A 98,689-nucleotide genomic window follows, 5' to 3' on the forward strand; every position below is an offset into this window, starting at 1 on the left:
CCAGAGCAGTACCAACTGCGGCGTGCATCATCAGGTTGCGTAAAAATGCTCTGAAGTCTTCTAAATCATTACGGGTTGGATGATGCAGTCCGTCGTCATCTGTGTGGTCATGATCATGGTGAAAGGATTTTCCAGACGCGACTTTGTGATAGATAGAATAAAACCCGGTGGCCACTGCAATGATTACAGCGACAACGGTTAGCGCATCGAGGAAGGCTGATAAAATCGCAGAAGAGGCACAAAATGCCATTGAAAGTGCGACTTTACTTTCCAGATTAATGAGTAATTTAGTGAAGACGTGCAATAGCAGGTCTTTCATAAAGTATATGCCTGCCACCATAAACACCAAAAGTAATACCACCTCGATGTTGAGAATGATTTCATGGCGCATCATGTCAGGTGATGTCATTCCTATGGCTAAGGCTTCCAGCAACAACAGGCCGCCGGGTTGCAATGGATAGCATTTTAATGCCATCGCTAAAGTAAAAATAAATTGTAATACCAGTGCCCATCCAGCAATGTATGGATTCATACTAAACAGAAAGGGATTGATAACGAGAAACGCAATAATGGCCTTTTTATACCAGTCCGGGGCGTTACCCAGGAAGTTTTGGTACAGAGACTGAAGCAGATTTTGGGGCATTGAAACCGTTCCTTTTTTCATACTAAAAAGTTGATACCTGTTTTAGAGGTTGCCACGCAAAATTGCAAGCGATAAAACCTCTGAGCACCCAGTTTAATGTTTAATTAGCTGGTTTTTAAACAAAAAGTGTGAATTTTCGCTTTCTGTATAACCCGGTAAATAGCGCACAAATTTTCTACAGGGCAGGGCTAATCACTGCGAAATATGGGGGTTTTGGGTGGTTTACTTAAATTGCATGTTGATTCGCTGTGCATTCATTGTTAGCTTTAGCATATTAACTGGTATAACCTGTATCAGGCGCCAGGGAAAACAACGCCTTCCGGTTCAAATGAATCTAAAATGAGCAACATTATTTAATTCATGATTTGGTCGGTTAACTGATAACCGGTTGGTAATAAACGCCATAATAATAATTAGTGAGCGAGCTGAATGATTTACAAAGCGCAAAGCCCGGCAGGGTTCGCAGAAGAATACATTGTTGAATCAATATGGAGTGGACGTTTTCCACCCGGCACAATTTTGCCGGCCGAGAGAGAATTATCAGAGTTAATTGGCGTAACCCGCACAACCTTAAGAGAAGTATTACAACGTCTTGCCAGAGACGGTTGGTTGACGATTCAGCACGGCAAACCTACGCGCGTCAATGATTTTTGGGAAACCTGTGGACTCAACATATTGGAGGCGCTGGCAAGGCTAAATGAAGATGGCATCCCCAAATTGGTGGATGATTTGTTGGCGGCAAGAACCAATGTAACCAACCTCTTTATCCGCGCTGCGATTAAGAATGCCAGTGACAAGGTTGTGGCGTTACTTGAACCTCATTTGCGCCGGTCTGAAGAGATTATGGCTGGTGATGGCAAGTCTTTCGCTATTCTGGATTATCAGTTAACCCATGACCTGGCGTTAGCGTCTGATAATAAAGTGTATGTTCTTATGATGAATGGGTTTAAAGGTTTATACTCCCGCATAGGTGGCTTTTACTTTGACAGACCAAAGGCCAGAGAGATCGCGCTTAATTACTATTCACAACTTCTGGAATTGGCTAAAAATGCCGACTTTGAAGGTGTTCCGGCAGTAGTGCGTCAATACGGTATTGATAGCGGCAAGTTGTGGGCTGAAGTTCGCAATGATTTGCCCGCTGGTTTAGTCGACTAGTTGCTATAATGCCTAAAACTCGCATTGAGTTTTAGGCAAACCTTTCTAAATCCTCTTTTTTGCCTCTATACTTTTTCGCGTATTCTCTTTGAAAATTTAATTAAAACAAATAGCTAGGGTGTCTTCAGGGATCTTCAGGGGTTTAGTATGCGATTTCTAAAATATGTCCTTAAACTGTGCAACATCAAATAACGAATCAACCACAAACTGAGGATTCAACAAATGACTAAACTTGAAAACATTAAATCAAAAGTAAACGATGCTGAAGAATTTGCGCGCAAGATCTGGTTAGCGGGTCTGGGTGCTTACGGTAAGAGCCTGGACGAAGTTCAAAGCAACTTTGAAAAAATGAATACTGAAGCAACTAAAGTATTCGAAGACCTGGTAAACAAAGGCGAAGCTTTAGAAACCGAAGCTAAAGGTAAGTTCAAAGAAAAAGCTAACATCGAAGCTCGTGTTGCTGAAGTTCGCAAAAAGTTGGGTTTAGACAAGCAGTCTGACGAAGACAAGATTGCTGAATTGTCTGCCAAAATTGATGCTTTGACTGACGTAGTTGCTAAGCTGTCTGCTAAGTAATTAAATCTCCTGGCGGAGACAGTGTCTCCGCCAGATCTGTTTTGCTTACCCAAAAAAGACGGGAGTGTTTCATGAGTACTGTTAAGAACGTAGAAAAGGCTGGCCGTCAGTTTTGGTTAGCGGGTTTGGGGGCGTGTTTAGTTGGTAAAGAATACGCAGTTAAAAAAATGGACGAGTTGTTCGAAGGAACAAATTCCCTGGTGAATGGCGTGCTTGCCAAAGGTGCGACAATCGAAGGTGATATTAAAACTAAATTGCAGACTGGTTTTCAGCAAGACGAGAAAATACTCGAATTGCGTGAAAAGTTGGGTCTAAACAAGGAAAGCAAACAGGACAAGATTGTACGTTTGGCCGCGAAGGTTGATGCTTTGACTGAGATCGTAGCGACGCTATCGGTTAAAACCGAACAGGCAAAAAAAGTAGCTACGAAGCCAGCGAGTGACACTCAGGGCGCAGCTGCACCTACATCTAAGCCTGCTGCAAAGCGAACTACAACGCGTAAACCCAGAGCGACTACTGCCAGAGCTACGTCTTCAAAGGCTGCAGCAAAGCCGGCTGCTCGTCGTACAACGACAAAGAAGACAACCAACAGCAAAACAGACACTGAGTAGTAGATTATCCATTAGCTCATTGTGGATAATTCCTGCAACCCTCCCTACGCGGAGGGTTTTTTGTTTCTTCTCCCCAAGACACCCATCTTTTTTACAAGACACCCAGCTTAATTTGTCTCAAACAAATTTGATATAACGCTTTAATCCGTTTTGCTGTTCATTCGGGGTTTTGGTGGATTATTTTGCTGAGATTAAAGTTTTTGGGCGGGTGATTATCTAATTTGAATTTGTGCCCCAGAAAATTGCTCGCTGAAGCATATCGAAATCAGAATTAAGGCAAAGCCGGGCCCATTGTGGAGACTCAATCTATTGAAAGCGATTAATTAATGTTGGTTTAGCCCAATAATTTTATCGCACTGTTTATATCTCTGAGCCGTTTTAGTTTGTGTCGATGCCGGTAGGCCTCCAGATAAGACTCACTGCCCGCGGCGTGGTGAAAACAATCCTCAAATTGGGTGGTGAGCTCCTGCCATTGCATCGGTGTAATGTTGATGCGCTGCAGCATCGCGGGTACAGAACCGTCAATTGCCCCTCTTTTATCCGGCGCAATGGCTCTGCCGGTGATATCCACCAGTGCCAGGTAATCGGCTAATTGAAATGGCAGGCCGTGGGGCCTGTCATCGTTGTGACTTCCGACAAAAGGTGTCAGGTATTGCGGCGTTTTACCTGCTCTGGCAGCATTGATGCGATACTGAATACTGGTATGGTCAGATTGTTCCGGCGTTTTGGCAATACCGGCCCTGATTGGGTTTAAATCCACATACGCCATGCAGGCAGCAAGTGCCGCTTCATCCAGTAAAGCCTGGGATTTAAAACGTCCCTCCCAGAAGCGACCCGTACACTCATCTTCCCTGTTGGCCTCTCTGGCAATGTATTCGTTTAACGAGCGCATAAACCAGCTGATATCGGTGAGTCGTTGTCGCCAGACTTCAATGGTTTCCTCAAGGGTAGCCATTTGAGATTCAGGCATGTGTTGTCGCTGCACAGGGTTCAGGAACTGATGACTCAGCAATGTACCTTTGTGTAACCGGTGCCAGCGGTGAATCACTTCTTCAGTATCCCAGCTGTCTGACAAGGCTTTATGGATGTGTAAAACAAGGTGAGTGTGGTTGCTCATCACGGCATAGGCACAGACATCAATGGCGAATGTCTGAGATAAAAAATGAATCCGGTCCTGAACCCACTGACGGCGGTGTTCATAGCTGATACCGGTGAGTTTGTCCTGACCACACAAATAGGCCCTGCGCACACAGCGGGAAACACAATGGTAATAGGGGGTATCTTCAAGGCTGATTTGCGCCTTCCTGGCTTTTGGCATCTGGACTCCTCCTGAGTCTGATAAGAACTGCTTCTATTTTGCACAACTCGCTGAGTTTGAAAACTGTACCTAAGTACAGTTTTGATGCCTGAAGTATTGATGGCTGTCAGGACAATTTATGGTGGCTGTCAGGACAATTTATGATGGCTGTCCCATTAATTACGTTAATTGATTAGAGGTGGAACCACCCGCTGCTCCGTTGAGGAGATAGGGGTGCGAACAGCAGGGGTTCCGAAAAGTGAGGAGTTAAGCGGGGTTTACCTGCTCTGTTGGTTCTGCTACCGGGTTTGATTCGGCCTTTTTCCGTTGCACCAGCTTGTAAAATACCGGTGTAAGAATCAGCCCAAAAACGGTCACTCCGATCATGCCTGAGAATACTGCTACGCCCATCGCCTGACGCATTTCTGCCCCCGCTCCGGTAGACAGTACCATTGGCAAGACACCCATAATAAACGCGATGGAAGTCATCAGGATTGGGCGCAGACGCAATCTGCCGGCTTCTTTGATGGCCTGAAGTGTGGTCATGCCGCGATCTTCTAATTCCTTGGCAAATTCCACTATCAGAATGGCGTTTTTCGTCGCCAAACCTACCAGTACGATAAAGCCAATTTGTGTGAAAATATTATTGTCACCGCCGGAGATGATCACACCGGTCATCGCTGAAAGCAGTGTCATGGGCACAATTAGTATGATCGCCATAGGTAAACTGAAGCTTTCATATTGTGCAGCCAGTACCAGAAACACCAACAGTACAACTAGCGGGAAAACCAGCATTGCGGTATCACCGGCCAGTATTTGCTGGTAGGTGAGATCGGTCCACTCATAGTCCATTCCCAGGGGTAATGTGTCAGCCAGAATTTGTTCAATTTTTGCCTGTGCCTGACCTGAGCTGTAACCCGGTGCAGGGGCGCCATTAATTTCGGCACTGGTGAATCCGTTGTATCGCATGACTCTGTCAGGACCGGCACTTTGCTGGACATCAATGAAAGAACCCAATGGAATCATCTCGCCTAAAGCATTGCGCACTTTTATTTGTCTGATTTGTTCCGGTTCCTGGCGGAAGTTTTCATCTGCCTGAACATTTACCTGATAGGTTCGGCCAAACTGATTAAAGTCGTTGACATAAAGAGAGCCCAGGTAAGCCTGCATCGTAGTAAACACTTCATCGATATTCACACCCTGGCTTTTAGCTTTGGTGCGATCAAGGTCTACATCGAGTTGCGGTACGTTGACCTGGTAACTACTGAATACACCGGTGAGTTCAGGGGCCGCCCAGGCTTTTTGCATTACCTGTTGGGTAACCTGATACAGCTCTTCGTAACCCAGGTTTGCTCTGTCTTCGATCTGCAGTTTAAAGCCACCAATGGTGCCCAGTCCCTGAACAGGGGGCGGTGGGAAAATCGCTATAAACGCTTCCTGAATAGACGCAAACTTCTGGTTGAGTGAACCTGCAATAGCATTCGCAGATAGTTCTGCACTTTGGCGGTTTTCAAACTCATCCAGGGTAACAAAAACGATACCGCTACTGGAACTATTGGTAAAACCGTTAATGTTGAGGCCCGGAAAGGCCACCGCAGAAACCACACCTGGGTGTTGTAAAGCGATGTCAGACATCTCCTTAATAACCGCTTCTGTACGCTCCAGGGATGCGGCATCGGGCAGTTGTGCAAAAGACACCAGATACATCTTATCCTGACCCGGTACATAACCCGTAGGAGTGTCGTTGAATTGTTGCCAGGTCAGTGCCAATAAGCCGCCGTACAACAGTAAGATGATACTACTCAAGCGGATCAGTTTGCCAATACCATTGGTATATGCAGCAGAGCCACGGTCAAATACACGATTGAAAGGTACAAACACAAATCGTTGCAATAACTTATCCATCGCCCTGGTTAACCAGTCTTTCGGGGCATTGTGCGGCTTTAACAATAAAGCCGACAGGGCAGGGCTTAGTGTCAGTGAATTAATCGCTGATATGATGGTTGATATGGTAATAGTCAGGGCAAACTGTTTGTAAAATTGGCCGGTTAAACCGGACATAAACGCTGTTGGAATAAATACCGCCATTAAAACCAGTGTCGTCGCTACTATGGGACCGGTCACCTCTTTCATGGCCTGTTTGGTGGCATCGACAGGAGATAATCCTTCTTCAATGTTTCGTTCGACATTTTCCACCACCACGATGGCATCATCCACTACAATGCCTATCGCCAGTACCAAACCAAACAGTGAGAGCGCATTTAACGAAAACCCGAGCATCTGCATCATGGCAAAAGTACCTACCAAAGACACAGGCACGGCAGCAAGAGGAATAATCGACGCGCGCCAGGTTTGCAAAAATAGTACAACCACTAATACGACCAGCAGCACGGCTTCCAGTAGTGTGTTTACTACTGCTTTGATGGAGCCTCTGACGAAAACGGTTGGATCATAAACAATGCTGTAATCCACACCGTCAGGGAAGCTTTGCTTCAGCTCGGCCATACGGGCACGCACGTCATCAGAAATTTGAATAGCATTTGAGCCTGGAGCCTGAAAGACAGGTAACGCCACAGCTGGCTTATTGTTCAGCAGTGAACGCAATGAGTAACTATTGGCACCCAACTCAATACGCGCTACGTCGCTGAGACGCGTAATAGCCCCGGTTTCACTGGTTTTGATAATAATCTCTTCGAATTCCTGCTCATTGGCCAGACGGCCTTTTAAGTTGATCAACAACTGGAACTCATTTTCTCCGGTAGGTTGTGAGCCTAATGTTCCGGCGGCGGCTTGCTGGTTTTGTTCGCGAATTGCAGCCACAATATCACCGGGATTGAGGTTCAGCGCTGCAACTTTATCCGGGTCCAGCCACACTCGCATACTGTATTCGCCTGCGCCAAACAAGCGAACACTGCCCACACCTTCAATTCGGGCTAATTCGTCTTTGACTTTTAACCGTGCATAGTTGCTCAAATACAGCATGTCATAGCGATCATCAGGTGAGGTTAAGTGCACCACCATTGTCAGGTCGGGTGACGATTTTTCCGTAACCACACCCAGACGTTGTACTTCCTGAGGCAGCCGGGGCAGGGCGCGGTCAACACGGTTTTGCACCAGGGTCGTCGCTCTGTCGGGGTCTGTGCCTATGGCAAAGGTAACAGTAAGCGTCATTCTGCCATCGGCAGTCGCCTGAGAAGACATGTAGAGCATGTCTTCTACGCCGTTAATCTCCTGTTCCAGCGGCGAGGCTACCGTTTCCGCAATAACTTTCGGGTTGGCGCCGGGGTAATTGGCAGTTACCACCACGGTTGGCGGCACTACGTCAGGGTATTCGGTAATGGGTAACTGCCACACCGATAGTGCACCGGCGATAAAAATCAGCAGTGACAATACGCCACTGAAGATGGGCCGATGAATAAAAAATTGTGACAAATTCATGTTAACCCCCAATCACAACAGTGTCTTGTTGCTGTTGCGCCAGAGTTGGGCGCTGTCGGTTTTCATCAATAATTTGTTGCATAACTTGCAAAGATTGCAGTTTGGCTTGTTCGGCCATTGGCACTTCTTCAGGCGTCACCGCTGAACCAGGGCGAACTCGCTGCAGGCCATTAACGACAATACGTTCACCCGCTTGCAGGCCCGATTTGATTATCCGCAAACCATTGACTTTCTCACCCAGAGTCACGGCACGGTATTGGACTTTATTGTCATTGTCTAACACCAAAACAAACTTGTTGCTCAGGTCGGTTCCAATGGCTTTGTCATCAATTAAAATACCGTTATAGCTGGCGCTTCCTACCAGCTTGAGTCTGGCAAATAGTCCAGGAATAAACTGTCCATCATTGTCGAACACGGCTCTGCCACGGATTGTTCCGCTGCTGGGATTCACTCTGTTGTCCAGAAAGTCGATGTGCCCCTGGTAAGGGTAATCTTTGTCGGAGGCCAGCCCCATTAACACCAGATTTTCATGCTCTCTGGAGCTGGGTCTGCTACCTTCTCTGGCCAATTTGACATAATGCAAATAGGTTTGTTCATCGGCGTCAAAGTAAGCGTAAACTTTGTCAGTCGATGCCAGGTTAGTCAGGACAGACTGACCAGCTGTTACGTAGTTTCCTTTGGTAAAGGTGGCACGGGAAACCCGGCCAGAAATTGGCGCTTCAACGCGTGTATAGCTCAAATTCAGGCGCGCCAATTCCAGCGCGGCGTCCACTGAACTGACTCGCGCTGTGGCTTGTTTTAATTGCGCGCGGCGTGAATCTGCAATTTCCTCAGAAATGGCGTTTTTAGCCAACAGATTTTCAGCGCGTTTGGCTTCTGAAATCGCCAACTCTTTTTGCGCATGAGCGTTCATCAGCTCCGCTTCCAATCGGCGAACTTCAGCTTTAAAGGGTTTGTTTTCGATAAAAAACAACGGCTCTCCGGCGGTAACAATATCGCCTTCTTCAAAGGCTACAATGTCAATATAACCAGAAACACGAGGTCGCAATTCTACGTTTTGCGGTGCTTCCAGTCGCCCGGTAAATTCATCCCACTCGGTAAGACGGTGTTCAATCACCTCGGCCACCGAAACGGAGGGTGCCGGTGGTGCGGTGTTTTCTTGTGCGTGAGTGCCGCAGGCGCTGACAACAGCAGCGGTGGTTAATGCGACAGTGACTTTTATCCAGTTGCTAACAGTCATGATAATGCTCCTCAACAAATTCTGACCGGCGCATTATGGGTCTATACTTAAAATAAAAATAATTATAAGATTGTATGCAATACATTTATTTTTGTGATGCTTTTGGCGATTGCCGGGAGAACAGTGATGCGAAATCAGGAACTGAATTTATTGATGGTTTTCGATGCCATTATGACAGAAGGCTCGATAACCCGTGCAGCTGAACGCTTGTCGATGACCCAGCCTGCGGTATCAAATGCGGTATCCAGAATGCGGGTGGTGTGGAAAGACGAATTGCTTATCAAGGAAGGGCGATCTATCAATCCGACCTTGTACGCCCGCAATCTTTGGTCACAAATTCGCGAGCCCCTGCAGGTTTTGGGTAACGCCGTTGCCCCGGAAAACTTTAATCCCGCCACCTCGAATCGAACATTCCGACTGGCAGTAGCTGACGCCATGGTGGATATAGTCTGGAAACCACTGAGAAAAATTATTGAAACCGAAGCGCCGGGTATCAATATTCATGCTATTCCATATACTATCGTTAACGGGGAACAGGTGTTGGTTGATGCTGAAGTGGACTTAGTAATTGGCACTATTACCAGTGGCGACCCCTCCATTATCAGAACCGAGTATCTGTATACGCCTAAATACGTATGCATCATGCGCCCCGGACATCCACTGGCTAAGGCAAACCTGACCGTTGAAGAATTTGCGGCTGCAGAGCATTTGTTGGTGTCTTTATCCGGTGACGTAACCGGATATACCGATCAGGTATTAGCACAGCATGGCCTGAAACGTCGTATTGCTATGACGGTGAATCACTTTTCAGCGGTGGCCGATTTGATTGCCGAGAGCGATTTAATTTCGGTGGTGCCACCAACGGCTTTAGAAAAGGCTATTTTTAGCGGTAAGCTGGCCGTTACTAAAACGCCGGTGGAAATTCAGGGGGCTCAACTTTGTAACCATTGGCATAAACGTCAGGAAAAAGACGGTGGCTTATGTTGGTTACGGCATCATGTTAGTCACATGATAAAGTCACACGCTGAACGGCATTTTGAAGAGCTTAAAAAGCGCTTTTGCGGGGCAAAAGCGGCGTAAATCTGTCGCGCAGAACAGCGCGATTAGCCCGCTTTTACCAGCCGCAATCCGGATTGACCAGACAGTAGTTGCTGCTCGCGCTTTTTCAGTAGTTTGTTGTATTTTCTGAAGGTTTTGCTTATCTGAGTGTTGCGTCTGATGTTGTCCATTTGTGGCCAGGTTGCGCGTTCCGCGCTGTCTATGAGATCCTGAATTGCGCCAACCGTTGGATTGGAGAAAATCTTGGCGATATTGCGAACACTGCGTTGCGGCAAGATGTTGATATCGCCCACGTATTGCTGTTCTATGATTGATCTTACTTTGTGAATTCCCAGTTTTAAGGCTCGGTTATCTATGGCGTTTTCAACCATATCAAAGGCGTAAATGCTGTTCACTTTCGCCAGATTAAACAGGTGGCGCTTGGTAATAGAGTACCAATCGTGAGAATGTTTTTTGTTGCGGGATAAAAAGGGCACGGCGATCGGATTTGTTTGACTAACAATACTGTGGTTTACACCATAAAGTCTTGCCAGACGCTGAAACGGCATATCGGCCATGATAGAGCCATCGCAAAACTTGCGGTTTGGAATGTAAGGTACGATTTGACCACTGGCTGTTTTAGCCCGCAGTTGCACCGGGGAATACACCATCGGTATAGCGGTTGAAGCTCTGACCGCCATCGTGATAATGGCATTTGGCGATGTTTTTTGATTCAGCAGTCGAGAATATTGGTGCAGATCAGCGGGTGACACGGTAATAGTGATCTTGCGTCCGGTCTTTTTGAAAGCTTCTTCAAAGGTCATATCACCAAACAGTTCTATCAGCGCATTTTCCAGATTGGTACTGTCCAGCAATCCGTCCTTACCAAGCCCTTGCCACACAGACCAGCTGCGAAACCTTTCAAAAATTGATTGTGCAGTAAGAACGTCTTTTAATTCGTCGTCGGTACGGGTGCCTACCAGCCCGGTGATAATCGATCCGGCACTGGCACCACTAATAATGTTGGGCATTAAGTCTTCTTCCACCAACGCTTTTACTACACCGCAGTGAAAAAAGCCTAGTCCGGCACCGCCGCTCAGCATTAGGCAGGATTTACCAAAGGCATAATAAGTTTCTTCGAAGAATGACAGTTTTTCGTAGAAGTCGATATCGTTTTCATCGGCATGATAAATCATGCTCAGGGCTTCACAGACCTCGTCGAGAAATTCCTGAATTAGGTTTTTAGTACCGATCTTGCAGTAATTATTTAACTCGGGATTGGCGATATTCCCCAAATTGCCATGGATACCTTCATGTAAAATAGACATCAGGCCGGCGGGATCGCCGTGCTGGCGGGCGAACTTAAGTCGTTCAACGCGTTTGCGTATCAGGCGATAATCATAGCCGCGATCTCGGTCTTTGGCTTTCCATTCATCAGCCCCCGAAAGCGCATCATGTGCCAGGCAGGCCTCTTTGTACTCCTGATAAGAAGATGCATGCTCAATGGCTTCTTCAATTTTACCCAGCGTCAGTGGTCTTTGCATAAATCTCGATCTACTACTTCGATATTGCACCAATATAAACTAATAATTTTAGAAAAGGCTACCAAATCCGTAAATTTCGTTAAAAATCGGTTAACAAGCCAGAAAGTGCCTCTAAAATCCGGTAAAAATGCTAACCGTTAAATGCTGTATAAGGTCTATTTTACATTCTGTACGGCAAAAAATGGTTTTTAGATTGACCATTCTAATCCCAATCGTTAGCCTGTCGCTCAAGCTCAATAAAAACAATATTAAACAGTCATATACCCATGATGGAATTCGTCCAGGAACACTTTATGCTTCTGCTGATCCCCCTTATCAGCGCAGTTGTTGGATGGTTTACAAACTTTCTTGCGGTAAAAATGATGTTTTATCCGATAGAGTTCATCGGCATTAAACCTATATTTGGCTGGCAAGGGCTTATTCCTATGAAGCGCCGTGAAATGGCGGAAATTGAGGTGGAACTGGTGCTGGGTAAGTTGCTCAGTGTTCAGGAGATTGCCGATCGTCTGGATCCCGACGAAATCAGTAAAAACATTCACCGACGTCTCAAGCAGGTTATCCGAAAAATCGTGAATGATGTGATGCAGGAAGCTGCACCCACGGCCTGGGCAGGATTGCCGGCGCAAGGTAAAAACCTGGTGTATGCCCGCATAGAGATGGACATTCCCAATGTGGTGCGCAAAATCATCAGCGACTTTAAGCACAATGTCACAGAGATTTTGGATATTAAAGAGTTGGTGGTGACGCAGTTGGTAAATAACCCCAAACTCATCAATGAAATTTTTCTCAGTGCCGGAGAAAAAGAATTTCCATTTATTGAAAAGTCGGGATTTTACTTTGGCTTTTTATTTGGCATACCAACGATGATTTTTTGGCATTTCTATCCCTTGTGGTGGATCCTGCCCTTGGGAGGCCTGGTTGTGGGATATGCTACTAACTGGATCGCTATCAAAATCATATTTGAACCTAAAAATCCCATCAAAATAGGTCCGTTTACACTTCAGGGCATGTTTTTAAAACGCCAGGAAGAAGTTGCCAGAGTGTATGCTGAGATTGTCGATAAAAAAGTGATGAATTCGGAAAACATCACCGACATCGTATTACATGGCTCGGGTTCAGATAATCTTCTGGAACTCATCGAATTACACGTTAACGACGCAATTGAACGTTATGTCTCTATTACGCAACCATACTTTGCGTTAGGCGTGGGCTCCGCAAACTATTACCGGATGAAACAACTTGCGGCCCGCAGGCTGTTCGATAATACCGGCAAATACATGTTGTACGCCTATGAATATGCGCATGGTGCTTTGCGTATTGGCGATGATTTATGTGAAAAAATGCAGGCGCTATCGCCGGAGGAGTTTGAAGGCGTATTACGGCCTGCCTATCAGGCTGATGAATGGAAACTAATTGTGACCGGCGCAGTACTGGGTATGGCGGCCGGATTCTTCCAAATCTACTTTATTTTTAACCAGGGTTAATATCCGGGGTTTTGTTATTTGAATTCCAAATAGCGCTGACTGTGCAGTTATCAAGAATACTCGTATTAATAACGTGATCTGTAGACTTGCCTTTACTGCGATGGAGCCAACAGCATCATTGAGGCTGGTTCACAAAAAGTTGTTTTTTTCGCAACTGAACTGCGAACATACACTTGCAATTATACAGTTTGAGTTATAACTCAAAGCCAAGCCTTGTCAGAAAGCCTGCTGCCATAGTTCGCAACTGCTCGTTGTTTGTATCTGATTTTGAAAAGATGCTAATGCCATTCATATAAACAAAGAGTAAATAGGCAGCAATTTTAGGATCGGTGTCCTGGGGCAGTTCTTTTTGATCTATGGCCTGTTGCATCACCTTTGTTAGCTGCACTTTGAAATCTTCAAAGATCTTTTTCATTTCGTGCCCAAGAGTATCATTCCTGTCGAGTAGTTCGTTGAAACAAGTCGCAGCCAAACACCCCCGATTTTTACCCTCAAAAGAGTATCTGGAGGACGCTTCTGTCATAACCCGGAGTAGTAGCGGTCCTATTTTTTCGCCCTGCTTAATATCAAATAATGCGTACTCTGGACTTGAACGTATGTAAAGTCGCAACACTTCTAAAAACAAGACGTCTTTATTGCCGAAAGTATTGTAGAGACTTGCTCTGGTTAGGCCTGTTTCTTTTGCTATCTCTTTGAGGGATAGAGACATAAAGCTTTTTTCCCAAAACAAATTTAATGCAATTTCTAAAATTTCTTCTCTGTCAAAAGTTACTGGTCTGCCGCGTTTGTTCACTAAACCTTCTTTCTTCAACTGTAGGATTGTTCGTCTAACCTGTGAATTTAACATAAATGTAATGGTAAGCATGAATTTATATACGCAGGTATTCAAAGCTGCGGGTATTTATCAGTTGACAGTCAGCTAATCCTATATATATTTATACACATGTGTCTAAAAATGCGTGAGGCATACAGAAATGATATTCACTCACGATGTCGGCAAGTCGATTAATACTCTCGGGTGAATATCGATTCTTCAAAATTCAATATATTTAACAGTCATTTAACGGTACTCAATTGTAATCGAGAGGACACCTCATGTTCGGAGATAACGCTAATGAATAAAAAACAGCCTCGCAGAAATCAGATGTTGGGGGCTTCAATACTGGGGCTATTGTCAATGGGGGACGCATTGGCTGCTCCACCAGTGGCTCATGAAGATAGTTTCAGTACAACGTTTAACTATCCTTTAACTTTGTACAGTTCGGATTTATTGACTAATGATGAAAAAAGCTCTGATGAGGAAATGCTTAACATCGAATGGGTTGGTGATGCTGAACATGGGCTGGTTAACAAAAACGAAGCGTCGGGTACGATTGTTTTTACTCCTGACGAAGGGTTTACCGGAACGGCGACTTTCCGATATGAAGTGTTTGGCATGAATGGGGAATCTGCATTAGGAATGGTACTCATCGATGTTGCCCCCAACTCAGCACCAGTGCCCGTTGACGATGTTTTGGAAACCCCTAGGAATACTGAATTACGTATATCGGTGATTGAGCTCCTCGACAATGATATTGAGCATGATCCTGAACAAATTATTGAAATCATTGACATTAACGAAGTTAACGGGGGACAAATCCAAAGAAGAGAGGATTTAGGTGAGATACATTTTTCACCATCTCAGGACTTTTACGGTACTGCTGGTTTCACCTATCGAATTACTGACAATTACGGTCTTAGCAGTGCAGTCAGCGCCAGAGTAACCATAAACATCAATAGCAATAATGCGCCGACTGTCGTTAATGATGAATTTGTGACTTCCAGAAATGTCCCTATAGAGATTAGCGTTCAATCACTTTTGATGAACGATTCTGATCCAAATACTGGCGATATCCTGACAGTGAATTATATCGATGACTTGATCGAAAATGGCATTCCTGTGGAGTATGGCGATCCAAATGCAGGCACAGTGTCATTGGATATGCTTGCGGGGTCGATAATGTACACACCCGGTCACAACGTCACCGGAAGCGCAATGTTTACGTATGGCGTGACAGACCAATATGGTGGGCTGGGGTGGGCCCATGTAACGGTAGCGATAAGTGAAAATGAAGAACCGATAGTTCAGGATGACGAATTTAGTACTCAGTTAAACACACCGCTAATAATCAGCTTTGAGAGTCTGCTTAATAACGATTCTGATCCTAACATTGGTGATTATCTCGAGGTTACCTATGTCGACGATTTGGTACAAAACGGCATTCCATTAGAGCATGTCACCGAGAATTCGGGATCGGTCGTTCTGAATACTAATGATGAAACGGTGACTTTTACGCCTGCGGAAAATATGTCCGGAGTGGCCAGCTTCGTTTACGGGATATCCGATCCCTTGGGAAGTATGGCCTGGGGACAGGTTACCATTCATGTTGAAGAAAACACCCCACCAGTATTGAGAAATGATCATCTTATTTTATCTGGTAGTGACATTTCATATATCCATGCCTCAGAGTTCCTGGAGAACGACACCGACGCTAATTTGGGAGACCAAATATGGCTGAATTATTTTGATGATTTGACAATCGGGTCGATGTCCTTTTTTGAAGAGTACCAGACTTTGGTATTTGTGCCGCCTGCGAATTCAAACGGAGCTACCGGTTCAGTTATTTATGGTGGGCATGATAACGCTGGGGCAATGCAGTGGGCTATTGCTCAGTTAACTTTAGATGAGCAGGCGCCGCAGCGAGATTTATTGGCCTTAACTGAAATTTTAGGAGAGGAACCTAATTTCACTGGCATAGAACCAGGAGAGCCCGGCGAACCAGGAGAACCGGGAGAACCGGGTGAACCGGGAGAACCGGGAGAACCGGGAGAACCGGGTGAACCGGGAGAACCGGGAGAACCAAGAGAACCGGGAGAACCAGGAGAACCGGGTGAATCCCTTGTTTTGGTGAGGCCGACCTTATCGGCACACTTAAACGGCAATAGCATTGATTTAGAATGGGATCACGTGGAAGGAAGAGGTGATTACCGCATTCTGTATTGGAGAGACAATGAAAAACCCTTCATTATTTTGACCGGCGAAACAAGTTACTCGATAAATGATTTTGCGGTCGAACATGTTGTAAGTCGCTACTGGTTCATTGTGGAAGCTTATGATGACCTGGGCAATAGCGTTTTTAGTGAAGCTATTCAAATATCCCAATAAATCGAGCACAAGAGATTAAAAATATGAGTAACTATTTCATGATACGTTTTTTGAAAATTACTTTAGCGGTATTTTTTACTACAACAAGTGCCTATTCTGCTGAGTACCCGCCCAATATTGACTATGGGAACAAAGGTACCTTTATTGCAAAAAGGGCTGTCGAATATGGGCGCGCTGCTAATTTGACAACATTGGGGCCTGTTCTGGCCAGTATCCCTGAAGCTCCCGGAAGTTCTCATGTAGGTTTACAAAACGGGGTTCAATATCACTCTACGGTATGGGATTTATCAAATCTAACAAACCCAACCCTGATTGTGGACCTGACTTCTGCGGCAAATGACGGAAGAACTACCAATGCGATGCCTGTAGATGCGCATGGTACCGTTGTTCGATTTCAGGATGGTATTGACTATCTATTCCTTGGAGCAAGTGAGTATTTGACATTTGATCCGAGCTTTAGCAATGCCGCTGAACAGGTCGCTGTTGAATCAGAGACCTGGAATTTTGGATGGGGCCCTGATCCACTTGCCTATTCTACAATGACTTCTCCTTTTCACATGAGAAACTATTGGGAATACGGGTTCGATACCTCAGGTTTGTATTCTATTCGTGATCCTTCGCAATTTTTAGATACCGGAGGGGAAACCGAGTGGCTAGGTCGTTCTGAAAACGTTCCATGGTTAGGCACGCCACTGGTTTCCTGGGATCACCTTGGTTTGACTGGCGTGACCGGATTTAGCTTTATGATGGGCGAGCTGTTGGTGGTCGCCTCTGATCAGCAGTCTACAGGCCTGGCTGTTTACGAGTTATCTGGTTACAGGGAAGGAGTGAAGCCAAGACTTTTAAGTCGATTTCAACCTGTATTAACTGAACCTGATGGTCATCAGGCAGGGATCGGAGGTTACTGGGTCGAACCTTATGGCTCAAAGAAAGTCGTTTACGCGGCACGAGAACGCAGAGCACTGAATAGACATTATCCTGCGATGTTTGTCGTTGATTTTACGAACCCTCGTGAACCGGCGCTAACATGTGAAATCTATTTCGATCAAGAAGACTCTGAACTCAATACCCGAGACGGTGATTATTCGAGTGATCCAATGTATATCTTCTTTCAGGATCAGTATGCGTATGTCGATCATTTTCAGGTTGATATACACGCTTGCGAAGATGCCTACGAGGACGGTTCTATTTCCAACGCTGAATTTCAAGAAGTCGTGTACAAATTTGAAGATCTCGCAAACGGTTGTGATGCCAGTCAATATTTCAGACCGCTGGGCCAGGTAGGAGTATTTGGGGGATATGATTTTTGGGTTACGCCTGATACAAACGAGCAAGGTATGTGTTTCTTTGTCACGGATGATGAACCAGATACACGGGCTCCCTATATTTCAGGGCATCGTCCATTACCTGGTCAAACAAATTTCCCTGTTGATGGGTTTATACACTTACATATCCCGGAAACGCTAAGAACGGAAACACTGGCTGAGGCAATAAGACTGATTGCGATTGAGGAGGATGGCAGCGAGTCTGTTGTTAGTTTCCGCCATCAGTTGAGTCACACAGGGACTATTTCAATTTGGCCTGTGAACCGGATCGATAAGGGCCGAGGATGGTTAGAGGATGAGTTAACCTATTTGAATCCAGACACGACATATCGGGTTGAAGTTTCAGGAGTTCAGGACTTCATGGGTAACACCATGACACCTTATCAGTTCACCTTTACCACTAACGATGGTGGTTTTCCCAGCAATGAGCCTGAAATTGTTCAGGGACCAGCGCCTACTTATGCATCTGAGCCTTATTTTCCCAACCATTCAGGTCAAATTACCTGCCCGGTTGAACCTGTTGATGCATCAATTTATGACCCTGTTTGGGTTGTTAATCAAAACAATGACAGTGTATCAATAATCGCTCAAAACACCGATGAACTGACGTTTGAAAAAAACCTGGAGCTGATTCGAGAAATCAAACTGGATTACGAATCACCCACTTCTGTGACGAAGGTCGCTGATTTCTATGCAGTAACCTATAGAGACGATGATAAAGTTGTCTTTTTCGATGGGCTTGGTATGCCACAGTTTTCCGTAGATACCGGGCATGGCACACAGCCGGTATCATCAGTCAGTAACGGAGACGGGATTTTGTATGTTTCCCTATACGGCAGCGGCGAAGTCATCAAGATCAACTCAGTTTCCGGGCAGATAGCAGAACGATTATCCGTTGGTCCTTATCCCAAAGCTATGGCGATGCGAGGTGACAGGATTCTCGTCACCCGATTCATATCAGAGACTGATTATGGAGAGGTATATGATATTGACGTCAATAGTGAAGAAGTAGATGGGCGGGACATGTATTTACGTCGAGTTATCCAGGTGAATAAAGTGCTTGTTCCTGATGATATTGATCATGGTAGTGGTGTTCCAAATTATTTATCTGGCATCGTTATAGACAGAGGCGGAGCGCATGCTTACATCTCAGCAACCAAAGCGAATACTGATCGCGGATTAACCCCGCGTAACGAAGACGCCAATATCGCTTCGCTGGTTCCTCTTGATGATGATAATACAGTGAGGCCAATGATAATCAGTCTTCGACTCGGAGAGACAGGGGATGAAGAACCGGCAGCTTTACCACAATTTCGTGTCAATATTGATTCAAATATCGACCCAACTTCAAGAGACAATACGATTGACCTGGACAACAGTGCAGATCCTTCCGCCATAACTTATTTACCAAACCCAGGCATTCGCGTTACTGCAATGCAGGGAAATAACATGGTGATTGTTGAAGATTTGGTCGCAAATTCAAGGACGCAGTTTAATACCGGAGCGGCACCTCAGGGCATGTGTTCTACTTTGAGAACGCTTTATGTAAAAAATTTCGCAGACAGAACCGTCAGCGCTATTGATATATCTCATTACCTTTACTCCGGAAGGCTTAATCCGAGGGTAGATACTATCTCTACAGTAACAGAGGAGGTATTAAATGATGAGGAACTCCGTGGATTACAGGTGTTTTATCACTCTTCTAAACCGCAGATGGGGCATGAAGGTTACATATCATGCGCTTCTTGCCACAATGACGGTGGACACGATGGACGAACCTGGGATGTAGCGCATCTGGGAGAAGGGATGAGAAATACAATGTCTCTTAATGGCGCCAAAGGTGTACGCTTTGGAAATCTGCACTGGAGTGGAAACTTCGATGAAGTACAAGATTTTGAACTGCAAATTGAGCAACTAAATATGGGTGAAGGATTGGTTGAAGGCACGACCTTCAGAGAAGGAGACACTCCTTTGTCTTTGCGTACAACAGGGCTCAATAGTGATTTAGATGCATTATCAGCCTACGTACATAGCTTAGGGAAAAGTAGTGTAAAACATTCTCCATATCGCACTTATACCGGAGAACTTACGGATTCTGCAATGCGCGGGCAAATAATATTTCAGTCGGAAAATTGTGGCAGCTGTCATACTGGCAGTGCTTTTCGCGATGGTAGGATGCATGATGTAGGGACTATTACAGAGCGTTCCGGAAACCGGTTAGGTTCAAGAATCTCCGAAATCAGAACGCCAACACTCATTGAGTTATGGGACTCAGCTCCGTATTTTCATGATGGAAGTGCTCAAACATTAGAAGCGGTGTTTGAAGTTGGCACACACCAAAGAGAACTTAATTCAGAGCAGTTACAAGATTTAATTTCTTTTTTGCTGTCGATTGATCGAGAAATGTTTATTGATGATGATGCGAGTTTTCCTGAGTAACATCAGATATTGTTAATATCGGCGTGTGCTTTTTTGGGGCTACATTCAACAAAAAAGTACGCGGTCTTTTTTACACTAAGTATAATTGCAGGTAACGCCCAGAACCATTGCCAGCAACTTGAAAAAGCAGGGTTTACATAGTCGGAAATTAAATTATCACTCCTGCCTCAACTCCATCGACAGACACTGCAAGTCAGGTATTCCAAGCGTTTTTCTAACTGTAAATAAAAGCAAATTGCGGCGTTCTGCTCCCTTTCAAATTTTAACGGGGTGCCTTAGTGTCCCTGAAATAGCGTAAATTTTTGTTAATTTAAAAACTAAAGCCACAAGTCAAAACAACTGCTTAATGTTTCAACATTCAAACCATACAGGCTGATCTGATCAGGCTGAATCGCGTACCATTGAGTTAATCGCAATAACCTGATGTTTTTTGATGACCACACTGTATTGGCTACGTAATGACCTGCGGCTGTCGGATAACCCGGCGTTAAGCTATGCCGCTGAGCAAGGTACTGTCCTCCCGGTCTATATTCTGGACAAGCGTATATCCCGGCAAATGGGGGCGGCGTCGCTGAGATGGCTACATGACTCGCTGGAGAGTATAAACAAAGATTTACAGGGAAAACTATTAATACTTGCCGGTGATCCCCAGACTCTTATTCCGGATGTTGTACATCAGTACGACATCGAGAATGTAGTGTGGAATCGCCTGTACGAGCCTGAAACCGTGGCCCGGGACAGTGACATCAAAAAGCAACTGCTTGAGCAAGGCGTACAGGTCAGAAGTTTTAACGCAAATCATCTGTGGCAACCCACCGAAATTGCTAAAAAAGATGGCACCCCTTACAAAGTCTTTACCCCCTATTATCGCAAAGGTTGCCTGGTTGCAGGGCAACCTCGCTTTCCTCTGGCAAAACCTGAGGTGTTAAAGCTGCTGCAAGCCGATGGCGGACTATCTGTCAGCGAATTAAACCTGCTGCCAGCCGTTAATTGGGATGAAAAAATGATGTCTTACTGGCACCCTGGGGAAGCCGGAGCCAAAGAGTTACTGGCTGATTTTCTGGCCGGTCCATTGTTTAACTACAAGAATGAGCGCAACTTGCCGGCCGTGAGGGCGACTTCGCGATTGTCACCGCATTTGCACTTTGGTGAATTGTCACCTAATCAGGTGTGGTATGCGATAGTGGATAAATGCAACATTGAGGGTGTGGCACTGGATAGCCCTGATGTGGATTGTTATCTGTCGGAATTGGGCTGGCGTGAGTTTTCTGCTTATCTGCTGTTTCATTTTCCGCAGATGGTGACGCAAAACTTCAACGAAAAATTCGACAAATTTCCCTGGCGAGCAGCACCACAGCATCTGCAAGCCTGGCAAAAAGGGCAAACTGGCTTTCCCATTGTTGACGCGGGAATGCGTGAGCTATGGGCTACAGGTTATATGCACAATCGGGTGCGAATGATTGTAGGGTCGTTTCTGGTGAAAAACCTGTTGCTCGACTGGCGTCAGGGGGAAGCCTGGTTTTGGGACTGTCTGATGGATGCCGATTTGGCCAGCAACGTTGCCAGTTGGCAATGGGTTGCGGGTTCTGGTGCTGATGCAGCACCTTATTTCAGGATTTTTAACCCGGTGACACAGGGCGAAAAGTTTGATCCCGACGGAGACTATGTCAAAACCTGGTGCCCGGAGTTAGGCAAAGTACCGCCCAAACTGGTGCATAAAATCTGGGAAGCGGATGCTAATCTGTTGAGCGCCTGTGGGGTAAAACTAGGGCAAAATTACCCTAATCCAATCGTCGATCTGAAAGCGTCACGGCAGCGGGCGCTGGATGCATTTGCAGATATGAAAGAGGCACAATAAAGCATGACTCAGCAGGGGGCCAGACGCAGGGCTAAACTGTGTTTAGTGCTGGGTGACCAACTTACGCACGACTTGCCCGCTATACAAGGTCTGGACAAAAGTGTTGATGTCATTTTGATGGCCGAGGTCAGAGAGGAAGCCACCTACGTAAAACACCACAAAAAGAAAATAGCCTTTATCTTTTCGGCAATGCGTCACTTCGCTTACGAATTAAGCGGCAAGGGTTTCAGTGTTTTATATCGCAAATATGATGATGCCAATAACAAAGGCTGTCTTTTTGCTGAGGTGGCGCATTTGCTAAAAACCAGGGATTTTGCCGAAGTTATTCTGACTTTTCCCGGAGAATATCGCCTGTATGCCGATATGCAGCAATGGCAGGCAAAACTTAAAACCAGAGTGACGATTAAAGAAGATACGCGTTTTCTGGCTGATAAGGCGTTTTTTACTCAGTGGGCGAAAGGCAAAAAACAGTTGCGCATGGAGTATTTTTACCGGGAAATGCGCAAAAAGCACCGGATTTTAATGGACGCGGAGCAGCCCGAGGGCGGTAAATGGAATTATGACACACAAAACCGCAATAAGTTGCCGGATGAGGTGCAGGTACCCGAGCCCGATAAGTTTACGCCTGATGCTATAACCGAAGAAGTACTGGCGCTGGTAGACGAGCAGTTCGGGTCACATTTTGGGGATTTAAAACCGTTTTCTTTTGCGGTTAACCGGCAGCAGGCGTTAGTTGTTTTAAACGCCTTCATCGAGCAACGACTCCCGAATTTCGGCACCTATCAGGATGCCATGAAACAAGATCAGGATTGGTTGTTTCACAGTCACCTGAGTTTTTACCTCAATGTCGGGTTGTTAACCCCCAGGGAAGTAATCAAAGCCGCAGAGCAAGCCTGGTATATCAATGCAGCTCCGCTCAACGCAGTAGAAGGTTTTATTCGTCAGATTTTAGGTTGGCGTGAATATGTCAGGGGATTGTACTGGCACCTGATGCCGGACTATAAAGCGCGCAACTACCTGTCGGCAAACCGGCCACTACCTGATTTTTTTTGGGGCGCGAAAACCCGGCTCAATTGTGTCTCAGAGTGTGTCCGCAATACTCGCCAGAATGCCTATGCTCATCATATTCAGCGGTTAATGGTATTGGGAAATTTTGCTTTGCTGGCAGGGATAGATCCCGATGAGGTCAATCAATGGTATTTGCTGGTTTATGCTGACGCATTTGAATGGGTAGAGCTACCTAACGTGACCGGTATGATATTGTTTGCCGATGGTGGCATTCTGGCCAGTAAACCTTATGCCGCGAGCGGCAGTTACATCAACAAAATGTCGGATTATTGCAAACACTGCCACTACGATGTTAAGCAAAAGCTGGGACCATCCGCCTGCCCATTCAATTATCTGTACTGGAATTTTCTGATTGAGAATGCCGAACATTTCTCCCGGAACCCTCGCATGTCTATGATCTACAGTATCCTGGAAAAGAAAAGTCGCGATGATAAGCAGGCAATTCAGCAGCAATCAACAACATTTTTCAATGAGATCAACTTATTGGCAAAAACTTGATCTATGTCAAAAAAGAAAGCGCATTTACCCGCTAAAATATGTCCGATTTGCGAGAGGCCTTTTGTCTGGCGAAAAAAATGGCAAGCATGTTGGGATGATGTCAGATATTGTTCAAAACGGTGTTCAGGAGCGCGACACTCGCTAAAGCGGTAAACGCTGACATGTTCGTTTTGAATAATAATGCTAGTATTCCCACCGGGGTCTGTTGAGCTTTGCAGTTCACGCTTTGTTCTTAACAGATCCTAATATCACACGTAGTAATAAAAGGAATTGCCATGAGTCGTAGAAATCAGCAAATTGTGGATAGTGAAGTGTCATTCTCTGCCAGTGAAGAACTAGTGTCTACTACCGATTTGCGTGGGGTTATCACCTATGCAAATGAGGTGTTTTGCCGTGTTGCGGGATATGAGCAGGCCGAGTTGGTGGGGAAAAATCACAATGTTGTACGCCATCCGGATATGCCGAAAATGGCATTTGCTGATCTGTGGGGCAAACTAAAAGACGGAGAGGCGTGGCGTGGCGCGGTGAAAAATCGCTGCAAAGATGGCCGCTATTATTGGGTAGACGCCTTTGTTACCCCAATCTTTGAAAACGGACAAAAAGTGGGTTATCAGTCCGTTCGCAGAAAACTAAATCCAGAATATCGTCACCGTGCAGAGCAGCTCTATAAAAAGATCAATACCGGAAGTTCCGGGCCTAACCTGGTGCAAAAGCTCGCGGCACTCAGGCTGCCGGGGTTTATTGTGCTTTCTATACTGCTGTTGTGGTTGGGCAGCTCCTACTTTTGGGTAACATTGTTAATTCCTGTTTTAGCGTTGTCTTTGTTTTATCCTGAAATGATTGCTCAGGGGCAATTCAACAAAGGGTTAGCGCAGGAATATGACAGTGTATCCAGGCTGGTTTATACCGATGCCGGGCAAAATAGCGAAGCCCTGTTTCATATCGGTTTTCTCAAAGCAAAAGTCAGAACGATTTTAGGACGCGTGATTGACAGTACACATTCTCTGGATGATGGCGCAAAAACGTTGATGACTGCCGCTCACGCTGCTAAAGAAGGCGTTGAAAAAGAGACGCATGAACTACATCAGGTGTCTACGGCGGTAGAAGAAATGGTGGCAACCATCAGTGAAGTTGCACAAAATACCGTTGAAACCCGAACACGGGTGGAATCGGCGCATGACTTTTGCCAGCAGGCCACAGATGCCATGAATCACACCATGAAAGAAGTTTCTTCGCTTGCAGATGAGGTGGCGAAATCGGCCAGCTCTGCAGGAGAGCTGGCGCAGGAAGCAGAAAAAATAGGGGGGGTGATGAAGGAAATTCAGGGCATTGCTGATCAAACCAATTTACTGGCACTGAATGCCGCGATTGAAGCCGCCAGAGCCGGAGAGCATGGCCGGGGGTTTTCGGTGGTTGCCGATGAAGTTCGGGCCCTTTCCAGCCGAACCCACAGTGCAACCGAACAGATCCAGACATCAATTTCTGAAATTCAAAATACACTGTTGAACTGGGCTACGACCATGGAAACGGGTAAACAGGCGGCCGACTCTTGTGTGGCCGAAACCAGGCAAACTCAGGAAATCGTCTTTAAAGTTTATGATGCTATTACCGCGATTTCCGATCTGGCGATACAAATTTCCACTGCGGCAGAGCAGCAAAGCAGCGTTTCGCAGGAAATCAGTCGCAATATCGTGAATATCAACGAGGCATCAATGCAAAATCTGGAACAGGCTGAGCTGGTGGAAGTGGAGTCGCGTGCGCTGGATGAGCGGGCCAAAAAGCTGGCCAGTCTCGGATTGTCTTTTGGCGAGTAGCTGAGCGTCGTGCTGAGTTTGGAGCATGGAATTACTGTAGAATGCGCAATCTGCTTTGCACTTTTCACGGAAGTTAAGCTAATTTTCGGGTGAATAGCGCAAATTTTGTCGTACAGCTAAATCGCTACTTGTTAATCAACGGTGCAGGTGCCAAAGTTTAGGCAATAACATTTGCCTGACGATTTTGGAACCGCCCATGGCTGCGAAAATTAAACTACCTCGCTACTCATTCACCCTGTTATTTGGCGCTTTGTTAAGTTGCAGTGCGGTCTATGCCTCGACTGACTATGATTATGATGGCGACGGGCTGGCTGATATCTCTGTCAGAAGAGCTTCAAACTACTACTGGTATATCCAAAATAGTGGTGATAACAACTTTAATTCTGATGCTCAGGATGGCATTCAACGCATTCAGTTTGGCAAACAGGCGACAGACATTCCGGTTGCCGCTGATTATGACGGAGATGGCATTACCGATATTGCGGTAAGACGACCTTCAACCTTTACCTGGTATGTCAAAAACTCCTCTGGCGGCAATTATAACTCCTCGCTTGAGGATGGTATTCAGCGGGTGGTGTTTGGCAAACAGGCCACGGATATTCCGGTGCCTGCCGATTATGATGGTGACAACATAGCTGATTTTGCCGTGCGTCGTGCCTCAACCTACACCTGGTATATTCTTAATTCCAGCGGCAGCAATTTTAATTCAGACAACCAGGATGGTATCCAGCGTATTGTTTTTGGCAAACATGAAGACGATATTCCGGTCAAAGGGGATTTTAATGGCGATGGTGTTGACGATATAGCAGTACGCCGCGCATCAAATTATACCTGGTACATCCGCAACTCTGATGGCAGCAATTACAATTCGGATGTTGGTGATGGTATTCAGCGGGTGGTGTTTGGCAAAGACAGCAATGACATTCCTGTGCCGGCTGATTATGACGGTGATGGCATCACTGATATTGCAGTCAGACGGCCAGCGACATTCACCTGGTATATTCTGCAATCTTCAAATGGTGAAATTCAACGTATTGTCTTTGGTAAAAATGAAGATGATATACCGGTACCTGCGGATTACGACGGTGACGGCAAAGCTGATATTGCGGTAAGGCGAGACACAAATCAGTACTTCTACATTCGCAACAGTTCGGACGGTGAAACCCAACGCATCAATTTTGGTAAACAATCGGACGACATACCCACTAATGCACCGGTTACGGAGATCACTGATAAGTTAAACAGGATTAACGATACCGGTACTGACAGCAACACCGCTCCGGTTGCGAATGCCGGCGCTGATCAAACTGTGACGGTAGGGGATACTGTGCAGTTAAATGGCACCGCCAGCTCCGATGCGGACAATGATAGCCTGACTTACAGCTGGGCTGTGGCTACAGCACCTGATGGCAGTGTGGCATCGCTATCTGACAGTGCGGCCGCGACGCCGATGTTTTCCCCTGATGTTGCCGGTGAGTACGTTTTTACACTGACTGTCCATGATGGCGCCCTCAGCAGTAGTAGCGATTCTGTTACTGTTATTGCGACTGCGATTAATACACCGCCTGTCGCTAATGCGGGCTCAGATCAAACTGTTACCGTTGGGGATACGGTACAATTGGATGGCTCCGGAACAGTTGATGCCGATGGCGATAGCGTTAGTTACCTATGGTCAATAACCTCAATTCCGGAAAACAGTCAGGCCAGCTTGTCAGATGCAGGCAGTCTTTCGCCGACGTTTATCGCTGATATCGAAGGCGAATACCAGGTCGTTTTGATGGTTAGTGATGGTAATAATGGCAGTAGTCAGGACAGCGTTACCATTACCGCGGAGGGTGCCGTTACCGACACTGGCCCGGACTTTTACACACCTGCCCCTATTGTAGACATTCTGGACAATGATCGCGCGGTAGAGTGGGTGGCTATCAGTGAGGAAGCCTCAGATCTAATGCGTTTTACCTTTGGACCGGCGAGCAGCGATGATGTTTTCGTTGTCAGTGATGACAATAATACAGTCAGTTCTGCGCTCAGTGTAACTTCTTCGTTGGCATCCAATAGCAGTAGCACTGATGACCTGTTGCTCAGAGCAATGTTTAAGTTGATTGCTGAGGACAACGATGCGTTTCGCATTGTGTCTACTAAACACAGCAACTTTGTTTTGGACAAAGCGGATGATTCCGATGCCGTGATATTACGAGATTATCGCAGTGGTAGTCGGGACGATGCTACGGCGGGTTATCTGGCTTTTAGTGTGACAGGCGCATCGCCTCTGACGTTACAGGCAGTTGCCCGTTATTACTATGACAGTGAATCCGCGGGATTTGTGTCTGATGCTGATTGGACGGAACAATATCTGGTTTATCAAAATGCGAGTTTGCAGTTAAGTGCTGACACCGGCAGTGAGTTTTATCTCTATGAACCGCCGCTGGATTTTGCGATTCCCTTTGATTTTAATCCGGAGCAAATCGCCCGCGTGAGTAATGACGAGTTGACGCCAATCACCAAAGACGGTGATCTCAGTGATTTGGAACGACAAATCAGTACGGAATACGCGGCTCAGGTGGCAACGGCAGGTGTTGATGATGAAACCGCGGCCGCTGCAGAGACGATGTTAAATAGTATTCAGGCAACACTGGAGTCCGAAGGCGCCAATATGCGATATGCCGCTGAGTTCTACCTGACTACCAGGACAGGCATGTTAAGCCGCCTTTATGAATCATCAGATTCAACAGATGGCCAGTTGGGACAAAATACGATTCCTTACGTGTATTTTACTAACGAAATGGATGACGATGGTAACCATCATCCCTTTATGGTGATTGCCAGCTACGGGTTACCGGATAGCCTGACCTTATTATGGGATGTACCAAAACCGCCAGGGGGAGGGGATGGTGCTACCTACGAAGAGCAGCAGGTGACTCGCAGCATTCACAAAGAACTGTTTTTAATCAAGGTACCAATTCGCGATTACGGTGAAGTGGACAGTCTCACCGAAAACAATATGGAAAATGACCTGGCCAGTGATGTAGGTTCAGCGCTGCTAAATCATCACACTTATGCCTCTGTGTCATCAACCGGTGTTGCCATTGATGGCGTGTTGATCTATCCCTCTTACAACAACAGCTTGCATGTTTCCCAAAATGAGGCTGAGTTATCTGCTCACGGTATGCACTCTGGCCGGGGACTGGGCGCTCATTACCATGCCGATGCGTTTAGTGCCTATGCCAAAGGACTAAACATGTACAACATCGAAGACTACGATGGACGTCGCCATCCGCCTATTATTTCATTGGGGTTTGACGGTATCGCGGGCTATGGTATTTATCTGGAAGGCGACACCAGCAGCGACGGGGTTGATGTACCACTGGATGATTTTGGTGGTCACGAGCATGGTGACTATGGTTATCACTATCACTCCTATGCGATTGATGCGGTGAGTGACAAAGAGCAGGTTTCTTACAAAGCCCACCAGTTGCCGCCTTTTGGTGCCTGGTCAGGACGTATCAATGACATACCTGATTTTTGGGATGGTACAGCCCCCAATGTTATTGGCGGGCGCAGTAAATGGTTGGGCAATGAGTAACGTTCCCAGAAAATCAGCAAAAAATCAGAAGAAGGTCAGTTTTATGTGACGTGGATAGGGTAGCTTGTTCTCACTTTAATAGCTGAGGATTTGTGATGGTTAAGTATGTTCAGGCTGCCTTTTTATGTGGTCTTTTTTGGGGGATTGTGCTGACTTCGAGCCGAAGTTATGCTGACCCTGTGGTCACCCTTGGAGAGCCACATTCGATTGATTCTGCCTTGCTCAACAAGAAGATCCCTTTATCCGTGCATTTACCTGAAAACTATCACAGTGCGCAACAGTCTTATCCGGTGCTGGTGATGATGGGGTCTGATTATCGGACGCGGTTTGCAATGCTTGCAGCGACCCTGGATTACATGGCTGATACCCAGATCCCTGCCATGATACTTGTGGGTATTGATTTACCTGAAGGTAATCGCGTGTTACTGCCCAAAGGAGATAAAGCCGACACCACGATTCCGGACAGCTATATTGCTTTTATGGAAAGTGAGTTGCTGCCTTATATCAATCAAAGCTTCCGTAGCGCACCGTTTCGCACACTATTTGGTGCCTCAAATAGTGGCTTTTTTAGCCTGTATACCTTGCTGCAAAAACCGGCATTATTTAACAGTTTTTTTGCCAGCAGCCCCAGTGTTGGGGCCGCCCCTGAGCTACTCACGCAACGGTTAAATGACGGACCGCTTAAGGCTTTTTCTGAAACGCGCTGGTTGCACATTGTGTACAGCGATGACGATTTTGACAATGTGACTCAGTTTGTGCCTGAATTCACCGAAAAGTTAATCCGCCAGAAACCGGCGCAGCTGAACTGGAAGGCGGACGTCATGGCAAATCAGGGGCACGTACCAGCGACAGACTTTACCACTTTTTTACTGCACTTGTATCCGGATTACAATCCAGCTGAAAATCTGGATAATCTGACACAAATCCAACATCACTTCGCTAAACTCTCTACCCGATATGGTTATAAGATGCTTCCACCGCTGGCTATGCTATTCGATGCGGGGGTTGAGCTGGGGAGGAGTGAAAATTTAAGTGAAGCCGAAAAGTTGTTTCAGCACGCTTTGCAACTCTACCCCGAAAATAAGAAGGCTTATGTGGGGATGGGCTGGTTGCTCCGGGAGCAAGGCGAAACTACAAATGCCAGGGAGATGTTTGAAAAAGCACTGCAGATAGCGCCGGATTACTCGTTGGCCAAACGGTTATTGCAAAGTTTGCAGGAGTGATACCCTTATTGCAGGTAAAGCGGCAACCTAAGTATGGGTTGCCGCCCAAAGATTGGTTCAACCAGATTACAAGCCGTTACGGGGCTTCTTGTTTCTCGTCACCGTCTTTGTACTTGTCAAACCAGGCCAGAATATAGCCAATTTTTCGTGCCAGGTTAGAGGGTTTAACCGCAATTCCGTGATAGGCCCCCTGAATACGCACCAGGGAACTTTCTACACCTTCCAGCCGCAGCGCACCGTAATATTGCTCGCTTTCACTCATTGGTGTGCGCACGTCCAGTTCACCGGTTAATACCATAGTAGGAGTGGTAACATTGCCCACCAGTGACAATGGTGAACGGTTCCAATATTGCTGGTAGTCATTCCAGGGACGATCGGTAAACCAATAGCGGGTCATAAAGGTGTAGATGTCGGAGGTACCTATCATACTGGTCCAGTTGATCACCGGCTTTGCTACCACCGCCGCTTTAAATCGATTTGTATTGCCGATAATCCAGGCGGTCAATACACCACCACCGGAACCACCAGTAACAAAGAGCTTATCTTCATCTATATAGCCTTTGGCGATGGTGGCATCCACCATGTCCATCAAATCATTGTAATCTTCTGATGGATAGTTTTTATCAATCAGGTTAGCAAATTCACTGCCTTGTGACGTGGAGCCTCTGGGGTTGCCATACAGCACCACATAGCCGGCAGCCGCGAACATCTGAGCTTCAGTAGAAAATTCCGGGCCATAAGCGGTGTGTGGTCCGCCGTGAATTTCCAGTATCAGGGGGTATTTTTTGCTGGCGTCAAAATCCGGTGGTGTGACTATCCAGGCTTGTAATTCCCGCTCGTCAACACTGCTCTTAAGGGTTAATGCTTCCGGCTTGTTTAAGGTTTTGTGATCGAACAGATCACCGTTCAAATCGGTTAGGGTAGTCAATGCGCCTTTTCGATTCATCGCCACCAGATCGGCCGGCCGGTCACCGGTAGACTGGGTATAAATTACATCTCCATTGTCGGTTACCGCATAGTCGCCCGAGGTATAGGGGCGGCCAATACTTTGCCCTCCCAGCGCGTCAGTTTTTACAGTGATCTCGCCATCCAGCGCCACATAGGCTACGTGTTTTTTACCCTTATTGTCGTAGCTGAAATAGAGCCCTTTACTATCCTGTGCCCATTGTACATCAGACACAGACCTGTCCAGCTTAGGAGTGAGTTGCCTGATATCGCCACCTTGGGGATTCATTACATACAGTTCGTTTATTTGACTGGATTTGCCATTGTCTTCAAACCCGGTAAACGCCAGTTTTTTACCATCAGGGCTGATGGCCGGATTACTTTCCGGTCCGGTGCCATCGGTGAGTTTAGTGGTTTTTCCGGAACGGATTTCTACGGCGATAAGGTCACTGTTGAAAATATCAAAATCGGCATCTTCCCGGGTGTTGGCCGATACGATGATGTGTGTGCTGTCGTGAGTCCAGGCGAGTGTACCGGCGTAATCATGTTGACCAAAGGTGATCTGGCGCGGCGTACCGCCCAATGCAGGTACAACGTAAAGGTGGGTATTGCCAGGTCGATTCATTCCTGCACCATCGCGTTGAAACAGGGTTTGATCTATGTATTGCGCTTCATCAGCCCAGTTGGCACCTTCTGGCTTGAAACCAATATTAAATACGGACTTAGGTTTGTCCGGTGTAAACATTGAGAATGCCAGCATTTTGCCATCCGGTGAAAAGCGCAATCCACCTGGACTCATTTGTACATCGGTGACTCTCGCAGTGTTGCCCGTGGCCAGATCCCGCAGGTAAATCTGGATTTTGCCTTCCTTACTGGAAAGGTAGGCAAGTTTCGATTTATCTGGTGATACAACAGCACCAAAGTGATTCTTACTGTCAGATAATAGTGGTAAATGTTGGCTACCATCTAATGCCACCGTCCATAGATTTCTGCGCAGGGTATCATTCATGATATCCATGCTTCGACGTTCATACAGGACCTGCTTGCCACCCGGCATTACAACCGGATTAGCTGCATATTCCAGGTGAAACAGATCCTGGTATTCGATGGTCGTGGGCATCGCTGCGCTGGCTTCGTCGGATTGTGCAATAACAGACCCGCTTAGCAGAACGGTGCTCATGAGTGCGAGATGGCACTTTCTTAAAGAAAACAAAATCTTAGGTGTATACTTCATGCAATTAAACCTCTTGATGATAAAATCTCTGCAGTGTCAGAGATGTTGTCTTTTGTTTTAAATTTGTTTTTCGACATTAAAAAATATCTTGTCACCGGCAATGGCGAATGTTGAATGACAGGACGAAACAGATAACAGGCCAGGTTACTGAGCTTCTATGGCATCAAAAACGGCCACCACAGACTGGGTCAGTTTGTGTTTTGGTGCGTAGTGGACTAAGGGTTTTTGTACCTGATGGGATTCCCGCATTTTCACTGACTGCGCGATGTATTGGGGGATCACCGGGTAACCTTGCTCCAGCAAATCATCAATGATTTTGCCGGGCAGTTTCGCATTAGTCATATATTGATTGGCAATGATCCCCTCGATAGTCAAATCTTCATTGTGATCTTCGGTGATCTCCGCGATTTGATGGTGCAAACTGAGCAGCCCCTGAATCGCAAAATCGTCACAATCTATAGGGATTAGCACGGTATCTGCGCCAATTAACGCCGATAAGCTGTAAAAATTCAGAGCGGGAGGTGTATCAATAAAAATGCGATCAAATTCTTTGCTGAGTTTCTGCAGCGCTTCACGCAGTTTATAAATTTTATGGCGACTATCCAATTCGCTCTCAATGTCTGCCAGGTTAGGTGAACCAGGGATAATAAACAAATTGTCGTACTGCGTCGGCTGACAATATTCAATGGCTGGTTTTTTGCGGATATGGAAGGTGATTGTCTGGTCGAATAATTCAAAAATGCTGTCTTCTTTACTGGCATTTTCCTGTTGCAGATAGCGGCTGGCATTGCACTGAGTGTCTAAATCCAGTATCAGGGTTTTTAGCCCTTTACTGGCGGCTATTGCAGCCAGATTTACCGTTAAACTGGATTTTCCTACGCCACCTTTTTTATTAAACAAGACTCTTATCATGTTATTTCCTGTTACTCACTTTCGGTCATTGTGACGCTTGTCTAGAATTAAGCTCATTGATAATGATGATAATCAGCATAGTCATGAAATAGTTGCTGATTGTGTTTTTAGCAGGCTACTATCAAGTCTACGTAATTTACGGAACCTTAAACAAAATCGCAATGGATTCCTGATACTAATACGGCACAGCGCGAAGGATAATCATGAAGACAGCTGAACGAATTTTACTAACTGCTCTGGAACTTTTTAACGACAGTGGCGAAAACAATGTAAGTTGCGTGGAAATTGCACTTGAATTAGACATCAGTCCGGGTAACCTTTATTACCATTACAAAGGGAAGGAAGTGATGGTGATAGCGCTGTTTGAAATGTACAAAGAGCGTATGGATAAAATCTTAAATTCACCCCAGAATGTCGATTTAAAGATTGAAGAATTTTTTTACTTCCTGGTGATGGTATTGCAAAGCAGCCATATGTTTCGCTTCCTGTACCACAACCCGGCAGATTTAATGGCTAAGTACCCGTCTATTGGCAAAGGGTTTAAACGATTAATACAGAGCCGGGAAAAGAGCTTTAATATGTTGTTGTCGCGCTATGTTACGCAGGGCAATATGATGCTAAATGCCAGTCAACAACATCATTTGGTACGGCTGATTTCGATGGTTTTCACTCAGGCCACCAATTATTATTTGCTTAAAGGGGAAGACATCGAGAGTGAACACTATATTTATGAGTGTTTGGGAGATGTCCTGTTTGCACTAACGCCTTACATGAATATTGATGAAGCAGAAATTACCTCATTATATGCCATGATAGAACGTGAAGAATTTTGACTTATGATTACAATGGTACAGGTAGGCACAATTCTAAAAATTATCTAGCGTACTTGCACAACACACATGAAAGCTATCGCTCGCAGGCCAGGTGAGCAGGGATTACAAAATGAGCACAAGCATTCCATTTCTGGATAAAACTTTTTGGATAACCGAATCCGAAGACAATCCAAAACACGTCGCCAGTTTACAACTGTTGGAAATGCCCGAAGGTGCTCCTGATGATTACATCGAGCAGCTGGTGGCAAAACTACGGAGTTATAATAAGGCCGTAGCCCCCTTTAACTATCGGGTTAAATCCATCGGCCCATATCCTATCAAATTTGCACCGATGGAAGAGCTGGACATGGAGTACCATGTTCAGGTCAAAGAGGTGGAAGACGTCGCTGATAAGCAGGAATTACACAAACTGGTGGCACGGTTACACGAGCCGCGCCTGGAGCGCAACAGGCCACTGTGGCAATACACGGTGATCAAAGGAAAGTCCGGTAAGCAGTTTGCTATGTATGCCAAAATTCATCATATGTATGGCGATGGTGCCACTATGGTCAAATGGTTTCAGGCGGGTTATTTACCTGACCCACAATTAGATGAGTTTACCCCGGTCTGGGCGGTTGAACGCAAACGTCGGCCCAGACCTAAAATCAATCCAGTTGTAGGATTTTTTAAAGGATTATGGGAATTTATCATTGCCTTTAAAGATATTCTCATCATCCTGCTGCGGTTACTGATGAAGATACTGCGGGTCAATCCCACTTATATGCCGATCCCTTTTTCCGGCACCAAGACCATGTTAACAGGGCAGGTGAAACGGGGGCGCACGGTGGCTACGGTCGACATGGACTTTGCCCGTGTTCAGTCGGTGGGTAAACGTCTCAGAGCAACAGTAAATGAAGTCTTGTTGTGTTGTTTTGATATTGGTGTGCATCAGTTTTTAACCGATCATGGCCACACATTTGAAAAAGCACTTTACACGAATATGCCGATAAACCTGCGCAAACCCGGGGAACAAACCGGTGGCAATAAGATAGCCATAGTGCCGGTGAAGCTGGCCCATGGAAAATCCGATCCGATATTGCGGCTGCGCCAAATTATTGAAAACCATCGGGTCGTAAAGCTGGCTGCAAAGCGTGCCCATTCAGGAGCATTCAGTTATTACACGGTGTTGATTCAAACCTTTGCCTTGCTGTTTGAAGTATTGCGCATGTCGTCACTGGTGAAGCCCATTGCCAATATTCTGATATCCAACGTCCCGGGTCCGGCAGAAACCCGTTATTTTGGTGATGCAAAATTGTTGGCTGTCTACCCCATTTCTACGATTGTTCCCGGCGGCGGTGTGAACATCACCTTATTGACCTACAACAACATAGCCAATGTGGGAATTGTTTGCTGCGATACCAATATCAAGAGTCTGGAAAGCATGGCGCTGTACTTCAATGATGCGTTTGAACTGCTGGAGAAAGCCATTGATGATCCAACCCTGACAATTGAAGACATCGGTGAACGTATCGTTGATATGCCCAGGACTCTGGTGGACGATGACCCTTACAAGCACGATGATGATGATGAGCATCATGAAACCCGGCCTCAATTGGAAAAATCAGCCTGATAACCGATTACAGACAACAGAGAGCCACCTAAGGGTGGCTTTTTTGAATACAGTTAACGGTCGAAAATCAACAGCGCGATGAATCAGCGAATACAAACGTTCAATTATCCTGCATTTTGTGCTGTTTATCGATTCATCGAGGATACCCTTTAACTGGTAGCATTTACCGCGATTTCCCTTCTTTTTCTGGATAATATTTAAGCATCTGAAACAGGCATTCTGTCGATATGTTGCCTGTGTGTTTCACCACAAATTTGTTTTGTCCTCAGTTGGAGAAAAGTTATGAAAAAGGGTTTAAAAAGCGTTTTGTCAGTTTTCACCGGGTGTTTTTTGGTCGCAGCGTCCTTAAGCGCAAGTGCTACTGTTACCCTGGATAATGTCACAGACTATTATTTGTATGGCACCCTAATTGAAACAGAGTTTGAAATAGACAACCATGTTGCACAGCAAATTAACCAATCTTCTGAAACGGTATTGGTGTCAGAGCCAATATTGCTGGTTGCAGAAGAGGTAAGTAACGGCGTAGAGGTTGCTTATTCTTCAGCTGAATGACGTGTTGTTACCTACCGGGTAAGGATCTCAGGCAATGATGTTGCAGTCATTGCCTGTTTACACCACACAAAATCGCAAATTTGTTAGCTACGCCTGTCTAAAAGTAAAATAAGCTTGACATGGTGGTTTCCTAAGGTTTATGCTTTTTGAGGTAAAGTTTGTTTTACATATTATCAAAGAGAGTAGACTTATGAAGCAAAGCAAAACGGCGAGCTCACGCCTGGATGAGCGTTTAAAACAGGGTTCTAAAACCATTTTTTTCTGGACGTTGGCGTGGTTAATTTGTACCGCACTGTTAGCTTTTGGGCCCAAGCTGATCTGGAATTTTAATATCCCCATTACGCTGAGTGTTGTCGCACTTAACATCATTGCCGGAATACGCATGTTGTGGGTTAACAAACAACATCTGGCACAAATGGACGAGTTACAGCGCAAGATTCATATGAATGCCATGGCCGTGTCTTTGGGGCTGACCATGATATTTGGTTCGTTGTATGGCTTGTTAGAGCCTGCCGGTCTGCTGGATCACACGCCAAATCCCGGCAATATATTGTTTGTGATGGGGATTAGTTATTTGGTGTCAGTCGTGCTGAATAACAGGAAGTATTCATGAAGAATCGACTGAAAGTTCTAAGGGCTGAGCGCGACTGGACTCAGGCTGATCTGGCGCAGGCATTGGATGTCTCCAGGCAAACCATTAACGCCATAGAAAAAGGCAAGTTTGATCCCAGTTTGCCTCTGGCGTTTAAGGTTGCAAGACTGTTTCAAATGCCGATTGAGTCGATATTTCAGGAAGAGCCTTAGTGCTTATCTGTTGCTGTAATACCGTATTCCGTGTGAAGTTGACGGGCTGGAGCCAGAGTGTTTCATCTTTGGTGTCCAGTCCATCCGGTAAATAGGGGTTTGCTATCTCCAACAGGCGCACATTGTCAGTGTGTTGCATCGGGAATACGTGACGAGTGAGTTCGTGTTGCTGCATGTGGGCAGTGATGGCACCTTTTTGCGCCAGCTTTTTCATGCCCTGTTGTAGCTTTTCCGCCAATTCAGAGGAGGATTTAGCCACGTAGAAAAACACGGCAAATGGATAGTGCAGTAGTAGTGGATCATAGCTTTGAAAATCAGGATATTGGGCGGAACGCATTTGCACTTCTTTCGTGTAATCGTGGTAGCCACGTGGAAAATAGTCACAGCGCTCGGCATCCAACATTTTAAACAGATCCTCGTAAACAGTAGACGTCGTAACTTTGAGACGGGCATTTTGTAAGATTTTAGTGTCTGGCCAATAGGTTCCCTGACAGGCGGTCAATGATCTCAATTGTGTCAGGTTTTCTATGGCATCAAATACCGAACGATTTTTTTGGTGGATAATGAACTTGCGAAACCCAATCAATCCTCTGCTGGTGGGTACTGTTACAGGGAGCACATGTCGGGACAAGGATTTGTCAGCGCCAAACCAGTAGACATCAATTAGATTGTGTTTACTCATTTCCGCCAATACGCGCTTTTCACTGCTGAAGGGGATTTCTGTCAGCGTAAAATGGTCAGCTTGGCTACTTTCTGCCAACGCCAGACGCAGCAATTTGGTGTGATAGTCGTGAGAAATATCCAGAGACGAACGGGGACCGGGGATCCGTATTTCACTTGCGTCAGGCGAATTTGCCCAAACTAAACTGCAAGATAACAACAAAAAACAGGCGATGAGGTAATGCATGACGCAGAGTATAGCCTGCTTTTTGTCTTTGAATAAAGCATGATGATCCTTGCGATACAATTTTGCAAACAGGCGCTGCCTGAAGGGTTCGTCATATAAGCGCTTTACTCGTTGTCACAGTCCTTACACTTATCCCTACAATCGGGTAGGTGAATAGAATAATCCAGGCGCAGTTATCGAGAACCATCAGGCCTGCAGAACAAATTTTGTACAGCAAAGATCAGCGCGCTTATGTGATTTAATTAAATGATACGGTGACTTCTATGGTATCGCGATAGACACCGGCATACTCAAAACCGTTGATTTGAGGGGTGACTTTGATAACACGACCTTTATCCTTGCCGGCAGTACCTGATCCTGTTCTTTGGGTTACGGTTTGGGGGCTGGTGAGGGAAAGATTGGCGGCGGTATTCGCAACTGTAAAAAGGTAGGGAATGCTGTCCCCGTTTTCACTGCGCAAGTATCCCCCGTTCAGCGAATTGTAAGTTGCCTGGGCATTGCTTTGTCCGGTGTTACACCAGATGAATACATTGTTGGTTCTTTGAGCTCGCGATGAACTCAGATCAAGATTCACGGCACGTTGTTTAACATTGTTGCGGACTTTGCAGGTGGGTTCAATGGTGCCACCCATTTCAATGCTGGTGCTGTTTTCATGTTGATTTGCTGCCATTGCCACAGGGAGATGCAGTACTGAGATTAGTACCAGCAACGGCATCAGAGTCTTGGGCAACATTCTACTATTCATCATTCCGGGTGTAATCAGGTCAAACACGTCATGAAAATGACGTTAATTCTTGCACAATTTAAATTTTGGGGACTAAAGCAAGGATAAGGCCAATATTACAAGTACCGGGAAAAGTCAGGAGGAGAATCAGGCCTCGCGATGGAAAATGAAATGCAACTGGCCGCGCTTTATCTGAACATCCTGGCCCATTTCAGCAAAAAGGCGTTCTTCAAAATCCTGTTCGTTTAACTGGTATTGCAGCTCTGAATCGTCATTCAGGCGGGCCACTACTTTTTCCAGTTCTGGCTTGTGGAAATCCAGTATTTTTTGTTTGTTTCCCAGCATATACAATGACAAATATTCTCTGGCATCGGTGTAGGTACCACTACTGAGGATATTCAGAGTGGTTTTCATGGTAGCCCCAAAAACCGAACGAATCGGGTGGGGGACCAATGCCGATATCAATTGCCGGGTGTCTTTCAGTACTGAGTATTCATCCTGAACCAGAGTGATTTTGTTCACCTGAATATCTTTCAGGAATATGAGCTTTTTGTCTTTGTCATAGGCGGGCCAGGCTACACCTTCAATATCGACATGAGCCCGATAAATCGGATTGGCCATTGAATCTACATGCAGGGCACAAAACAGGTTGATAATGAAGTGATCGGCCAGTTGTGGCATGGCCACTTTGGCTTGCTGAATAAGCAACTCACCTTTTGCCCCTGGTACCGGAAAAGCAAAGGTTTCCGGCAGGTTTTGACTTAAGAGGTGATTGAGTTCGTCGGCTTCCATGGTGACCGATTTGATTCGACGCAATTTGATCATCCATCTGGCAAGCCAATGATGTAATTTGGTTTTATCTATCTTCAGTGCCATGTCTATGCGTAGGTAATTAAACTTTCTATCTTTTATCGGGCGCGAACAATTGCGATATCAGGGGCTTTTACTAAAGCGATTAAACGCCGGGCGTCCTGATTCAGCCATTATAGTTTGAAATTAACAGTAAAAGGTATGATTGCAACTGAAGATTGTAACTGCAATGTCTTTTGTGAATATCAGTAATGAGAGCTGGTTCACACAAATCGACTAATAAATATGCAGTTTGTTGCCGATACTTTAAGTAACGGTAGTTTACCGTTGTATGTGTGTTCCTATTAGGTGTGTTCCCTGGGCCGCTTCTCGTGAAGCGGTCTTTTTTCGTTTGCGGCAAAAATATTTGTTACACTTTGAATGAAACAATAATTCAGGGTGTCAGGTACTCTGATCAGGTGCCTGGTCGAATAGTTAAAATGAAGAACCTTGTTAGTTTAGTCTGTTTATTGCTTATCTGCAGTTGTCCGGTTACGGCGGCTTATAAATCATTTTGCAGTGATGATTGGGCCTGCGCAGGCGCGGAAAAGAATGCCTCAGGTGAAATCAACTATTGGATGGAAAACCAGAAGCCGTATCCGATCACAATGACCCTGACGGTCAGAACTTCCAATCTCAAGTCCATCACTGGTGAAGTGAAAAGAAAGTGGGAAATAACCAGAGTGATTGCGGGGCAGGAACGCCTGCAGGTTTTGCAGTTGCGCAAAGTGCAGGACGACAAGCTGACACGTGATCGGTTCGAATTCGACTGGATACCCGGTGACAAGAATGCTCAACATGACGAGCAGTATCGTTATACCTTGCCTTTTGCGCCCAACCGGGATTACAGAGTCGTGCAGGGCTTTAACGGTAATTACAGCCACCGTGGTGCCTCCCGCTACGCACTGGATTTTGCTATGCCAATAGGATCGCCGATTCATGCCGCGCGTGCGGGTGTGGTCATCGACCTGGAGTCTGGAAACTGGCAGGGCGGAGCGTCCCGACGATTCGCTAAATATGCCAATTATATTGTGCTATTGCACGATGATGGCACCACCGGTGAATACTATCATCTGAAGCAACATGGTGTAGCGGTATCCCTTGGCGAATCGGTGTCTGTGGGACAACTGATTGGTTATTCGGGCAATACCGGATTTTCGTCTTTGCCACATTTACATTTTGCTGTCTACAAGGCACGCAGCCACGGTCAGTATCAGTCGTTGCCCATCCAGTTTAACCGCCCTTTAAACACCTGGAAACGAAGAGGACTGGGTTTGTCTGACTAGTGAAGGGCTGCGGCTTAAACTTGTTATTTGGCAGACAGCTGATAGGCTTAATGGCACAATAAAAAAACACTGACTGCCATGATCCGAACCTCATTTTTAAGTCTATTCTTGCTGACCTGTTCCTGTTGTAGCCTTGCCTTTGCCACAGAAGAAAGCACGGAACAATCGATACTGCAACTCATCGAATCTTACCAACCTGAAGCCCGAAAACTATTGAAAGAATCGGTGCTAATCAATAGTGGTACTATGAATTTTGAAGGCGTGCGGGACGTAGCCAAACACCTGCAAACCGCCTATGCGGAAGCCGGTTTCGAAACCCGCTGGATAGATGGCAGTGGTTTTGGGCGGGCCGGACACCTGACTGCGCAAATGGGAACGCAGGGGGTGAAGTTCCTACTCATTGGCCACCTGGATACTGTTTTTGCGAAAAATAGTGGGTTTCAGCACTATGAGGTGATTGATGAACATCATCACAAAGGGCCCGGTATCACCGATATGAAGGGCGGCAACATTATCATGCTGCAAATCTTAAAGGCGTTACAAGCCAGTGGGGCACTCAGTAATATGCAGGTCAGGGTTGTGCTGACCGGTGATGAAGAGAAAAGCGGAGAGCCGCTCAGCGCGGCCAGAGCAGAATTGATTGCTGCGGCCAAATGGGCTGATGTGGCAATCGGGTTTGAAGACGGCGACAGTGACCCCACAACCGCCGTGATTTCGCGCCGTGGTGCGATAAGCTGGACACTGGACGTGAAGGGGCGTCCGGCACATTCTTCCCAAATATTCAGAGAAGGTTACGGCGATGGAGCGATTTATGAAGCCGCCAGAATCCTGAACACCTTTAGGGAAAGGTTGTCTGTGATGCCCAATCTGACCTTTAATCCTGGCATTATCGTCGGTGGCACCGAAAGTCACATTGGCGAAGATGCTAACGCTACTGCATTTGGCAAGGGTAATGTCATTGCGCAAACTGTGCAGGCAAAAGGCGATTTGCGGGCATTAAGTCCGGAGCAAGTGGATATGGCTAAAAATACCATGCTGGCTATTGTGCAGCAAAACCTCCCCGAGACCAGTGCAACCCTGATATTCGAAGACGGGTATCCGCCATTGGCTCCCACACAGGGCAATAAAAAGCTGTTAAGTCTGTTTAATCAAATTAGTCAGGAACTGGACTACGGTGAAGTGGTGGCGGTAAATCCCCGAAATGCCGGTGCGGCTGATATTTCCTTTACCTCGGGCCACGTAAAAATGGCAATTGATGGCCTGGGGCTGATGGGCGACGGTGGTCACACCATCAATGAAGTTGCGGATATGCGCACCTTTGAACAAAACATGAAGCGTGCAGCGCTGTTGATGTATCGCGTTGCGAATACGCCTGGCTTTGTGGATTGATTTGGCGCAATTTAAGCGTTGAAAAGTGCCTTAATATGCCCTGGTGATTACCAGGGCCACTCGCCACGAATTACATTGAGTCCGCGCCCTGAGATATCCAGTGCCTGTAGCGAAAAGTCTTTTTTGTTGTGGACCATTTCCAGATAAGGGAAAAACCATTTGATTCTGTCTTTAAAGTGTTCGTTGAGATATCTGTGATAATGCTCGAGTGCGCCGCTTGCGGAAACCGGTAAGTTGCCACCATAGTCACCTCCTACCCGGAAAGGGAACTCCAGGCTGATGGGGCAAAATGCAAACCCCTCAGCCTTTTCATAAATGAGAACGATATAATTGATCCCGTCCAGAATGGCTTCCTTGTGCCAGGTAGGAAGGGCTTTTGATGGAGCAGATTTAGTTTTACCGGCCATCATTAAATACTCCAGTTTGGATAGATTAAGTTTAGCGTTTTTTTGACACCTGGCCGGTTAAAAATGAAGAAAAATGAAAACTTCTTAATTGTTGGCTAAATGCACAATGTCTGCGCAATTCTGTGCCAGGTTTGTTATGCGTTTAAGACAACAGGATTTTCGGGTGAATGAGTCGGCCTGGCAAGTAAACACAAGCAACGCGGAGCACAACCGCTTTCTAAACCTGGCAGGTGTGCAACAAGATTTGGCGCAATGTGATTCGTTTCAGCACCTGATTATCTGTGGCTTACCCAAATGTGGCTCATCTTTACTTCTGAATTTACTGGATAATCACAACCAGTTAAGTGTATTTCCCGACGAGTTACGCTTTATGGACGCGGGTTGCCAAAACATGCGCAATGTCGATGCCCTGGTGAAGTTACTGCAAAGTTATCATATCCGGCAACCTCTAAGTTGTTTGGCAAGCCTGGATGATTTCCCTGAACATCGAGGTTCCAGATCCTGGTTGCGCGAAGATGTTCGTTTTAATTTTGAATTGTTCAGTGACGCCATAGTCAGCTATTTTGGCAAAGCAAATACTGCTGAGCAGCGTTACTTTGCCTGTTTTTTGGCATTGGCGTGGGCCAGGCAGCAGCAACAAGTGCTGATGACAAACAAGCCAGTACTGGTTTCAAACTCGCTCAATAATGAGCTGTACATGTTCAGCTGGCAACGAATGTTGCAATCTCGTGTGCGGTTTTTGTGGTGTATTCGAAACCCTTTTGAGCAGTATCTGAGTTTGCTAAAGACGGCTGCAAAATACGGACAAAAGCCTTTGCCGGTAGCGCTGTTTTGTCAGTGGCTAAAAGGGCGTTATGATCTGCTACCTTCACACGCTGAAAATGTATTTATTCTGCGTTACGAAGATTTAATTAATAACAGCCTAAATACCGCGAATAAAATTGCCAACTTCCTGAACATCGAATTCCAATCGACTATGCTGCAGCCCTCGCAAAATGGCGTAGCCTGCACCGGACGTTCTTCCCGAGGTATTGATCGAAACGGGATTTATCACAATCCTGAATTAGCAAAATTGCAACTGGACAGCAATACGCTAACTGTCCTTGATACGGAACTTGATGTGATATTGCGGCGCTTTAATTACCGGTGAGTATCTGCAACGATTGACCGACAATCAGGGTTCCAGTGTCTTTGTTGGGCAAATGGGCATGTTGCCCGAAGTAGGGCAGCTTTTTATCACCTACCTTAAAGCGTTCCATCAAAGTTTGCAGTGGTTGCCCGGGCGTGGCTACCACGCCTCTTTGCTGGTCTACCGAGGTCATAGGGCAGCGTTGGCACGGGCCGATCATCGCAAAATCTAATGAGTCGGCGCGCAGGTTCTGCCACTGATATTCCTGCCAGGGCTGTGTATCTGCAAGGATTATATTGGCGCGAAAGCGGTCCATGGGCATGGGTTGAGGCAGATGTTGGTTTAGAGCAGACAAAGACGCTTCGCAGGTGATTAAGAATGGACAGGCATCCGCCAGTTTTAACGTTGATTCCTGATTCTCCAGATATCTAGTGGCGACCAGGCGCTCTGCGTTATTATTAAATCTCACCAGTCGCAACTTTCCACCGCGAAATTCGCCTAACACCTGAGTTAACCAGTCGCTTACTGCCTGCGATTCTTCAATACCTTCCACGGTATCTTTCCATATTTGCCAAAGCGCCGTGGGAGTCTTGGGGTCTTGTGTTACCTCAATCGTGCCATGGTACTCATGACTAAGACTCAACTGGCCATGTACGAAGTGGGTTTTTATCGTGGCCATAGCCGGGATTTGTCGCTGTGTAACAAACTTACCTGAATTGTCCACGATCATCCATTGCCGGTCGCCTTCCAGCCCGGTCGGAAGTACATTAACCTGAGACAGGCTAATACCGGCCAGGGATTTTACCGGATAGATGTAGAGGGCTGAAATGCTCGCGTTCATTGAAATATCCTTAGGGCCTTTTGGCCATGAGTGCATGATTGTTATAAATAAAATAAAGGGGTTTTACATGGCAAAACAGCGCTACAGGCTCTGACTAAAATACTGTCTCCAAAGGCCCGGCTCTATACCGTATTTGCGTTTAAAAGCGCGCCCGAAACTATCACTGGACTGGTAACCTACCTGAAACGCGACACTTTTTATACTCTTAGAATCATCACTCAGGAAAATTTTTGCCTGCTCCAGTTTGATGTGTTCCAGCCAGGCTCTGGCCGTCATTTGATAATGTTGTTGTACCAGGCGATTAAAGTGCCTGTCACTCATGGCGCATTGTGCTGCCAGATCAGTGACGCTGACAGTTTTATGCAGGTTGTCCTGCAACCACATGTACACTTTTTGCAAGCGATCGTTGTCAATGCTTTGAAATTTTAATGATTCTGAAAACTGACTTTGGTGCCCGGCGCGTTTAAAGTAAGTGACCAAATATTTAGCTGCCGATGTGGCCACACGTACCCCGTGATCTTGTTCGATAATATGTAAAGCCAAATCAATACCACTTAATACGCCTGCGGATGAATAAAACCTGTCGTGTTGAATAAACAACCTGTCGGCATCCACGATTAAGTGGGGATAACGGTGTTTTAACTCTTCGGCAAAGTGCCAATGGGTAGTCACGGTTAACCCTCGTAACCGGGGCAGATCTGCCGCTAAAAACACGCCGGTACAAATACACACTATGCGTTTCCTCTGGTTACATTGCTCCTGCAGATAAGGCTGAAGTAATGCCTTTGTGGCCTGTTGTCTTGCACCTGTTCCACCGGGAATCACCAGAGTATCAATGCTGGGCGCGTCGGCAAAAGTATAGTCGGCTTCAATCTGAATGCCGGTTTCACTTCTAATCTTTTTCCGGGGCGCAATAATACAGGATTCATAAAGTGGTTCAGCGTCAGCTTTGATGAGATCAAAGCATTCCAGTGGCCCGACGAGGTCTAACAGCTGTATATCGTCGTAAGCCAAAAAGCCGATGCGATGTGGGCAGGAAGTTGTCATTTAGCGAGGATTTATATCTGACGGTGCCAAGACTATAGCAGGTTTAAATATGTCTTAAGTGTCTAATGTGCGACATTTTCAGACATTCGTCGGTTTTGGACGTCCAGATGTTTAGACGTAAAGATGTTGACAATATGAGCTATTAAGGCACAATGCCGGAATCTAAGTCGATTTACTAAGAGGTTGAGACAAATACCATGCCCATTCGAGTACCTGCTGAATTACCTGCACAAGCTATTTTAGACAAAGAGAATATCTTTGTTATGGATAGTGAGCGCGCGGCTATGCAGGATATTCGACCGCTGGAAGTGGGAATTCTCAACCTGATGCCCAATAAAATTCAAACCGAAACACAACTTTGTCGGTTATTGTCCAACACGCCGCTACAAATCAACGTGGATTTAATCCGTATTGATAACCACGTCTCAAAGCACACACCGGCAGAGCACATGGACTCTTTCTATCAGAACTTTGATGATATTGCTGAAAAGCGCTATGACGGCCTGATTATCACCGGAGCCCCCGTGGCGTTAGTGGACTACGAAGAAATATCCTACTGGGATAAGATCACCACGGTGATGGATTGGGCACGCCGGCATGTGCAATCTACCCTCTATTTGTGTTGGGCCGCACATGCTGCCATGTACCATTTTTATGGTATTAATCGCCATATCCGTGAGGACAAGTTATTTGGGGTGTTCGAACACAAGGTTAATCAGCCGCTGGATGAATTGGTGCGGGGGTTTGACGGTCGTTTTTATGCACCTCATTCCCGCTATGGTAATATTCTGATTGAACAGTATGAATCTGTTCCCGAATTAGATGTGCTGGCCAGCTCGGATGACGCTGGGGCCTATATCGTGGCTTCAAAAGACAAACGTCAGGTGTTTTTAACTGGCCATCCGGAGTATGAGTTACATACCCTGAATGATGAATACACCCGCGATATCAGCGCTGGATTAGACACCGCAATCCCGTTGAATTACTTCGCGGAGCCAGAAAATCCGCAATCGACGCCTGTCATGAGTTGGCGCAGTCATGGTACCTTGTTGTATACCAACTGGTTGAATTATTGTGTGTATCAGGTGACGCCATACGACCTGAACGAATTGAGTAGCCGCACATAGACATTGTCTGTTTTCTGAATGTCAGCCGCAGTGAACAACACACAGCTTGCTGATGAGCGAAATCGAGTGAATGAGTTTCATATGAGTAACAAAACCCAACAACTATTAGCCTTGCTGGCTGACAGGATATTAATCCTGGACGGCGCAATGGGAACTATGATCCAACGCCATAAGTTGGAAGAGCAAGATTATCGCGGCGAGCGTTTCGCTGACTGGCCATCAGATCTTAAAGGCAATAATGATCTTCTGGTATTAACCCAGCCAGACATTATTCGCGAAATTCATGGCCAGTATCTTGAAGCAGGCGCGGATATATTAGAAACCAATACCTTTAACGCCACCAGTATTTCCATGGCGGACTACAATATGGAATCACTGGTGACGGAGATTAATATTGAAGCTGCCAGGCTTGCGCGTCAGGCCGCTGACGAATACACCGCTAAAAATCCCGACAAACCCCGTTTTGTCGCCGGGGTTCTTGGGCCTACTAACAGAACCGCCTCTATTTCACCGGATGTAAATGATCCCGTTTTTCGCAATATTAGTTTTGAGCAACTGGTAGAAGCCTATAAAGAGGCAACTCATGCACTGATTCAGGGGGGCTCTGATTTGATTTTGATCGAGACCATTTTCGATACCCTGAACGCCAAAGCGGCTGCGTTTGCAGTGGATGAGGTGTTTGACGAATTAGGCTGTCAGTTGCCTGTGATGATTTCGGGTACTATTACCGATGCGTCAGGGCGCACCTTGTCAGGTCAGACCGCAGAAGCTTTCTATTATTCTTTGCGTCATATTAAACCCATCTCCTTTGGCCTTAACTGCGCTCTGGGCCCGGATCTATTAAGACAATACGTGAAAGAGATCTCTGATGTGGCTGAGTGTCATATTTCCGCGCACCCCAATGCCGGATTACCTAATGAATTTGGTGAATATGACATGGAAGGGCCGGAAATGGCGGCGCACATTAAAGAATGGGCTGAGTCTGGTTTGGTGAATATTGTTGGTGGTTGCTGTGGTTCTTCACCGGAACATATCAGCTCCATTGCAACGGCAGTATCCTCTATTGCACCGCGCAAATTACCTACGCCTGAGGTCAGAATGCGATTATCTGGCTTAGAGCCATTTATTCATTAATACGCCCACGAAGAGAGACAGAGATTATGAATCAAGCATCATCGACATTTGTCAATATAGGTGAGCGTACCAATGTTACCGGCTCTGCGCGTTTCAAACGACTGATACTGGAAGGTGATTACGAAACTGCGTTGGATGTTGCACGTCAACAGGTTGAAAGCGGCGCACAGGTGATTGATATCAACATGGATGAAGCCATGTTGGATTCAGAAGCGGCCATGACCCGGTTCCTGAATCTGATTGCCTCCGAACCCGATATTGCAAGGGTTCCTATCATGATTGACTCCTCGAAATGGACAGTCATCGAGGCCGGACTGAAATGTGTTCAGGGTAAAGCCATAGTTAACTCCATCAGCCTGAAAGAAGGCGAAGAACCCTTTTTAGCTCAGGCCAAAAAAATCAAGCGTTATGGCGCGGCGACTGTTGTTATGGCATTTGATGAAGTGGGGCAGGCGGATACCGAGGCGCGCAAGTTTGAGATCTGTGAACGCTCGTACCGACTGCTCACTGAGAAAATCGGGTTTCCACCCGAAGATATCATCTTTGATCCCAACATTTTTGCTGTTGCCACCGGCATTGAAGAACACAACAATTATGCGCTTGATTTTATCGAAGCTACCCGTCGCATAAAACAGAACCTGCCACACGCGCATATCTCTGGTGGCCTGTCGAATATCTCCTTCTCGTTTCGCGGCAATAACCCGGTGCGGGAAGCCATGCACTCGGTATTTTTATATCACGCTATAAAGGCGGGTATGGACATGGCCATTGTTAACGCTGGCCAGTTGGAAGTGTATGACGAAATTCCGGATGAACTGCGCAAAGCCGTGGAAGATGTGATTTTGAATCGTCATCCGGATGCCACCGAAGTGCTGGTAAACCTGGCGCCTAAATACAACGGCGATGGTAAAGAAGCGGTTAAAGAAGATCTGAGCTGGCGCGAACAACCGGTTAACAAGCGTCTGGAACATGCACTGGTAAAAGGTATCACTGACTACATTGTCGAAGACACCGAAGAAGCCCGGCTAAATGCAGAGCGGCCGCTGCACGTGATTGAAGGTCCGTTAATGGATGGCATGAACGTAGTGGGTGATCTGTTTGGCGAGGGTAAAATGTTTCTGCCGCAGGTGGTTAAATCAGCACGAGTTATGAAAAAAGCCGTTGCTCACCTGGAACCCTTTATTGAAGCGGAAAAAGAAGCAGGCAGCACCAATGGCAAAATATTGCTGGCTACCGTAAAGGGCGATGTGCATGACATTGGTAAGAATATTGTTGGCGTTGTACTGCAATGCAACAACTATGAGATTATCGATCTGGGTGTCATGGTGCCTTGTGCCACCATTTTGCAGGAAGCGAAAAAGCACAATGTGGATATCATCGGCCTGTCTGGCCTGATCACGCCATCACTGGATGAAATGGTGTTTGTGGCCAAAGAAATGGAGCGTCTGGGTTTTGACCTCCCGCTGCTAATTGGCGGTGCTACCACATCCAAGGCGCATACCGCAGTAAAAATTGAGCAAAACTACAGTCACCCTGTTGCTTATGTGTCGAACGCGTCTCGTGCAGTGGGGGTTTGTCAGAAGCTGCTGTCAGCCACTCACAAGCCTGATTTTGTGGCACAGCTGCAAAAAGAATATGACACGGTAAGAGAGCAACACGCCCGTAAAAAGCCGCGCTCCAAACCCGTAACCCTGGAACAAGCCCGCAGTAATCCGGTTGCTATCGATTGGGACAACTACCAACCACCGGTGCCGCTTAAGCTGGGAGTAGAAGCGGTTGAGGCCGATATTGCTACCTTGCGTCACTACATCGACTGGACCCCGTTTTTCATGACCTGGTCATTGGCCGGAAAGTATCCGCGTATTTTTGACGATGAAGTGGTGGGAGAGGAAGCTAAAAAGTTATTTGCCGATGCAAATTCGCTGTTAGATGAGTTGCAGTCGTCAGGTCAGTTGCAGGCAAAAGGCGTCTATGGCCTGTTTCCTGCGAATGCGGTAACCGATGATGTTCAGATATTCACGGATGAGAGTCGCTCACAGTTGCTGGCCACCAGTTGTCACCTCAGACAGCAAACGGATAAAGGCCAGAACCCCAATTATTGTTTAACTGACTTTGTGGCACCCAAAGAGTCAGGCAAAGCCGATTACGTTGGGGCTTTTGCAGTAACCGCAGGTATTGGTGAAGACGAACTGGCCAACGCCTACAAAGCTGCAGGCGATGATTACAACGCCATTATGATTCAGGCGGTGGCCGACAGACTGGCTGAGGCCTTTGCAGAATATCTGCATCAACAGGTCAGAAAGGTTTACTGGGGTTATGCGCCAGATGAAGCGCTGGATAACGACGCCCTTATTCGTGAAAAATACCAGGGCATTCGTCCGGCACCGGGTTATGCCGCTTGTCCTGAACACACCGAAAAACAGGTGATCTGGGACCTGCTGGAGGCTGAGAAGCACACCGGTATGAAGCTGACGGAAAGCTATGCCATGTGGCCCGGTGCATCGGTATCCGGCTGGTATTTCTCACACCCTGATTCTCGCTATTTCGCGGTTGCACAAATCCAGCAGGACCAACTGCAAGATTATGCACAGCGCAAAGCAATGAGTATCGAAGAAGCTGAGCGCTGGTTAGCGCCAAATTTATCCTGATGGAGGTCATTATGAATGAATTTGAAAATTATCCTGATGTGTTGCAAATCGCAAAACTGGGTGAACCGGTTTTGCGACAGGCGGCCGCTCCCGTGACCGAATTTACTCAGGATTTAGAAAAGTTTGTCGCGCGATTACAGGACAAAATGACCGAAGCGGGTGGTGTGGGCATTGCTGCACCCCAGGTATTTTGCGCAAGACAGATTTTAATCATGGCCAGCAAGCCCAACAAGCGATACCCGGATGCACCTCAAATGGAACCTTTAGTGGTCATTAATCCGCGTATCATTGCGCAATCTAAAGACACAGTGACGGATTGGGAAGGTTGTCTGAGTATTCCTGGTATACGTGGCCAGGTGCCAAGAGCCGATTGGGTCGAGGTGTTTTTTCAGGATACTCAGGGTACCATGCAGCGCAGACGTTTTGACGGCTTTTTAGCCCGCATATTTTTGCATGAGTATGATCATCTGATTGGTCGTGCCTGGCTTGATTCAGTGCAAAATAATCGCGACATTATCAGTGAAGATGTGTATCTGAATCAGGTGGCTGCCGCCTGATTCAGCGCTGATTTTTATCCTGACTGGCGCTGTTGCGCCACCAGGTAGCTAACAGCGAACCGGTAATGTTCATTGCCGGACTGAAAAAAGCTGGCGCCAGACCCATGGTGGCCAGTTTCTGCATGGATAAGGCGATGCCGGACGCTAATCCGGAGTTCTGCATACCCACCTCAAATGCAACTGTGCGGGCGTCCTGCTCTTCCAGTTTCAACAGTTTTGCCAGGCTATAACCCAGGCCAAATCCCAGTAAGTTGTGCACCAGCACAATAGCAATTAACAATAGTCCGATGCTCAGGATAGCCTCTCTACCCGCCGCCCCAATAATCGCCAGAATGATCACGATACCCGACATAGAAATCAGGGGCAGTACTTTTTGTAACAGCGCGACTTTATGCCGGAAGTAATGGTTCACCAGTAAGCCCGCCAGCACCGGCAAAATCACAATTTCGAGCATATTAAAAAACATGGCTGTGCTGTTGATCGCAATCAGTTCACCGGCCAGTAACTGCATTAAAAACGGTGTAATAAAAGGCGAAAGCAGAGTCGCGATAGCCGTTAACGTTAATGATAAAGCGACATTAGCATTAGCAATGTAGCTCATCACATTAGAGGCCAGGCCGCTGGGTGAGCAACCCACTAAAATTATGCCAGCAGCTATTTCCGGCGGTAATTGCGACAACATCGCCAGTGCAAAACCGATTAATGGCATCAGCGTAAACTGGCACAACAAGCCGATGATAACACTCTGGGGCATGGACAAAACCCGGACGAAGTCAGCAAAACTGATGGTACAGCCCATGCCAAACATGATCAGCATTAAAAGTGGAATAATGAGTTGTTTGGTATCGAAATTCTTTATCTGCATAATAGCGTCAGGAAAGAGCAGCCCAAAACCAAACGCCGCGAATATCCACAGGGTGAAAATCAGGTGACGGGTTTGCTGTATCTGATAAAGGGCTAAAGACAAAAGCGTAAACCCCGCCATCATAGCCGAGAAAGTAGAGCTTTTAGCATCCAGCTGAAAATAGAAGATGGCTGCCATCATAAAACTGGCTATTGCCGCAAGGGTGAAATTTCTGGATGTTTGAGGGATTGCCATCATTCACTTTGAATTTATAAATTACAGATATTAATCTAGCAAAAAGAGGCAGGGTATAAAAACTTAAATATGACCATTAAACTATTTGATAATCAGTTATTTGCTGAACTTGATGAGAAAGCCGCCAGTAGCCCCCGCCGGCGCAGTAATTACAACATTCACCAAGAGCCGGATGCAGCTGTCCAGCGGCTGTTTATCACCCTGTACCCCGATTCCTACGTTAGACCTCATAAACACCTTCAGTCGGATAAATGGGAGTTCTTTTTAATGATAACGGGCGAAGTGGCTTTTTTACTGTTTGATGAGCAGGGGGTATGCAAGGAGCGTTATCATTTATCAGCCAATGGTGATGTCAAAGGCTTAGAAATCCCGCCAGGTGTCTGGCATACCGTGGTGCCTTTACAGCAACCCGCCACCTTTTTCGAGGTAAAACAGGGGCCTTATATCCCACTGGATGACAAGGGCTTTGCCAGCTGGGCGCCAGAAGAAGGCGTAAACGAAGTGCCGGCGTTTTTAGCGCGATTGAAAAATATAGAGCCGGGCCAGGCAATAAACTGACCCTGACAATTTAGCGTTTGGATAAATGAATCCCTGCTAACATGCAGCGTACAGAGCCGCCTGCCAGTTCCAGCATGGATACATCTAATGGCAGTAAGGTGACATGTTGTTCCAGTTGCCTTATTTGCGCCTTATCCAGTGCCTTAAACGCGGTTTGGGACAGGGCCAATAACCGACCCTTTTTGCTTTGCAGCTCCAGTGCATTACCGCAAAACAGATTGATTTGCTGCTCGGTAAGGGCAACGATTTGTCGACCGCTATTTTCGAAACGATGAATAATTTCCTGACGGCGCGGCAAGTCCTGCATCATATCAAACCCTGCCATCACAAAATCTGTCCCAATACACATCAGTACATTAGTGTGGTAAATCGGGGTACCACTGCTATCGGCAGCCTTAAACACCATAGGTTCAAAATTGAAGTGAGAGCAAAACCGCTCCAGGGCAATGGAATCAGTTCGGTTCGATTGCGCCGCATAAGCGACTCGCTCCAGATGGTCCAGTACCATAGCGCCGGTGCCTTCCAGAAACAGGTTGTCATACTCCAGTCCGGAATAATCTACCACATCCTGTACCCGGTATACTCGCTTTAGCATTTCAATGATATCGGTACGGCGCTCTTTACGACGGTTTTCGGTATACATAGGGTAAATGGCTACCTGTCCACCGGTATGAGTGGAAAACCAATTGTTAGGGAATACTGAGTCTGGTGTTTCAGTGCCTGTGTCTTCAAACAAATGTACATCAATGCCATGGTCTTGCAGTGTCTTTGCTACCTGAGTGACCTGGCTAAAAGCGACCTGAGTGACTTCTGATGCCGGTAGATGCACCTCTGAAGGTTGAAACTTATTATCACTCAGGGTTTGTGGGTTAGGGCAAAATGTATGCGGCCTGATCATTACTACAGATGCCGGAGCTTGCGGATTCATCGCCATCAATCATTCTCCACGATTATTAGGGTGTTTATTTTTATGGCGAATAGCCTACTACGAAGCTGAATTAGTATAAATGTCAAAAATTTGTATAAAATCCAATTTATTTTTGCAATTTGACAGGTGCAATCTGTCAAAATGATATTTTTGTTTAAAGGTGGGTGAGAAATTGAGTAGTCAAAAGGGCGTGCCCTATTTACATGACAGTCTCGATCGACAACTGCTGGCTATTTTACGCGGTGACGGCCGGGCGTCGATATCCAAACTGGCGGGTGAGTTAAACGTTTCCAGAGGCACTGTTCAAAACAGATTAGATCGTCTGGTGTCCTGTGGGGTTATTTTAGGTTTTACGGTTCGCGCTCATGAAGAAATTGAAAGCAATGTGGTGCGGGCGATAATGATGATTGAGGTAGTGGGCAAGTCCACTGCTCAGGTGATCCAAAAATTAAAAGGAATACCACAATTGCAAAAGCTGCATACCACTAACGGGGCCTGGGATTTGGTGGCAGAAATCGTGGCAGGAAACCTGGTTGAGTTTGATCACGTATTGCGCGATGTCAGGTTAATTGATGGGGTGCTGAACAGTGAAACCAGCATACTGTTAACCAGCGCCTGACATGACTGAAACAGGCGGAAGCAAGGTATTCCTACTTCCGCGTAACTGAATTAATAGTCAAATTTGTGTTTTGAGTACAGCGCCTGAGCCTGCTGCCAGATTTCTCCGGGAATGCCGCTGTTAATCAACGTATCATCCACCTGAATTACCGGCATAAGTTCTTTCGAAGAACTGGTAAGCCATACTTCATCGGCATTTAATACATCCGTTTTACTGATTTGTGCCTCTGAGACGCGATATTCGCTGTGCATCCTTAAAATGTCTAAAATCAGCTGCCGGGTAATACCGGGCAACAGGGCCGTACTCAGTGGTGGAGTGACGATATGACGATTTTTTACAATAAATACGTTGGATGAACTGGCTTCGGTCAAATAGTCAGACTGGTCAAACAGCAGAGTTTCATTGGCACTGTGTTCAACACCCTGCTGATAATGCATTACATTGCCCAGTAGAGACGTTGACTTAATATGACAGCGTTGCCAGCGTCTGTCCGTGGTGGTGATAACCTTCGCCGTTCTGGCATTGTTGATATCAGCCACAGGCGCAGCGGGGATTTCAAAAGTAAAGGCAAACACCGTGGGGCTAATTCCCTGCGGATAAGCGTGACTGCGTTTGGTGTCGGCTCCCCGACTTACCTGAATATAAATTCCCAGGTTACCTGAGCTATTTAATGACAACAGCTTTTCGCACAATGTACGCCAATCCTGGAGTTGGGTGGACAACTGAATCTTCAGCTCTTTCAGGCCATTATTAAGTCGATTGATATGAGGTTCAAACCCTACCATTTTCCCATTGTAGGATGGGATAACTTCGTATACCCCATCGCCAAATAAAAAGCCGCGATCCATAGGGGAGATTTTTGCTTGCTCAGCAGGTAGGAATTCCCCATTTAAGTACACCTGATTCATGGTTTTCTGTTTCCGGAAAAGAAAATTAAGTTAATTCGATTTTATTGCACTACTGATTGCCAGTCTTTGCAGTTGGTCATTCAGTGTAGCGTTGCATCGTCGTGTTGTTGAATTTGGCCCGGGCAAGATGAAGCTGATTGTGCGCTTCTTCGATTGTGACGGGGGTAAATTCAACCGTAGCACCTGCCGTGGTTTGCATTAGTTTGCTTAAGTCTAATGATAATACACTGCCTATTTTGGGGTAACCCCCAATTGTTTGTCGATCTTTGCCCAGAACTATGGGCTGTCCGTCGGCTGGTATCTGTACCGCGCCCAGGGCGATACCTTCCGATAACATGGTGCGGGTAGGAAACTCAATTGCCGGGCCTGTCAATCGATAGCCCATTCTGTCGGCCAGTTGGCTTACGGTGTAGCGATTACCGAAAAAACGTGCCTTTTGCAGCCTGTCAAAACGGTCGTATTGATAGCCCTTTATTAATCGCAATTGCAAATTTTTTGAGTAATCCGGGATATCTTCACGGTAAAGTCCCAACAGTGGCTGATTTTGGGTGGCAAACCTGTTCAATATCTGGTTTGCTTTTAACGGTTTTCCGTTAATGCCTCCAATACCTTCGCGTACGACTGTGGCGGCGCTGTTTAGTTGTGGTGTCACACTGAATCCGCCTCCCACTGCCAGGTAGAGTCGACAACCGGCTGAGGCAAAGTTGATGCTAAGTTTATCGCCCCTGGCCACATTGTGACTGCGCCACTGGGAAATTTCTGCATTATTTAAACTCACACTGCAGTGAGCACCGGTAATACTTATCTGGCAATCTGACAAGGATTCCAGATGTAGTCCGCCCATGGTTATTTCAAGGGTGGCACTATTGGCGGGATTTCCCAGTAATTTATTGGCCCACATAAAGGCGTGTTCATCGGCGGGACCGCCTGTGCTCAGGCCCAGTTTTGCCTGCCCAAAACGGCCTGCATCCTGAATTAAGCTCAGCATCCCGGCATCGAGAATTTTAAAAGCCTGAAGAGCTTCAGATGTCATGCAGTTCGCCTCCCTGTGCTAAATACTCGGCTTTGTCTATCGGCTTAAAACATACCCTATCTCCGACATTAAATGGCATGGCTGGGGTCTGCGATAAATCAAACAAAGGGGTAGGGCAAAGACCTATGATATTCCAGCCGCCAGGGCTTTGTGACGGATATACTGCGGTTTGTTGATCGGCGATGGCTACCGCGCCTTTCGGTACCTTTTTGCGTGGGGTTTGTAACCGTGGTGCAGCAATCATTGGGTCCACTTCACCCAGGTAAGCAAAACCCGGCGCAAAACCTATGGAGTACACCTGGTATTCTTTGGCACTGTGGCGTTTAATCACTTCATCCACTGAGATATTTTTGTCGTTGGCAATCGTAAGCAGGTCCGGCCCTGATTCTTCTGCATAATACACCGGCAGGGTCACCAGTTTACCCTGAGTCTGTTGAAACTGCGTTTGCCGCGCAGTGCAACAGGCGTTTTCAATTACCCTGGCAACAACAAAATGATCGGTGTTCAGGGCGTTGTAAATGACCAATAGGGAATTAAAAGATGGTACAAGGTCCAGGATATCACACCCAAGCTCTTTGCTAATGATGTGTTGTACGGCAGTGATCTGAGCGGAAACCGCTTTATCGGGTGTTGACGCAAAATACACTATCAGCGCGTTTTCTGATGCTGCAACAATTTTGGGGTAGTCAGTCTGGTTGGTCATTTTTGACTGCATAGCTGTTTGAGGCGTTTTATCAGGTTTATCGATTCCGGGTTATCCCCATGCACGCAAAGCGTATCGGCCTGAATTGCCAGATTGTCACCGGTATTTGTTGTGACTGTGCCTTCTTGCACCAGCTGTTCAACCTGTTCGATGATTTGTTGTTCATTGAGCACGGCACCGGGCTGACTGCGGCTTAGCAAGTGTCCGTTATTGTCATAACGACGGTCGGCAAAGGCTTCGAAAAGCAGTTCGATGCCCATTGTCTTTGCTTGCGTTGAATGTAGTCCGGTTTGCTGAGTCGCCAGCAGCATCAGCTTTAATGGCGTTGGATATCTGGCCACGGCCTCCATAACGGTGGTGAGTATTTGTGGTTCCGCCATCATTTGGTTATACAAGGCGCCATGGGGTTTAACATAACTGAGCTGTTGCTGTTGTGCTCTGGCCATGCCTTCCAGTGCGGCAATCTGGTAATGCAGTAAATTAATCAATTCGTTTGCAGCGATATGCATGGTTCTGCGGCCAAATCCCGCTAAATCAGGATAGCCTGGATGAGCGCCAATTTCGGTTTTGCATTCACCTGTGTGTTTTAGTGTCGAGGCCATCACATTGGCGTCCCCGGCGTGAAAACCACAGGCAATATTGGCCATATCAATATGAGGGATCACCGCGTGATCCATGCCCATTTGCCAGGCGCCAAAGCTTTCGCCTAAGTCGCAGTTAAGTTTAATCATGGGAATTTTCAGCCTATTGCAAAGTCACTATTTTTCAGGTCAGTTACTAACATACAACCTGGACTATGGGTAATGCAAAGTTCAGGTTTAGCATTCATGATGGCCAGTTGAGGTGTTACACCGCAGGCCCAGAATAAGGGGACTTCATCGTCGTGAATTGTAACCGCGTCGCCAAAGTCTGGTTGGCTCAAATCTTTAATGCCAATTAAAGATGGATCGCCAAAGTGTACCGGCGCACCATGTACTGACGGATAACGGCTGCATATCTGGATGGCCCGGATAGCGTCAGCTGCTTTCATAGGCCTCATGCTGACCACCATATTGCCGCTAAATCGCCCGGCGGACTTGCAGGGGATGTTGGTTTTATACATGGGGACATTTTTCTGTTCTGAGATGTTTCGCACTTCAATCCCTTCGCTGAGCAAAGCTTCTTCAAAGGAAAACGAACAACCTAACAGAAAAGCCACAAAATCCTCTTGCCAGATACTGCTAATATCCGGCACCTGCTCACTGAATTTACCATTTTTAAATATCTGATAGGCAGGGAAGTCAGTGCGAATATCAATATCATTGCCAGCCTGCTCTACCCGAAAGTCGCCGGGAAACTGACTGGTTGCAATGATGGGGCAGGGTCTGGGATTTAGTTGGCAGAATTGCCGAAATTCATCCGCCAGCTGGTTAGGTAAAATCACCAGGTTACATTGAACATAGCCTTTCGCCAAACCGGACGTATGGGTGCGGTAATCACCTTTTCGGATGGCCTGGCGTATCTCTTGTGGTGTCGATTGTGCTGTTAACATAGTGATTGTGATTCTTCTTTAATTGTGGTGATTTAACCGCAAATGGGAATACCAGGGAATAGACTGAACTAAAAAAAACTGAGTCATGACGTCAAAGCCATGTTTTTCCGATTGCGCTAATTTTTAGCATTGCCAATGATGACCCGGATTTGGTTGAGGACTTCATAGCCTGCACTAAAGCACAGGCTGTCTTCGGTGAGTTCGTTTCTGCGGGTAACACCATCGACACTGCCTTTGGCAGACAGGTATTTTAAGAGACTTTCCACATCGAGATTTTCCAGTAAATCCGCGGGATGCCAGAGGCTCATGATACCAATCAATCCGTACGCGCCCCAGTTAGAGACATCGGCCACTAATAACTCATCACATTCGGTCACCGAAGGAATTATATTGAGTGATGCCAGCTCTGGTGCAATATTACCCATGCCAATTTCGTTGCCGCCATCGCCAATGGCGATAGTAGGGCAGTTTGCCTGGCTCATAAAAAAATCAAAACTGGCGCAGCGGGTAGAGATATCTTCCCCCCGCATATTACAATACTGGCCTTCGCTATTGAGGCCCGGCCGTTCGATGGAAATAATGGCCGCCGGTTGGTATTGAGCTGCGATTTGCTGCGCGTACAGAGGGGCACCCTGAACATCATTAACCGCGATGGGGATAACCCGATAGTCATCTTTGAGTTGCGCATAAAGTGGAACACCACAAACCAGGTGGGGTGTCTTACCCAGCGTTTGCAACAGATTATAGAGTAAAATGGCGCCTACCGGACCGTCAGTCTCAAACGTATGATCTACAGGAAATCCGGTGCCAATCAGTACATTCCCCTGGCAGTGGAATAGTGTTTTTGCGGCGCGTAAAAAGTAACCAGGCCGCAAGGCCGACTGCATCGTTTTCATGCCTCTGAGGTTGCGTGCCACCAGACAATCTTCAATTAGCTGACTGATATTAATGAGGTTCATCATAGACGAATAGCGTTTCTCGTTTTCCAACGGTTAATGTGCATTATACTTTCCAGATAATGCGCTTTTTGTACATGTAGTGAAATATCACATAAGACACAATCAGGAAGCTCAATGACCAGGCCAGTGAGCCATTATAATTCCCCAACAGTGGTTGATAAACATGGGAAAACAAAAAGGCTTTCAGCGAAATTCCCTGTACGGGCACCATGATTAGGATCCGCTCCGCAATGCAGGCAAACAGGTAAAAAGCAATGGAGTTCGCGCCAAAAACGATAAAGGGTGCAGACCAGCCTTTGATACCCCGGTGATCAATTACATAAATACACAATGCCAGAGACAGGATTGCTATGCCTGAAGACAAAAATACAAAGGAAGGCGACCACAGTTGTTTGTTTATCGGAAAGACCGGGTCCAGAAGCCAGCCTGCTGAGGTTAAAACCAAACCCCAAAATAACAGCATTTTTACCTGAGGTAACAGCGGGGTTCTGTTTTGAGTGGCCCGTTGCAGATAATCGCCGACTGCCACACCGGAAATACAAGATGCCACAGCCGGTAGAGTGCTTAACAACCCTTCCGGATCAAAGCTGAAGGGATGGGTGCTACTATCGTATACATGGTTTGTTGTCAGAAGCAGATGATCTACCCAGGCGGCCAGATTATTGCCTTTGATGAGTAAGCCTTGATAGACATTACCCTGGGTATCGTTGTAGGGCACACAAAGCATCAAAACGGCATATAAAACAAGCAATAGCGGGCCCATTGCGTAGAAGTACTTCTTAGGCAGATACAGATAGCTCAACACACAAAACAAATAAACAACAGCAATGCGTTGCAGCACACCTAATAACCGGATGGAATAAAGACGTTGTTCTAACCAGTCGTAATTGTCAGCAATAAAATTAAAATAAAACAGCGCCAGAAACAGTCCCAGAGCGAATAATTTAGCGGCGCGGATGGCTGATGAATGCACGATGGCTGATTGGCTCAATCCCTTAGCTTGCATCACAGTGACAGACAGGCTGATGGATACCCCAACGATGAAAATAAAAAACGGGAAAATCAGGTCTGTAGGTGTCCAGCCATGCCATTGTGCGTGGCTAAGCGGGGCATAGACGTAAGACCAACTACCTGGATTATTCACCAGAATCATGGCCGTGATTGTCAGCCCCCGGAACACATCCAGAGATAACATCCGGTTCGAGGGTATCTTACTGAGAATCGACTCCGCATAGCGGCTAAAAAATACCATAACACATTTCCGTATTGTGAGTGTCAGCTGGGCAGGGCAACAATGTAGCTGTCCTGACCCAAAGAAACTCATGAAAGTATTTCATGTTTTGATGAAATAAAGTCATTTTTATTCATGTATGTGAATAGGTATAAATATCCCCATGCACTAACAACGTACGCAGCATAACGGCATTGCCCCGCAGTGTTTGACGCGTCGGAAAACCGGACCCCACAGCATCATGAGTAACGACTTTACCTTTACAATTAAAACTCAGCGTTTTGATGAACATTATCATCCTGCGGATAACACCCGAATTACCACTAATTTTGCTAACCTTGCCAGGGGCGAATGTCGTCGGGAGAACCTGCACAATGCTTTGAAAATGATAGACAACCGCTTTAATGCGTTGGCCCATTGGGATAACCCCAACGCAGATCGCTATGCGCTTGAACTGCAAATTGTGTCAGTGGATATGGCAATTCAGGGCTGCAGCGACGCATTCCCCAGTATCGAGATTCTGAAAACCAGTATATTTGATCGGCACACCAACAAGCGCACAGAAGGTATTGTCGGCAATAATTTTTCGTCTTACGTGCGGGATTATGATTTCAGTGTGGTGCTGTTAGAGCACAACAAAGGGCAGGCTAAATTTAGTATTCCGGACGGCTTTGGTGAACTGCACGGAAAACTGTTTAAGCACTTTGTGAATTCAGCGGCTTACCAACAACACTTTGAAAAACCGCCGGTTATTTGTCTCAGTGTGTCTGACAATAAAGTTTATCAGCGTACTGAAAATCAGCATCCGGTGTTGGGGGTTGAGTACCAGCCAAACGAATCCTCACTGACCGAGCAATACTTCAAAAAAATGGGATTGCAGGTGCGTTATTTTATGCCGCCTGACAGTGTGGCACCGCTGGCTTTTTATTTCTTTGGCGACTTGCTCAGTGATTACAGTAACCTGGAACTGATCAGTACTATCAGCACTATGGAAACCTTTCAAAAGATTTACCGCCCGGAAATCTACAATGCCAATGCGGTAGCAGGCAAATGCTATCAACCTAATTTGAAGAATCTGGACCACTCGCTTACTCAGATTGTTTGCGACCGGGAAGAGCGCAGCAAACTGGCTATTCAACAGGGTAAATTTGCTGAACAGTACTTCATTAAACAGTATCAACCGCTGCTGGAGCAGTGGTCTGCCAACTATGCCCTTTAACTTACAGAGAAACAGAATCAGCGATATTATGAAAACACTTTTACCTACATCTACGGCGGGCAGCTTGCCTAAACCCTCCTGGTTGGCACAACCTGAACAGCTTTGGTCACCCTGGAAATTGCAGGACGAAGAGCTTATCGACGGTAAACAAGATGCACTGCGGGTGTCCTTGCAGGAACAACAACAGGCGGGCATTGACATTGTTAGTGACGGCGAGCAAACCCGGCAGCATTTTGTGACCACCTTTATTGAACATCTCAGTGGTGTGGATTTTGAAAACCGCAAAACTGTAAAAATTCGCGATCGTTATGACGCCAGTGTGCCGACAGTCGTTGGGCCGGTGAGCCGCAATAAGCCGGTGTTTGTCGAGGACGCAAAATTTTTGCGCCAGCAAACGAAGAAACCCATCAAATGGGCACTGCCAGGTCCCATGACAATGATCGATACCCTTTACGATGCCCATTACAAAAGTCGCGAAAAACTGGCCTGGGAATTCGCAAAGATCCTCAATCAGGAAGCCAAAGAGTTAGAAGCCGCCGGTGTTGATATTATCCAGTTTGACGAGCCGGCATTTAATGTCTTTTTTGATGACGTCAATAGCTGGGGCGTAGCCACACTGGAAAGAGCGATTGAAGGTCTCAACTGCGAGACCGTAGTACACATTTGCTACGGCTATGGTATCAAGGCCAATACTGACTGGAAACAAACGCTGGGATCTGAATGGCGACAATACGAAGAAGCGTTTCCAAAGCTACAGCAGTCAGGTATCGATATTATTTCGTTGGAGTGTCACAACTCTCATGTGCCTATCGAATTACTGGAGCTGGTGCGGGGTAAAAAGGTAATGGTGGGAGCTATTGATGTGGCCAGTAATAAGATTGAAACACCTGAGGAGGTGGCCGAAACCTTGCGCAAAGCCTTGCAATATGTCGATGCGGATAAGCTTTATCCCTGTACTAATTGCGGTATGGCGCCGTTGTCGCGCCAGGTAGCCAGAGGAAAGCTACAGGCCCTGAGTCAGGGAGCGGCTATTGTACGCAAAGAGCTACAGGGCGCCTTGTAGCCTTGCGCGCATTTCCCCTGACCGGTAGTGGTTTTCAGGCAATACTACTGAATTCCACCACCGGTTGATTGTTGTCACCCTCCTGGCTTACAGCCAGCCGGACAACCAGGATGCTTTTACGTCAGCAGGGCGATTTCGCAGTAATTCGGTATTGCCCTGCAACATGTTCATTCTGGTGGAAACCGGCGCAGCCAAAGGAATATCCGTTGCCTGTTTACCAAAATTGGCACGTTGAATTTCGCCATCAGAACTGTTCAGTATATACCACATCTGATTCGACGGGCGTCTGACGGCGACATCGGCTTTGCCGTCACCATCGTAGTCAGCCACCACCGGAATATCGTCTGCCTGTTTGCCAAAATGGATACGTTGAATCTCGCCATCAGAACTGTTCAGTATGTACCACATCTGAGTGGCGGGGCGTCTGACCGCGACGTCGGCCTTGCCATCGCCATCGTAATCAGCTGCCACCGGAACATCGCCGGACTGTTTGCCAAAATTAATGCGTTGAATGGCCTGATCGGAACTATTGTAGATATACCACATCTGGTTGGAAGGACGTCGCACCGCAATATCGGCTTTACCGTCGCCATCGTAATCAGCCGGTACCGGAATATCCTCACTTTGTTTACCAAAGTTCAGTCGGGTTATGCCATCGCTGAAACCTGTCAGGCTGTCAACGCCTGAGGAGTTTTTGATGTACCACATCTGGTTTGCGGGGCGTCTTACAGCGATGTCAGTAATACCATCGCCGTCGTAGTCAGCAGGTATCGGAATGTCGCCAGATTGCGTGCCAAATCTCAATCGGCTAATACCGTCGGCAAATCCGGTTAGTCTGTCCACGCCTGAAGAGTTTTGGACATACCAATAGTGCGTTGATGGGCGTCTGACTGCGATATCAGTGATACCATCTCCGTCAAAGTCACCGGAGACAGGAATGTCTGCGGACTGGGTGCCGAATGTCAGGCGTTGTGTTTCACCGTTTCCGGAATTGGCAATGTACTGAATTTGTCTGTCAGCTCTTCTCACCGCAATATCAGCCCTGCCATCTCCGTCATAATCATAAGCAGTAACCGGCTGGGTAAGCTCAACCGCAACACTCACACTGCCGCCATTTCCGTTGTTACCACCGGTTGTTGCCCAGGTATCCGCTGCCAGATTGTCCGGGTTGTTTAACGCGATGAGTTCACCGTCCGCGGTTATGAAAATGACTTTTTTATCTACCAGTACCAAGGGCGAAGTGACCTGGCCGATGTCGCTGTATACATCGCGTTGTTCGTTTTCAGGTTTGACATTGTATTGCCATTGCAACTCACCCAAGCGCGTCGCTTCAGGTAACACCGCACTGACGTAGCCACTGCGGGTACCTGAGATAATGGTGCCAGCTTCATCACTGACAAAGCCTGTGATATCACCGGCAGAGCGCACCTGACGCTGGTCTTCTCCGGTTACGGTATCAATGGCGGTCAGCAATCCACCTTCACCAGCCCACAGGGTGCCATCTGCGTCGATGACCATCCCGGCATGAGTGCAACAACTACTGTTGCGCCACAATTCGTTACCGGAGGCATCAAGGGCAATTAAATAGGAGCCATTGTCATAAACGGCGTAATAAAGGTTACCATTGTTGTCCAGGGCGATGGTGCCGTAGTTTCCGGCGTATGCCGATTGAGATTGTGGCGTGTATTGCCAGTTTACCGCGCCGTCATTGGTTACCTGTAATACTGTGGCGTTGTCCAGTACCACGTAATAGACCTGATTGACGCTGCCTATGGAACTGATAATCTCATCGGTTTGTAATTGCCAAAGCTGTTCGCCCTGCAGGTTCATTGCCACCAGGTAGTAGTTACCATCAATATGGGCTGACGTCAGCAAGGTTTCGCCATTGGAGCGCACCGGCGTCAGGCCTTTTTCCAGCCAACTTGAGGCAAATCGCTGCTCCCACAGTTGCTCACCATTGGCTGATATCGCCTCAACAGAGCTGTATTCACCTGACAGGTAAACCACATCATCAATAACCGCAATCTGTGGGTAGTTTGATACCGTCCGATTGCTCCACAACCAGTTACCATAGCGATCATAAGCGCTCAGTTCTTGTCTGCCCGTTAACAGGTATAACTGATCAGACCCTGCCACCAGTTTGTCCGTCACGCTGGTGTTGAGGTTAGTTTTCCACGCCAGTTTACCGATGTCGTTGGATGGCTGTTCCGCCTCAGGCTCGCTGCGTGTCGCGTCGTTAGGGTAGGCATCTTCGCTGTCTGGTATACCATCGCTGTCGCTGTCTTCCAAAAGTGGTGACGTTCGGTTTTGATATTCAATCAGATTTGAGACGCCATCGTTATCTGCGTCTAGCTGACTGTCGTCGGCGCTGGGATCTAAGCCGTACGCCAGTTCCCACTCATCAGCCATGCCATCGTTGTCGTTATCTGCTAATACATTAACCACAATATTAGCCAGCGGTATAAAGCGATTTACCTGTTCAATATAGGCGTTCAGATTGTAGAGTATACGGCCTTCTCTGGTGGCCAGTCCGGTTTGCCGGAAGCTGATGCTGCCATCTTCATTCTCAATCCAGACACTGTTTGGCGTCGTGGCCTGACCGGCGTATTCCAGACTAATGGCCGGGAACGAAATGGACAAATCCGAAACTTCATTCCACACATTATTGATGGTGCCCGCCATGGTGAAATATTCGTTATCAATGACTGATATTTCACTGGCAGTATCCATGTCAGCTGTGGGTATTGCGGACCAGTAAACCGGAGCCAGTTGCACCAGGCCGGTATCTTTTACGGAGATTTCGACAGCATGGTGGGAAAACAACCAACTGTCGGGGCGGGGCACTTCTACGCTAAATCGATAGCCATTGATGCTTGCATCATAAGTGAGTTCGCTGCCTGACAATTGCCACCCTTCCTGGGACTGATTACTAACCTGAATCTCAATATCGTCAGTATTCGCAACATTGTGAATCGCCCCTGTTATCAACTGGCTGTCGGTTTCGCTATCAAATATGGTTGCCAACTCATCCAGGACGATTTGCGGCATTGAAGTCAGCAGTGCTTCAAGGTTGACGGTGACATAGGTTTCCGACAGAAAACGCGAACTATCAAAGCAGGCACTATCACCTTCACATAAGCGCACTCTGAAACGAATACCGCGGGATCTGATGTCTCGAATACTCAGCCCGGAAAGCAGGCGGGCAAGTTTTACCGGATCGTCAGTAAAGGCCACACTTAAAGTGGTTTCTGTTGTTTGGCTATTCAGTGAAACGGTCAAAGCATCATTGAAGCCTGAACTGGCTATATCGGTAAACTGGCTGGCGCCATTTACTGTTTCTTCCACAGTAACTGAAAAATTACTGTCTGCAGGCAGTGAAGGATGGCTTAGGATGATACTGACTGGCTCATTCTCAGATGCAAAATAGATTTGCTGTTCGCTGCTGATAGCAATGCTGGACTCAAATTCTGATGTCTGACGTAAGGCAATAATATCGGGTAGTGATACACCGTTATTTTCATAATAGCCTATCAATACCAGACACTTTTGAGTGGGATTGTCAGCCAGTGTCAGGTTGCTTTGATTTGTATCTACACTATGGGTGTCGTCTAAATTGCGAACAAAAAAGTCTGAACAATACTCACTGTTTAACTCTAGTAACTGTTTTTGAGAGTAATCCCCGTTGTTTAACCAACTTACTGTCAGGCCATTACCATCCTGGTTGAAGATTAAATCACTCAACGGTGCTGAACGGGTAGACAGTGGCCAGGTTTTTCTCAGGAATTCACTGGCATCCGCTGCATTGAGTTCGGTTTCAGCAACCCCGATGACCTGCTCATTGATTGATAAATTCGGATTACTGAATTTGTCAAAAGAAACGCCTCCTGATTGCATCACAGAGCCGACATTTTTGTTGTCGATAGTCGTGCTGAACCCGTAGGGAATGGCATAATCGTGACTTACCAGCAAGTTAGCTCTTTCGTGCTGCAGGCCCATTGAGTGACCAATTTCATGGGTAAGCACCATGTCATCAATATCAACGTGGATGTCGGAAAGAAACACGTGTCGACTCGCCTCTGATGTCAGGCCACCCTGGTTGTAATCATCGTCGGTGAAAGGCCACAGTTGTGCAAAACCGCCAATGCCAGGCTGCATATCAGGCTGATACAAATAAACGATTCGTTCTGCTTTTCCTTCCAAAATGGCTTTGTTGATTGGGGAAGTAGGATTATTGGAAAGGGCGACCAGATTGCTGATTTCACATTCATCAGAGACAGTAATGATGTCTCCCAAGGCAAAGCGAAAATCGTAAACTTCAGAATTTACCAGGATCAAATTGCTGTAATCAATCAACTGCGCGAATACGTCTTCAATAGTCATGTCTTTAGACAGCGCCGTGATCAGTACCTGACTTAAAGACTGAGGAGTGACCACAAAACTGGTGTATACCACATTGTCTTCAATAATATCCGACCGGGTCTGTTTCAAACCCGCAACAGACTTTTGCTTCAGGGGGAGTTTTAGCGGTTTGTTGTGACCGGGCGAAAGGACATGATCATTAAAGTTATCCTGTTCGGTATGCAGGTGTTTTTCTGATAAAGCACCATCTGCACTTAAGCTGAAAAATCGATTTTGACCTTTGAAGTTAATCTGAAAGTCCAGTTCCTGTTTCAGGTTGCGATGGACTTTTACGGTTTGTCCGGATTTAACTGAGCGATAAAAAACCACTTCACCCCGACCATCGTCATAGCGTTGCACTGCAATAAAACTGTCCAGAGCCGTGACAACGATTTCAGGGCGCTGCTCAAATCCCTTTAGATCCGGGATCTGAAATGGTTGATTGTGGGCCAGTGAATTACAGGAAGTGAAGAGCGCCAGAACAACAGCGAAAAGTACAACTCCGATTTTCATTTAACTACTCCATGAAAAGTGCGAAAGTCATCTTAGCAGTGGAATTTAATAGACTCAATTGTGAATTTAAAATATTCAAAATTTATCTAACTTGTTGTTTAATATGGTAAATAATTGTCTCCGATTGTCTTGCGTTATTTAAACAGATTGCGACTCCGCCTCGTCTGATTGACTGACATTTATTCAGAAATGTTCTTCTTCAGTTCGTACAAAACCGCTAAAAGCACGTACTCCTTTCACTGATTGCTTTGTTATTTATTGCACAGTAAATAGGGCGAACAGTTAAGTTAGATAAATAAAAATGTTGAATTCTTCTTATTTGCAAATAATAATGATTATCGTTTAGATTCTTTGGCAAGAACCCATGTTTCCATTCGAGATCGTATATTCAAATTTTAGGGCTGCAACACGTCATTATCGGCTCAGGTATCGCCGTATGCTGTTACCTGGATTTATACTTTTGCTGATTGTTCAACCTTCAACACGTGAAGTTACTGCCGGCGTGCTGGCTGATGCCTTTATTCAGGTATCTGCATTTGTTGCTGCCACGCTGGCGCTTTATTACGGCGTTTTGCATTCAGTCGGACAGGACCGCATAGCCCAATGGATGCAAAAACATCCTTTTCTCGAATTAAGTGTATGTGCTTTGCTTGGTGCGTTGCCCGGTTGTGGCGGTGCCATCATTGTGATTACCCAGTACACACAAGGTAAGATTAGCTTCGGTGCAGTAGTGGCTGTATTAACTGCCACTATGGGAGATGCTGCATTTTTATTGTTAGCACAACAACCATTGGATGGTTTATTGCTCATTTGCAGCATATTAGTGACCGGTATTGTCAGCGGATGGTTAGTGAATTTGATTCATGCGCCAAATTTTATGCGTCCAGCAATGAGTCAGGCAGAAATTAAAACCTGCGTAAATAAAACAGATTCGCCTGTACAGAAGGTTGTTGCCAATGCGTCCTTGCAGTTTTGGCGTGTTTTATTGTTGCCCGCGCTGGCATTGGGCGCTATTGCGGCGTTTCAGTTGGACGTCAATCTTATTTTTGGATTACCGGATAATAGTGTAGAAAAGCTGGGCGCAATTTTAGGGTTTGTCGCCGTTTTATTGTGGTCTTTATCATCCATTGGTGACACTTATGAAACGGTTACCAGTGAAGACCGCGCTGAAGCGCCGCAGCACTGGATGGTAAAAGTGGCGCAGGATACGCAGTTTGTGACCAGTTGGGTTGTTGCGGCGTTTTTGATGTTTGAACTGACGGTATTTTGGTTTGATATTGACCCGGTCGCTTTATTTCAAAGTTTAGGCCCTTCTGTGGTATTAATGGCGGTGCTGGTGGGGTTGTTACCCGGATGCGGTCCGCAGATCCTTGTGACCGGTCTTTACTTGCAACAGGCGATTCCCTTCTCTGCGCAGTTAGCCAATGCTATTAGTAATGACGGCGATGCCTTGTTTCCTGCTATTGCACTGGCACCGAAAGCGGCGTTAATTGCGACACTGTACTCTGCAATACCCGCTTTAGTCGTGGGTTATGGATTTCTCATCCTTTTTGAATGAGCGGAAACACAAGAGATTGGCGAGGCCAACTATGCCATTTTTCAAGGCAAGCGGTTGATGTCACTGTGATTGCAGATTCCACCTCAAATCCGCTCTTGTGTTAGCCCACATCTGCCGGTGCAGGTTGGCTTTAAACAGAGCTCCTGTCAGGGAACCGTTTCAGCGAGCCTGACTCCTTTTACATGGCTCCTTTTGCACTTTTTTGACAGAGCGTTAATCCGCAGCCACTGTTGTGCGCGGTTGTTTTCTCAACCTGATACCTAACCAGATAAACCCGGCAGCACAAATAGCCAATGCAACGCTCATACCCGAAACATCTTTGAATCCCTGTTGGTGCAGGCTTAGGATAATTTCACCCAATACCAACCATTCGTATATCACAGTCAGCGCGAGGGTCACTCCGGTTAGCAATGCTGCGCAACTTAAAAAGGGTAACAGGTTTTTGAAAAAGGCCGCCAGTAACACGGTAAGCAGTATTACAATGCCGAAGCTGGCTTCTACCACAGTGCCTCTGTCAGCAAGGTCTGCGACCAGCGTACGCTCCAGTAGTAGTGCGACGGCTGTTGCTACGATAACACCGGTACAGCCGCCGATGGTGAGGCCGCGCATAGTGGCTATGACCTTGGGATGATTACCCTGTTTTACGCGTTTTGCGATCCACAAGACATTACCGGCGACAATCATCATGCAGACGCCCATAGCCAGTAAAAAGTAAATGAAGCGTACATCCATACCGGCAAAATTAGCAAAGTGCATGTTGTAAAGGAGCCGGGTACCGTCTTCGAAAACATTGCCGGCTGGTGGATTTAGCGCTTCAGGGAAGTCATCGGTTTTAACCTGGTAATAAATTTCAAAGCGTTCAGCAAATGTCCCGTTAATTTCACCGCGCAAACGGATCACCGCATTTTCATCGCCGTAGTTATAAAAATTGAAATCATTGACGTCTACCTGATATTCGGTTTTGACCCGCTGCATTAGCTGGTTCAGATCAGGCATGTCATGGGTAATGTTCGCGGGTTCACTGGTAACAGTGGTAAACCCGGCATCTTTTACTACAGCATTAAAATCACCTCCATACAGTATCAGTACGGTCGGTATCTGCATGATAATACTGAGGTTTAACATTAAACCTGTCAGAGCAAACATCAGGCCATAGGGAAGTGTAATGACTCCAACGACATTGTGCAGATCCCGCATTTGATAGCGAGTTGATTTGTCTTTGCGATACAAAAAGAAATGTTTAATCAGGTTTTTAAGTTGAACAATAATGCCTGTAAAGATTAACACCAGAAAAAACAGGGTAATGAAACCAACAATATACAATCCTTGCGGGAGGCTAAGGTTGTAGTGTAAAGCATACAGAAAATCAGCCAGTTCAAATTGTCTTTCATCTGCTAATAATTCACCGCTATTAGGATCAATCACCAGAGACTTAAATTTAGTGGGCAATGGTGTTGCTTTATCGCTACTGTCTTCGGTTGTTGCTTGTTCAACAGATGAGGAATCTGAACGCTGTTGTATCACGTCGTCGTCAGGGACCGAAAAGCTCAAATCTAAGTAAGGCGAGTGATCAGAAGGTAACCTCAGAATAGAGCGACGACTGGTTACGGCGTTATACTGACTAAAATGTTCCTCCACCACACTATTCAGGTCTATTTCGCCGGCATAGTGATTAACGGGCATTTGAGGTAATACCGACCAGCGTTGCAGTTCACCATGAAAGAGTGTGATTGCTCCGGCCCAAAAAACGATGAACAGTGGAATTGATATAATCAGGCCGATCCAGCCGTGTGCGTTAACCGCGTTTCTGAGGGTTTCTGCCTTCATGCCCAAACTCCTGTGTAGAACAATCCATTAATAGTGGCCGAAATGGCCAGTGTTATCAGGCAATAGAGTAGGGGGCGCTTAATTGATGAATAACAATAAAACACAGTAAACAGGCCACCCCACAACAAAAAACCACCTACAAATCCGATGAACAGATACACATCTCTGGGAAAAGGCACAAGGTATGCAATATTTAGGAACAGGCTCATGCTTAATACGAGGCTAAGAATAATGCCGACGATGGTTTTAGCCCACATGAGCACCTCCCATTAATGCTGTAGCCAGTAAGACCGCACTGTAAGCGGGGACAATCACTCGCCAGTCAGGGGCATAAGGTGCGCATATCGCAAGTACTACCCAACTTAGCATGACAATGACCAGAGTGACGATTGCTGCCGCCAATGGATGATACTGAGTGCATAACAACAACGCCGATAAGAGAAAATTAACACTGAACTGGCCCCACGCCAGCGATTTCGAAATGGCTTTTGGCAACAATACCTGTTGTTTTGAGCTTAAATAAGCCCCAAGCGCGGCAATCATACCCAACTGAAAAGCAATAATTTTTAAGATTGGGAAAAGGCTGGCATCTGCCAATATTGGGATGGAGCTGAACAAAAGCACGTTCCTTGTTCGAATTGGTTCAAATTAGGCGGTCAGTATATAAGTGTATGCCCCTGGAGTTCCAGATCTAAATGGTAATGCTTCGCTTTTACTTTTGCGGGGCTGTAAAAATCAGTTCAGTTCGTCAAAAGTTTCTTCTTCCAGCGAAAACAGCAAATCTAACGCGGGGAGCACTACTGTGGCCGCGAAAACAGCGGCACATAGCGCCCAGACATACCCTAAACTGGTGTGGGATTTAATGAACCAGGAGACACTCATGCTGAACCAAAACATATTAAACAGCATAATTTTGAAGTTTGGTTTTAAACATCGGGCGCAAAATTTACAGGCCAGTACTTCGCGATTGAGTATGATCAAACGTTCAGAAAAACTGATACTTTTCCCACAGCAAGGGCAACTCCGTGCAAATAGATTGTTCATTACAAGCACCTGTCAATCAACACTATTTTGTAAATGGTAATCATTATTATTTAGCTTGTCATCAACTATTGTTAAGGGGTACACTAGCGCCAGGCGCAACGAAGATTTTTCATCAGTTTTGCAACGTCGGGAGAACGTTAAATGAAAAAAAATCGTCCAAAAAACATGGACCTTACCACCATTCAATTACCGGTCATGGGACTGGCATCGATCTTACATCGGATCAGTGCGGTCATTGTGTGGTTCGCATTTGCTTTTTTCCTGGCGGGTTTACACCTTTCATTGAGCTCCTCGGATGGTCTGACTCAGGTTAAAGACATGCTGAGCAATCACTTCATCGTACAGTTTCTCACCTGGGGCTTTTTGACCGCGCTTGGCTATTATGTTGTGGCGGGTCTTAAACACATCATCCAGGAATTTGGTTATTGTGAGTCGTTAAGGGGTGGCCGCATTATTTCGCAGGTTGCTATTGCCGCAGGATTGGTCTTGAGTGTTCTGTCTGGCTTGTGGGTTTGGGGGTAATAGCGTGAACTTTAAACGTAATGGCGTAAACGAGTGGATCTTCCAACGAGTCAGCAATGTTCTGATCTTTTGTTATGCGATTTTTTACATCGTTAATGTACTCTCCATGGGAGAAGTGACCTATGACGCCTGGGTGGCCTTACACTCGGCCACCTGGTTCAAACTGTACTCGACGGTTACGCTGGTGATTGTCATGCTCAATGCTATTTTAGCGGGGTGGCAAATAGGCACCGATTATACCCAAAAGGTACCTGTGCCAGGCTTTTCAGTTATTTTTCATAGCTTTTACACCATAGTGACATTAATTTTTCTGGTGGCAGGGTTGTGCATTCTGTGGGCAAGGTAAACCCGTTAATGCCTGTGTATCCGGAATAGAGTTCTGTACCTGGAGCCTGTGATCAGTATTTCAGTTATCGCAGGCTCTGAATACAATGATATTATCAGATATGCTAAGTCTGTGATGTTTAAATGATATTCCTACCTGGCAGTTTTTTTTACCCGGGTATTTCTCAATATTTTCAACTAATTCGACATTCAGAACGGAGTCCCAAATTGAAGAACCAAAATTTATTAGGCCTGTCTGTTTCATTGCTACTTGTTTCCTGTTCTCAGGCGCCGGTGGAATCCGATACCACGGCACAATCCGGCAGCAATGAAATTGCGCAACTGCAACAACAAATCGTCAAAACAAACGCCGATATCGCGTTTGCTGTGTATGAAGACGCGTTGATAAGTGCTAATGCTCTGCTGGAAAAGGTTGAAGCGTTTATCGCCCAACCAGATGAAGCAAATTTGCAGGCAGCAAAGGCCGCCTGGTTAGCATCCAGAGAGCCTTATGGGCAATCTGAAGTGTATCGTTTCCGCAATGGGCCGATTGACGTGTTAGCTTCCGACGGCACATACGGTGAGGAAGGCGACGGACCTGAAGGCAGGCTAAACGCCTGGCCACTAGGCGAAGCCATTATCGACTATGTCGCCGTAGAAATTGATGGCAGTGCCGGACCTGAAAATCCAGCAACACAACTGCAAGGTAGTTTAATTGCAAATGTGGATGCCTATCCGGAGATTAATAAGGAGGTCATCAGCCAGTATTTTGAGCATGGCGAAGATGAACGCAATGTTACTACCGGATATCACGCCATTGAGTTTTTATTGTGGGGGCAGGATCTTAACGCAGATGGCAGTGCCGCTGCCATCCGGGACAATACCCCAGGCCAACGCCCGGTCAGTGACTATTTGGTTAAAGCCGGTGAGTGTACTTCCGGTGAGGTTAACGTGTCTGAAGTTGTCTGTCAGCGAAGAGGCGATTACCTGTTAGCTGCAACCCAATTACTCATTGATGATTTAACGCTGGTAGTTGACGCCTGGCATCCGGAAACGGGTAGCCATTATCAGACATTTACAGCGAATACGAATAGCTCGCTCTCTAAAATCCTGGAGTCGATGGGACGTTTGAGTTTTGGTGAATTAGCTGGGGAGCGCATTAACATTGCGTTATCCACCGATTCTCAGGAAGATGAACATTCCTGTTTTAGTGACAATACCCATCGCGACATATATTTAAATGCTTTAGGGGTTCAGAATAGCTATTTAAATCAATATACTCGCATTTCCGGAGAGCAAGTCACGGGACCCTCCTTCGCGGACTTACTCAATGCAGTCGAGAAAAATGACCTTGCAACGTCATTAACCGATGCCTTGAGTAAAACGATGCAGGCAGCTGCCGTCGTTGATGAAAAAGCGAAAGCAGGTATTCCTTTTGATGTGTTGATCCAGGAAGGTGTTAATCAGCCTGATATCAAAGCAGTTATAACCGGGTTAGTGGCACAGACTGATATTATTGAGCAGGCGATTCAGGCACTGAGCTTATCCACGGGCGAGTTACGTCAGGATACCGAAGAAGATTTAAGTCAATAAATAAAAAAGGGCGAGTTGCATGTGGCTGAAAAGCACGAATCTTAGGGAGAAGGCAATTCGCCTGGTGTTATTTTCAATCTGCGCCCTGGTTATCGGCTGTAGTCCGGCAACACAAACTGATACACCAAAGCCGGATGAGGCTGAGCTAAACAATACAACGCCGCACAAGCACGAGTATATGTCTGGTGGTGCGGCGACGGTTTTTGCGTCCACAAGAGATGCATTCAGTCATCGTCCCCCGTCTGTCGCCAATAACTTTAAACTGGATGGCGCATTCACTTCCGGTGATCATTTGTTCCGCACGCCATTGCAGGGTGTAGGGCCAATACTAAACAACAACACGTGTCAGGGCTGCCATTTAAACGATGGTCGGGGTATTGTCCCTGTCAACAATGAACAGCCTTTTACCAGTATGCTGGTGAAAATTGGTGATGAATCGGGTGCGCCGGATCCTGTCTATGGCGATCAAATACAGACCTTTTCAGTGGCCAGTTTTGCTGAGTCGGGCTTTACTCCGGGTATGCCTAAATATCATGGCTCCCTCGCTGATGAACTTGTGGGTGAAGCCTACACGCTGGTTTTTTACGAAACGATTGCTGGTCAGTACCCCGATGGCGAGCCGTGGGAATTGCGTAAACCCGTTTACAAATTTAAAGAGATGTCTTTCGGTGATTTTGTTCAGGGTGTGCAATTTTCAGTTCGGGTGGCACCGCAAATCTTTGGTTCTGGATTACTGGATGCAATACCCCAGCAGGATATTATTGCGCTTGCCGATCCTGACGATACTAATGGTGATGGTATTTCAGGTAAGGTGTCCTGGGTAGTTGATGCTATTGATGGTGAACGCAAAATCGGTAAATTTGCGTATAAGGCACAAAACCCCAGTGTATTGCAGCAGGTTGCTGCGGCTTTCAGAGGAGACAGTGGCTTAACGAGTCGTGTTTTCCCTGAAGAGCCATGCACCCCGAAACAAGCCTCCTGCCTTGAAATTGCACAGCAAGAAAACCATGTTCCGCCAACCCCCGATTTGTCTGACACCGTGCTGGCTTTCGTTGAGTTTTACAATCGCACACTGGCGGTACCGGCAAACCGGGGCTTCGACAGGGAAACTCAACGCTGGGACAGCTCTGTTGTGGCAGGGCGAACGCACTTTCAGGAGATTGGCTGTGCAAATTGTCATACGCCGATGCACACCACCGGACTGGCCAAAGGGAGTGTTTTGGGGTTTCCTGGTCCACTGGGGTTAAGCGCCGCCGCTGAACCTATTGAGGTATTGTCCGGGCAGACTATTTATCCCTACACCGATCTGTTGTTACACGATATGGGTGGCAGCTGTGCTGTTTCCCGTGAGTTGGAGAGCGGCGGGCGTTGTGAAGCCGGTGCAGATTGTTATTACGTGCAACGCTGTAACGGTCTTGCTGATGGTTTAAAACAAGGTGACGCTGGTGGTACTGAGTGGAAAACGCCTCCACTGTGGGGGATTGGCCTGGTGCAAACGGTTAATCCCGCTGCGACTTTTTTACATGATGGGCGGGCCAGAAGTATCGAAGAAGCGATCCTTTGGCATGGTGGTGAAGCGACGGGTTCGCTGTCCGCCTTTAAATCACTTTCTAAAACAGAACGTCAGCAAGTGCTGGCATTCCTCAACAATTTGTAGGCTCTTATGCTAAAGAAATTAATTGTATGTTCTATCAGTCTGCATCTGGTTTTTGCCTGCAGTAACGCAGAAAAGGTAGCTGAAAATCAGCATGCTGAGCAACACACTGAGGCCTCTAATGCAAACGGAAAGGCAAGTGCGCCAGATTATGAACAGGCGTACAGCAAGTTCCTGGAATTTGTTGCACAAAAACAGTTATTACCCGGCTATCAAGACTTCCATTCAGAGCTGAGCAATACCCTTGCAAATGTGCAATCGGGCTGTGCTGATATGGCGTTAAATACTCAGGAATTGGCCCAGTTGCAGGACCATTGGCGAGCCGCCATGAACCATTGGCAATCTGTAAATTGGTTTAAAATGGGGCCGGTTGCGGCAGAGAGTCGTCACAGTCGAATCCAGTATTGGCCGGACGGTAACCAGGCAGTTAAACGAGGCGTTGAAAAGTTGTTGTTAAGCAAAACCCCGGTCCTTGACTCGCTGGCCAACCAGAATGTCGGTGCGCAGGGGCTTCCGGCTTTGGAAGTGTTGTTATTTGAGCCCGCAGTGTACTCGGCCAATCCGGCAGATAAGTACTGTGAAGTAGTCCAGGCGATTGTGAGTAACCTGAATCAAATGGCAACAGAGGTAGTGGCAGAGTGGCAAAAGCCAAATGGATTTGCTGCGGCTTTTATGCAAGGACAAGAGCCGTATTCCGGTACTAAAGATGCGATGGAAGAGCTGCTGTCAAACTGGTTTGAACATTTTATTCTGCTTAAAGACAATAAAATGACCTATCCACTTGGCATAAGTGCTCCGGGCATACCGCAACTGGCGGAGTCGCCGTTCGCTGACCACAGCATGCAAAATTTACGGGTAAATCTGGCTGCCTCCGCGGCATTGATCAATGAAAACGAAGCACACAATCTTGTTGCTATTCTGGAGAATGCCGGAAAAACCGCATTAGCTCAGCAGATTAAGCAACAATGGCTTGCTGTTGCATCTGCTGCAGCGTCCTTACCTGTATCTTTTACGGCATTATTAGACGACGACGCTGAAAGAGCGCAACTACTCAAGGTCAAAGAAGAGATTAGTAACTTGCAACAACTGCTGGCTGAAGATATGACCAAAAGTCTGCAACTTACTATCGGATTTAATGCACTTGACGGTGACTAGTCACCGCGTGTGGGAGCCATTCCCGTTCATTTGTGTCCCCTAAGCGGTGCAAAGTTTAAAGGTATTGAGGGTGATAAAATTGTCGGGTAGAAATTAAATCTTTAGCCAACAGCTTTATTGTGAAGCCCTTTTGCAAGCAGAAAATTGAAGAAGCTGTAAATAACTATTTAAAACATCTGGAAGCTCAGTTGGTTTATTAATACCCTGGTAATTGCTGGCCCGGGAAAGGGTAGAAGTAGGTTAAACAGGCATTAACGATTATGGGGGCACTGGAAATTTGCGGGCACAAGTTTAATACTTGTAAATGAGAAGTGTAATCATTATTCTTACGTGTGGTGAGTGGCAATCCCTGCTTCGGTTGCTGATACACACGCCCTCTTAGTTGAAAACCACCAAACAACAGAATACCAAACTGCTATGCAGCAGGTGTTTGTGTGGGGAGTCAATGTGCACAATACCAATTCGGATATCCAGTCTGCTATGAACAGAGCCCTATGGTTTCGTATACACAGTTTTGTTGGTTTTAAACTGGCAATTTTGATGTCTTTTATTTTAGTTACCGGCACACTCGCTGTGCTATCTCACGAATTAGATTGGGCCACCAACAAGGCGATGCGCGTTTCGCCTGACTCGGTCAATCGGTTGCGCTTTGATTCGGTTTACCGCGCGGCGTATGCACATTCTGAGCAAGGGCGTTTAATGTACATCAACGCTCCCATCGATCCCTGGTTTGCAACAGAAGCCATCTACCAATATCCACAAGGCTTGCATCGGCATTATTTTCATCCTGACAGCGGGGCCTATCAGGGGGATGGACGTTGGTATAATTGGCAACGGTTTTTCAGAATGTCCCACCGTCACCTGATGCTTCCCACCGTCATTGGTATAACGGTTGTCGGGATTTTAGGGGTTTTTATGTTGCTGTCGTTGCTTACCAGCTTTGTTGTATATAAAGGTTGGTGGAAAGGCTTTAGTCGTCTGCCCAGAACCCGTAACAGGCAGCTATTTTGGGCTGATATGCACCGTCTTACCGGTGTCTGGAGTATGTGGTTTGTGCTGATTATTTCAGTAACGGGAGTATGGTATCTGGCAGAAAGATGGGGAGCTAACGCACAGTATCCACAACGGGCTAAAGCGGTTACTCAACAGGCTGTCAGCGAGGCGGTATTGCCTTCACCTGAGCGCTTTGAAGCATTGTTACATCAGGTGGCCGTGGAATATCCCGAGCTAAAAATAGAGCGAATCTTGTTGCCACAAAAAGCCGGTCAGACGGTCACTTTTCAGGGACAGGCAGAAGCGCTATTGGTGCGCCCACGTGTTAACGCGATGAGTTTTGATCCGGTCAGCGGAGAAACGTTGCAAATTCTGCAGGGGCAGGACATGAGCCTGCATGTTCGCATTTCAGAGGCTGCAGATCCTCTGCATTTTGGGACTTTCGCAGGCCTGACTTCTAAACTTATTTACTTTGTCTTCGGTATCGTTTTATGTGTACTTGCCATTAGCGGCACCTTTATATACGGTGTCAGAATTGCTAAAAACGACCGGCTATTGCGGCAATCGATTCAGCGCGAGGAGGCGGGAAGCAACGCGATTATCTGGCGAGCGGCAACAACTACAATGAGTTGGGGAAAGTGGCTTTCTGTGTTGTTTATTGCTGTATGTCTGGCACTTACTTTTTATATGTTTTCAGGGTTGTTTGACCTGTCCTGAATAAAAAAACGCTCCGTATATGGAGCGTTTTTAAAATAGGCTGGTTTATAGCCTTAGAAGTTGTAGTTAACCTCGACAAAGGCACTGCGGGTTTCGCCGGGGAAATGACCGGTTCTGTCCAGGAATCCTGATTCAGCGTATTCTTTGTCAAACAGATTGTCTATGCGCAGCAACACACTGTAGTTGTCAACTTCGTAAATGATTGAAGCATCAGCAATAAAATAGGACTTAACGGTTTGGCCAGACAGGCTCAGACGCTCATCTACATAGTCACCGCCAAAGGCTAACGCCAGGTTGTATTCCGGTAACTGGTAACGTGTCCAGAAACCTAAGGTATTGCGAGGGGCATTGGCAAATTGGTCGCCGACATTGTTGCTAAAGCCACCACTGCCATTATCTTTTGTGATAACCGCGTCATTGTATGCATAGGCCAAACTCAGTACCCAGTTTTCGGTTAAGTCAGACAACACTTCTATTTCCAGACCGTCACTGGTGACTTCGCCTAACGCAGCCAGGTTGTCACGACCATCATTCTCCGGATCTGTACCGGTATTTTGCAGAATATTCTGACGTTTAATCTGGTAAATTGCAGCGCGGAACAGGGTGGATTCATTAAACAGTTCGGCATTTATACCTAATTCAATAATCTCTCCGGTGACCGGATCAAAAGAGCCGCCCACTTCTGTTGCCTGGTTACCGATGCTTTGCGGTTGGTAGGAGTCTGCCCACTGCGTATAGATTGAGACATTTTCTGATGGTTTGTAAATTGCTCCCAGGCGAAACGTTTGTTCTGTATCATCAAAGTCACTGCCTGCTGAGCCATCTTCAAACTTGTCGGTTCTGATGCCTGCTACCAGGGTGAATTGTTGCCACGCCAGTTCATTGAGTAGATAGGCGCCCTGGCGCTTTTGCGTGGAAGACGAATCTCGGTAACTCGGTAAATAGCTGTCTGAGTCAGTTAATCCGTAATCCGGATCATTGAGTCTCAGTGGAACAATATCCGTTGCCAGCGATGTTCCCGACAGGTATCTGGACACTATCGCGGCGATATCATCATTACCGCTGTAAGGGCGATAGGTACCAAAGTAGCCGTCAAAATCGCCATCAAAATGCTCAATACCAAACGCGGTACGTTGTTGTGCACCGAATGCCGTTGACTGATATTCAAAGTTAATACCCACGGACGTAGATTGCTCTTCGCGGATTTGATCTCTAAATTCCCGAAGTACTAAATCGGGGATCTCATCCATGTCGAGGTCAATCAACACTCTGGGTTCGTGATATTGTTGATCTTGTTCATTATCGATAAACCGTACTTTCGCGTCATAGCTAAGATTACGGGTGATAGCACCTTCAAGGCTTACCTGAAAAACATCTGAGCGAAGGTTTAAAAAGTCGCTGGCTTCGTTATGATTCCAGCTCACATCGGTGTAGAACTCACCCTCATCATTGGTGGGCACACCACGTAATCTGTTGCCATCCAGATCCTGTGCATAATGGGTGTACTGGGTGGTGAGTAGGGCATTTTCAAATTCAAAGCGATAGCCCAGGTCGACAATGGTCACTTCGCTGGCGGTATTATCGCGAAATCCATCCTGTTCTTCGTAAAATAAGCCAACGCGACCACTTTGGTTGTTAAAGGTTTCTCCGGTTGCTTCTACCGAACCACCGAAACGCTTGTCAGTGCCTAAGATCAGGCGGGCATTTGCCTGTGTTTCAGTTTTGGGCTTTTTAGTGACATAGTTGAATATACCACCCGGATCACCTGCACCATATAGCATACCTGCCGGACCTTTTAAAAAATCTACCTGCTCGACATTAAACAGTTGCGGAACGTTGAACCCGACATAGGGATCTCCACGCAAGCCATCAAAGTAGATTTCTTCCTGACGAAAACCGCGTGCCGTTACGCCGGCATAACTGAATAAGCTGACACCGGCGATATTGCGATAGAGATCTTTGGCATCACGCGCTCCCTGGTCTTTGATAAGGTTTTCGTTGATGGACGTGATCATTTGGGTGGAATTGAGCGGGTCGACACTCAACTTCCCGGAATCGGATTCGCCGTTGCGATACAGATTAAGTGCCCGGCTGGTGACCTGAATTCTCTCCAGTGACTTTTGTTCTTGTTGTTCAGCCACCTGCGGTGTTACGTCAGATTCAACTTGTTGCGCCAATGTCTGAAGCGGCATATGTAGTGCGCCTAAAATACCCACTGCGATCAGTGATTGTCGCATTGGGAGTACTGAATTACGTGAGTTGGATGATAACATTTTTGAAAAATTCCAAATTGATAGTGTGTGCTTGAGTGTATAAAGAATAAGGATGTCGCGAATGATAAGGATTATCATTCATAGTAGCAAATTGTTTATACTGTTTTTATATAAAGATGAGGTATAAGCAAGACATCGATTTTTTAAATATGACTAAAAGTTGTATTTGCTTCACAATCTACTGGTCTGATTGGATTCTATGTAAACTGATAAAAATGATGATTACACTTTCAACTAGATAAGGATGGATTCAAATCAATTTAATAAAGATGTCTGAAGTGCTTGCATAATTCTTAACCTGAATCTTTAATTTAATCTGTACTGCACAAAAAGTGATAGCTCAATCGATTTTATAGCTGCTTTTACTGTGAGATGGTTGGCATCGGAGCCATTATGAAAATCCGTTTAACATGGGTGAGTCTTATTCTGGGATGTTTGCTGGTTATTAAACCGGGAATAAGTCTGGCTAATGACAAATCAATCGTACTGGTTTACCGCCAGCACAAGGAAACAGAAAATTACCACATTCCGGTACTCAGGAAAATTTATCGCGAATTGGGCTATCAGGTCGAGTTTGTAAAGGATTTAGAAAGAAAGTGTCGTTTATTAACAATTTATAAGAAATCCTTGACAGATCCGTTGACTGCTATCACCAATTTACCTTTTTGTCTATAAAGGTAATATTATAGCTACTCCTGCAACAATAGCCTTATCGCTGTCAATAAAGTCAATCGCAATTGTTGGTGCAATAATGAAAGATTCAAATGGATGCTCAAATGTTGCGCTTATTCTCCATAAATCCTTTTCTTTTGGCTTAGAGCCCCTAATTTGCTCCTCTCCGAAGCCTAAGCCGAATCGCCACTGGTCAGAAGGGTGGTAGAATAGAGAGCTTGCAAACAAATTAACCCCATCACCTTCATGTCCATCTATTGTCCTTTCCCAAACTGTTCCGACCCCGAATTGTTTATTAAACTTATATTCGTATTCTACTCCGAATGTAAAATCAGTTTCCCCGTCAAAATTGGTGGAACCTAGGAAAACTCCCGGAAAATGCTTAGCATCACCAGCCGCTAAAGCGTTAATACTTATAAGTGCACACAATGTCGTGAGTGAGTATTTTCTTAAGGTCATTTTTAGTCTTCCTATTTTTATACATGTAGCAACTGTATTTAAATCATAATTATCATATAACTAATTATAGTAGTTCTGGTTGCAGAGCAATATCATTCTATATTTTGGTTAACAACTAATCAGGATGTCTTGAAAATATTAATATTGGTACGTAGCTCTATCAATCGCTTCGCAATATTCTCATTAGCAACTGAAGTTTGCCTTGCGCCCACAGCAGTTTCTTCTGCTATTTGTGTGATGTTCATTAGTGTTTTGTTAACTTCTTGTGCAACCTGGGCTTGCTGTTCCGATGCAGCTGCAACCTGGGTATTAAGATCTGAAATTTGATTTACAGCATTCGCGGCCTCAACAAATGCCTTGGCGGTATCTTCCCCTTTGGTTAAACAAATTGCTGTACTGCTTTTGCCTTTTGCCATACTTTCTACAGCATTTGCTGATTCTGTTTGAAGTCTCTGCACAAGCTCTTGTATATTGATTGTTGATTCTCTTGTTCGTTGTGCCAGAGACCTGACCTCATCAGCTACTACCGCAAACCCGCGACCACTTTCTCCGGCTCTTGCTGCTTCAATTGCAGCATTGAGTGCGAGTAAATTGGTTTGCTCTGCGATACTTTGAATGGTATCAGTAACCGTACCTATACTATCTGTCTCAGCTACCAAACTAGCGATGACATTAGATGCGTCTTGAACTTGGTCAGCTAGTTGTTCAATAATAACTCTTGCTTCTCTGGCTGTTTGCTGCCCAGATGCAACTTTTTCTTTGACAGTTTCCGCCACAACACTGGCTTCATTTGTACTTCTTGCCACTTCTTGGGTGTTTGCACTCATTTCTTCAACCGCAGTGGCAACCATTTCAGTTTCAAGGTGTTGTGTTTCAACATTTTTTAAAGTTGCATCCATGGCTCGAAGCCCTTCTTCGGCAAGCTGACCTAGCTCATCAGCTTGAGTTGATACCCCTTTGATAACTTTGTTCAACAAGATCATAAACTTGTTGAATGCTCTGGCGACATCACCAGTTTCGTCTTTTCCGTTTTCGTCTAAACGGAGTCGCAGATCGCCATCTCCTTCAGATACGTTTTTCAGTCGTGATAATAGACTATTAATAGGTACGACAATTGAGCGACTTACAACAAATGGAAGTAAAACAGAAATTAACAGTGCAACAATGAATATTCCTACAATCATTTTAATAGCCAGACGTTCGACGGATTCAGCTTGTGTCGCTGACTCTTGCGTAAAGCTTTGGATTGAATCTAATAACATCACAACTTCATGGTCTATTTTATCTTCAATTTTTTCGACAACTGAAGCCTGCTTTATCATTTCATTAATTTGACCAGAATGGGCAAGTTGGAGTGCGTTTTTAGTTTCAATTTTCAGGTTTTCAAAATTCAATTGTATTAGTTTGAGTTTACTAAAAATTATCTGGTATTCCTTAGTTGTATCTTCACTATTTAAATTACTAATTGCCTCCTGAGTAAATAAAGCTGCCTTTTTTAGCTCATTTTCAGTTATTGTTTGATATTCTGTAACCAGCTTCACATTTTTTTTAAATTCTTCCTCGGCTCCCAGGTACCCCATGTTGACCAAAGTTGCCTTGAAGAATACTCTTTCCAGGAATATTGCTTGTTCAAGTTGATGTTCTGTGACTTTTGTCAATAGACGTGTTAGCGGGATATCTTCTTTTGCTATTTCTGTGATTTTAGCACCAAGTTTATTCATCTGAAAAATAGCTACAACCCCTATTAAAAAGATTGTAAGGAACTGTAAGAAACCTTGGAGGTAGATTTTCTGGTAAATTCTTAGATTTTTAAGCATAAATTGTAATTCTCACGAATTTCCGAATGTTTTTCGTTCTTGTTGTAGAGTTATATGGAAAGTTATTGTTAACTTAATAGCTGCTTTGAATTTTTCTGTCGACGTCGAATACTCTTCATTGTCAAAAAATATTTTATTTATTTTCAGTTGGAAAATTAAAAAATGTGCCAAGGTTTCTTCATGAAATTGAATTTCCTTTAGTTGATGTGAAACTGTATTGAAAAACATTTCATAGCTACAAGTGTGGTTGAGAATGTATTATTACCTGATGCCGCGTAAGATTTTCTTAAGTTAATCGCGTTTCGTAAATACATAGATCCTATTTTAATTTTGTAAGTATCTTAATTTTTTCAATTTGAAAAGTAGCATCGAAGTGTTTAAATTACCACTGCTAAACAACTTATTTTAGACTAAAGTATAATATGTGGAAGTGTATGTTTTGTTGTTTGTATTGCACATTTGGGCTTTAATATACTGTTTCTTTTTGAAATTAAAATTAATTGTAGGACGATACATATCAATGAAGTCTAATGGGGTAATATCAGTCGTAGTTACACTATGAGCAGTTTGAAAACGCGATGTTAAATTTTGAAAACTTCGCCATTTTGAAACGGCTTTATGAGGGAAAACAAACACTGAATCATTTTATACTACGTAAATCAGTCAATGAAAGTTACATGAGTCAACTGCTACCTGGTTTTCTGAAATTACTGAAGCAGGTGATCGTTAGCCCCCTATAAAGACTGGCCAAGACATTGACTTTTTGATTGCAACCGATACATGCTATGAGAGATAAGAAAGAATTAATGGGATGACTTAAGCGTTTCACAATAAAATGGAGATGTTATCCCACAGAACCTATGGCTTTAGTAACTTTGAAAGCTACAAGTTAGGAGCAACGACTTGATACCCAGCGCAAGGTAAACAGACTTATTCTGAACGGCTCCAGAGTCACGGCTGCGAACGACCAGGCAATCCAGATAGACCGTTCACTGCCACTGTGGATCAGCACCTGTCGGTACATCAAACTGGCAGCTCCTAAAGCGCAGTGCGGGTTTTAGTTTTTCGGGTTGCCACATGCCTGGCTTGATGACAACAGAATATCGAGGCAGAAACTCAATTAGCAGGTGTAATTAGTCGGACGCTTACAAAATATGAGGTAAAAACAACATTGGCAGAACATAGTCTGCCACAGCTGATCGTAAAAGCCTCTTACTAAAGAAAAAGGCAGAAGTTTAACGGTTGGTTAGTAGGTGCCCCCTTTTATTCAATATTTAATCATCTGAAACAGAAGATTGAACACCCTCAAGTTGACCGAAATTGTCGTTGGTTAAGACAAGCTTCTCAATTTTTATAAAATCTTCATACAATAATGTGCCTAACTTTTGAGAGCCCACTGCACTAAGGTGGTTGTTGTCGCGATATATAGGAACTTCGTCAATCTGTATTATGCATCGATCTTTTATTTGGTCGCACATTTTATTTTTTGGATCTATCCACAGAACGTTTTCATACTTTTTAGCCAATGTACTAAAGAAGTTGTCTAAACCTTTGCTTTTTGATGCTGCCTGACTTGCTGTAAGCGCACTTTCGCAATGACTACTGGCAGAAAATGGCCTCTGAATACAATCAAATGTATCAATTCCTGTGAGTGCAACCTGACTAAATAAAACAATCAACTTTCCGTTTATAGATAAGAAATCAATAAATTTTTCAAAGGCGAGCTTTATTTGCTCTTCATGTTCAGTACAGACTTGATTTTCGCAATATTTTATTAATACGCTTTTGCTGTCAAAATCATCGCCAAAATAATAGGACCAACCTGCTGATATGATGAAAACATCAAACTGTTCAAGTGCTTTAGTCAAAAGATTTCGATGATATTTTTTGCAATGTGGACTAATAATATCCGGCTCTACAAAGGAGATCGGCCCTTTATAATACCTGAACGCCGATATTCCAGGGATAGGCACACAACCTGAACCCGTATATCCTTCTACCGCAATGTTCATTTCTGAAAAGTGTGACCTAAACATAGGTATCAAATGTGTTGCATGACTGTCACCTATAATTGCTATATTAGTATAGGCTTTTTGGGGGAGCGAAAGTTCATTGTAGTTTTTTAAATCTTTATCGCTGATTGCTGGAGGGTGACCGAAATGAATACCTCTATCCTGAATTAACTTAATACTCACCAAAATCAACACTAGTAACAAAAAAATACATGTTACAACTAAATTTCTTCCTGCCCTGTCTTCAGAATAACCGAGAACTCTTAGAGGCTTCTCAATCATTGTATACACTAAACGCCCAGATACTATGATTAAAAAAAATAAAAAAAGTGTATCCAGAAATCTTTCAGAATTAAGGCCGAGATAAAATCCAAATACAACAATGGGCCAATGCACTAAATAAATAGAATAACTTGCTTCTCCTATAGGAATAAGCCATTTGTTAATTGCATTCTTGGCATATATTTTTTGATTGCCAGAGTAAATTAATAGTAATACTGAGATGCAAGGTAGTAGGTGTGAAATATAGGGTGACGGAAACTGAGTCTTATCTATAAGAATCCAAGAACCAATTATTAGGAACCACGCAAATAAAAATAATTGAGGAGATTGTTTATCAGGTATAAATCTTTGTATAAGATAACCTCCCATTCCTATACAAAACTCAAAAAGTCTGAATTGAGGTAGATAAAAAAGTGAATTATTAACATTAGCGGCTATTTGACCACTAGTAGGAATCCAAACAGATTTATCGGGTGTGTAATTTTTGAGCATGTAGATTAAAACTAAGTTAGTAATACTTACAAGAAACAACACAAATACTATTTTCCAAGTACCTAACTTTCTTCTCAAAAACAACATTATAAATGGTGCTATAACAAAAAATTGCTCTTCAATTGACAATGACCAGGTGTGTAACAAAGGGCGCTGGTAAGACTCTATGTCGAAATAATCTACATTTGCGTAGAAATAATAATTACTCATCTGAATCGCTGAAAAAAATAAAGATTCAGCGTAGGACAGTAGGAGCTTCGGAGAGAAAAGACAAAAAGCAACAATCGTTGTGAATATTAGAACAAAAATAAGTGAAGGAAAAAGCCGAATAATGCGACGATGGAAGTACTGCCTAAAAGAAAAACCTTCCTTTTTTTCCCTTTGTCGATCATCATTGCGAGAAAGTAACCTGATATAACGAAAAACATATCTACAGCAAGATGATCTCCGGCCAGCCAAGAAACTTTTAAGTGTCCAAGTACGATTACTAAAACCCCGACAGCTCGCAGGCAAGTTACGGATTTAATGGTATGAAAATTCATTCAGAAGGTGTTTAAAATTCCGTGTCAGTAGATTAAATGTTAAGCACATTACCCAGTCTGTCCATTTAAAGGATAGCCAACTGTGAAAGCGACTGAGTTTAATTCTGTACTGGCATAGGTCACTTTTCAATGGCTTTGAGTATGACCGCATACAGCTACTTTAACAAGCTGTTCTGGTTGGGAAATGCTCTCTTATTTTAAGATAATGACGATAAACGACTTCAATCGCGTTAGTAGTCGTATAGATAACCCCAAGTTATTTCCTACATGGTACGCCTAAAAATTGATTACAATTTTCAGGTCTGCACTTCATATTAAAACCACTTTATTTATCTTATTCAGACTTTTCGGACTTGCATGCAGGAAGTTTGCTGGTCTTTTCTGTTGCTGCTTTATCTTCTTCCTGGCCACTCAATTGAGATATCGAACGCTTCGCCAAATTTTTTACCTGTCAGGGGTACAGTCGGCAACAACAGAGCAATGGGGTAGACACTGAGAAAAGTGACACAGCCAGATACACGCACCGAATTATGTGGATTAGGAAACCGGATTTTCAAATGTTAAAAATAATAATGCAAGTGATTATAATTTGTATTAATAGTATTAAATGGTGCGAATTTCGATTAATATTCCCGCTACTGTAAAAACACCTATTCCAGATAATAAATCTATGGTTTTTGTCATTAATAGCGCAGCGTTGATCTTGTGCTGGCTGGGTATCCTGATGGTCTATCTGGCGTCGGAGCGTCAGGCTGTATTGTCACGTCCTTTAGCCAAACCATTGGGCTGGTTTCTGTTCAGCCTTAGTTTGCCTGGGGCATTTTTGTTGCTACTAAATCTGCATAACTGGCTAGCTGCAGTGCTGATCCTTCTGGTGATGATTATGCTTGTTTGGATTGCTTTGGCGTTGATTGCTCCTTATTTCCCTCAGCAGCGGTGGCTTCTGATCCATGGCACGGTACTAACGACCATTACGGCTCTGATTGGTGGCTTTTATGTGGTCTGAATCGCTATGGACCAAATCCTTAATCGGCCTTTTGCTCGGCTTTTTACTCAGCATGAGTCTGTTTATCAATATTGGCTTTGCCGTACCGATTCCCAGAGATGTATTTCTGTTAATCGCGGTTATTGGTGGGTTTACGCTTTGGAGTATTTTGATTAGTTGGTTTTACTCTGTGAAGTCAATTAAAAAGCCGGTGTTAATTTGCCTGGCAGGCTTTCTCCTTTCTGCGCTGTTCAATTACTGGTTTTACGCACAGGGTGGTTTATGAAATCAGAAACATTAAAAAATGCACTCAATGCTCATGGCTGGGTCGGCTTAATTATCTCATTGCCACTATTCATTGTATTTTGGGCTGGCGCGATTACGTTTTTTCATGCAGAAATCGACCAGTGGGCGAAACTGCCATACTACGACATTGATACCAAAGCGAAAGCCAGTGGAAATCGCATAAACTACAATCACATCGTAGAAGAGCAAATTCGCACCCATAGTATTTTACCGGGTGAACGCATATCTGTGCGATTCCCCAATGACAAAATGCCGTATTTGCGAATGTATTTTCAGGTGCCGATAGCGCCCGCGGCAGCAGCGGAAAGTGCGGATGTTAAAGAAGCACAACAACAGATTAAAAAAGAATACAAAGATATTCTTGTTGATCCATACAGCGGTGAGGTTTTTACCGAGCACAGCCCTTTTGAGTTATCCAATTTTATATACCAGTTACATTACAACTTACGCCTTCCTCAAGGTCTGTATATCGTTGGACTGATCACCTTATTTTTCTTTGTCATTATCATCACTGGCGTCGTTGTTCAGCTGAAAAACCTTGTTAAAAACTTTTTTCTGTATCGCAAAGATCAGAATACTCGCTCGCAGATGAACGACATGCACAACGTTGTCGGTGTTATCAGCCTGCCTTACGCCATCATGTATGCGTTAACCGGCGTAATACTCAACCTTCTGATTCTGGTACAAATCCCCAGTGCTCTGTTGCTTTACAATGGTGATACGGATGCTATTGCGCAAGACGCAGGATTTTACAATCACAGGGGTGAAGCATCAGGTGAATCTTACCCCATGCCAGACTTAAGTGACTTTGCAGCGAGCCTGGCGCAACAAAACGATGCAGAAGTGACTGGCCTGAACTTATTTGGGTATGGTGACAAAAGTGCAGTTATCCAGGCCATTGGAATCTACAACACGGGTTTTAACCAGGCATTTACCCGCTATTATCAGGTTGTCAGCGATAGTTACCCCGATGATATGAACCTGCCAGAAGACAACGCATTTTCAACCGGATTACTGATGTTGTATTCCATGCATTTTGCCAATTTTGCGGGCACAGATATGCGACTCATTTACTTTGTACTTGCGATGGCATTCTGCGCCATGATCGTAGCCGGGAACGTGTTATGGGTAGTGAAACGTCAGCAAAAAAACGCTTACCCCAAGACGCTGGCTTTTACCCGGGGGGCCACTCTGGGTGCCTGTATCGGCGTGATTACGGCGACAGCGTTTGCCTTTTTATTGGAAAGGACACTGCCAGAAGCCACCCACGAGCGGGAACACGTGATTGAATATGCGTTTGGATTAACCCTGCTACTTATCACTATCGCCGGATTCTTTGCCAAAAAGCTACGCCCATTTATCGGTGTGAATTTGATAGCCAGTAGCGCGTTGCTGGCCCTGACAGTCATCTTCGAGTGGCTTGTTTTAGGACAGACCATGACACGGTTGATATCGAATGGGTACTACATACCTGGCTACGTTAGTGCGGGTTTATTGCTGACCGCAATCATACTGCTGGCAACGGCAGTTAAAGTGCTGAAATACCAAACCTCACCAGCAGAAAACCACACCGCAATGAACAACTAAACCTGATCTGGTCTCACACAAACTCCAAAGATATTAACAATTTTCGGTTTTACTAAAGGAAACAAACAATGAACAATTTCTCCAAAAGCAGTTTAGCCATTGCCGTCGGACTCGCTTGCTTTTCGGTTTCGGCACAACAAAATGAAGTCTCAGAAAAGCAAGTTGAGCGCATTATTGTTACCGGTCAAAAGCTGGCCAATACGCTCCAGGAAACCAAAGAAAGTGTCGCCGTATTTACCGCAGAGTCTCTGGAGCAACGCAACCTGGAAGATCTGGGAGATGTGTTTTTGCAAACTCCGGGTGTAACCGGCGATCAGTTCAGTTTTCGCATTCGCGGTGTCAGAAACAGTGATGGTGCTTCTCTGCCTAATCGCGGTGATTTGGCATCCATCGTTATTGATGGCGTAACGCTGACCGGCTGGGTAAAAAACGAAGCCGCCGGAAAGCTCTGGGATGTAGGCCAGGTTGAGGTATTGCGAGGCCCACAATCCACTAACCTTGGCCGGAATGCTTTGGCAGGTGCAGTTGTTATTAACACTGCCGATCCAACTTTTGAAAATGGCGGAAAAATTAGATTTGGGGCCGGAGAATACGGCAGGCAGGAGATAAAAGGGGCAGCCAACTTTAGTCTGGTCGACGACGTCTCAGCTATTCGACTGGCTGTGGAGCAAAACGAATCCGATGGCTACGTTACTAACGTAACCCGCAACGAAGACGATTACGGTCACGCAAATAATAATGTTTATCGCCTCAAGTGGCTGTATCAGCCAACTGAAGACGTTAAATCTGTGTTTTCTTATCAACGGATTGAAAGTGAATACGGTGGAACCAGTTCATACCTGGTGGACGGTTATGACAAAGAAGATCGCGTTACAACAGCAGATTCGGAAGCCAAATTTGACACTGACGCCGACCTGTTTTCACTGAATATTGATTATGCCATTAATAACAACTGGTCTTTAAAGAGCATCTCGGCTTTTCAAAGCGGTGAGCGGGTGAGATTGAGTGATTCAGACCAGACCCCCAGTCAGGTGGGCAGCGGTGGTGGCACGATTAATCGCACCAGCGAAGATAACAACTGGTCACAGGAATTTCGTGCTAACTACATAGGCGACGGTATTCGCGGAAGCTCGGGTTTGTACGTGTCAGAAATAGAAGCAAAGCGGAGCCAAACCAGTGTACTTGACTATAATCTGCCGGTGCTGTTTGATGACTTCATGCCTGGTCTTGGTGCAGTTTTAACAACTACAGCTGTGCTGCCCGTTGCATTGTATGAACCGTACTTTGATATTGCACAGTCAGGTAAAACCAACGTGGACACCTCAAACTGGGCGGTGTTTTCTGAATGGGAGCTCGATCTGGGTGACAATTGGGTATTGAATGCGGGATTGCGTTACGACATTGAAGAGCAGGAATATCTGACAGCAACTAATACTCAGTCTGATTACGTGCTACCTTCGATGGGCGGTCCATTTGGCGGTGTTGACTTAGGTGGCGTCACGATCGATCAGATTATTTTCCTGGTCAATTCACAGTTACAGGGCCTGATTACCGCTATTCCTGAGACTAAACAGAAAGAAGATTTCAGTAGTTTTCTGCCTCATGCCGGTGTGACCTATAGGTGGAACGACGATGTTTCAACCAGCTTCTTTGTCAAGAAAAGCTATCGCTCAGGGGGTTCTGAACTGACGCTGCTTAACGGCATCAATAATTTTGACGCAGAAGAACTATGGAACTATGAATTTTCGCTGCGCGCAGTGGTGCTCGACAGCAAAGGGGTATTTAACGCTAATATTTACTACAGCGACTGGACCAAACAGCAGGTTTCTATCCAGGAACCTGGTACCAGTAATTCTGCTTTCACTATGACGGTTAATGCCGGTGAATCCACCTTGTCTGGTGCCGAGCTTAGCTTTACCTATGAATTAAGTGATACGTTGGATTTGTTCACCGGTATTGCACTATCCCAGACTGAATACGACACATTCGAGTCACCGGATGGTTCAGCTGATTACAGTGGTAACTCGTTTGCCTTTGCCCCGGAAGAGACGGCGGTTATCGGTTTGAATTATGCCAACGACAGTGGCTTTTTCCTCAGTGCCAATGTGACTTATACCGGCTCGACCTACTCAGATGTTGCCAATACCCGTGAGCTTAACAGCTATACGCTGGTGAACGTAAATGGTGGCTACGAATTGGACAACCTAAAGTTTGAAGTTTATGTTCGTAACCTGACTGATAAGCTATACGACATCAGTAATAACTTGTCGTCGGCAGACGGTACCCAGGGATACACCTTAGGAGCTCCACGAGAGGCTGGGGCCAGAATCACTTACTCTTTCTAACTAAAGACAGCAAACTCACCTCCGGGGGAGGTGGGTTTGCTTTTGTTCTTCTCACTTCTTAATCAACAACACCTCAATATACACAAACCTTGATCGTCCCTTAACACAAAACTCAGCAACTGGCTGCAACCGATTGTGGCTATGTGTCGTTTTACAAGAAACAACGGCATTACAGAAGGCTTCCACAACAAAATGGAAATGATATCCAGACGCGCCTATGGCTTCAGAAATTTTGAAAATTATAGAATAAGAGTGATGACCCATTGTGGATGGGTGAGGACCGCCCGGAAACAGGGAATACCTGGACCTGTTTCAGGTCCGAACGCGAGACAAGTGGACGTCGAGCTGGAAGCCGCCACCATGGAAGGATTAAACCTCGTTGGTGGAAATCAACTGCTATTGATTACATCAAGGTAATTTACGAATTAACAGAACGAGATGAATGCTGATCCCCCGTTAAGTGGGTAGATCCAAAGTGGTGGGCGCTACTGGACTTGAACCAGTGACCCTCGCCTTGTAAGGGCGATGCTCTCCCAACTGAGCTAAGCGCCCACATAAAATGTGGATTGTTGAAGCCTGAAACGAAATCACTTTAGAGGTTAAAGTGGTGGGCGCTACTGGACTTGAACCAGTGACCCTCGCCTTGTAAGGGCGATGCTCTCCCAACTGAGCTAAGCGCCCGTTTCTTGCTTCGCTTACCGTCTCCGGTAAGTGGAGCGCCATTATAGGGATGCGCCGAAAACTGTCAACACCTAATCTAAAAAAAGTTAGTTAACTGGCTATTAATTCTACGTTGTTGTAATTGAATGTTCATTTTAAAAACACTGTGCCTGTAATTTGCACAATATGGCTGATTTACATCAGCCACCACCGGGCTAAAACAAACACTGCCATGCCCGTCAAAATAGTGATCAACATGTTCTTTTGTAACCGGGCGATAATAAAAGCACTTAACACAGCCCACAAATAAGGATTACTTCCTGACAGTTGCAGCTCCCGTTGCTGAAAGAAACTGGATTGCACTATGATGACGGTCAGTACTGCAACAGGTACATATTGCAGAGCATCCTGAATCAGCTTTGGAAAACGCAATCGCTCAGACAAAGCAAAGGGCAGGTACCTGGGAATAAAGGTAACTATGGCCATGGCTGCAATCAAAAGAATTTCATTCATACCTGTTCCTCCTGCAACTGACTATTTGTTTTTTTGCTGGAGCGCTCTGAAAACACACCTACAGCGATGGCGAAAAAGGCGGAGAACAATAATCCCAGCTGATAGGGCCAGTGATAAGTCAGTACTGCTGCAATAGCCGCTGCAATCATACAATACCAGTGACTGCTGGTTTTTAATGACGCCACCACAATGCCGGTAAAGGCCACAACCATAGCCACATCCAGGCCAAAATGTTGCAATTTAGGGAACTGGGCACCCACGGCAAAACCCATTGCGCTCCAGAATATCCAGTTAATATACATCAACAGTGAGGAGCCAGCGTAAAACCAACCCAGATGCTGTTTATTTTGAGTTGCGCGATTTACCACCACTGCAAAGGTTTCATCTGTCAGCGAAAAGGCCATGGCCACCTTTTGCCAGACGCTCTGTGTTTTTAAAAACGGGGTCAATGTCATGGCGTACAGGGTATGTCGCAGGTTTACCAAAAACACGGTAAATACGATTATGGGAAATTGCGCGCCGATGGCCATCAGGTTAAGGGCGATAAATTGTGAGGCCCCAGCGAAAACGAACATGGAAAGGGCAATAACTATCCAAAAACTCAATTGCAGTGCTTCGCCCAATGCGCCATAAACGATTGCAAACGGGATTGCCGCTATAATCAAAGGTAAACTGATTAACGCGCCTTGTGCAAACGTCTGACCCGGTGTGGGGGAGGGTAAAGGGCTATTGTCTGCATTTATTAATTGTTCGCTCATTGATTATAGACTCCTGCAATCAGCGATGAATTTCTGTTTCAGATAATAAAATGTTGGATAACGTTGCGCTTGTACATAATTGACCTGAAATAGATTATTTAATTTTGTGCCATCCAGGCTTTCTGAAAACGGCCAGGTGTGGTGCCCCACATGCGAACAAAATGTCGATTAAAGTGACTTTGGTCATTAAACCCAACAGCAATACCTGATTCTGTGGCACTTAAACCGGATTTTAATAGATCAGTGGCTTTTAACAGGCGCTTTTGATTTTGCCAGGCATGTGGCGGTAAACCCATGGTCTTTTGGAAAACACGAATTAAATAAAAAGGGTTTAAACCGGTTAATTGCGACAACTCTTCGGTAGTGATGGAATTGTGCAAATTCGCCATGATGTAATCACAGATTTGTCGCGCCGCCTTTTTATCTTTCTGGGCTTTCAACGGTGAGACAATGCCAGAGGCATGCCTCAATACCAACTGGCTCATCACCTGATAATAAATAGACTGGATCTCCAGGCTGTTAGTCTCAGTATTGGCCAGACTGAAAAACGTTCTGAATTGCCGGGCTAAATCTCTGTCAGAAACAACCGGATCTTTGAATAGTGGTGAACCTGTCTGGTTGGCAAATTGCGACAAGACTTCATTGAACATGCTTTCCAGCGGATAAATAGCCCGGTAGCGCCAGCCTTGTTCTGTGGCGGTTTGCCCATCGTGTATCTGGTCGGCGTTTACCAGAATAATGCAGTTTTCGCTGGCAATGTGGTTGCCACCACTGCGATAGAAGCGCTGTGCACCTTGCTCAATTACGCCTATGCAATAACCTTCGTGAGCGTGCCTGGAAAAACACTGCTTTTTAAATTGCGCGTTGAGCAGGGGCAGGTTGTCCAGTTCGGGAATAAACCGGTATTCAGCTTGCTCTTTAGTCAGGGCCAGGCTCACGAATTAGCGCTCTGTGATTTTTCAGGTAGTCAGAGTGCATGAAAAATGCCTGACTGAATAGTACAAAATTGACTATTTTTGCTGAAGTGATAGGCCGGATACCATTCTTTTTGATCGTATTCGCTGTTAAAATGCGCGCACTTTTTTAAAACTCTTCATTAGGATAAACATGACAGTAGCGACGCGTTTTGCGCCCAGTCCCACCGGTTATTTGCACGTTGGTGGTGCCAGAACCGCATTATATTCCTGGTTATACACCAAAAATAAAGGCGGCAAATTTGTATTAAGAATCGAAGATACCGATATCGAACGTTCCACTCAGGAAGCGATAGATGCCATCTTAGAAGGAATGCAGTGGCTTGGTTTAGATTGGGACGACGGCCCTTACTATCAAACTAAGCGTTTTGATCGCTACAAAGAGTTAATTCAACAGTTGTTGGATGAAGGTAAAGCCTACAAGTGTTTTATGCCAGCTGCGGAACTGGATAAGATTCGCGAAGAGCAAATGGCCAAAGGCGAAAAACCCCGTTATCCAGGCACCTGGCGAGAGCGCACTGATCACCCGGAAGGGCAGCCTTATGCTATTCGTTTCAAAAACCCGCTGGAAGGCAAGGTGGTTATCAATGATCACATTCGCGGTAAAATAGAAATCGCGAATAGTGAATTGGATGATTTGATTATTCAGCGTAGTGACGGTACGCCCACTTATAATTTTTGTGTGGTGGTTGATGACTGGGATATGGGTATTACTCACGTAGTGCGTGGTGAAGATCACATTAACAATACGCCTCGTCAAATTAATATCCTGCAAGCGCTGGGGGCTCCGTTACCTGAATATGCACATGTTTCCATGATTTTGGGTGACGATGGTAAAAAGCTGTCAAAGCGTCACGGTGCTGTCAGCGTTATGCAATATCGCGATGATGGCTATTTGCCACAAGCATTATTGAATTATCTGGTGCGTCTGGGCTGGTCTCATGGCGATCAGGAAATTTTCAGTAAAGAAGAAATGATCGAATTGTTTAACCTTGATGCGATCTCATCTTCGGCTTCTGCTTTTAATACCGATAAGTTGATCTGGTTAAATCAACATTACATGAAAACCTTGCCAGCTTCAGAGGTGGCAGAACATTTAAAATGGCACTTTGAGCAACTGGGTGTTAATACTGAAAATGGTCCGGCACTGGAAGCCATTATCGCTATCCAGGCAGAGAGAGTGAAAACCCTGAAAGAGCTGGCGCAAATCAGTCAGTACTTTTACCAGGAATATGACGAGTTTGATGCGGGCGCTGCGAAAAAGCATTTACGTCCGGTGGCAAAAGATGCTCTGGAGTTGGTCGCGACTAAATTAGCAGCAGTTGAAGACTGGCAACCGGAAAACATTCAGGCGGCAATCAATAATACTGCTGAAGAATTGGGCGTAGGTATGGGTAAAGTGGGTATGCCTTTGCGTGTTGCAGTAACCGGGTCTGGCAATTCGCCATCATTGGATGTGACATTAAACCTGTTAAATAAACAGCAAATTGCGCAACGAATCGACAAAGCGCTGAAATTTATAGCAGACAGAGAAAATAACTAAAAAAACCTTAAAAAAAGGTTTGACATAAAAACGTCACGTCTCTATTATGCGCCCCGCTGTCACGGAATGACAGACCAGCACAAAGGAATGACCGTAATCCTTACTTAAAGTGAAGGTTACAAATGGGGCCATAGCTCAGCTGGGAGAGCGCTTGCATGGCATGCAAGAGGTCGGCGGTTCGATCCCGCCTGGCTCCACCAAGTTCTCCTTGAGAACTGAAAATTGTCCTAAGTGTCCCCTTCGTCTAGAGGCCTAGGACACCGCCCTTTCACGGCGGTAACAGGGGTTCGAATCCCCTAGGGGACGCCACTTACTTTGTAAGTGCGGACATTGAAATTGAAGAGCACTAGGCCGCTCATCATCCACTTTCAAAATGGCGCTATCCATTTAAACTGGCTTACCAGTATGTACCTAGGCAATTACTGGTAATAAGATTTGTGGCAGTTTACTGTCCCCTTCGTCTAGAGGCCTAGGACACCGCCCTTTCACGGCGGTAACAGGGGTTCGAATCCCCTAGGGGACGCCAAACAAGAAAGCCCGACCATTTATGGTCGGGCTTTTTTTTTGTGCACTCTTTGGGATTCCGAAGTCGCAGGGTTCGACCAGATTGCCGGGAGCAATCTGGAACGCGCTTCAGCGCGGCCGCGAAGCGACGGAATACAGGACGTATTCCGTAATCCCTTGCGCCGATGCCTCAGTTTTTCTCAGTTTAAATTAGTCTATATTCCTGCTTGCAACCGGGCTTTTTTTTGCTTTTTGCTTTGTGCTTTGTGCAGGACTCACTCATGTCGTCGAACGTTTTACTTCCGAATGTTCACTTCAGGGTTTAGCCCGATGCTGCTAGTTGTTATAGTGCAGGCAAGTTCAACAGCACAGAGAACAACATCTTGAATCACTATTCATTTATTGCTGCCAGCGACGCAGATCTGATGACCCTCAACGACGCCCGGGCCCGTTCAGACATTCAGGTGACATTGACCTTGTCCTCTTTAGTTGAGTTAAGCACCTTAATCAGCCTGTTGCAGTCCGGGTTGTCGTTGGCGCTGAATATTAATATCGAAGGTGTTAAAGAAGTCTGGAGTGTCTCTGAAGAACTGCAGGAAGTTGAGCAAGCCGACTTTGATGGCTTCTATACAAGGTGGCTGGCGAAAACGCAGCGAATAGATAGTGACGCTGAAAGGGACATGATGCAGCGGTTTCAGCGTTTTTTACCCGAATTTAATACAGCCAGAAACAAGTTGATTCTGCTGGAGCCAAAGTTACAGACCACGTTATTCGAATCCTCAGTCACCCGCGTTCAGTGATCTGCAGTTATTGGTGTATCTGACTAGCTATCAAGGTCTGCTT

General features: G+C 45.7%; 78 protein-coding genes, 5 tRNA genes and 1 pseudogene (1 of these 84 running past the window's edge). 47 read left to right on the forward strand and 37 right to left on the reverse strand.

All coding sequences use genetic code 11. The features are described 5' to 3' along the window. Positions 1-643, reverse strand: partial view of a sodium/proton antiporter NhaB gene (nhaB, locus tag LJ740_RS18635; protein ID WP_229530643.1) — the 5' end (the start) only. The gene continues 935 nt to the left of window position 1, outside the view; the window shows 643 of its 1,578 coding nt (coding positions 1-643); its start codon is at positions 641-643; its stop codon lies off the left edge, out of view. A gap of 429 nt (positions 644-1,072) precedes the next feature. On the opposite strand from nhaB, the gene fadR reads away from it, so the two are divergent. From fadR to LJ740_RS18650, 3 genes are all read left to right on the forward strand, one after another. Then, on the forward strand, positions 1,073-1,798 hold the full coding sequence (gene fadR, locus LJ740_RS18640) for a fatty acid metabolism transcriptional regulator FadR (RefSeq protein ID WP_229530644.1): 726 nt from the start codon (positions 1,073-1,075) through the stop codon (positions 1,796-1,798). Positions 1,799-2,020: 222 nt separating this feature from the next. Further along, positions 2,021-2,374, forward strand: coding sequence for a phasin family protein (locus LJ740_RS18645; protein WP_229530645.1), 354 nt, complete (start codon positions 2,021-2,023; stop codon positions 2,372-2,374). 71 nt (positions 2,375-2,445) lie between these two features. Beyond that, entirely contained in the window at positions 2,446-2,985 is a 540-nt protein-coding gene (locus LJ740_RS18650; protein WP_229530646.1) for a hypothetical protein, read from the forward strand. 334 nt (positions 2,986-3,319) lie between these two features. Here the strand turns inward: LJ740_RS18650 and LJ740_RS18655 are convergent, their stop codons facing one another. The 3 genes from LJ740_RS18655 to LJ740_RS18665 form a co-directional block, all read right to left on the reverse strand. Further along, the gene (locus LJ740_RS18655; RefSeq protein ID WP_229530647.1) at positions 3,320-4,303 is read right to left on the reverse strand and encodes a transposase; all 984 of its coding nucleotides are present in this window, start codon (positions 4,301-4,303) and stop codon (positions 3,320-3,322) included. Between the two features lie 246 nt (positions 4,304-4,549). Then, entirely contained in the window at positions 4,550-7,720 is a 3,171-nt protein-coding gene (locus tag LJ740_RS18660) for an efflux RND transporter permease subunit (protein WP_229530648.1), read from the reverse strand. Position 7,721: 1 nt separating this feature from the next. Next, a complete protein-coding gene (locus LJ740_RS18665) occupies positions 7,722-8,960 on the reverse strand; it encodes an efflux RND transporter periplasmic adaptor subunit (RefSeq protein ID WP_229530649.1) in 1,239 nt (412 codons plus the stop codon). A 126-nt stretch (positions 8,961-9,086) separates the two neighbouring features. On the opposite strand from LJ740_RS18665, the gene LJ740_RS18670 reads away from it, so the two are divergent. Beyond that, positions 9,087-10,040, forward strand: a complete 954-nt coding sequence (locus LJ740_RS18670) for a LysR family transcriptional regulator (RefSeq protein ID WP_229530650.1) — start codon at positions 9,087-9,089, stop codon at positions 10,038-10,040. A 23-nt stretch (positions 10,041-10,063) separates the two neighbouring features. On the opposite strand, the gene LJ740_RS18675 is transcribed toward LJ740_RS18670, so the two are convergent. Continuing rightward, positions 10,064-11,542: a DUF3336 domain-containing protein gene (locus tag LJ740_RS18675; protein WP_229530651.1), complete on the reverse strand. Its 1,479-nt coding sequence runs from the start codon at positions 11,540-11,542 to the stop codon at positions 10,064-10,066. Positions 11,543-11,811: 269 nt separating this feature from the next. Here LJ740_RS18675 and LJ740_RS18680 point away from each other — a divergent pair, with 269 nt between their 5' ends. Then, entirely contained in the window at positions 11,812-13,026 is a 1,215-nt protein-coding gene (locus LJ740_RS18680; protein ID WP_339389294.1) for a DUF445 domain-containing protein, read from the forward strand. Positions 13,027-13,219: 193 nt separating this feature from the next. Here LJ740_RS18680 and LJ740_RS18685 read toward each other — a convergent pair whose 3' ends face one another. Next, positions 13,220-13,819 (reverse strand): TetR/AcrR family transcriptional regulator, encoded by a 600-nt coding sequence (locus tag LJ740_RS18685; RefSeq protein ID WP_229530653.1) that lies wholly within the window; start codon positions 13,817-13,819, stop codon positions 13,220-13,222. A 321-nt stretch (positions 13,820-14,140) separates the two neighbouring features. On the opposite strand from LJ740_RS18685, the gene LJ740_RS18690 reads away from it, so the two are divergent. The 8 genes from LJ740_RS18690 to LJ740_RS18725 all read left to right on the forward strand — a co-directional run bounded on the left by LJ740_RS18690 (position 14,141) and on the right by LJ740_RS18725 (position 30,039). After that, the gene (locus tag LJ740_RS18690; protein ID WP_229530654.1) at positions 14,141-16,231 is read left to right on the forward strand and encodes an Ig-like domain-containing protein; all 2,091 of its coding nucleotides are present in this window, start codon (positions 14,141-14,143) and stop codon (positions 16,229-16,231) included. A gap of 23 nt (positions 16,232-16,254) precedes the next feature. Further along, positions 16,255-19,995: an Ig-like domain-containing protein gene (locus LJ740_RS18695; protein ID WP_229530655.1), complete on the forward strand. Its 3,741-nt coding sequence runs from the start codon at positions 16,255-16,257 to the stop codon at positions 19,993-19,995. A 433-nt stretch (positions 19,996-20,428) separates the two neighbouring features. Then, positions 20,429-21,853: a cryptochrome/photolyase family protein gene (locus LJ740_RS18700; RefSeq protein ID WP_229530656.1), complete on the forward strand. Its 1,425-nt coding sequence runs from the start codon at positions 20,429-20,431 to the stop codon at positions 21,851-21,853. Positions 21,854-21,856: 3 nt separating this feature from the next. Further along, complete coding sequence (locus LJ740_RS18705) at positions 21,857-23,419, forward strand: cryptochrome/photolyase family protein (protein WP_229530657.1); 1,563 nt, start codon at positions 21,857-21,859, stop codon at positions 23,417-23,419. A 3-nt stretch (positions 23,420-23,422) separates the two neighbouring features. Next, on the forward strand, positions 23,423-23,572 hold the full coding sequence (locus LJ740_RS18710; protein WP_229530658.1) for a DUF2256 domain-containing protein: 150 nt from the start codon (positions 23,423-23,425) through the stop codon (positions 23,570-23,572). 122 nt (positions 23,573-23,694) lie between these two features. After that, positions 23,695-25,233 carry a methyl-accepting chemotaxis protein gene (locus LJ740_RS18715; RefSeq protein WP_229530659.1) on the forward strand — a complete coding sequence of 513 codons (1,539 nt, stop codon included), beginning with the start codon at positions 23,695-23,697 and terminating at the stop codon, positions 25,231-25,233. Positions 25,234-25,429: 196 nt separating this feature from the next. Beyond that, entirely contained in the window at positions 25,430-28,816 is a 3,387-nt protein-coding gene (locus tag LJ740_RS18720; protein ID WP_229530660.1) for an FG-GAP repeat domain-containing protein, read from the forward strand. 95 nt (positions 28,817-28,911) lie between these two features. Then, positions 28,912-30,039, forward strand: a complete 1,128-nt coding sequence (locus LJ740_RS18725; protein WP_229530661.1) for an alpha/beta hydrolase-fold protein — start codon at positions 28,912-28,914, stop codon at positions 30,037-30,039. A 76-nt stretch (positions 30,040-30,115) separates the two neighbouring features. Here the strand turns inward: LJ740_RS18725 and LJ740_RS18730 are convergent, their stop codons facing one another. Continuing rightward, the gene (locus LJ740_RS18730) at positions 30,116-32,164 is read right to left on the reverse strand and encodes a S9 family peptidase (RefSeq protein ID WP_229530662.1); all 2,049 of its coding nucleotides are present in this window, start codon (positions 32,162-32,164) and stop codon (positions 30,116-30,118) included. Positions 32,165-32,362: 198 nt separating this feature from the next. Continuing rightward, the gene (locus LJ740_RS18735) at positions 32,363-33,130 is read right to left on the reverse strand and encodes a ParA family protein (protein ID WP_229530663.1); all 768 of its coding nucleotides are present in this window, start codon (positions 33,128-33,130) and stop codon (positions 32,363-32,365) included. 203 nt (positions 33,131-33,333) lie between these two features. Here LJ740_RS18735 and LJ740_RS18740 point away from each other — a divergent pair, with 203 nt between their 5' ends. From LJ740_RS18740 to LJ740_RS18760, 5 genes are all read left to right on the forward strand, one after another. Beyond that, the gene (locus LJ740_RS18740) at positions 33,334-33,963 is read left to right on the forward strand and encodes a TetR/AcrR family transcriptional regulator (RefSeq protein WP_229530664.1); all 630 of its coding nucleotides are present in this window, start codon (positions 33,334-33,336) and stop codon (positions 33,961-33,963) included. Positions 33,964-34,072: 109 nt separating this feature from the next. Beyond that, the gene (locus LJ740_RS18745) at positions 34,073-35,572 is read left to right on the forward strand and encodes a wax ester/triacylglycerol synthase domain-containing protein (protein WP_229530665.1); all 1,500 of its coding nucleotides are present in this window, start codon (positions 34,073-34,075) and stop codon (positions 35,570-35,572) included. A 282-nt stretch (positions 35,573-35,854) separates the two neighbouring features. Continuing rightward, complete coding sequence (locus LJ740_RS18750; RefSeq protein ID WP_229530666.1) at positions 35,855-36,124, forward strand: hypothetical protein; 270 nt, start codon at positions 35,855-35,857, stop codon at positions 36,122-36,124. Between the two features lie 190 nt (positions 36,125-36,314). Further along, positions 36,315-36,737: a hypothetical protein gene (locus LJ740_RS18755; protein ID WP_229530667.1), complete on the forward strand. Its 423-nt coding sequence runs from the start codon at positions 36,315-36,317 to the stop codon at positions 36,735-36,737. Next, a complete protein-coding gene (locus LJ740_RS18760) occupies positions 36,734-36,928 on the forward strand; it encodes a helix-turn-helix transcriptional regulator (protein ID WP_229530668.1) in 195 nt (64 codons plus the stop codon). Before LJ740_RS18755 ends, LJ740_RS18760 begins: the two co-directional genes overlap by 4 nt. Here the strand turns inward: LJ740_RS18760 and LJ740_RS18765 are convergent. The 3 genes from LJ740_RS18765 to LJ740_RS18775 form a co-directional block, all read right to left on the reverse strand. Next, positions 36,870-37,835: a hypothetical protein gene (locus tag LJ740_RS18765; protein ID WP_229530669.1), complete on the reverse strand. Its 966-nt coding sequence runs from the start codon at positions 37,833-37,835 to the stop codon at positions 36,870-36,872. The two genes, LJ740_RS18760 and LJ740_RS18765, sit on opposite strands and share 59 nt — an antisense overlap. Positions 37,836-38,073: 238 nt before the next feature. Then, entirely contained in the window at positions 38,074-38,568 is a 495-nt protein-coding gene (locus tag LJ740_RS18770) for a Csu type fimbrial protein (protein WP_229530670.1), read from the reverse strand. Between the two features lie 138 nt (positions 38,569-38,706). Next, positions 38,707-39,435 (reverse strand): hypothetical protein, encoded by a 729-nt coding sequence (locus tag LJ740_RS18775; RefSeq protein ID WP_229530671.1) that lies wholly within the window; start codon positions 39,433-39,435, stop codon positions 38,707-38,709. A gap of 413 nt (positions 39,436-39,848) precedes the next feature. Here LJ740_RS18775 and LJ740_RS18780 point away from each other — a divergent pair, with 413 nt between their 5' ends. Next, positions 39,849-40,694 carry a M23 family metallopeptidase gene (locus tag LJ740_RS18780; protein WP_229530672.1) on the forward strand — a complete coding sequence of 282 codons (846 nt, stop codon included), beginning with the start codon at positions 39,849-39,851 and terminating at the stop codon, positions 40,692-40,694. 78 nt (positions 40,695-40,772) lie between these two features. Beyond that, on the forward strand, positions 40,773-42,083 hold the full coding sequence (locus LJ740_RS18785; RefSeq protein WP_229530673.1) for a M20/M25/M40 family metallo-hydrolase: 1,311 nt from the start codon (positions 40,773-40,775) through the stop codon (positions 42,081-42,083). Positions 42,084-42,130: 47 nt separating this feature from the next. Here LJ740_RS18785 and LJ740_RS18790 read toward each other — a convergent pair whose 3' ends face one another. Next, on the reverse strand, positions 42,131-42,493 hold the full coding sequence (locus tag LJ740_RS18790; RefSeq protein ID WP_229530674.1) for a hypothetical protein: 363 nt from the start codon (positions 42,491-42,493) through the stop codon (positions 42,131-42,133). 133 nt (positions 42,494-42,626) lie between these two features. Between LJ740_RS18790 and LJ740_RS18795 the strand changes: the two genes are divergently transcribed. Beyond that, on the forward strand, positions 42,627-43,640 hold the full coding sequence (locus LJ740_RS18795) for a sulfotransferase (protein WP_229530675.1): 1,014 nt from the start codon (positions 42,627-42,629) through the stop codon (positions 43,638-43,640). Here LJ740_RS18795 and LJ740_RS18800 read toward each other — a convergent pair. Together LJ740_RS18800 and LJ740_RS18805 are read right to left on the reverse strand one after the other, a co-directional pair. Further along, positions 43,627-44,460, reverse strand: a complete 834-nt coding sequence (locus tag LJ740_RS18800) for an MOSC domain-containing protein (protein ID WP_229530676.1) — start codon at positions 44,458-44,460, stop codon at positions 43,627-43,629. The two genes, LJ740_RS18795 and LJ740_RS18800, sit on opposite strands and share 14 nt — an antisense overlap. Before the next feature lie 81 nt (positions 44,461-44,541). Beyond that, positions 44,542-45,507, reverse strand: a complete 966-nt coding sequence (locus LJ740_RS18805) for a GlxA family transcriptional regulator (protein ID WP_229530677.1) — start codon at positions 45,505-45,507, stop codon at positions 44,542-44,544. Between the two features lie 197 nt (positions 45,508-45,704). On the opposite strand from LJ740_RS18805, the gene metA reads away from it, so the two are divergent. The 4 genes from metA to def all read left to right on the forward strand — a co-directional run bounded on the left by metA (position 45,705) and on the right by def (position 50,973). After that, positions 45,705-46,634 carry a homoserine O-acetyltransferase MetA gene (gene metA / locus LJ740_RS18810; RefSeq protein ID WP_229530678.1) on the forward strand — a complete coding sequence of 310 codons (930 nt, stop codon included), beginning with the start codon at positions 45,705-45,707 and terminating at the stop codon, positions 46,632-46,634. An 81-nt stretch (positions 46,635-46,715) separates the two neighbouring features. Beyond that, complete coding sequence (locus LJ740_RS18815; RefSeq protein WP_229530679.1) at positions 46,716-47,768, forward strand: homocysteine S-methyltransferase family protein; 1,053 nt, start codon at positions 46,716-46,718, stop codon at positions 47,766-47,768. Between the two features lie 26 nt (positions 47,769-47,794). Further along, positions 47,795-50,416 (forward strand): methionine synthase, encoded by a 2,622-nt coding sequence (metH, locus tag LJ740_RS18820; RefSeq protein WP_229530680.1) that lies wholly within the window; start codon positions 47,795-47,797, stop codon positions 50,414-50,416. An 11-nt stretch (positions 50,417-50,427) separates the two neighbouring features. Beyond that, the gene (gene def / locus LJ740_RS18825; RefSeq protein WP_229530681.1) at positions 50,428-50,973 is read left to right on the forward strand and encodes a peptide deformylase; all 546 of its coding nucleotides are present in this window, start codon (positions 50,428-50,430) and stop codon (positions 50,971-50,973) included. A gap of 1 nt (position 50,974) precedes the next feature. On the opposite strand, the gene LJ740_RS18830 is transcribed toward def, so the two are convergent. Then, positions 50,975-52,072: a bile acid:sodium symporter family protein gene (locus tag LJ740_RS18830; RefSeq protein WP_229530682.1), complete on the reverse strand. Its 1,098-nt coding sequence runs from the start codon at positions 52,070-52,072 to the stop codon at positions 50,975-50,977. A gap of 69 nt (positions 52,073-52,141) precedes the next feature. On the opposite strand from LJ740_RS18830, the gene LJ740_RS18835 reads away from it, so the two are divergent. Continuing rightward, positions 52,142-52,630, forward strand: a complete 489-nt coding sequence (locus LJ740_RS18835) for a WbuC family cupin fold metalloprotein (RefSeq protein WP_229530683.1) — start codon at positions 52,142-52,144, stop codon at positions 52,628-52,630. Between the two features lie 10 nt (positions 52,631-52,640). Here the strand turns inward: LJ740_RS18835 and ctlX are convergent, their stop codons facing one another. Further along, positions 52,641-53,564, reverse strand: a complete 924-nt coding sequence (gene ctlX / locus LJ740_RS18840; RefSeq protein ID WP_229530684.1) for a citrulline utilization hydrolase CtlX — start codon at positions 53,562-53,564, stop codon at positions 52,641-52,643. Between the two features lie 166 nt (positions 53,565-53,730). On the opposite strand from ctlX, the gene LJ740_RS18845 reads away from it, so the two are divergent. Next, positions 53,731-54,177: an Lrp/AsnC family transcriptional regulator gene (locus tag LJ740_RS18845; RefSeq protein WP_229530685.1), complete on the forward strand. Its 447-nt coding sequence runs from the start codon at positions 53,731-53,733 to the stop codon at positions 54,175-54,177. A 50-nt stretch (positions 54,178-54,227) separates the two neighbouring features. Here LJ740_RS18845 and LJ740_RS18850 read toward each other — a convergent pair whose 3' ends face one another. From LJ740_RS18850 to LJ740_RS18880, 7 genes are all read right to left on the reverse strand, one after another. Beyond that, positions 54,228-55,085 (reverse strand): D-amino acid aminotransferase, encoded by an 858-nt coding sequence (locus tag LJ740_RS18850; protein ID WP_229530686.1) that lies wholly within the window; start codon positions 55,083-55,085, stop codon positions 54,228-54,230. A 76-nt stretch (positions 55,086-55,161) separates the two neighbouring features. Further along, positions 55,162-56,118, reverse strand: a complete 957-nt coding sequence (locus LJ740_RS18855) for a 5-oxoprolinase subunit C family protein (protein WP_229530687.1) — start codon at positions 56,116-56,118, stop codon at positions 55,162-55,164. Beyond that, on the reverse strand, positions 56,108-56,821 hold the full coding sequence (pxpB, locus tag LJ740_RS18860) for a 5-oxoprolinase subunit PxpB (RefSeq protein WP_229530688.1): 714 nt from the start codon (positions 56,819-56,821) through the stop codon (positions 56,108-56,110). The genes LJ740_RS18855 and pxpB overlap by 11 nt, the downstream gene beginning before the upstream one ends. Continuing rightward, the gene (locus LJ740_RS18865; RefSeq protein WP_229530798.1) at positions 56,818-57,549 is read right to left on the reverse strand and encodes a 5-oxoprolinase subunit PxpA; all 732 of its coding nucleotides are present in this window, start codon (positions 57,547-57,549) and stop codon (positions 56,818-56,820) included. Before LJ740_RS18865 ends, pxpB begins: the two co-directional genes overlap by 4 nt. Before the next feature lie 11 nt (positions 57,550-57,560). Next, on the reverse strand, positions 57,561-58,352 hold the full coding sequence (locus tag LJ740_RS18870) for a putative hydro-lyase (protein WP_229530689.1): 792 nt from the start codon (positions 58,350-58,352) through the stop codon (positions 57,561-57,563). 116 nt (positions 58,353-58,468) lie between these two features. Continuing rightward, positions 58,469-59,314, reverse strand: a complete 846-nt coding sequence (locus LJ740_RS18875; RefSeq protein ID WP_229530690.1) for a DUF4392 domain-containing protein — start codon at positions 59,312-59,314, stop codon at positions 58,469-58,471. 40 nt (positions 59,315-59,354) lie between these two features. Then, positions 59,355-60,506: an acyltransferase family protein gene (locus LJ740_RS18880; RefSeq protein ID WP_456107212.1), complete on the reverse strand. Its 1,152-nt coding sequence runs from the start codon at positions 60,504-60,506 to the stop codon at positions 59,355-59,357. Positions 60,507-60,783: 277 nt separating this feature from the next. On the opposite strand from LJ740_RS18880, the gene LJ740_RS18885 reads away from it, so the two are divergent. After that, entirely contained in the window at positions 60,784-61,761 is a 978-nt protein-coding gene (locus LJ740_RS18885) for a DUF1852 domain-containing protein (protein ID WP_229530692.1), read from the forward strand. A 28-nt stretch (positions 61,762-61,789) separates the two neighbouring features. Next, positions 61,790-62,824, forward strand: a complete 1,035-nt coding sequence (locus tag LJ740_RS18890) for a methionine synthase (RefSeq protein ID WP_229530693.1) — start codon at positions 61,790-61,792, stop codon at positions 62,822-62,824. A gap of 87 nt (positions 62,825-62,911) precedes the next feature. Here LJ740_RS18890 and LJ740_RS18895 read toward each other — a convergent pair whose 3' ends face one another. Then, positions 62,912-67,735, reverse strand: a complete 4,824-nt coding sequence (locus LJ740_RS18895; protein WP_229530694.1) for an FG-GAP-like repeat-containing protein — start codon at positions 67,733-67,735, stop codon at positions 62,912-62,914. Positions 67,736-68,171: 436 nt separating this feature from the next. Between LJ740_RS18895 and LJ740_RS18900 the strand changes: the two genes are divergently transcribed. Beyond that, entirely contained in the window at positions 68,172-69,293 is a 1,122-nt protein-coding gene (locus tag LJ740_RS18900; RefSeq protein ID WP_229530695.1) for a putative manganese transporter, read from the forward strand. A 213-nt stretch (positions 69,294-69,506) separates the two neighbouring features. Here the strand turns inward: LJ740_RS18900 and LJ740_RS18905 are convergent, their stop codons facing one another. The 4 genes from LJ740_RS18905 to LJ740_RS18920 all read right to left on the reverse strand — a co-directional run bounded on the left by LJ740_RS18905 (position 69,507) and on the right by LJ740_RS18920 (position 72,164). Next, positions 69,507-71,120 (reverse strand): PepSY-associated TM helix domain-containing protein, encoded by a 1,614-nt coding sequence (locus LJ740_RS18905; protein ID WP_229530696.1) that lies wholly within the window; start codon positions 71,118-71,120, stop codon positions 69,507-69,509. Further along, positions 71,117-71,377 (reverse strand): hypothetical protein, encoded by a 261-nt coding sequence (locus LJ740_RS18910; RefSeq protein WP_229530697.1) that lies wholly within the window; start codon positions 71,375-71,377, stop codon positions 71,117-71,119. Before LJ740_RS18910 ends, LJ740_RS18905 begins: the two co-directional genes overlap by 4 nt. Beyond that, on the reverse strand, positions 71,367-71,738 hold the full coding sequence (locus LJ740_RS18915; protein WP_229530698.1) for a hypothetical protein: 372 nt from the start codon (positions 71,736-71,738) through the stop codon (positions 71,367-71,369). Before LJ740_RS18915 ends, LJ740_RS18910 begins: the two co-directional genes overlap by 11 nt. 117 nt (positions 71,739-71,855) lie before the next feature. Further along, positions 71,856-72,164 (reverse strand): hypothetical protein, encoded by a 309-nt coding sequence (locus tag LJ740_RS18920; RefSeq protein WP_229530699.1) that lies wholly within the window; start codon positions 72,162-72,164, stop codon positions 71,856-71,858. Between the two features lie 141 nt (positions 72,165-72,305). On the opposite strand from LJ740_RS18920, the gene sdhC reads away from it, so the two are divergent. The 6 genes from sdhC to LJ740_RS18950 all read left to right on the forward strand — a co-directional run bounded on the left by sdhC (position 72,306) and on the right by LJ740_RS18950 (position 79,122). Further along, positions 72,306-72,686 (forward strand): succinate dehydrogenase, cytochrome b556 subunit, encoded by a 381-nt coding sequence (gene sdhC, locus LJ740_RS18925; protein ID WP_229530700.1) that lies wholly within the window; start codon positions 72,306-72,308, stop codon positions 72,684-72,686. Positions 72,687-72,690: 4 nt separating this feature from the next. Continuing rightward, a complete protein-coding gene (gene sdhD / locus LJ740_RS18930; protein WP_229530701.1) occupies positions 72,691-73,032 on the forward strand; it encodes a succinate dehydrogenase, hydrophobic membrane anchor protein in 342 nt (113 codons plus the stop codon). A 206-nt stretch (positions 73,033-73,238) separates the two neighbouring features. Further along, the gene (locus LJ740_RS18935) at positions 73,239-74,603 is read left to right on the forward strand and encodes an imelysin family protein (RefSeq protein WP_229530702.1); all 1,365 of its coding nucleotides are present in this window, start codon (positions 73,239-73,241) and stop codon (positions 74,601-74,603) included. Between the two features lie 19 nt (positions 74,604-74,622). Then, positions 74,623-76,260 carry a di-heme oxidoreductase family protein gene (locus LJ740_RS18940; RefSeq protein ID WP_229530703.1) on the forward strand — a complete coding sequence of 546 codons (1,638 nt, stop codon included), beginning with the start codon at positions 74,623-74,625 and terminating at the stop codon, positions 76,258-76,260. A 6-nt stretch (positions 76,261-76,266) separates the two neighbouring features. Next, complete coding sequence (locus tag LJ740_RS18945) at positions 76,267-77,412, forward strand: imelysin family protein (protein ID WP_229530704.1); 1,146 nt, start codon at positions 76,267-76,269, stop codon at positions 77,410-77,412. 447 nt (positions 77,413-77,859) lie between these two features. Then, a complete protein-coding gene (locus LJ740_RS18950) occupies positions 77,860-79,122 on the forward strand; it encodes a PepSY-associated TM helix domain-containing protein (protein ID WP_229530705.1) in 1,263 nt (420 codons plus the stop codon). 53 nt (positions 79,123-79,175) lie between these two features. Here LJ740_RS18950 and LJ740_RS18955 read toward each other — a convergent pair whose 3' ends face one another. Further along, positions 79,176-81,359: a TonB-dependent siderophore receptor gene (locus LJ740_RS18955; RefSeq protein ID WP_229530706.1), complete on the reverse strand. Its 2,184-nt coding sequence runs from the start codon at positions 81,357-81,359 to the stop codon at positions 79,176-79,178. Between the two features lie 429 nt (positions 81,360-81,788). Here LJ740_RS18955 and LJ740_RS18960 point away from each other — a divergent pair, with 429 nt between their 5' ends. Then, positions 81,789-82,070 (forward strand): hypothetical protein, encoded by a 282-nt coding sequence (locus LJ740_RS18960; RefSeq protein ID WP_229530707.1) that lies wholly within the window; start codon positions 81,789-81,791, stop codon positions 82,068-82,070. Here LJ740_RS18960 and LJ740_RS18965 read toward each other — a convergent pair. From LJ740_RS18965 to LJ740_RS18975, 3 genes are all read right to left on the reverse strand, one after another. Then, positions 82,065-82,526 carry a hypothetical protein gene (locus LJ740_RS18965; protein ID WP_229530708.1) on the reverse strand — a complete coding sequence of 154 codons (462 nt, stop codon included), beginning with the start codon at positions 82,524-82,526 and terminating at the stop codon, positions 82,065-82,067. The two genes, LJ740_RS18960 and LJ740_RS18965, sit on opposite strands and share 6 nt — an antisense overlap. A gap of 119 nt (positions 82,527-82,645) precedes the next feature. Further along, positions 82,646-84,343, reverse strand: coding sequence for a methyl-accepting chemotaxis protein (locus LJ740_RS18970; protein WP_229530709.1), 1,698 nt, complete (start codon positions 84,341-84,343; stop codon positions 82,646-82,648). A gap of 1,274 nt (positions 84,344-85,617) precedes the next feature. Continuing rightward, positions 85,618-87,642: an acyltransferase family protein gene (locus LJ740_RS18975; RefSeq protein WP_324255635.1), complete on the reverse strand. Its 2,025-nt coding sequence runs from the start codon at positions 87,640-87,642 to the stop codon at positions 85,618-85,620. A gap of 636 nt (positions 87,643-88,278) precedes the next feature. Between LJ740_RS18975 and LJ740_RS18980 the strand changes: the two genes are divergently transcribed. The 5 genes and pseudogenes from LJ740_RS18980 to LJ740_RS19000 all read left to right on the forward strand — a co-directional run. Further along, on the forward strand, positions 88,279-88,677 hold the full coding sequence (locus tag LJ740_RS18980) for a hypothetical protein (protein ID WP_229530711.1): 399 nt from the start codon (positions 88,279-88,281) through the stop codon (positions 88,675-88,677). Further along, on the forward strand, positions 88,667-88,942 hold the full coding sequence (locus LJ740_RS18985; RefSeq protein WP_229530712.1) for a hypothetical protein: 276 nt from the start codon (positions 88,667-88,669) through the stop codon (positions 88,940-88,942). The genes LJ740_RS18980 and LJ740_RS18985 overlap by 11 nt, the downstream gene beginning before the upstream one ends. Continuing rightward, positions 88,939-90,549: a PepSY-associated TM helix domain-containing protein gene (locus LJ740_RS18990; protein ID WP_229530713.1), complete on the forward strand. Its 1,611-nt coding sequence runs from the start codon at positions 88,939-88,941 to the stop codon at positions 90,547-90,549. The genes LJ740_RS18985 and LJ740_RS18990 overlap by 4 nt, the downstream gene beginning before the upstream one ends. Positions 90,550-90,617: 68 nt before the next feature. Continuing rightward, positions 90,618-92,894, forward strand: a complete 2,277-nt coding sequence (locus tag LJ740_RS18995) for a TonB-dependent receptor (protein WP_229530714.1) — start codon at positions 90,618-90,620, stop codon at positions 92,892-92,894. Between the two features lie 114 nt (positions 92,895-93,008). Next, a pseudogene (locus LJ740_RS19000) lies at positions 93,009-93,161 on the forward strand (transposase); the annotation flags it as partial. Between the two features lie 209 nt (positions 93,162-93,370). Here the strand turns inward: LJ740_RS19000 and LJ740_RS19005 are convergent. The 5 genes from LJ740_RS19005 to LJ740_RS19025 all read right to left on the reverse strand — a co-directional run bounded on the left by LJ740_RS19005 (position 93,371) and on the right by LJ740_RS19025 (position 95,763). After that, positions 93,371-93,446: transfer RNA gene (locus LJ740_RS19005), tRNA-Val, on the reverse strand. Positions 93,447-93,499: 53 nt separating this feature from the next. Then, positions 93,500-93,575: transfer RNA gene (locus tag LJ740_RS19010), tRNA-Val, on the reverse strand. 174 nt (positions 93,576-93,749) lie between these two features. Further along, positions 93,750-94,067, reverse strand: coding sequence for an AzlD domain-containing protein (locus LJ740_RS19015; protein WP_229530715.1), 318 nt, complete (start codon positions 94,065-94,067; stop codon positions 93,750-93,752). Further along, positions 94,064-94,825 (reverse strand): AzlC family ABC transporter permease, encoded by a 762-nt coding sequence (locus tag LJ740_RS19020; RefSeq protein ID WP_229530716.1) that lies wholly within the window; start codon positions 94,823-94,825, stop codon positions 94,064-94,066. The genes LJ740_RS19015 and LJ740_RS19020 overlap by 4 nt, the downstream gene beginning before the upstream one ends. A gap of 98 nt (positions 94,826-94,923) precedes the next feature. Beyond that, a complete protein-coding gene (locus LJ740_RS19025; RefSeq protein ID WP_229530717.1) occupies positions 94,924-95,763 on the reverse strand; it encodes an AraC family ligand binding domain-containing protein in 840 nt (279 codons plus the stop codon). Positions 95,764-95,932: 169 nt separating this feature from the next. On the opposite strand from LJ740_RS19025, the gene gltX reads away from it, so the two are divergent. The 5 genes from gltX to LJ740_RS19050 all read left to right on the forward strand — a co-directional run bounded on the left by gltX (position 95,933) and on the right by LJ740_RS19050 (position 98,646). Then, positions 95,933-97,342 (forward strand): glutamate--tRNA ligase, encoded by a 1,410-nt coding sequence (gene gltX, locus LJ740_RS19030; RefSeq protein WP_229530718.1) that lies wholly within the window; start codon positions 95,933-95,935, stop codon positions 97,340-97,342. Positions 97,343-97,466: 124 nt separating this feature from the next. Further along, positions 97,467-97,542 (forward strand) — tRNA-Ala (locus tag LJ740_RS19035). 33 nt (positions 97,543-97,575) lie between these two features. Then, positions 97,576-97,651: transfer RNA gene (locus LJ740_RS19040), tRNA-Glu, on the forward strand. A gap of 141 nt (positions 97,652-97,792) precedes the next feature. After that, positions 97,793-97,868: transfer RNA gene (locus tag LJ740_RS19045), tRNA-Glu, on the forward strand. A 361-nt stretch (positions 97,869-98,229) separates the two neighbouring features. Next, entirely contained in the window at positions 98,230-98,646 is a 417-nt protein-coding gene (locus tag LJ740_RS19050) for a hypothetical protein (RefSeq protein WP_229530719.1), read from the forward strand. Positions 98,647-98,689 lie beyond the last annotated feature (43 nt).

It is taken from the genome of Planctobacterium marinum (assembly GCF_020687805.1).
GTDB lineage: Bacteria > Pseudomonadota > Gammaproteobacteria > Enterobacterales > Alteromonadaceae > Planctobacterium > Planctobacterium marinum.

Bases quoted from the DNA above. Each gene is read 5' to 3' on its own strand.
- fadR (WP_229530644.1), top strand. From the start codon at position 1,073: ATGATTTACAAAGCGCAAAGCCCGGCAGGGTTCGCAGAAGAATACATT.
- LJ740_RS18645 (WP_229530645.1), top strand. From the start codon at position 2,021: ATGACTAAACTTGAAAACATTAAATCAAAAGTAAACGATGCTGAAGAA.
- LJ740_RS18650 (WP_229530646.1), top strand. From the start codon at position 2,446: ATGAGTACTGTTAAGAACGTAGAAAAGGCTGGCCGTCAGTTTTGGTTA.
- LJ740_RS18655 (WP_229530647.1), bottom strand. From the start codon at position 4,303: ATGCCAAAAGCCAGGAAGGCGCAAATCAGCCTTGAAGATACCCCCTAT.
- LJ740_RS18660 (WP_229530648.1), bottom strand. From the start codon at position 7,720: ATGAATTTGTCACAATTTTTTATTCATCGGCCCATCTTCAGTGGCGTA.
- LJ740_RS18665 (WP_229530649.1), bottom strand. From the start codon at position 8,960: ATGACTGTTAGCAACTGGATAAAAGTCACTGTCGCATTAACCACCGCT.
- LJ740_RS18670 (WP_229530650.1), top strand. From the start codon at position 9,087: ATGCGAAATCAGGAACTGAATTTATTGATGGTTTTCGATGCCATTATG.
- LJ740_RS18675 (WP_229530651.1), bottom strand. From the start codon at position 11,542: ATGCAAAGACCACTGACGCTGGGTAAAATTGAAGAAGCCATTGAGCAT.
- LJ740_RS18680 (WP_339389294.1), top strand. From the start codon at position 11,812: ATGGAATTCGTCCAGGAACACTTTATGCTTCTGCTGATCCCCCTTATC.
- LJ740_RS18690 (WP_229530654.1), top strand. From the start codon at position 14,141: ATGAATAAAAAACAGCCTCGCAGAAATCAGATGTTGGGGGCTTCAATA.
- LJ740_RS18695 (WP_229530655.1), top strand. From the start codon at position 16,255: ATGAGTAACTATTTCATGATACGTTTTTTGAAAATTACTTTAGCGGTA.
- LJ740_RS18700 (WP_229530656.1), top strand. From the start codon at position 20,429: ATGACCACACTGTATTGGCTACGTAATGACCTGCGGCTGTCGGATAAC.
- LJ740_RS18705 (WP_229530657.1), top strand. From the start codon at position 21,857: ATGACTCAGCAGGGGGCCAGACGCAGGGCTAAACTGTGTTTAGTGCTG.
- LJ740_RS18710 (WP_229530658.1), top strand. From the start codon at position 23,423: ATGTCAAAAAAGAAAGCGCATTTACCCGCTAAAATATGTCCGATTTGC.
- LJ740_RS18715 (WP_229530659.1), top strand. From the start codon at position 23,695: ATGAGTCGTAGAAATCAGCAAATTGTGGATAGTGAAGTGTCATTCTCT.
- LJ740_RS18720 (WP_229530660.1), top strand. From the start codon at position 25,430: ATGGCTGCGAAAATTAAACTACCTCGCTACTCATTCACCCTGTTATTT.
- LJ740_RS18725 (WP_229530661.1), top strand. From the start codon at position 28,912: ATGGTTAAGTATGTTCAGGCTGCCTTTTTATGTGGTCTTTTTTGGGGG.
- LJ740_RS18730 (WP_229530662.1), bottom strand. From the start codon at position 32,164: ATGAGCACCGTTCTGCTAAGCGGGTCTGTTATTGCACAATCCGACGAA.
- LJ740_RS18735 (WP_229530663.1), bottom strand. From the start codon at position 33,130: ATGATAAGAGTCTTGTTTAATAAAAAAGGTGGCGTAGGAAAATCCAGT.
- LJ740_RS18740 (WP_229530664.1), top strand. From the start codon at position 33,334: ATGAAGACAGCTGAACGAATTTTACTAACTGCTCTGGAACTTTTTAAC.
- LJ740_RS18745 (WP_229530665.1), top strand. From the start codon at position 34,073: ATGAGCACAAGCATTCCATTTCTGGATAAAACTTTTTGGATAACCGAA.
- LJ740_RS18750 (WP_229530666.1), top strand. From the start codon at position 35,855: ATGAAAAAGGGTTTAAAAAGCGTTTTGTCAGTTTTCACCGGGTGTTTT.
- LJ740_RS18755 (WP_229530667.1), top strand. From the start codon at position 36,315: ATGAAGCAAAGCAAAACGGCGAGCTCACGCCTGGATGAGCGTTTAAAA.
- LJ740_RS18760 (WP_229530668.1), top strand. From the start codon at position 36,734: ATGAAGAATCGACTGAAAGTTCTAAGGGCTGAGCGCGACTGGACTCAG.
- LJ740_RS18765 (WP_229530669.1), bottom strand. From the start codon at position 37,835: ATGCATTACCTCATCGCCTGTTTTTTGTTGTTATCTTGCAGTTTAGTT.
- LJ740_RS18770 (WP_229530670.1), bottom strand. From the start codon at position 38,568: ATGTTGCCCAAGACTCTGATGCCGTTGCTGGTACTAATCTCAGTACTG.
- LJ740_RS18775 (WP_229530671.1), bottom strand. From the start codon at position 39,435: ATGGCACTGAAGATAGATAAAACCAAATTACATCATTGGCTTGCCAGA.
- LJ740_RS18780 (WP_229530672.1), top strand. From the start codon at position 39,849: ATGAAGAACCTTGTTAGTTTAGTCTGTTTATTGCTTATCTGCAGTTGT.
- LJ740_RS18785 (WP_229530673.1), top strand. From the start codon at position 40,773: ATGATCCGAACCTCATTTTTAAGTCTATTCTTGCTGACCTGTTCCTGT.
- LJ740_RS18790 (WP_229530674.1), bottom strand. From the start codon at position 42,493: ATGATGGCCGGTAAAACTAAATCTGCTCCATCAAAAGCCCTTCCTACC.
- LJ740_RS18795 (WP_229530675.1), top strand. From the start codon at position 42,627: ATGCGTTTAAGACAACAGGATTTTCGGGTGAATGAGTCGGCCTGGCAA.
- LJ740_RS18800 (WP_229530676.1), bottom strand. From the start codon at position 44,460: ATGAACGCGAGCATTTCAGCCCTCTACATCTATCCGGTAAAATCCCTG.
- LJ740_RS18805 (WP_229530677.1), bottom strand. From the start codon at position 45,507: ATGACAACTTCCTGCCCACATCGCATCGGCTTTTTGGCTTACGACGAT.
- metA (WP_229530678.1), top strand. From the start codon at position 45,705: ATGCCCATTCGAGTACCTGCTGAATTACCTGCACAAGCTATTTTAGAC.
- LJ740_RS18815 (WP_229530679.1), top strand. From the start codon at position 46,716: ATGAGTAACAAAACCCAACAACTATTAGCCTTGCTGGCTGACAGGATA.
- metH (WP_229530680.1), top strand. From the start codon at position 47,795: ATGAATCAAGCATCATCGACATTTGTCAATATAGGTGAGCGTACCAAT.
- def (WP_229530681.1), top strand. From the start codon at position 50,428: ATGAATGAATTTGAAAATTATCCTGATGTGTTGCAAATCGCAAAACTG.
- LJ740_RS18830 (WP_229530682.1), bottom strand. From the start codon at position 52,072: ATGGCAATCCCTCAAACATCCAGAAATTTCACCCTTGCGGCAATAGCC.
- LJ740_RS18835 (WP_229530683.1), top strand. From the start codon at position 52,142: ATGACCATTAAACTATTTGATAATCAGTTATTTGCTGAACTTGATGAG.
- ctlX (WP_229530684.1), bottom strand. From the start codon at position 53,564: ATGGCGATGAATCCGCAAGCTCCGGCATCTGTAGTAATGATCAGGCCG.
- LJ740_RS18850 (WP_229530686.1), bottom strand. From the start codon at position 55,085: ATGAATCAGGTGTACTTAAATGGGGAATTCCTACCTGCTGAGCAAGCA.
- LJ740_RS18855 (WP_229530687.1), bottom strand. From the start codon at position 56,118: ATGACATCTGAAGCTCTTCAGGCTTTTAAAATTCTCGATGCCGGGATG.
- pxpB (WP_229530688.1), bottom strand. From the start codon at position 56,821: ATGACCAACCAGACTGACTACCCCAAAATTGTTGCAGCATCAGAAAAC.
- LJ740_RS18870 (WP_229530689.1), bottom strand. From the start codon at position 58,352: ATGTTAACAGCACAATCGACACCACAAGAGATACGCCAGGCCATCCGA.
- LJ740_RS18875 (WP_229530690.1), bottom strand. From the start codon at position 59,314: ATGATGAACCTCATTAATATCAGTCAGCTAATTGAAGATTGTCTGGTG.
- LJ740_RS18880 (WP_456107212.1), bottom strand. From the start codon at position 60,506: ATGTTATCTCTGGATGTGTTCCGGGGGCTGACAATCACGGCCATGATT.
- LJ740_RS18885 (WP_229530692.1), top strand. From the start codon at position 60,784: ATGAGTAACGACTTTACCTTTACAATTAAAACTCAGCGTTTTGATGAA.
- LJ740_RS18890 (WP_229530693.1), top strand. From the start codon at position 61,790: ATGAAAACACTTTTACCTACATCTACGGCGGGCAGCTTGCCTAAACCC.
- LJ740_RS18895 (WP_229530694.1), bottom strand. From the start codon at position 67,735: ATGAAAATCGGAGTTGTACTTTTCGCTGTTGTTCTGGCGCTCTTCACT.
- LJ740_RS18900 (WP_229530695.1), top strand. From the start codon at position 68,172: ATGCTGTTACCTGGATTTATACTTTTGCTGATTGTTCAACCTTCAACA.
- LJ740_RS18905 (WP_229530696.1), bottom strand. From the start codon at position 71,120: ATGAAGGCAGAAACCCTCAGAAACGCGGTTAACGCACACGGCTGGATC.
- LJ740_RS18910 (WP_229530697.1), bottom strand. From the start codon at position 71,377: ATGTGGGCTAAAACCATCGTCGGCATTATTCTTAGCCTCGTATTAAGC.
- LJ740_RS18920 (WP_229530699.1), bottom strand. From the start codon at position 72,164: ATGAACAATCTATTTGCACGGAGTTGCCCTTGCTGTGGGAAAAGTATC.
- sdhC (WP_229530700.1), top strand. From the start codon at position 72,306: ATGAAAAAAAATCGTCCAAAAAACATGGACCTTACCACCATTCAATTA.
- LJ740_RS18940 (WP_229530703.1), top strand. From the start codon at position 74,623: ATGTGGCTGAAAAGCACGAATCTTAGGGAGAAGGCAATTCGCCTGGTG.
- LJ740_RS18945 (WP_229530704.1), top strand. From the start codon at position 76,267: ATGCTAAAGAAATTAATTGTATGTTCTATCAGTCTGCATCTGGTTTTT.
- LJ740_RS18955 (WP_229530706.1), bottom strand. From the start codon at position 81,359: ATGCGACAATCACTGATCGCAGTGGGTATTTTAGGCGCACTACATATG.
- LJ740_RS18960 (WP_229530707.1), top strand. From the start codon at position 81,789: ATGAAAATCCGTTTAACATGGGTGAGTCTTATTCTGGGATGTTTGCTG.
- LJ740_RS18965 (WP_229530708.1), bottom strand. From the start codon at position 82,526: ATGACCTTAAGAAAATACTCACTCACGACATTGTGTGCACTTATAAGT.
- LJ740_RS18970 (WP_229530709.1), bottom strand. From the start codon at position 84,343: ATGCTTAAAAATCTAAGAATTTACCAGAAAATCTACCTCCAAGGTTTC.
- LJ740_RS18980 (WP_229530711.1), top strand. From the start codon at position 88,279: ATGGTGCGAATTTCGATTAATATTCCCGCTACTGTAAAAACACCTATT.
- LJ740_RS18985 (WP_229530712.1), top strand. From the start codon at position 88,667: ATGTGGTCTGAATCGCTATGGACCAAATCCTTAATCGGCCTTTTGCTC.
- LJ740_RS18990 (WP_229530713.1), top strand. From the start codon at position 88,939: ATGAAATCAGAAACATTAAAAAATGCACTCAATGCTCATGGCTGGGTC.
- LJ740_RS18995 (WP_229530714.1), top strand. From the start codon at position 90,618: ATGAACAATTTCTCCAAAAGCAGTTTAGCCATTGCCGTCGGACTCGCT.
- LJ740_RS19015 (WP_229530715.1), bottom strand. From the start codon at position 94,067: ATGAATGAAATTCTTTTGATTGCAGCCATGGCCATAGTTACCTTTATT.
- LJ740_RS19020 (WP_229530716.1), bottom strand. From the start codon at position 94,825: ATGAGCGAACAATTAATAAATGCAGACAATAGCCCTTTACCCTCCCCC.
- gltX (WP_229530718.1), top strand. From the start codon at position 95,933: ATGACAGTAGCGACGCGTTTTGCGCCCAGTCCCACCGGTTATTTGCAC.